88 protein-coding genes, 1 tRNA gene, 2 pseudogenes and 1 riboswitch are annotated in these 99,839 nt (G+C 67.6%); of the genes and pseudogenes, 48 read left to right on the top strand and 43 right to left on the bottom strand.

Annotation, left to right across the window (positions count from 1 at the left end):
• Nucleotides 1-118: pseudogene (locus ACWEKS_RS22020) on the top strand (IS5 family transposase); the annotation flags it as partial.
• A gap of 114 nt (nucleotides 119-232) precedes the next feature.
• Here ACWEKS_RS22020 and ACWEKS_RS22025 read toward each other — a convergent pair.
• The 3 genes from ACWEKS_RS22025 to orn all read right to left on the bottom strand — a co-directional run bounded on the left by ACWEKS_RS22025 (nucleotide 233) and on the right by orn (nucleotide 1,738).
• On the bottom strand, nucleotides 233-703 hold the full coding sequence (locus ACWEKS_RS22025) for an excisionase family DNA-binding protein (RefSeq protein ID WP_452341809.1): 471 nt from the start codon (nucleotides 701-703) through the stop codon (nucleotides 233-235).
• Between the two features lie 272 nt (nucleotides 704-975).
• A tRNA-His gene (locus tag ACWEKS_RS22030) sits at nucleotides 976-1,048 on the bottom strand.
• 66 nt (nucleotides 1,049-1,114) lie between these two features.
• Nucleotides 1,115-1,738: an oligoribonuclease gene (orn, locus tag ACWEKS_RS22035; protein ID WP_452341810.1), complete on the bottom strand. Its 624-nt coding sequence runs from the start codon at nucleotides 1,736-1,738 to the stop codon at nucleotides 1,115-1,117.
• A gap of 191 nt (nucleotides 1,739-1,929) precedes the next feature.
• Here orn and ACWEKS_RS22040 point away from each other — a divergent pair, with 191 nt between their 5' ends.
• The gene (locus ACWEKS_RS22040; RefSeq protein ID WP_452341811.1) at nucleotides 1,930-3,666 is read left to right on the top strand and encodes a helicase HerA-like domain-containing protein; all 1,737 of its coding nucleotides are present in this window, start codon (nucleotides 1,930-1,932) and stop codon (nucleotides 3,664-3,666) included.
• 6 nt (nucleotides 3,667-3,672) lie between these two features.
• Here ACWEKS_RS22040 and lysA read toward each other — a convergent pair whose 3' ends face one another.
• The 6 genes from lysA to ACWEKS_RS22070 form a co-directional block, all read right to left on the bottom strand.
• Nucleotides 3,673-5,019 carry a diaminopimelate decarboxylase gene (lysA, locus tag ACWEKS_RS22045; RefSeq protein WP_452341812.1) on the bottom strand — a complete coding sequence of 449 codons (1,347 nt, stop codon included), beginning with the start codon at nucleotides 5,017-5,019 and terminating at the stop codon, nucleotides 3,673-3,675.
• 132 nt (nucleotides 5,020-5,151) lie between these two features.
• On the bottom strand, nucleotides 5,152-5,946 hold the full coding sequence (cmrA, locus tag ACWEKS_RS22050) for a mycolate reductase (protein WP_354834405.1): 795 nt from the start codon (nucleotides 5,944-5,946) through the stop codon (nucleotides 5,152-5,154).
• Nucleotides 5,947-6,111: 165 nt separating this feature from the next.
• On the bottom strand, nucleotides 6,112-6,534 hold the full coding sequence (locus ACWEKS_RS22055) for a DUF4189 domain-containing protein (protein WP_452341813.1): 423 nt from the start codon (nucleotides 6,532-6,534) through the stop codon (nucleotides 6,112-6,114).
• Between the two features lie 131 nt (nucleotides 6,535-6,665).
• On the bottom strand, nucleotides 6,666-7,256 hold the full coding sequence (locus tag ACWEKS_RS22060) for a VOC family protein (RefSeq protein WP_452341814.1): 591 nt from the start codon (nucleotides 7,254-7,256) through the stop codon (nucleotides 6,666-6,668).
• Nucleotides 7,256-9,283: an oxidoreductase gene (locus ACWEKS_RS22065; protein WP_452341815.1), complete on the bottom strand. Its 2,028-nt coding sequence runs from the start codon at nucleotides 9,281-9,283 to the stop codon at nucleotides 7,256-7,258. The genes ACWEKS_RS22060 and ACWEKS_RS22065 overlap by 1 nt, the downstream gene beginning before the upstream one ends.
• Entirely contained in the window at nucleotides 9,280-9,858 is a 579-nt protein-coding gene (locus ACWEKS_RS22070) for a PadR family transcriptional regulator (RefSeq protein ID WP_452341816.1), read from the bottom strand. Before ACWEKS_RS22070 ends, ACWEKS_RS22065 begins: the two co-directional genes overlap by 4 nt.
• Before the next feature lie 166 nt (nucleotides 9,859-10,024).
• Here ACWEKS_RS22070 and ACWEKS_RS22075 point away from each other — a divergent pair, with 166 nt between their 5' ends.
• Nucleotides 10,025-10,990 (top strand): hypothetical protein, encoded by a 966-nt coding sequence (locus tag ACWEKS_RS22075; RefSeq protein WP_452341817.1) that lies wholly within the window; start codon nucleotides 10,025-10,027, stop codon nucleotides 10,988-10,990.
• 68 nt (nucleotides 10,991-11,058) lie between these two features.
• Here ACWEKS_RS22075 and ACWEKS_RS22080 read toward each other — a convergent pair whose 3' ends face one another.
• On the bottom strand, nucleotides 11,059-11,493 hold the full coding sequence (locus ACWEKS_RS22080; RefSeq protein ID WP_452341818.1) for a flavodoxin family protein: 435 nt from the start codon (nucleotides 11,491-11,493) through the stop codon (nucleotides 11,059-11,061).
• Between the two features lie 394 nt (nucleotides 11,494-11,887).
• On the opposite strand from ACWEKS_RS22080, the gene ACWEKS_RS22085 reads away from it, so the two are divergent.
• Nucleotides 11,888-12,091, top strand: a complete 204-nt coding sequence (locus ACWEKS_RS22085; RefSeq protein WP_040813159.1) for a cold-shock protein — start codon at nucleotides 11,888-11,890, stop codon at nucleotides 12,089-12,091.
• Nucleotides 12,092-12,200: 109 nt separating this feature from the next.
• On the opposite strand, the gene ACWEKS_RS22090 is transcribed toward ACWEKS_RS22085, so the two are convergent.
• On the bottom strand, nucleotides 12,201-12,944 hold the full coding sequence (locus ACWEKS_RS22090) for a hypothetical protein (protein WP_452341819.1): 744 nt from the start codon (nucleotides 12,942-12,944) through the stop codon (nucleotides 12,201-12,203).
• A gap of 2 nt (nucleotides 12,945-12,946) precedes the next feature.
• The gene (locus tag ACWEKS_RS22095; protein ID WP_452341820.1) at nucleotides 12,947-13,888 is read right to left on the bottom strand and encodes an ABC transporter ATP-binding protein; all 942 of its coding nucleotides are present in this window, start codon (nucleotides 13,886-13,888) and stop codon (nucleotides 12,947-12,949) included.
• A 108-nt stretch (nucleotides 13,889-13,996) separates the two neighbouring features.
• Between ACWEKS_RS22095 and ACWEKS_RS22100 the strand changes: the two genes are divergently transcribed.
• Complete coding sequence (locus ACWEKS_RS22100; protein ID WP_452341821.1) at nucleotides 13,997-15,169, top strand: sensor histidine kinase; 1,173 nt, start codon at nucleotides 13,997-13,999, stop codon at nucleotides 15,167-15,169.
• 4 nt (nucleotides 15,170-15,173) lie between these two features.
• Nucleotides 15,174-15,821 carry a response regulator gene (locus ACWEKS_RS22105; protein WP_452341822.1) on the top strand — a complete coding sequence of 216 codons (648 nt, stop codon included), beginning with the start codon at nucleotides 15,174-15,176 and terminating at the stop codon, nucleotides 15,819-15,821.
• 16 nt (nucleotides 15,822-15,837) lie between these two features.
• Here the strand turns inward: ACWEKS_RS22105 and ACWEKS_RS22110 are convergent, their stop codons facing one another.
• Nucleotides 15,838-17,262: an MFS transporter gene (locus ACWEKS_RS22110; protein ID WP_452341823.1), complete on the bottom strand. Its 1,425-nt coding sequence runs from the start codon at nucleotides 17,260-17,262 to the stop codon at nucleotides 15,838-15,840.
• A 102-nt stretch (nucleotides 17,263-17,364) separates the two neighbouring features.
• Between ACWEKS_RS22110 and ACWEKS_RS22115 the strand changes: the two genes are divergently transcribed.
• Both ACWEKS_RS22115 and ACWEKS_RS22120 read left to right on the top strand, forming a co-directional pair.
• A complete protein-coding gene (locus ACWEKS_RS22115; protein ID WP_452341824.1) occupies nucleotides 17,365-18,345 on the top strand; it encodes a helix-turn-helix transcriptional regulator in 981 nt (326 codons plus the stop codon).
• Nucleotides 18,346-18,424: 79 nt separating this feature from the next.
• Entirely contained in the window at nucleotides 18,425-19,759 is a 1,335-nt protein-coding gene (locus ACWEKS_RS22120; RefSeq protein ID WP_452341825.1) for an MFS transporter, read from the top strand.
• Between the two features lie 19 nt (nucleotides 19,760-19,778).
• Here the strand turns inward: ACWEKS_RS22120 and ACWEKS_RS22125 are convergent, their stop codons facing one another.
• Nucleotides 19,779-20,390 carry a TetR family transcriptional regulator gene (locus tag ACWEKS_RS22125; protein WP_452341826.1) on the bottom strand — a complete coding sequence of 204 codons (612 nt, stop codon included), beginning with the start codon at nucleotides 20,388-20,390 and terminating at the stop codon, nucleotides 19,779-19,781.
• 222 nt (nucleotides 20,391-20,612) lie between these two features.
• On the opposite strand from ACWEKS_RS22125, the gene ACWEKS_RS22130 reads away from it, so the two are divergent.
• From ACWEKS_RS22130 to ACWEKS_RS22140, 3 genes and pseudogenes are all read left to right on the top strand, one after another.
• Complete coding sequence (locus tag ACWEKS_RS22130; RefSeq protein WP_452341827.1) at nucleotides 20,613-21,803, top strand: ferredoxin reductase; 1,191 nt, start codon at nucleotides 20,613-20,615, stop codon at nucleotides 21,801-21,803.
• Nucleotides 21,804-21,833: 30 nt separating this feature from the next.
• Entirely contained in the window at nucleotides 21,834-22,982 is a 1,149-nt protein-coding gene (locus ACWEKS_RS22135; protein WP_452341828.1) for a fatty acid desaturase family protein, read from the top strand.
• A pseudogene (locus ACWEKS_RS22140) lies at nucleotides 22,983-23,210 on the top strand (hypothetical protein); the annotation flags it as partial.
• Between the two features lie 129 nt (nucleotides 23,211-23,339).
• Here the strand turns inward: ACWEKS_RS22140 and ACWEKS_RS22145 are convergent.
• Nucleotides 23,340-23,966, bottom strand: coding sequence for a DUF4254 domain-containing protein (locus ACWEKS_RS22145; RefSeq protein WP_452341829.1), 627 nt, complete (start codon nucleotides 23,964-23,966; stop codon nucleotides 23,340-23,342).
• A 461-nt stretch (nucleotides 23,967-24,427) separates the two neighbouring features.
• Between ACWEKS_RS22145 and ACWEKS_RS22150 the strand changes: the two genes are divergently transcribed.
• On the top strand, nucleotides 24,428-24,748 hold the full coding sequence (locus ACWEKS_RS22150) for a hypothetical protein (RefSeq protein ID WP_379400928.1): 321 nt from the start codon (nucleotides 24,428-24,430) through the stop codon (nucleotides 24,746-24,748).
• Between the two features lie 340 nt (nucleotides 24,749-25,088).
• Here ACWEKS_RS22150 and ACWEKS_RS22155 read toward each other — a convergent pair whose 3' ends face one another.
• The 4 genes from ACWEKS_RS22155 to ACWEKS_RS22170 are packed head-to-tail and all read right to left on the bottom strand — an operon-like array spanning nucleotide 25,089 to nucleotide 29,062.
• Nucleotides 25,089-25,649 (bottom strand): GTP-binding protein, encoded by a 561-nt coding sequence (locus ACWEKS_RS22155; protein ID WP_452341940.1) that lies wholly within the window; start codon nucleotides 25,647-25,649, stop codon nucleotides 25,089-25,091.
• 16 nt (nucleotides 25,650-25,665) lie between these two features.
• Nucleotides 25,666-26,103 carry a DUF742 domain-containing protein gene (locus tag ACWEKS_RS22160; protein ID WP_379382751.1) on the bottom strand — a complete coding sequence of 146 codons (438 nt, stop codon included), beginning with the start codon at nucleotides 26,101-26,103 and terminating at the stop codon, nucleotides 25,666-25,668.
• On the bottom strand, nucleotides 26,100-26,528 hold the full coding sequence (locus tag ACWEKS_RS22165) for a roadblock/LC7 domain-containing protein (protein ID WP_354834451.1): 429 nt from the start codon (nucleotides 26,526-26,528) through the stop codon (nucleotides 26,100-26,102). Before ACWEKS_RS22165 ends, ACWEKS_RS22160 begins: the two co-directional genes overlap by 4 nt.
• 11 nt (nucleotides 26,529-26,539) lie before the next feature.
• Entirely contained in the window at nucleotides 26,540-29,062 is a 2,523-nt protein-coding gene (locus tag ACWEKS_RS22170) for a nitrate- and nitrite sensing domain-containing protein (protein WP_452341830.1), read from the bottom strand.
• A gap of 313 nt (nucleotides 29,063-29,375) precedes the next feature.
• Here ACWEKS_RS22170 and ACWEKS_RS22175 point away from each other — a divergent pair, with 313 nt between their 5' ends.
• Nucleotides 29,376-30,017 carry a DUF4389 domain-containing protein gene (locus ACWEKS_RS22175; protein WP_452341831.1) on the top strand — a complete coding sequence of 214 codons (642 nt, stop codon included), beginning with the start codon at nucleotides 29,376-29,378 and terminating at the stop codon, nucleotides 30,015-30,017.
• Here ACWEKS_RS22175 and ACWEKS_RS22180 read toward each other — a convergent pair.
• From ACWEKS_RS22180 to ACWEKS_RS22190, 3 genes are all read right to left on the bottom strand, one after another.
• Nucleotides 29,981-30,862 carry an ABC transporter ATP-binding protein gene (locus tag ACWEKS_RS22180; RefSeq protein WP_452341941.1) on the bottom strand — a complete coding sequence of 294 codons (882 nt, stop codon included), beginning with the start codon at nucleotides 30,860-30,862 and terminating at the stop codon, nucleotides 29,981-29,983. The genes ACWEKS_RS22175 and ACWEKS_RS22180 overlap by 37 nt on opposite strands.
• 104 nt (nucleotides 30,863-30,966) lie before the next feature.
• A complete protein-coding gene (locus tag ACWEKS_RS22185; protein WP_452341832.1) occupies nucleotides 30,967-31,782 on the bottom strand; it encodes an ABC transporter permease in 816 nt (271 codons plus the stop codon).
• Nucleotides 31,775-32,578 (bottom strand): ABC transporter permease, encoded by an 804-nt coding sequence (locus tag ACWEKS_RS22190; protein WP_452341833.1) that lies wholly within the window; start codon nucleotides 32,576-32,578, stop codon nucleotides 31,775-31,777. The genes ACWEKS_RS22185 and ACWEKS_RS22190 overlap by 8 nt, the downstream gene beginning before the upstream one ends.
• Before the next feature lie 209 nt (nucleotides 32,579-32,787).
• Between ACWEKS_RS22190 and ectB the strand changes: the two genes are divergently transcribed.
• The 8 genes from ectB (at nucleotide 32,788) to ACWEKS_RS22230 (ending at nucleotide 42,264) form a co-directional block, all read left to right on the top strand.
• Nucleotides 32,788-34,050 carry a diaminobutyrate--2-oxoglutarate transaminase gene (gene ectB, locus ACWEKS_RS22195; RefSeq protein ID WP_452341834.1) on the top strand — a complete coding sequence of 421 codons (1,263 nt, stop codon included), beginning with the start codon at nucleotides 32,788-32,790 and terminating at the stop codon, nucleotides 34,048-34,050.
• A 567-nt stretch (nucleotides 34,051-34,617) separates the two neighbouring features.
• Nucleotides 34,618-35,430 carry an ABC transporter permease gene (locus tag ACWEKS_RS22200; RefSeq protein WP_452341835.1) on the top strand — a complete coding sequence of 271 codons (813 nt, stop codon included), beginning with the start codon at nucleotides 34,618-34,620 and terminating at the stop codon, nucleotides 35,428-35,430.
• Nucleotides 35,403-36,206, top strand: a complete 804-nt coding sequence (locus ACWEKS_RS22205) for an ABC transporter ATP-binding protein (RefSeq protein WP_452341836.1) — start codon at nucleotides 35,403-35,405, stop codon at nucleotides 36,204-36,206. Before ACWEKS_RS22200 ends, ACWEKS_RS22205 begins: the two co-directional genes overlap by 28 nt.
• A complete protein-coding gene (locus ACWEKS_RS22210; RefSeq protein ID WP_452341837.1) occupies nucleotides 36,203-37,198 on the top strand; it encodes an ABC transporter substrate-binding protein in 996 nt (331 codons plus the stop codon). Before ACWEKS_RS22205 ends, ACWEKS_RS22210 begins: the two co-directional genes overlap by 4 nt.
• 10 nt (nucleotides 37,199-37,208) lie before the next feature.
• Nucleotides 37,209-38,354 (top strand): LLM class flavin-dependent oxidoreductase, encoded by a 1,146-nt coding sequence (locus ACWEKS_RS22215; protein WP_452341838.1) that lies wholly within the window; start codon nucleotides 37,209-37,211, stop codon nucleotides 38,352-38,354.
• 251 nt (nucleotides 38,355-38,605) lie between these two features.
• A complete protein-coding gene (locus tag ACWEKS_RS22220) occupies nucleotides 38,606-40,033 on the top strand; it encodes a hypothetical protein (protein ID WP_452341839.1) in 1,428 nt (475 codons plus the stop codon).
• Nucleotides 39,945-40,508 carry a response regulator transcription factor gene (locus ACWEKS_RS22225; protein ID WP_452341840.1) on the top strand — a complete coding sequence of 188 codons (564 nt, stop codon included), beginning with the start codon at nucleotides 39,945-39,947 and terminating at the stop codon, nucleotides 40,506-40,508. The genes ACWEKS_RS22220 and ACWEKS_RS22225 overlap by 89 nt, the downstream gene beginning before the upstream one ends.
• Before the next feature lie 73 nt (nucleotides 40,509-40,581).
• A complete protein-coding gene (locus tag ACWEKS_RS22230) occupies nucleotides 40,582-42,264 on the top strand; it encodes a bifunctional metallophosphatase/5'-nucleotidase (protein ID WP_452341841.1) in 1,683 nt (560 codons plus the stop codon).
• A 33-nt stretch (nucleotides 42,265-42,297) separates the two neighbouring features.
• Here ACWEKS_RS22230 and ACWEKS_RS22235 read toward each other — a convergent pair whose 3' ends face one another.
• Nucleotides 42,298-43,065, bottom strand: coding sequence for a glucose 1-dehydrogenase (locus ACWEKS_RS22235; protein ID WP_452341842.1), 768 nt, complete (start codon nucleotides 43,063-43,065; stop codon nucleotides 42,298-42,300).
• A 185-nt stretch (nucleotides 43,066-43,250) separates the two neighbouring features.
• Between ACWEKS_RS22235 and ACWEKS_RS22240 the strand changes: the two genes are divergently transcribed.
• The 3 genes from ACWEKS_RS22240 to ACWEKS_RS22250 all read left to right on the top strand — a co-directional run bounded on the left by ACWEKS_RS22240 (nucleotide 43,251) and on the right by ACWEKS_RS22250 (nucleotide 45,276).
• On the top strand, nucleotides 43,251-43,805 hold the full coding sequence (locus tag ACWEKS_RS22240; protein WP_452341843.1) for an HD domain-containing protein: 555 nt from the start codon (nucleotides 43,251-43,253) through the stop codon (nucleotides 43,803-43,805).
• A gap of 46 nt (nucleotides 43,806-43,851) precedes the next feature.
• Nucleotides 43,852-44,760, top strand: coding sequence for a LysR family transcriptional regulator (locus tag ACWEKS_RS22245; RefSeq protein ID WP_452341844.1), 909 nt, complete (start codon nucleotides 43,852-43,854; stop codon nucleotides 44,758-44,760).
• 240 nt (nucleotides 44,761-45,000) lie between these two features.
• On the top strand, nucleotides 45,001-45,276 hold the full coding sequence (locus ACWEKS_RS22250) for a hypothetical protein (protein ID WP_452341845.1): 276 nt from the start codon (nucleotides 45,001-45,003) through the stop codon (nucleotides 45,274-45,276).
• Between the two features lie 174 nt (nucleotides 45,277-45,450).
• Here ACWEKS_RS22250 and ACWEKS_RS22255 read toward each other — a convergent pair whose 3' ends face one another.
• Nucleotides 45,451-47,223, bottom strand: coding sequence for an NRAMP family divalent metal transporter (locus tag ACWEKS_RS22255; RefSeq protein WP_452341942.1), 1,773 nt, complete (start codon nucleotides 47,221-47,223; stop codon nucleotides 45,451-45,453).
• Nucleotides 47,224-47,564: 341 nt separating this feature from the next.
• Nucleotides 47,565-47,743: riboswitch (M-box (ykoK) riboswitch) on the bottom strand.
• A 186-nt stretch (nucleotides 47,744-47,929) separates the two neighbouring features.
• Between ACWEKS_RS22255 and ACWEKS_RS22260 the strand changes: the two genes are divergently transcribed.
• A complete protein-coding gene (locus tag ACWEKS_RS22260; protein WP_452341846.1) occupies nucleotides 47,930-48,355 on the top strand; it encodes a DUF6636 domain-containing protein in 426 nt (141 codons plus the stop codon).
• Between the two features lie 6 nt (nucleotides 48,356-48,361).
• Here the strand turns inward: ACWEKS_RS22260 and ACWEKS_RS22265 are convergent, their stop codons facing one another.
• Together ACWEKS_RS22265 and ACWEKS_RS22270 are read right to left on the bottom strand one after the other, a co-directional pair.
• Nucleotides 48,362-51,148, bottom strand: coding sequence for a molybdopterin-dependent oxidoreductase (locus tag ACWEKS_RS22265; RefSeq protein WP_452341847.1), 2,787 nt, complete (start codon nucleotides 51,146-51,148; stop codon nucleotides 48,362-48,364).
• Entirely contained in the window at nucleotides 51,145-51,933 is a 789-nt protein-coding gene (locus tag ACWEKS_RS22270; protein WP_452341848.1) for an FAD binding domain-containing protein, read from the bottom strand. Before ACWEKS_RS22270 ends, ACWEKS_RS22265 begins: the two co-directional genes overlap by 4 nt.
• Nucleotides 51,934-52,101: 168 nt before the next feature.
• On the opposite strand from ACWEKS_RS22270, the gene ACWEKS_RS22275 reads away from it, so the two are divergent.
• Both ACWEKS_RS22275 and ACWEKS_RS22280 read left to right on the top strand, forming a co-directional pair.
• The gene (locus ACWEKS_RS22275; RefSeq protein WP_452341849.1) at nucleotides 52,102-53,586 is read left to right on the top strand and encodes a helix-turn-helix domain-containing protein; all 1,485 of its coding nucleotides are present in this window, start codon (nucleotides 52,102-52,104) and stop codon (nucleotides 53,584-53,586) included.
• A 7-nt stretch (nucleotides 53,587-53,593) separates the two neighbouring features.
• Nucleotides 53,594-53,842: a hypothetical protein gene (locus ACWEKS_RS22280; protein ID WP_452341850.1), complete on the top strand. Its 249-nt coding sequence runs from the start codon at nucleotides 53,594-53,596 to the stop codon at nucleotides 53,840-53,842.
• Nucleotides 53,843-53,902: 60 nt separating this feature from the next.
• Here the strand turns inward: ACWEKS_RS22280 and ACWEKS_RS22285 are convergent, their stop codons facing one another.
• On the bottom strand, nucleotides 53,903-54,256 hold the full coding sequence (locus tag ACWEKS_RS22285; RefSeq protein ID WP_452341851.1) for a hypothetical protein: 354 nt from the start codon (nucleotides 54,254-54,256) through the stop codon (nucleotides 53,903-53,905).
• A gap of 130 nt (nucleotides 54,257-54,386) precedes the next feature.
• A complete protein-coding gene (locus ACWEKS_RS22290; protein WP_452341852.1) occupies nucleotides 54,387-55,808 on the bottom strand; it encodes an amidase in 1,422 nt (473 codons plus the stop codon).
• Between the two features lie 81 nt (nucleotides 55,809-55,889).
• Between ACWEKS_RS22290 and ACWEKS_RS22295 the strand changes: the two genes are divergently transcribed.
• Both ACWEKS_RS22295 and ACWEKS_RS22300 read left to right on the top strand, forming a co-directional pair.
• A complete protein-coding gene (locus ACWEKS_RS22295; RefSeq protein WP_379400954.1) occupies nucleotides 55,890-56,528 on the top strand; it encodes a TetR/AcrR family transcriptional regulator in 639 nt (212 codons plus the stop codon).
• Between the two features lie 4 nt (nucleotides 56,529-56,532).
• Complete coding sequence (locus tag ACWEKS_RS22300; RefSeq protein ID WP_452341853.1) at nucleotides 56,533-57,585, top strand: AraC family transcriptional regulator; 1,053 nt, start codon at nucleotides 56,533-56,535, stop codon at nucleotides 57,583-57,585.
• A gap of 21 nt (nucleotides 57,586-57,606) precedes the next feature.
• On the opposite strand, the gene ACWEKS_RS22305 is transcribed toward ACWEKS_RS22300, so the two are convergent.
• A complete protein-coding gene (locus ACWEKS_RS22305) occupies nucleotides 57,607-58,977 on the bottom strand; it encodes a flavin-containing monooxygenase (RefSeq protein WP_452341854.1) in 1,371 nt (456 codons plus the stop codon).
• 220 nt (nucleotides 58,978-59,197) lie between these two features.
• Between ACWEKS_RS22305 and ACWEKS_RS22310 the strand changes: the two genes are divergently transcribed.
• The 5 genes from ACWEKS_RS22310 to ACWEKS_RS22330 all read left to right on the top strand — a co-directional run bounded on the left by ACWEKS_RS22310 (nucleotide 59,198) and on the right by ACWEKS_RS22330 (nucleotide 64,880).
• Nucleotides 59,198-60,550, top strand: a complete 1,353-nt coding sequence (locus tag ACWEKS_RS22310; protein WP_452341855.1) for a serine hydrolase domain-containing protein — start codon at nucleotides 59,198-59,200, stop codon at nucleotides 60,548-60,550.
• A 119-nt stretch (nucleotides 60,551-60,669) separates the two neighbouring features.
• On the top strand, nucleotides 60,670-61,089 hold the full coding sequence (locus ACWEKS_RS22315) for a YciI family protein (RefSeq protein ID WP_357011886.1): 420 nt from the start codon (nucleotides 60,670-60,672) through the stop codon (nucleotides 61,087-61,089).
• Nucleotides 61,090-61,100: 11 nt separating this feature from the next.
• Nucleotides 61,101-62,381, top strand: coding sequence for an RNA polymerase sigma factor (locus ACWEKS_RS22320; protein ID WP_452341856.1), 1,281 nt, complete (start codon nucleotides 61,101-61,103; stop codon nucleotides 62,379-62,381).
• A 94-nt stretch (nucleotides 62,382-62,475) separates the two neighbouring features.
• A complete protein-coding gene (locus ACWEKS_RS22325) occupies nucleotides 62,476-63,648 on the top strand; it encodes a serine hydrolase domain-containing protein (protein ID WP_452341857.1) in 1,173 nt (390 codons plus the stop codon).
• A gap of 128 nt (nucleotides 63,649-63,776) precedes the next feature.
• On the top strand, nucleotides 63,777-64,880 hold the full coding sequence (locus tag ACWEKS_RS22330; protein WP_452341858.1) for a glycoside hydrolase family 43 protein: 1,104 nt from the start codon (nucleotides 63,777-63,779) through the stop codon (nucleotides 64,878-64,880).
• Between the two features lie 2 nt (nucleotides 64,881-64,882).
• On the opposite strand, the gene ACWEKS_RS22335 is transcribed toward ACWEKS_RS22330, so the two are convergent.
• A complete protein-coding gene (locus ACWEKS_RS22335; protein ID WP_452341859.1) occupies nucleotides 64,883-65,896 on the bottom strand; it encodes an AraC family transcriptional regulator in 1,014 nt (337 codons plus the stop codon).
• Nucleotides 65,897-66,079: 183 nt separating this feature from the next.
• Between ACWEKS_RS22335 and ACWEKS_RS22340 the strand changes: the two genes are divergently transcribed.
• The 8 genes from ACWEKS_RS22340 to ACWEKS_RS22375 all read left to right on the top strand — a co-directional run bounded on the left by ACWEKS_RS22340 (nucleotide 66,080) and on the right by ACWEKS_RS22375 (nucleotide 74,019).
• The gene (locus ACWEKS_RS22340; RefSeq protein WP_452341943.1) at nucleotides 66,080-66,601 is read left to right on the top strand and encodes a hypothetical protein; all 522 of its coding nucleotides are present in this window, start codon (nucleotides 66,080-66,082) and stop codon (nucleotides 66,599-66,601) included.
• Between the two features lie 11 nt (nucleotides 66,602-66,612).
• Complete coding sequence (locus ACWEKS_RS22345; protein WP_452341860.1) at nucleotides 66,613-67,947, top strand: Dyp-type peroxidase; 1,335 nt, start codon at nucleotides 66,613-66,615, stop codon at nucleotides 67,945-67,947.
• A complete protein-coding gene (locus ACWEKS_RS22350; RefSeq protein WP_452341861.1) occupies nucleotides 67,944-68,960 on the top strand; it encodes a hypothetical protein in 1,017 nt (338 codons plus the stop codon). Before ACWEKS_RS22345 ends, ACWEKS_RS22350 begins: the two co-directional genes overlap by 4 nt.
• 43 nt (nucleotides 68,961-69,003) lie before the next feature.
• Nucleotides 69,004-69,654, top strand: a complete 651-nt coding sequence (locus tag ACWEKS_RS22355) for a GAP family protein (RefSeq protein ID WP_452341862.1) — start codon at nucleotides 69,004-69,006, stop codon at nucleotides 69,652-69,654.
• A 242-nt stretch (nucleotides 69,655-69,896) separates the two neighbouring features.
• A complete protein-coding gene (locus tag ACWEKS_RS22360) occupies nucleotides 69,897-71,219 on the top strand; it encodes a saccharopine dehydrogenase family protein (RefSeq protein WP_452341863.1) in 1,323 nt (440 codons plus the stop codon).
• 6 nt (nucleotides 71,220-71,225) lie between these two features.
• The gene (locus tag ACWEKS_RS22365; protein WP_452341864.1) at nucleotides 71,226-72,518 is read left to right on the top strand and encodes an NAD(P)/FAD-dependent oxidoreductase; all 1,293 of its coding nucleotides are present in this window, start codon (nucleotides 71,226-71,228) and stop codon (nucleotides 72,516-72,518) included.
• 71 nt (nucleotides 72,519-72,589) lie between these two features.
• A complete protein-coding gene (locus ACWEKS_RS22370) occupies nucleotides 72,590-73,285 on the top strand; it encodes a transporter (RefSeq protein ID WP_452341865.1) in 696 nt (231 codons plus the stop codon).
• Between the two features lie 80 nt (nucleotides 73,286-73,365).
• On the top strand, nucleotides 73,366-74,019 hold the full coding sequence (locus tag ACWEKS_RS22375; RefSeq protein WP_452341866.1) for a TetR/AcrR family transcriptional regulator: 654 nt from the start codon (nucleotides 73,366-73,368) through the stop codon (nucleotides 74,017-74,019).
• On the opposite strand, the gene ACWEKS_RS22380 is transcribed toward ACWEKS_RS22375, so the two are convergent.
• Nucleotides 73,983-75,164, bottom strand: coding sequence for a PucR family transcriptional regulator (locus tag ACWEKS_RS22380; RefSeq protein WP_452341867.1), 1,182 nt, complete (start codon nucleotides 75,162-75,164; stop codon nucleotides 73,983-73,985). The two genes, ACWEKS_RS22375 and ACWEKS_RS22380, sit on opposite strands and share 37 nt — an antisense overlap.
• Nucleotides 75,165-75,342: 178 nt before the next feature.
• On the opposite strand from ACWEKS_RS22380, the gene ACWEKS_RS22385 reads away from it, so the two are divergent.
• Nucleotides 75,343-76,902 carry a GMC family oxidoreductase gene (locus ACWEKS_RS22385; protein ID WP_452341868.1) on the top strand — a complete coding sequence of 520 codons (1,560 nt, stop codon included), beginning with the start codon at nucleotides 75,343-75,345 and terminating at the stop codon, nucleotides 76,900-76,902.
• 170 nt (nucleotides 76,903-77,072) lie between these two features.
• Here the strand turns inward: ACWEKS_RS22385 and ACWEKS_RS22390 are convergent, their stop codons facing one another.
• Together ACWEKS_RS22390 and ACWEKS_RS22395 are read right to left on the bottom strand one after the other, a co-directional pair.
• Complete coding sequence (locus tag ACWEKS_RS22390; protein ID WP_452341869.1) at nucleotides 77,073-77,297, bottom strand: hypothetical protein; 225 nt, start codon at nucleotides 77,295-77,297, stop codon at nucleotides 77,073-77,075.
• Between the two features lie 466 nt (nucleotides 77,298-77,763).
• Nucleotides 77,764-79,017, bottom strand: coding sequence for a PucR family transcriptional regulator (locus ACWEKS_RS22395; RefSeq protein WP_452341870.1), 1,254 nt, complete (start codon nucleotides 79,015-79,017; stop codon nucleotides 77,764-77,766).
• 127 nt (nucleotides 79,018-79,144) lie between these two features.
• On the opposite strand from ACWEKS_RS22395, the gene ACWEKS_RS22400 reads away from it, so the two are divergent.
• Both ACWEKS_RS22400 and ACWEKS_RS22405 read left to right on the top strand, forming a co-directional pair.
• On the top strand, nucleotides 79,145-80,653 hold the full coding sequence (locus tag ACWEKS_RS22400) for a flavin-containing monooxygenase (protein WP_452341871.1): 1,509 nt from the start codon (nucleotides 79,145-79,147) through the stop codon (nucleotides 80,651-80,653).
• 5 nt (nucleotides 80,654-80,658) lie between these two features.
• Entirely contained in the window at nucleotides 80,659-81,546 is an 888-nt protein-coding gene (locus ACWEKS_RS22405) for an alpha/beta hydrolase (protein WP_452341872.1), read from the top strand.
• Nucleotides 81,547-81,569: 23 nt separating this feature from the next.
• On the opposite strand, the gene ACWEKS_RS22410 is transcribed toward ACWEKS_RS22405, so the two are convergent.
• Nucleotides 81,570-82,493 carry an esterase/lipase family protein gene (locus tag ACWEKS_RS22410; protein ID WP_452341873.1) on the bottom strand — a complete coding sequence of 308 codons (924 nt, stop codon included), beginning with the start codon at nucleotides 82,491-82,493 and terminating at the stop codon, nucleotides 81,570-81,572.
• A 235-nt stretch (nucleotides 82,494-82,728) separates the two neighbouring features.
• Here ACWEKS_RS22410 and ACWEKS_RS22415 point away from each other — a divergent pair, with 235 nt between their 5' ends.
• Complete coding sequence (locus tag ACWEKS_RS22415; RefSeq protein ID WP_452341874.1) at nucleotides 82,729-83,004, top strand: hypothetical protein; 276 nt, start codon at nucleotides 82,729-82,731, stop codon at nucleotides 83,002-83,004.
• A 46-nt stretch (nucleotides 83,005-83,050) separates the two neighbouring features.
• Here ACWEKS_RS22415 and ACWEKS_RS22420 read toward each other — a convergent pair whose 3' ends face one another.
• From ACWEKS_RS22420 to ACWEKS_RS22455, 8 genes are all read right to left on the bottom strand, one after another.
• Entirely contained in the window at nucleotides 83,051-83,794 is a 744-nt protein-coding gene (locus ACWEKS_RS22420; RefSeq protein ID WP_452341875.1) for a DUF899 family protein, read from the bottom strand.
• Between the two features lie 48 nt (nucleotides 83,795-83,842).
• The gene (locus tag ACWEKS_RS22425; protein WP_452341876.1) at nucleotides 83,843-84,064 is read right to left on the bottom strand and encodes a hypothetical protein; all 222 of its coding nucleotides are present in this window, start codon (nucleotides 84,062-84,064) and stop codon (nucleotides 83,843-83,845) included.
• A 73-nt stretch (nucleotides 84,065-84,137) separates the two neighbouring features.
• The gene (locus tag ACWEKS_RS22430; RefSeq protein ID WP_452341877.1) at nucleotides 84,138-85,445 is read right to left on the bottom strand and encodes an FAD-binding oxidoreductase; all 1,308 of its coding nucleotides are present in this window, start codon (nucleotides 85,443-85,445) and stop codon (nucleotides 84,138-84,140) included.
• Between the two features lie 26 nt (nucleotides 85,446-85,471).
• Entirely contained in the window at nucleotides 85,472-86,935 is a 1,464-nt protein-coding gene (locus ACWEKS_RS22435) for an amidase family protein (protein WP_452341878.1), read from the bottom strand.
• Nucleotides 86,932-87,393, bottom strand: coding sequence for a DUF2871 domain-containing protein (locus ACWEKS_RS22440; protein ID WP_452341879.1), 462 nt, complete (start codon nucleotides 87,391-87,393; stop codon nucleotides 86,932-86,934). The genes ACWEKS_RS22435 and ACWEKS_RS22440 overlap by 4 nt, the downstream gene beginning before the upstream one ends.
• A gap of 7 nt (nucleotides 87,394-87,400) precedes the next feature.
• Nucleotides 87,401-87,838, bottom strand: coding sequence for a DUF4267 domain-containing protein (locus tag ACWEKS_RS22445; RefSeq protein WP_452341880.1), 438 nt, complete (start codon nucleotides 87,836-87,838; stop codon nucleotides 87,401-87,403).
• 73 nt (nucleotides 87,839-87,911) lie between these two features.
• Entirely contained in the window at nucleotides 87,912-91,172 is a 3,261-nt protein-coding gene (locus ACWEKS_RS22450) for an AfsR/SARP family transcriptional regulator (protein WP_452341881.1), read from the bottom strand.
• A 210-nt stretch (nucleotides 91,173-91,382) separates the two neighbouring features.
• A complete protein-coding gene (locus tag ACWEKS_RS22455) occupies nucleotides 91,383-92,288 on the bottom strand; it encodes a TIGR03620 family F420-dependent LLM class oxidoreductase (protein WP_452341882.1) in 906 nt (301 codons plus the stop codon).
• A 79-nt stretch (nucleotides 92,289-92,367) separates the two neighbouring features.
• Between ACWEKS_RS22455 and ACWEKS_RS22460 the strand changes: the two genes are divergently transcribed.
• Nucleotides 92,368-93,012 (top strand): TetR/AcrR family transcriptional regulator, encoded by a 645-nt coding sequence (locus tag ACWEKS_RS22460; RefSeq protein ID WP_452341883.1) that lies wholly within the window; start codon nucleotides 92,368-92,370, stop codon nucleotides 93,010-93,012.
• Between the two features lie 696 nt (nucleotides 93,013-93,708).
• Nucleotides 93,709-94,590: a pentapeptide repeat-containing protein gene (locus ACWEKS_RS22465; RefSeq protein WP_452341884.1), complete on the top strand. Its 882-nt coding sequence runs from the start codon at nucleotides 93,709-93,711 to the stop codon at nucleotides 94,588-94,590.
• Nucleotides 94,591-95,977: 1,387 nt separating this feature from the next.
• On the opposite strand, the gene ACWEKS_RS22470 is transcribed toward ACWEKS_RS22465, so the two are convergent.
• Nucleotides 95,978-98,890, bottom strand: coding sequence for an NACHT domain-containing protein (locus ACWEKS_RS22470; RefSeq protein ID WP_452341885.1), 2,913 nt, complete (start codon nucleotides 98,888-98,890; stop codon nucleotides 95,978-95,980).
• Between the last annotated feature and the right edge of the window lie 949 nt (nucleotides 98,891-99,839).

Genomic DNA, 99,839 nt, shown 5'->3' on the forward strand with positions numbered 1-99,839 from the left:
GGGCATCAACCAGCTCAAACAGCATCGGGCCGTGGCCACTCGCTTCGACAAACTCGCCGTCCGATACCAGGCCACGATCCATATCGCTGTCATCAACCAGTGGCTGCGACACAGTTGAGGGCGAGCCACAGGCCCGCCCTCAAAACTTCGAGACAGAACCTAGGCGCAGTACCGTGTCGCGCAGATGCGCCGGATACAGGACACAGGTGTCGAGGAAGACTCGCTGCATGGCTCAGTGCCGTTTCAGTGGCTCCGGGGGAGTCTCGTCGTACAGTCCTAGATCCTCGGAGATCCTGGTGATCTCGGACAGTCCCGCCGCGCGCTCGGCACGTCTGTATTCGCGGAACGCCAGGACATCGGTGAGACGTACTCTGCGATGCCGACCCGGCCGGGTGAACGGAATCGCACCGGAGTCCAGCAGCTTCACGAACGTCGGCCTGCTCATGCCCAGCAATTCGGCCGCCTCCTGTGTGGTCAGCGTGGTGTGCAGCGGTGCGACGGTCACGGCCTTGCCCTCGGACAGCGCGTGGGCTACCAGGCGCAATGCCTCGAATACCTCTCTCGGTAGGGCCACGACCGCGCCTTCCGAGGAGCGTAGGATCGCCGCCTCGACCGAGGGAGACGTGTCCAGGAATCTGCGCAGCTCCGCGATCTGATCCGGATGCTCCGGCAGCAGCGTGCGCTCGTTCAGTGTCTCGGTCATCCTGTCGGCCTCCTGCGGTCGGCCTCCATTATGCCGATCTTTCGAATAATTCGAAAGGAGTTGCTTGGTCCGGGTGGATGGTTTCGACTACCCATGGACGCATCGGCTCGATCTTTGCGAGCTGGAATGCGAAGCGCCCGAACGACTTCGACCGGCCGCCCGTTGGAGCGACGTTGACAGAACTGCGTTCGGAGCCTGGTGAGAAGTTGGGAAATACTCGAGTAAAGAGTTCGGCCCAGGTCAGAAAGAATTCTCTGACCTGGGCCGATGAGGGTGGCTGACGGGACTCGAACCCGCGACACCCAGGATCACAACCTGGTGCTCTACCAGCTGAACTACAGCCACCATTGCCGGTAACTTCCGGCGCGGTAGAGCTTAACCGGTCCGCGCGGTGAGTACCTAATCGGCTGTTCAGGATGGGTTTGCGGGGGGTTCGGCGGGGGTGGAGAGTTCGGCGGCGACGGCGGCGATCTCGGCGGTGGAGGGGCCGGGGGCGGGGACGAAGGCGGTGCGGCGGTAGTACTCGAGCTCGCGGATGGATTCCTTGATGTCGGCGAGGGCGCGGTGGGCGAGGCCCTTCTCGGGCTGGCCGAAGTAGATGCGCGGGTACCAGCGGCGGGTCAGTTCCTTGATGGAGCTGACGTCGATCATGCGGTAGTGCAGGTGGGTGTCGAGGGCCGGCATGTCGCGGGCGATGAAGCCGCGGTCGGTGGCGATGGAGTTGCCGGCCAGCGGGACCGTGCGCGCGGTGGGGACGTACTGCTTGATGTAGTCGAGGATCTGCTGCTCGGCCTCGGCGACGGAGACGGTGGAGCGGCGGACCTCCTCGGTGAGCCCGGAGCGGGCGTGCATCTCGGCCACCACCGGCGGCATGGCGGCCAGCGCGTCGTCGTCGGCGTGGATCACGATGTCCACGCCCTCGCCGAGGATATTGAGGTCACTGTCGGTCACGAGTGCGGCCACCTCGATCAGCTTGTCGCTGTCGAGCTGTAGGCCGGTCATCTCGCAGTCCATCCACACCACGTACTTGTCCACCCGCCAAACACTAACGCTTCGGCGTTCCGCGACCCGGAGGCCCGGCCGCGTCGAGCCCGCTCGGCCGCCCGACCGGGCAGTATCGTTCACATCAGTCCCGCATAACGAGCGGTCGGCATGTTGGTTGGGCAGTTCCCCGGGCAGTAGTTCACAGGGCAGTCGCAGTTGGCAGAGCAGACGGAGGATGCGCGATGACCACCCCGCAGGAGAAGGCAGCGGCGGCACGGAAGGCGGCGGAGGCGGCGGCGCGGATCGCGGCGGAGGCGGCGGCCGCCGCCGAGGCCGCGGAAAAGGAAGCCGCCGATCAGGAGGCGGCGGCCAAGGCCGCTGAGACGGCTCCTGGGGGCAACGGCATGACGAAAACCGCTGCCGCGGAATCTGATCAGGCCGCCCAGGACGAGGCCGCCGCACGCGAGATCGCGGCGGGATACGCCATGGAGGGCCTGGCGCTGGAGCTGGGCACCGTGGTCGTCGGCGACACCGTGCATCCCGATGCACGGGTGCGGATTCCGATGAAGACCATGAACCGCCACGGCCTGGTCGCGGGCGCCACCGGTACCGGTAAGACCAAGACCGTACAGGGCATCGCCGAGCAGCTCTCGACGGCCGGCGTGCCGGTGGTGCTGGCCGATATCAAGGGCGACCTGTCGGGTCTGGCGCAGCCGGGGCAGGCGAACGACAAGCTGCTGGCCCGCGCCCGGGAGACCGGCGATCCGGACTGGAGGCCGCAGGGCTTCCCGTGTGAGTTCGTCTCCCTCGGCACCGGGGGGATCGGCGTGCCGATCCGCGCCACCATCACCTCGTTCGGCCCGATCCTGCTCAGTAAGGCGCTGGGGCTCAACGAAACCCAGGAATCCACCCTCGGCCTGATCTTCCACTGGGCCGACCAGAACGGCTTGGCGCTGCTGGATCTGAAGGATCTGCGCGCGGTCATCCAATACCTCACCAGCCCGGAGGGTAAGGAAGATCTCAAGGGCATCGGCGGGGTCTCCGCGCAGACCGCGGGTGTGATCCTGCGCGCACTGGTGAATCTGGAGGCCGACGGCGGTGACACCTTCTTCGGCGAGCCCGAGCTCGAGCCCGCCGATCTCATGCGCACCGCGGGCGGGCAGGGCGTCATCACCCTGTTCGAGCTGGGCGCGCAGGCCGCGCGGCCGCAGATGTTCTCGACCTTCCTGATGTGGGTGCTGGCCAACCTGTTCCAGACCCTGCCCGAGGTCGGCGATATGGACAAGCCCAAGCTGGTGTTCATCTTCGACGAGGCGCACCTGCTGTTCAACGACGCCTCCAAGGCGTTCCTGAACCAGGTCGAGCAGACGGTCAAGCTGATCCGCTCCAAGGGCGTCGGCGTCTTCTTCTGCACCCAGCTGCCCACCGACATCCCGAATCCGGTGCTCTCCCAGCTGGGTGCGCGCATCCAGCACGCGCTGCGCGCATTCACGCCGGAAGATCAAGCGGCACTGTCGAAGACGGTGCGCACCTATCCCAAGACCGCCACCTATGATCTCGAAAAGGCGCTCACCTCACTGGGTATCGGTGAGGCCGTGGTGACGGTGTTGTCGGAGAAGGGCGCGCCCACCCCGGTCGCCTGGGCGCGCATGCAGCCGCCGCGCTCGCTCATGGACACCATCGGGGACGACGGAATCCGTTCCCGCGCACAGCAGTCCACGCTGTACGGCAAGTACGGGACCACCATCGACGCGGAATCGGCCTATGAGATCCTGACCGCGAAGATTCAGGCGACCGCGCAGCGGCAGGCCGACGAGGCGGCGGCCAAGGGCTCGCGCGCGGCCAGGCCCGCCCCGCAGGAGGATTCGATGGCCGAGAAGATCGTCAAGAATCCCGCCTTCAAGAACTTCCTGCGATCGGCGGCCACCGTCGCCGGGCGCGAGATCAGCCGCAGCATCTTCGGCACCCGGAAGCGGTAGCTCGGCTCAGCGCCCGATATCGCGGCTGAGCAGATCGTCGATGGTTTCGCGCCGGACCAGCTCCCGGCACCCGCCGTCGCGGACCGCGACGATCGGCGGGCGGCCGACGCCGTTGTAGGACGAGGCCAGGCTGTGGTGGTACGCCCCGGTGCAGGGCATGGCCAGCACCTCGCCGGGCCGCAGGTCGGCCGGCAGCCGGACGTCGCGGGCCAGGATGTCGCCCGCCTCGCAGTAGCGTCCGGCGATGGTGGCGCTCATGTGCGGGCCGGTGGGATGCCGGTTGGCAACCACGGCGTCGTAGCGCGCGCCGTAGAGGGCGACCCGCGGGTTGTCGCTCATACCGCCGTCCACGGTCACATAGGTGTGGCCGTGCTCGACGTGTTTGACCGACAGCACGCGGTACAGCGTGACGCCCGCCCGTGCCACGATGGCGCGGCCGGGTTCGAGAGCGATGCGGGGCCGCGGGAAGCCGTGCCGGGCGCAGGCGGCGTCCAGCGAATCCTCGATGATGTCGGCCAGTTCGGTCAGGTTCATCTCGGCGTCGCCGCTGCGGTAGGCGACCGCGTGCCCGCCGCCGAGGTCCAGGTCGGTCAGGGTGACGCCGAATTCGTCGCGGATGCGGGCCATCTCGGCGATCATGCGCCGCACCGCCTCGCCGTAGGGGAAGGTGTTGTAGATCTGCGACCCGATATGGCAGTGCAGCCCGGCCAGGGTCAGATTCGGTTGCCGCACAATGCGATCCACCGCTTCCAGCACCGCCCGCCCGCCGATCGGGAAACCGAACTTCTGATCGGTGACGCCGGTGCGGACCGCCGGATGTCCGTCGATGTCGATATCGGGGGTGACGCGCAGCAGCACCCGCTGCGGCCGCTCGGCCAGCGCCGAGAGCAGCGTGATCTCGGTGAGCGAGTCGATCACGATGCGCCCGACCCGGCAGTTCACCGCCGTCTCCAGTTCGGCGAAGGGTTTCCCGTTGCCGTGCAGCACGATCCGCTCCGGATCGGCCCAGCTGGACAGTGCCACCGCCAGTTCCCCGGCCGAGCACACGTCCAGCGACAGTCCCTCGTCGGTGATCCATTCGGCCACCGCGCGGGTGAGCAGTGCCTTGCCCGCATAGATGATCTCGGCGTCGGGGAACCGGGTGCGGTAGGCCTGACAGCGGGTGCGCACCTCGCCCTCGTCGAGCACATACGTCGGCGTGCCGTATTGATCGGCGATGTCGGCCAGCGCCACGCCGCCGACGGTGATGCGCCCGTCGGCGTCGTAGTGGGTTTCGCGTGGCCAGACCGCCGGATCGAGCCGGGGAACCATGCCCCCGTCACGCAGCGACGGGAAGATCTCGAGCAGCGTCAAGACGTCTCCTGGTGAGAGCTCCCCGCTTTCTCTCATGCGGGGCCGACACCAGGACTACGCCGGATTCCGCGGTCCGGAATGTCCGGCAACGTCCCCTTTACGAGCGTCCCGCCGATCTTGACGGTTTGCTGATCAGCTGCCGAGCTTCTTGTAGGCGGCGCCGGCCACCACCGAGGTGATCGAGCGCGGGCCGAACTGCCCGGCCAGGCTCATACCCTTGCTGATCAGGCCCGGGACCACGCGCATCTTGTTGCGGGCGAGCGCGTCGATGGTGATCTTGGCGGTGTGGGCGGCGGTGACCCAGATGAACTCCGGGATCTTGTTGCCCATCTCCTCCTGGTCCGGGTTGTCGGTACGGACCGGGCCGGGAGCCAGCAGGGTGACATTGATGCCGGTGCCCTTGAGCTCACCGCGTAGCGACTCGGAGAAGGTGTTCACGAACGCCTTGCTCGCGGAGTAGGTGGTGTTGTTCGGAATCGGCATATTGCCCGCCGCCGAGCCGGTGACGAGGATGCCGCCCGCCCGGCGCTCCAGCATGCCCGGCAGCACGGCCAGCGTGAGATCGTGCACGGCAACGGCATTCAGTTCCATGATGTCGCGCTCGTAGTCCAGGTCCAGCTTGGCCAGCGGGCCGAAGGTGGAGACACCGGCGTTGTTGCAGAGGATGGCGATGTCCCGCGCGGCCAGCTCCTTGGCCAGCGGCGCGCGCTGATCGCGGTCGGACAGGTCCACCGCGCGCACCTCGGCGGTGATGCCGTACCGCTCGGTCAGCCGCTGTGCCAGCTCGGCCAGCAGGTCGCCGCGGCGGGCGACGAGGATCAGCGAGTAGCCCCGCGAGGCAAGCTCTTCGGCGAGGGCGGTGCCGATCCCGGAGGAGGCTCCGGTGACGACGGCACGATTGTCGGCGGTGGGTACAGGCAGGCTCACGGGACCCGAGCCTACCGATGTTCGCGCGGATGGTGCGCTCGGCGTGCGGGTGGGGTACACGAAAGGGAAACCACCCCACCCGCACGCCCGCGTTCGCGCCGTTCAGCGCGTGTCCGGCGGGCGGATCAGGAAGTGCCTGCCCGGATCAGGCGGTGCACGTCGAGATCAGGCGGTGCACTTCGAGATGAGGACGCTGGCCTGGGAGGGATCCGCGCTGCCCAGGCTCACCATCAGGGGGTTCGGGTCCGGGCCGCTGGCCGCGAGAGCATTGCGCTCGGCGGCGGCCAGGTTGTTGCCCAGGCCGGTGTACAGGCGGCCGTCGCGGTCCACGAGGGCGGCGCAGCCGTTGTTCCAGCGCAGCTCCACCACACAGTTGGAGTAGCCGCACTGGTCCATGGCGTCGGCGTCGGCGCGGCCCTGGTCGGGCGCGTTGTAGGCGTAGCCGATGGACCACTGGTCGCCCCGGTCGGCGACGGCGAAGGAGCCGTAGTAGTCGTAGTCGGCGTGCGCCGTTCCCATGCCGGTGCTCATCAGCGCGGCGGCGGCGGAGGCCGCCGCACCGGCGGCGGCCTTACGAGACAGATGCATAGAGAATTTCTCCCCCAGGATCGTTGAAGCAAGTGCTCCGCGATCATGGCAGGGTGGTACGACATTCCCGACCATCTGAATCGGTTGGTGTATCGGTCATTTCGGATTCCGGCCGGAAATGTCGGGACCGGTCAATTGCGGGGCTTGGGCTCCATGAAGGCGATGCCCCAGTTCAGGTGACCGTGCCAGACGCTGGCTATGCGGCCGCCCTGGACGGCGGGTTTGGGGTCGCCGATCGGGCCGCCCGCGGCGCGGACGGCGGCGACGGTGGCGTCCAGGTCGGGGGACAGGAAGGCGACGCCGGTCAGGGCGGGCGCGCGGCCGGAGGACACGGCCTCGATGAACGGTTCGCCGACCCGGTAGAAGGCCATTTCAGGTCCCTCCGGGCCGCGCGGGAAGAAGCGCCGGCGCGGCGGGACGCCGAGGACGGCGGTCAGATCGGCGACGGCGTCGTCCAGATCGGGCACCCAGTAGACGACGTGATCGACGGTGATCACGCCGTTCGGATGCATCGGCATGGAATCAGCTTCGGGCGTCGTCGATTCCAGGTACGGGATGCCGAGTGATTCGGGGGCGGCATGGGTTTCGTCGAAGCCCCAGGCGGGCTCGCCCAGGGTGCAGGCGACGCGGCCGATCTGCACTCGGCCGCCGCTGACGGTGAAACCCAGTGCCGCCCAGGACTGCTCGTCTCCGGGCAGTCCCAGGCGGGTGAGGTTCGGCATTACAGGGCCGCCGCCAGCCGGGTGCCCTGGTTGATGGCACGCTTGGCGTCGAGTTCGGCGGCCAGGTCGGCGCCGCCGATGAGGTGCACCTTCACGCCCGCGTTCTGCAGCGGCTCGTGCAGGTCGCGCACGGATTCCTGGCCCGCGCACAGGATTACGTTGTCGCATTCGATGATCTGCGGGCGCTGGCGCTTCTCGCCGAAGCTGATGTGCAGGCCCCGGTCGTCGATGCGCTCGTAGTTGACGCCGCCGATCTGCTCGACGCCCTTGGCCTTGACCGCGGCCCGGTGCACCCAGCCGGTTGTCTTGCCCAGTCCCTTGCCGAAGGAGGACGACTTGCGCTGCAGCAGTACGACTTCCCGGGCGGCGGGGGAGGGCCTGGGGGTGGTGACGAAGCCGGGGACGGTGGGATCGTCGGAGACGCCCCACTCTTCCTTCCACTCGTCGAGCTTGAGGCTGGGATGTCCTTCGACGGTGAGGAATTCGCTCACGTCGAAGCCGATGCCGCCGGCGCCGATGACGGCCACCTTCTTGCCCACCGGCTTGCCGTCGCGCACCAGCTCGGCGTAGGTGAGCACCTTCGGGTGGTCGATGCCGGGGATATCGGGGATGCGCGGCTTCACGCCGGTGGCCAGGATGACCTCGGCGTAACCGCCCGCGATGAGCTGCTCGGCGGTGGCCCGGGTCTCGAGATGCACACGCACACCGGTGATTTCGAGCTGCCGGGTGTAGTAGCGCAGGGTCTCGTTGAACTCTTCCTTGCCCGGGATCCGGCGGGCGATGTCGAACTGCCCGCCGATCTTGTCGTCGGACTCGAACAGGTCCACGTGATGCCCGCGCTGGGCCAGGCTGACCGCGGCCGAGAGCCCGGCCGGTCCCGCGCCCACCACGGCGAACTTCCGGGTCCGGCGGGTGGGCAGCAGCTTCAGCTCGGTCTCGTGGCCGGCGCGCGGATTCAGCAGGCAGGACACGGTTTTGGCCTGGAAGGCGTGGTCCAGGCAGGCCTGGTTGCAGGCGATGCAGGTATTGATCTCGTCCCCCCGCGCGTCCTGGGCCTTGCGCGCCCAGTCCGGGTCGGCGAGCAGCGGGCGGGCCAGCGATACCAGGTCGGAGTCGCCGCGGATGAGGATCTCCTCGGCGGTCTCCGGCATATTGATGCGGTTGGACGCGCACACCGGAATGCTCACCAGGTCCTTGACCTTCGCGGTCCACTCCACGAACGCCGCACGCGGCACCGAGGTGACGATGGTGGGCACCCGGGCCTCGTGCCAGCCGATGTCGGTATTGATGATGGTGGCGCCGGCGGCTTCCACATCCCGTGCGACGGCGGCGATTTCGTCCCAGGTCTGGCCCTTCTCCACGAAGTCGGCCATGGACAGCCGGAAGACGATGATGAAGTCCGGCCCGACCGCCTTGCGCACCCGGCGCACGATCTCGCCCGCGATGCGGCGGCGGTTCTCCGGCGAACCGCCCCACTTGTCCTTGCGCTTGTTGGTGCGCTCGGCCAGGAACTGGTTGATGAAATAGCCTTCACCACCCATGATTTCGACGCCGTCGTACCCGGCGAACTTGGCCAGGTAGGCGCAGCGCGCGTAGTCGTCGATGGTGTCCTCGACGCCCTTGGACGAGAGCGCGCGGGGCTTGAACGGGTTGATGGGGGCCTTGATGGCGGAGGCGGACACGCTGGTCGGCATGTAGGAGTAGCGGCCCGCGTGCAGGATCTGCAGCGCGATCTTGCCGCCCTCGGCGTGCACCGCCCTGGTGATGGCACGGTGCCGGTAGGCCTCGGTCTTGTTGGTCAGCTTGGCGCCGAAGGGCAGCAGCCAGCCGGTGCGGTTGGGGGCGTAGCCGCCCGTGATGATCAGCCCGACACCGCCTTTGGCCCGCTCGGCGAAGTAGGCGGCCAGCCGGTTGGTGTGCCAGGCCCGATCCTCGAGGCCGGTGTGCATGGAACCCATGACCACGCGATTGCGCAGCGTGGTGAATCCCAGGTCCAGGGGTTCGAACAGGTGCGGGTACGCGCTCATCGCTGAGTGCCTTTCGGTTCGGACGCCTGCGACCGGGCTGAGTCGCGCTCGAGGGCGTCGAGTACTTCCTCGCACCAGTCGACGATTCCCTCCTCGACGCGGATGCCGCCGCGCAGGACGAGGTACTGGTGCAGCTTGGGGCCGGTGAGCTGATCCGGCGCGGGGTAGTCCTTCTTCTCGAAGGTGCGGTACAGGTCGAGCCGGTGCGCGTGCTGGTCGCGGTGGCGCTGCACCTCGGCGGTGAGCGCACCGACATCGCCGAGGGAGGCGGCTCGCAGCTTCACGCCGAGTTCGTTGCGCATGGGTTCCAGATCGGCGGGTTCGGCGATCCAGCGGATCAGTTCGGCCCGGCCGGCGTCGGAGACGGTGTAGACCTTCTTGTCCGGGCGGCCCTCCTGGGGCACGGTTTCCGCGATGACCCAGCCCTGCTCGTCCATGCGCTTGAGCACGCGATAGATCTGCTGGTGGGTAGCGTTCCAGAAGAATCCGATGGATTTGTCGAAACGGCGCGCCAGGTCGTATCCCGAGCTGGCGCGTTCGGTCAGCGATACCAGCAGCGCGTGTTCGAGGGCCATGCCGCCAGGGTAACTGAGACGAGACGTACTATGCAATTCAGTGCATAACGTATCGGCGTGGTGCGGATTCGCCGGTGTGTCGGTTAACGCGGCCGGTAGCGAACCGGATTTCAGAGCAAGTCACCCGCCCGGGGTGCTGGGCGGGGGTGGACTCAGGGGAGGAAACATGCGTTCGGCATTCACGACGGTGGGGGCCGCGGTGCTCATCGCGACATCCGCGGTGCTGATGACGGCCTGCAATGACAAGGACACCACCGGGGCCACGCCGACTTCGGTGAGCGCCGCGGCACAGGGCGCCGGGCAGCCGAATGACACTGCCGCTCCGGGTGGCGCCCTCGAGCCCGGCGGCACGAACTCGCAGGCGACCGTGCGCACTATCGGCAAGACCGGTTGGTACGAGGGCTTCGAGATCACCGTCGACAAGGCCACCGTCACGCCGGACGAATTCGGCGGCGCGAAGGTGCGGGTGGACATCACCTACAAGAACACCACCACGAAGGACCAGACGCTCAGCATCGTTCCCGGCGTGCAGATCGACGGCGCACTCGATGCCGGGGCCGGATTCGACAATCCGGATGTGCCCGGAAAGGGCTCGGCCGCAGGCGATGTCACCACCTCGGTGAAGAAGCTGGACAATGCCGAGCACCTGCTCGACACCATCACCATCGTCTACGGCACCTCCGCGGACAATCAGACCCTGATCCCACTGAAGACCGACGCGAAGGCCGACAGCGTCGCTCCCGGGACGCTGATCGTCTCGGGCAAGCTGGTGCAGGACCAGACCACCGTCGAAATCACCGGCGGCACACTGACACCCAGCTACACCAAGGGTGAGCGCAACAAGATGGATCTCGCCCTGCACATCAGGCTGGTCGGCGGCTCCGGCATCGCCGCGGGCGGACTGAACGTCTTCTACGAGTACTTCAGCATCAAGACGCCGGACGGCCAGAACGTGGTGGCCGATATCCGCGGCCCCATCGACGAATTGCTCAACCGCAACCAAACCATCGACAAGGCCGACAATGTCGTCGTGTTCGTGGTCCCCGCGCCGGCCACCGGCTCCTACGTCGTCGGCTACGACGCGACCAAGGGTGCGAGCACTGCCCCCACCTACTCCTTCACGGTCAGCTGAAAACTCCTGCGCGCCCGGTCTCTCCAGATCCGGCGCCACTCGGGCGCGCGTGTTCAGCGTTGTCGTGCTCACAGCCCGGCGGCGAAGACCCGCGCCGCCTCGAGATCACCGGCATCCGGCCGCCCCTTGTTGACGCCGCCCACCACTCGCAGCGGTGCCCAGGTGTCGAACGCGCGAACCGAGAAGGTATCGACCACCTCGAACCCCGCGCGCCGGACCAGCCGTGCCATCGGCCACAGTTGCGGCGGAAACCCACTGGTGGCGAACACGAAGGCCCTGCCGCGCTCTGCTTTCGGCAGCGACCGCACGAACCCGCGCAGCCGGGGGTGGAACATCTGGTTGAAGATCCCCGATCCGAACCCCACCAGGTCGTACTCCCCGAGCGAGCTCACCTCGACCTGCTCGGGCTCCAGGACCGTGGCCTCCAGCACCTCGCCCATGGCCTCCGCCACCCGCCGCGTATTGCCATGTGACACCGAAACACACACGATCAGGGCCTTCATCACAACGCTCCTTCGCTACCCGCATCGATCGGACATGCCCGGAGACACCACCCGAGTCTCGACCGTGACATCGAAGCGCTGTGTCGGACGTCATAGGGCTCGCACTCTTGGACCGGTGTCGGTGTGGCGACGGCCAATTCCGGTGGTCATGGTTCCGTCGATCACTTTGAAACTATGGCATTTCATATATGTCGGGATGCTAATTCGGAGCGGACCGCAGGTCGAGTGCACTGTCATGTTGCTTCCCGTGCCGGGTGCGGAGGCCGTCGTCGTCGGCACGCCAGACGCAGCTGATCGGGGCGTTGCTGACCAGCTTGCGGGAGTGTGACATGCTGGTAGCGAGCACGGGTTGTTGATGTGATCGCTCGGCTCGCAACAGGGAGATTTAAAAAGAATGTCGCAAGGCAGTGTGAAGTGGTTTAACGGCGAAAAGGGCTTCGGGTTCATTGCGCAGGACGGCGGCGGTCCCGACGTTTTCGTCCACTACTCCGAGATTGCCGGCTCCGGTTTCAAGTCCCTCGACGAGGGCCAGCGAGTCGAGTTCGAGATCGGCCAGGGCCAGAAGGGTCCGCAGGCGCAGAACGTCCGCGCCATCTAGGAGCCGACACAACACCTAACCCGCGCCGACCGGCGCGGGTTTCGTGCTTTTCGGAGGCGTTGCGTTGTTGCTCGCGCGCTTCCGGAGCCGTTCCGGAGACTTGCCGAAGTCAGAAATCTCTGCGGCGCAGGCTTTCCCATCCGGCCCACATCGCAGCGGCCGCCCAGATGGCGGTGACGGCGAGGCCGGTCCAGGGGCCGAGGGTTCCCGACGGGTTGTGGACGAGTGCCTGTCTGCCCGCCCGGTCGGGGAGAAACTGGATGAGGCCGCCGTCGTGGGTGACGTCGCCGAGAGTGAACGACAGCAGCAGGACCACGGGTACGAGAATTCCCATGGCGGCCATGGCGTTTCGGAATACGGTCGCCAGGCCGGCGGCGAACAGGGCGATCAGTGCGAGATAGAGTGCGCAGCCGATGATCGCGCGCCACGCCGCCGGATCCTCGGCCCGCACCCGCTGCTCCCCCAGCAGTGGTTGCCCGACGAAGAAACACAGCGCCGCGGTCGGCAGACCGGCCAGTAGCGTGCCGGCGCCGATCACCAGGAGGTTCGCCGAATACACCAGGCCCCGGCGCGGTACCGCCGCGAACCAGATGCGCGCTCCGTTGCTCCTGAACTGTGCTGCCGCACAGACGGCTCCGACACAGATAGCGGCGAGCTGACCGAAATTGATTCCGTAGAACGAGATCAGCAGCGCATCGAAACCCGGTTTGCCCGCATCGTGCCTGCCGAGGCTGACGGTCCCGGTCAGTGAAAATCCCACGGTGGCCGCGAACATCAGTGCGACCAGGCCACTCAGCACCGGCAGCGATCGGGCCTTGATCCATTCGGAGCGCAGGACTGCTGTGAAAGACATTGTCACATCACCTTTTCCGGTGTCGTCGGGGTCGAAGTGGCGGACGCGAACTCGGCGGCGTCCGTGGTCAGAGCGAGATATGCCTGCTCCAAAGTTCCCGACTCGTCGGCAAGTTCGAGGACCGGAACGCCGGCTCGGACGAGCAGTGGACCGACGGTGCCGACCCGGGTCCCCTCGACATACCAGCGCCCCGAATCGCCCGCGACCGAATCGAAGCCCGCATCGGTCAACACGGTGCGCAACATTTCGGGGGAGTCGGTACGAATCCGGACCCGCGGCCGGGCATGGCGATCGATGAAGTTGTCGAGGCCGGTGTCGGCGAGAACCCTGCCCCGACCCAGCACCACGAGATGGTCTGCGAAGGAAGCGGTTTCGTTCATCAGATGGCTGGAGACGAACACTGTCCGGCCCTCGTCGGCAAAGCTGCGCAGCGTACTGCGCAGCCAGATGATGCCCTCCGGGTCGAGCCCGTTGGACGGCTCGTCGAGCATCAGCACCGGCGGATCGCCCAGCAGGGCGGCGGCGATCCCGAGCCGCTGACGCATACCCAGCGAGAATGTCTTGATCCGTTTGCCGGCCACCGTCTCGAGACCGACTGCTCCCAGCACGTCGTCCACGCGCCGCCGGGGAATCCTTTCCGCGGCGGCGAGTGCCGACAGGTGTGCGAACGCGGTCCGGCTCGAATGCATCGCGAAGGGGTCGAGGAGTGCGCCGATCAGACGCTGTGGCCGGCGCGCGGCGGTGAATGGGTGACCGGCCACTGTCGCACGGCCCGAGGTCGGCCGATCCAGGCCGAGCACGAGCCGCATCGTGGTGGACTTGCCTGCGCCATTGGGACCGAGGAAACCGGTGACCCGGCCCGGCCGCACCGAGCAGGTGACCCGGTCCAGCGCCCGCTTCGGGCCGTAGTCCTTGGTGAGCTCGTGAAGGTCGATGGTGGTCATGGACCTCAGCCTGGTTTCGTATGGGGATCGTGTCCTCCCGCTGCCGGGTGAACCGTCTCCCCAATTCGGGGGAGCCGAGGCTCGGGAGGCGGCTGGCACGATGAAGCCATGATCAGTTCGGTCGCGTCACGGTTTTCCGATCCGGTGACGTACTCGCGCGGGCTGCATCTGGCGCTGCCGCTCGCCATCGTGGCACTGTGGCTGTACATCGACCGCACCCACTGGTACCTGCCTGCGGCGCTCGCCGTGCCGGTCGGGCTGATCCCTGCGACACGCTTGGCGGAGGGTCTGCAGGCACAGCTGTTCCTGATAAACCGCGAACACGGTGCGCCCCAGCGTTCGATCACGGCCGCCCGTTCGGTGGACCGGTCGGATCGATGGCGGACCGTGTTGTGGCTGGAAGTCCGGCTGGGGCTGAGTGTGATCCTGCTGGCAACGTGCGTGCCGGTCGTGCTGCTCACCCGGGACCTGGTGCGCGCGGCGACCGGGAGCCCGCCCGCGCACGACGCCATCGTGCGAATCACGCACCCGCACTGGTGGTTCGGGCTGCTGATACCGGTGACCATCGCCTTGCTCGCCATCGTCGTCATCGGCCTGGGCGACCTGGTCACCGTCGCGGCGCGCACGCTGCTGGCGCCGTCCGCCGCGCAGCGGCTGCGAGCCCTGGAGGAGAGCACCGAGCGACTGCTGGAACACAATCGGATCGCGCGCGAACTGCACGATTCGATCGGCCATGCCCTGACCGCTGCGGTCCTGCAGGCCGGCGCCGCGCGAGCGGCCGGTGACCCCGAGTTCACCGAACGCGCTCTGACCGCCATCGAGGACACCGGGCGCGCCGCACTGGAGGATCTGGATCGGGTCCTGCTCGTGCTGCGCGAGCCCCACCGTCCGATCCATGAGAGACCGACCCTCGCGGACGCCGAGCGGCTGTTCGAAGCAGCCCGGTCCGCAGGTGCGACGGTCGACGCCGCCGTAATCGGTCCGCTGCATCGGATTCCGGGTCCGGTCTCGCGGGAGGGCTACCGAATCCTGCAGGAGGCCATCACCAATGCCATGCGCCACGCCGGACGGGTGCCGATCGAGGTTCGGGTGCTGTCCGGGCCGGATCGGCTCGACCTCGATATCGCCAACGAGCTGATCGGCCCGATATCCGCCGGCGCCGGAACCGGGCTCCGCGGCATTCGCGAGCGTGCCGAACTGCTGGGCGGATCGGTGCGGCTCGGCGCCGAGGACGGCAGGTGGCGGGTACGGGTCGAGCTACCGGTCCAGGCTCGAGGGTGATCGAATGCCGGTGACAGTTCTGCTCGTCGACGATGAACCACTCGCTCGCGCGGGCCTGCGCGCGATCCTCGACGCTCAGCCCGACATCGAGGTGATCGGCGAGGCCGCCGACGGCGTGACCGTCGTTTCGCTGTGCAGACAGCTGAACCCCGATGTGATCGCCATGGATGTGCGAATGCCGTTGCTGGACGGCATCGAGACCACCCGCGCGATCCTGCGTTCCACGGCGCGGCCACCGAAGATCCTGGTGATCACCACGTACGAGAACGACGATTATGTCTACGCCGCCCTGCGCGCCGGCGCCGACGGGTTCCTTCTCAAACGTGCCCGCCCGGCCGAAATCGCCAACGCGGTACGGACTGTCGCAACCGGGGATTCGCTGTTGTACCCCGCCGCCGTCCGCGCGCTCGCTCACGGGCGCGGGAATCCCCGCGCCCGTGAGCAACTCGTTCGCGCCGGCCTCACCGACCGTGAGGAAACCGTCCTCCTGCTGATGACCCGCGGACTGTCGAACCGGGAAATCGCCGACCAACTCCACATCGGAGCCGAGACCGTCAAGACCCACGTCAGTGGGATCCTCACCAAACTCGACGCCCGGGACCGCACCCAGGCGGTGATCCTGGCCTACGAATCCGGCTTCGTCGAACGCTGATTCGAATCCCGAGCCGTCAGCGGGCGGCCCTGACCGCGAGGGCCGCGGCGACCAGGACGGTGATGCCCTCGGCCGTGGCGGTGGCGCCGACGGCGTAGGCAGCGGAGAGGGCGGTGGAACCGGCGAGGGTGAGGAATGCGGTGCCGAAGGCAGCCACGCCGATCACGACGCCCAATTGGACGCAGGTGACGAGTATGCCGCTGGCGTCGGCGGCCAGGGCGAGGGGGATCCTGCTGGTAGCGCGGGCCATGAGGGGGCTGAAGGCGAGGCCGTAGCCGATGCCCATCACGCCGAAGACGGTCAGTTCGAGCGGGCCGATGTCGCGGCCGCCGCGCATCTGCAGGCCCATGACGATGGTGGTCAGGGCGGCGGTCAGCAGGCCGGTGGGGATCATCGCGCGATGGAAGCGGGCGGGGATGCGGGTCCAATTCAGGCTCACCAGGCCGAAAGTCACGCCATTGGGGAGGAACAGGAGTCCGGCGTGCAGAGCGCTGTAGCCGAGGGTGGACTGGAGATGGATGGTGAGGACGAAGACCCAGCCGCCGAAGGTGCACATGACCAGGAACAGGGTGGCCGCGGTGAGCACCAGGCCGGGAGCCCGTAGCACGCGGTCGGCGAAGAGCGGTTCCCCGCCGCGGCGGTGCACCCAGCGCTCGACCAGGGCGAAGGCTGCGAAGCCGAAAGCGGACGCGCCCAGGGCGATTCGGGTCCACAGCGGCCAATCCTGTTCGTGCCCGAGCACCAGCGGCACGACCAGCGCCAGTACCGAGGCGGTCAGAACGGCCAGACCGGCCAGGTCGAGTTTGCGGTCCACGCCGGTGGTGACGGCCGGCAGGATGCGCGGGGCGGCGGCGAGCAGGGCCAGGCCGATCGGCACATTCACCAGAAACACACCGCGCCAGCCGGTTCCGGCGATATCGCTGCTCACGATGAGGCCGCCGAGGATCTGGCCGACGACCATGCCGCCGGAGATGACGGTCGCGTAGGCCGACAGCGCCCGCGCCCGGGCGGGTCCGGTGAAGGAGCGCTGCAGGATGGTCATCACCTGCGGCACCATGGCCGCCGATCCGACGCCCTGCAGGAACCGGAAGACGATGAGCGCCCCGGAGCTCCAGGCCAGCCCGCACGCCAGCGAGGCGAGGGTGAACAGCGCCAGCCCGGTGACGAACAGGGTGCGCTGCCCGAACCGGTCACCCAGCCGCGCGCCGGTCACCAGCAGCACCGCGTACGCGATCACGTACCCGGAGACGATGAGCTGCAGCCCGGAACCGGTGGCGTGCAGGGAGGTTCGGATGGAGGGGATGGCGACGTTCACGATGGAGGCGTCGAGTACGGCCATGAACTGGCCGAGCAGGATGACGGTCAGGACTGTGAGGGGTCGACGGACGGCTACCGGGGCGGGAGCCGCCGCGGGGGGAGACTGGGTCAGGCTCTGTGTCATGGGAATCAGCGTGCGCGGCGGCCGAAGCGGCGGACAGGAGTCTGTTTATACGGGTACTGGCACCACCTGGATACCCCTAGCGAATACCGTCACCATGGAGTCATGGTGTCAGCCTCGGGTTTCAGCGGCGTCGAGACGGTTACGGAAGCAGCCGTGCGCAACGGCAATTCGCGGTCGGTGCGCAAGGCCCGGCGCGAGGAGATGTCGACCTTCCTGAAGTCGCGGCGGGCGCGCATCCGCCCGGAGGATGTCGGCCTGCCCGTGGGCGCGCGCCGGCGCACCCCGGGGCTGCGGCGTGAGGAGGTGGCGCAGCTGGCCGGGGTGGGAATCACCTGGTACACCTGGCTCGAGCAGGGGCGCGACATCAATTGCAGTGTCCAGGTGCTGGATGCGATCGCCCGGGCGCTGTGCCTGGACGGCGCGGAGCACGCGCACCTGTACCGGCTCGCCGACGTTCCCACCGCGCCGACGCCGATCACCGAGGAGCTGGTGCCCGAGGAGGTGCAGATCATCCTCGACCACATGCATCCGCTGCCCGCGGCCCTGTTCAGCGCCAAATACGATGTGCTGGCCCGCAATACCGCCTACGCGACGATGTATCCGATGTTCATGAGCGGCTCCCGGAACGTGCTGCGCAAGGTCTTCCTGGCCGACGAGTGCTGCACGCCCTACCCGCCCCACTCGGAGCCGGACCACCTGGCCCGCATGGTCGGCTACCTGCGCTCCGCGTACGCCCGCAACCTCGCCGACCCCGAATGGGTGGAGTTCATCGACGACATGGTCTCGGCGAGCCCGCATTTCGCGGAACTCTGGGCGCGGAACGACGTCGCCCTCCCGCTGGGCCGCACCCGCATCATCCGCAACCTCGCCGTCGGCGAACTCGAGATGTACATGACCAGCATGTCCCTGCCTTCGATCGCCGGCGCGTGGATGCAGGTCTGGACGCCGTCCGATCCCGAAGCCTGGGGCAAACTCCACGCCCTGCTGTCCATGACGACCGAAGAGCGCCATCGCCCCTGGTCCGAACACGTCGAGCAAGTTCACGGCCGAACCCTCACGATCGACGACCGCGCCTGGGCGTGAGCGATTCTCGCATGTGCGGGACGCGCGGGGTGCGCGGATGTCGCGCGGGAGGCCCGTGGGGTCGCCTAGTCTGCGCTGCATGAGCGAGCGCTCGGGAGACGTCACCGTGGGTCAGGCGACCGGGCGGGCGACGGTGCTGGCGTGGGGGTTCTGGGACTGGGCGGGCGCGGCGTTCAACGCGGTGATCCTGACCTTCGTGTTCTCGGTGTATCTGACCGACAAGGTGGGCAAGGATCTGCCGGGCGGGATCTCGCCCAGTGCCTGGCTCGGGTGGGCGCTGGGAGCGGCAGGGCTGGTGGTGGCGGTGACCGCGCCGGTGGCCGGGCAGTGGTTCGACGCCACCGCCAGACGCAAGCTGGCGCTGGGACTGCTGACCTCGCTGACGGTGCTGGTGATGGCGGCCATGTTCTTCGTGCACGCCGACCACCACTACCTGTGGCTGGGATTGGCCCTGCTGGGCGTGGGCTCGGCCGCCTTCGAGCTCTCGCATGTGCCGTACTTCGCCATGCTGCGGCAGGTGTCCACGCCCGCCAATGTCGGGCGGGTGTCCGGGTTCGGCTGGGCCATGGGCTATTTCGGCGGGATCATCCTGCTGCTGATCAGCTATGTCGGCTTCATCGCGGGCAAGGGCGACTATCGCGGACTGCTCGGCGTGCCGATCGAGGATGGGCTGAACATCCGACTGGTCGCCGTGCTGGCGGCGGTCTGGTTCGCCGGATTCGCGGTGCCGCTGTTCCTGTTCGTTCCCGAGGTGCCGCGCACCACGGCCGACCCCGGTGCGGCGGTGCGGGGCCGGTCGTTCCTGCGCTCGTACGGGGTGCTCTTCCGCGACATCCGGGAACTGTGGCGCGTCGATCGGCGCACCGTGGCGTTCCTGCTGGCCAGCGCGGTGTTCCGGGACGGCCTGGCCGGCGTGTTCACCTTCGGCGCGATCCTGGCGGTGCGGGTGTACGGCATCGCGGACTCGGATGTGCTGCTGTTCGGCATTGCCGCGAATGTGGTTGCGGCCCTGGGTGCGTTGGTCGGCGGCCGGTTCGACGACCGCACCGGCCCGAAGCCGGTGATCGTCACCTCGCTGGCGGGCATGATCGTATGCGGAGCGTTCCTGCTGGTGCTGTCCGGTCCGCTCATGTTCTGGATCTTCGGCCTGGCGCTGACCGTATTCGTCGGCCCCGCACAGGCTTCCGCACGTTCGTTCCTGGCCCGGGTGTCCCCGCCCGGCCGCGAGGGGCAGATGTTCGGGCTCTACGCCACCACGGGTCGCGCCGTATCCTTCCTGGCCCCAACCCTTTTCGGATTCTTCGTCTGGGCGTTCGACGCCGAGCGGGCGGGAATCGTTGGCCTGCTACTCGTCTTGATCGTCGGCCTGATGCTCTTGCTGCCGGTGCGCGGAGATGATGTGCGCGGCCGCTGATTTCAGGGGCGACCCATCCCTAGGCGGGCCGCCACGCGCCCATGCCGAGCGCGATGAGCCGCACCTGCAGTACCGCACGCTCCACGGTCCGTATGCTCTCCCGGGATTCGGCCATCAGGTAGTCGGCGATCCGGTCGGCGACCGTGGACACGATGAGATCCGCGGCCAGCTCCAGATCGTCGGGCGACCATGCGTCCAGCGCCCGCACCCGGGACAGGTCGACCACCAATTCCCGTTCGATGAGCTGCATTTCGACCGCGATGGCCCCGCGCAGCGCGGCCGAGCCGCCGTGGCGTTCGCGAATCAGGAAGCCCCACAGGTCGCGCTTCCCGTCGACCTGATCGAAGACGAAGCGCACGGTCTGCGCCAGCGTCGCGTTCGGGGTGCGCCGCATTTCCCGTAGCGCCAGGCGCAATTGGCGCACGCCCTCCTCGACCAGGGTGGTGCCGAGTTCGTCGAGCGAGGCGAAGTGCCGGTAGAAGGCGGTGGGCACGATGCCGGCCGAGCGTGCGATCTCACGCAGGGACAGCGCCGCGAAGCCGCGGTCCGCGGCCAGGGCGAGGGTGCCGTCGAGTAGCGCCGCGCGGGTGCGTTCCTTGCGCTCGACTCGGGTAGCTGCCTGCTCGCTCATCTCGATCACCATACATGCGTTCACATTCGTTCCATTCGCAAGATGTCGTGTGGGTCACACGAACTGCCGGTTGAACTGGAGTGGCTTCGCCCGGCACACTATCTCAGTGTACAGATGTGCACCGAAATTCCTTCGGGGTCCGGTATGACATCGAGGTCACGCCGGAGGCGCATCGACTGCGAAGAGGCGTCGCTCAGCCCGGCGACGCGACAGGAGGCTCACATGGTCGGACTATTCGACCTGGTGCAGAAGACAATGACCACCCCGCACCCGCTGGATCGCTACCTCGAGCTGGTGCGCCCGACCCTGACCCGGCGCTCGATGCGCGCGGAGATCACCCACGTGCGGCGCAGCGCGGTCGGCTCGGTCACCCTCACCCTCGAGCCCGCCCGGCAGTGGTCCGGGCACGTGGCGGGACAATACGTGCAGATCGGCGTCGTGATCGACGGCGTCCGCCACACCCGCTGCTATTCACCGGTCAATGCCGAGGGACGCCGCGACCGGCACATCGAACTCACCGTCAAGGCCCACCCGCACGGCTTGGTCTCGAACCACCTGCACGAGAACGCGATTCCCGGCATGGTGGTGGACCTGGAGCCCGCCGCCGGCGCGTTCCACCTGCCCGAGCCGCGGCCCGAGCAGATCGTGCTGATCAGCGGCGGCAGCGGCATCACGCCGGTGCTGTCCATGCTGCGCACCCTCGCCAACGAGGGCTACCGTGGCCGCATCCTGTTCCTGCATTACAACCGTTCTCCGGAATGGGTGCCGCATCGCCAGGAACTCGAGGCGATCGCCATGCAGCACGGCAATGTCCGCATCGAATTCCGCTACCCGGAGACCGTCCGCGGCCGTCGCGATTCTGGACTGAGTGGAGCGGGGGAGCGAAGCGGAGGAGCGGAGGGAGGGAAGAATCGAGACTTCGGGGCCGTGAACCCGCCCGGAGCGAAGCGTAGGGCGAATCAGGCAGAGCGCGCCGCCGGCTTCGGCTACGACGAGCTGGAGTCCCTCGCGCCCTGGTTCCCGTCCGCGCAGACCTACCTGTGCGGACCGCCCGGCCTGATGGCCGCGGTGCGCACCGTCTACGAGGCCGAACAGCTCGGCGATCGGCTGCACAGCGAGGAGTTCACCCTCGCCACCGCGGTCGTGGACCCGGCCGACGCCGAGGGGAAGGTGACCTTCTCCGGCAGCGGCGTGGTCGCCGAGAACACCGGCGAAAGCCTGCTCGAGCAGGCCGAATCTGCGGGCCTGAGCCCGGAGTACGGCTGCCGCATGGGCATTTGCTTCTCCTGCACGGCCGTCAAGCGCAGCGGCTGCACCCGCAACCTGCGCACCGGGGAGCTCGACAGCGACCCGGATCAGCCCATCCAGATCTGCATCAACGCCCCCGTCGGGGACGTCGACCTCGCTCTCTGACTCATTTCTGCCATCTGAACAGGAGGGATCATGGCGATCCTCACCGAAACCACCGAGGGCCCGCTGGTGCTCAGCGTCGATCAGGTCGAGGAGATCGGCCGCGAGCTCGACGCGCTGCGCGCCCGCATCACCACGGACCTGGGCGACCGGGACCGCGAGTACATCTACCAGGTGATCAAGGCCCAGCGCGGCCTGGAGATCGCCGGTCGCGGCCTGCTCTACCTGGGCTTCCTGCCGCCGTTCTGGCTGGCCGGCGTGGCCGCGCTGAGCGTGTCGAAGATTCTCGACAATATGGAGATCGGCCACAACGTCATGCACGGCCAGTGGGACTGGATGCGTGAGCCGACCCTGAATTCCCGTGTCTTCGAATGGGATACGGTCTGCCCGGGCGACCAGTGGCGGCACTCGCACAACTACATGCACCACACCTACACCAACATCCTCGACATGGACCGCGACATCGGTTACGGCATCCTGCGCGTGGACGAGGCGCAGAGCTGGAATGTGCTGCGGCTGGGCAACCCGCTCTACGCCTTCGCGCTGATGGTCGCGTTCGAGTGGGGCGTGATGGGCCACGACCTCGAGGTCGAGAACATCGTCCGGGGCAAGAAGTCCTGGCAGGAGGTCAAGACGCTGGTCAAGGGCCAGTGGCGCAAGGCCAGCCGGCAGGTGCTCAAGGATTACGTGGTCTTCCCGGCGCTGACCGGACCGCTGTTCCTGTCCACGCTGGCGGCCAACTTCACCGCCAATATCGTGCGCAACCTGTGGACGTTCTCGATCATCTTCTGCGGCCACTTCCCGACCGGCGTACAGACGTTCACCCAGGAGGAGTGCGCCGAGGAGACCCAGGGCGAGTGGTATGTGCGCCAGATGCTGGGCTCGGCCAATATCGAGGGCGGCAAGCTCTTCCACATCATGTCCGGCAACCTGTCGCACCAGATCGAGCATCACCTGTTCCCCGATCTGCCGGCCAACCGGTACCCGGAAATCGCCCCCGAGGTGAAGGCGCTGTGCGAAAAGCACGGCCTGCCCTACAACACCGGACGCTTCTCCCGGCAGATCGGTTCGGTGTGGTTGAAGCTGTTCAAGCTGGCGCTGCCGCCGTTCCTGGTCAAGAATTCAGCACAGGCCGGTGTTATCGTGATGCGCCGGGGGCAGGCGAGCGAAGTGGGCGTGTAAATGATTTCCAAATTCGAGAGCAACAAGGATCTGATCCAGGAATTGACGTCGTCGGGAGCACGACACGTCGGCAATATCGCCTCGATCATCACCGGCACCGTCGCCGAGGTGACCCGCGAGATCGGTGACTGGATCACCGACGCGATCGAGATGCGTGAGGCCGCCGCCGCTGCCGCGCAGGACGCGGCCGCCCAGCGTGCCGCGAACCTGACCGACGACCTCGACGACGAGGTCGACGAAGCCCCGGAACCCGCACCCGCGCAGGATGATTCGGCGACGAAGCCGGTCCATGGCGAGCGCGTGACCGATTCCGGCGTCATCGACGCAGAGGTCATCGACCCGCGTTAGCTGGGCTCCTCACCAGGTCGGCAGTCGCCGGCGATGCTGGGCGACCTCCGTGATCAGATCCCGATAGCCGTCGGCGAGCTCGGCGAGCCGGTACCACTGCAGGTGGGCCTCCGTGTCCACCCCGCGGCGGGGCCGGTCCTCGCTGATGCGATGCGCCACCGCGCGGTGGTTCTCCTTCTCCACCCCATGGTGGGGCCGCGCTCGCCCGTCGCCTGCTTTCGGAGCCCGTGCCGGCTCGGACTCGGTATTGCCCAGAGCCCGTTGTGCGGCAACCCATTTCGCGGCCATGCGGTCGATGACCGCGCCGAGGGTCTCGGTGTGCAGCGAGGCCCCGGCGCGGTGCGGAATGTTCACCGCCACCCAGTCGTCGATGCGGGCCACCAGTTCGGCCCGGCGCTCGTCGATCCGGTCGACGCGGTGAGTGCTGTCGGCGACATCGTCGGGGGTGGCGTCGGCGGCATGCGCCGTGTCCAGGGCGCGAGATCGATGCTCATGGCATCGCACCAGTTCGTGGGCTGATTCGAGGACGTCGCGATCGCGACGATCGGAGCTGACCGGTTCCCGGAAGGCGCGCAACAGCGTTGATGGCGATGGGAGCTCGGCCCCGAAACCCGCTCCGGTGTAGTCGATTGCCATGATTCCCACCCTCGGCGTCGCATGCGTGGATGCGCCAGGGCCGAGGGGGTTTCGGGGAGGGGCTCCCCTCGGCTCCGGCGCAGCCCCGCACCCGGAACGCAACAGCCCACCACCAGCGACACGGTGAAGTAACCGGGAAATCCGCGACGATGCGATGAGAAGACTGTCCGATAATGCGGGACATATTCAGGAAAGCGCGATAGTTGGAGGGGCGCAACCATCCGGCGCGTGATCGGCGAAGCTGCCTGAAAATCGTTATACAGCATTACAAGACGGTCACATGGCCGCGGCGGTTGAAGGCCGATCGACACCTCTGCGGGCGGTGGGTGAGACAGGTTCGAGGGCTGGGCTCGACCGGGGCGAGGCTTCCCGTCGGCGGGTCGGTTACCAAGGCTTATGAATAGCTATCTGTGCGGCGTGCCGAGGGCGCGACGCGCCGTAGTCCGTTAGCCTCGATATTCGTGCCCGCCTATGCGTCGTCGCCGGAACTGCGATTCGGCTTCATGTTCGCGCTGGAAGACCCCGAGCGAATTGCCGAAGTCGTCCGCAATCTGATTGTTCGCCGGACGGTGTCGGTGTTCCGTCTCGCGCATCTGTCCAGCGACAACGGACCGCCCGATCGGTTTGTCGTGAACTGGGGCGCGCTGCCGCAGGTCTCCGTCACGACCGCGGCGCCGGACCCCGACGAATTGCGTTCCAGCGGAACGATGCTGGTCAACGCGTTTCTGGGGGAGGACGGCGAGGTGAGCCTGTATTCGGCGGGCGCGGCGCCGCCGCAGTAGGAACTGGACGGTCCTCTCCCTTGTGACGGGTCGCACAACCCGTCTCAGCGACCTCTCAGCTACCGGCAAGGTTCGCCTCAGTGTCCCTCGGCAGTGTGGGTCCGGTCGCCGAACGGAAATCCCGGGCGGCGGCGTCCACTAGAGAGAGGTTGAAACATGATCCCGGTTATCATCCAGACTGGTTCCGCTGCGCTGAACGGCGTGCTGAACACCGGTAGTGCGGCCCTGGGTGGTCTGCTCAACACCCTGTGGACGGGATCCTTCGGCCGTTAATTCGCAATAGAGCGAAGGGTTTTCGGGCAATCGCCCCGGGTGCGTTCGCATCCGGGGCGATTTTTTGTCAGACGGCCAGGGCGGGAGCCCGGCGGACCTGGAGGATCTGCTCGAGCAGGGCTACCAGGACGAGTTTCACCGACTCCCGGTCGCGGGCATCGCAATCCATGAGGTGGATGGTGGGCGAGAGGTCCAGCGCCTCGCGGACCTCGTCGAGCGCGAAGCGCGGTCCGGCCTCGAATCGGTTGACCGCCACCACGAACGGGGTGCCGCGCTGCTCGAAGAAGTCCAGCACGGGGTAGCAGTCCTCGACGCGGCCGGTGTCGACCAGGATGACGCCGCCGAGCGCGCCGTCGAGCAGGTCGTCCCAGAGGAATTCGAACCGCTCCTGGCCGGGGGTGCCGAACAGGTAGAGCACCAGGCTGGGGTCGAGGGTGATGCGGCCGAAGTCGAGGGCCACGGTGGTGGTCGTCTTGCCGGTGGCCAGGCCCGGATCGTCCAGTCCCACCGACACTTCGGTCATGGCGGCTTCGGTGGCGAGCGGCTCGATCTCCGAGATCGCTCCGATGAAAGTGGTCTTGCCGACGCCGAATCCACCGCTGGTCACGATTTTCACCGAGGAGGCCAGCGGTACGTCGGCGGGGTCAGAGGTTCCGAACAAGGTCCCGGATCCTTTCCAGAGCAGCGGTGGAGAGTTCATCGGTCCGGCCGACCGAGACATGTCCTTCGGATACCAGATCGCTCACCAGCACCCGCGCCACCCCGATCGGAACTCGCAGGGCCGCACCGATTTCGGCGATGGAGTGCGGGCGCTGGCACAGTCGCACCACCCGTTCCAGCTCGAACCGCAGCGGCGCGGACAGTGCTGCGGGGGTGGCGCGCACCAGGGTTTCGATGCGCAGGCCGTCGACTACCGGCGTGGTGCGCCCCGAGGTCATCATGAACGGTCGCACCACCTGTTCCTCATCGTCGGCCAATCTCGTATCTCGCGTGGGTTTTTCGGACGCGGCGGCACCGGACCAGCCGCGCGGGCGGCCGGGCGCGATCATGCGCGCGTCCGGCAGCCGATGCGAATCATTCATCGGCTCAAGGACTCCCGCAATTCGGTGATCAGGGCCGGGGTCAGCAGCGCGCCGGCGCGGTCGGCCAGCACGGCCATCTGATAGCCGACCAGCCCCACATCGGCGCCGTTGTCGGCGATCACGCCGATGCAGCTGCCATTGCTCATGGCCGAGACCAGCAGGAATCCGCGCCCCATCTCGATCATGATCAGCCGCAGGCCGTCGAAATCGTAACTGCGCGAGGCACTTCGGCCCAGGCTGGTGAGCCCGGAGACGATCGCGGCGAGCCGGTCGCCCGCGGTCCGGTCCAGGCCCTGGGACATGGCCATGAGTAGGCCGTCGGAGGACACCGCCACGGCGTCGCGCACCCCGTCGGTGGTACGCACGAAGTCGGCCAGCAGCCAGTTGAAAGTGTGCGGATCGGTGTCGGTGTAGTGGGTCGTCACCCGGTGTCCTCCTATGCTGTCGATCCGGGCCGCGGCGGTTCGCCGGCCTGCCCGCGCTGATGGCCGGACCGGAATCCGGCGAGCATGCTGCGTATCTCGTCGGGGGAGCGGTCCGCGACCGGCGGGGCGGCCGGCCGTGCGGCCGCCGGTTGGGCGCCGCCCGGTGTGACGCCCGGATTCTCGCGAGTCTTCCGGTTCCGCTTGACGAGACCGTTTCGCGTACGTTGCACCTCCGGGACAGCTCCCGAAACCTCGGTCGCCGCTCCCGGTGAGCTCGCTGGAACCGGGCCCGCCGGGGGCCCCGCCGCCGCTAGCGGAATGGCGAACGAACCTGTGGTCGGCCCGCCGAAGAGACGCTCGGCGGCGGTGGCGTGCGGTGGCACCGCCGGGGTGTGCGGCGCAACGGTCAGGGTGGGGGTGGGCAGCGGGACGAGCTTGATCGAGTTCGGGCTCGCGGGTGCGCCATTGGCGGCGGCGTCGTGGACGGGTGTCGCACGCTGCGGGCGTTCCGTGTCGCCGGAGCCGGGGGTGTGCCCCGAGCTGTGGCGGCCCGGTTTCGGGTCCGGCATGGTGTCGGCGACCGTCGGAAGCTGCGCGCCCGCAGCGTGTTTCGAATCCTCGGGCGGGGCGGGAAGTTCCGCCCCGGGGTCGCCGAGCAGGTCGTCCGGCAGCAGCAGCCGGGCCACCACGCCGCTGGTCGGGGACACGGTGAGCTCGACCTCGATCCCCAGGCGCCGGGCCAGCCGGCCGACCACGTAGTGGCCCAGGAAGCGGGTGGGTGCGACGAGGAAGTCGGCTTCGCCGCACAGGCGGGCATTGGCGGTGGCGAGCTGGTCGGGCGGCATGCCGACGCCGTGGTCGACGATGGCGAGCATGTAGCGCGAGCCGAGCCGGCGGCCGTAGATCTCCACCTCCAGATCGGGCGGGGAGAAGGACAGCCCGTTCTCGATGAGTTCGGCCAGCATGTGCGCGACCTCGCTGACATGCGCGCCCGCGATGGAGATCTCGTCCACCCGGCGCAGCACCACCCGCCGGTAGTCGTCGACCTCGGACAGGCCGGCGCGGATGACATCGGTCAGCGGAATGGGTTTCGACCACCGGCGCGGGCTGGACTCGCCGACCAGCACCAGCAGGCTCTCGGCATTGCGCCGCATGCGGGTGGCCAGGTGGTCGAGTTCGAAGAGGTTGGCCAGGGTGCTGGGGTCGAGCTCCTCCCGCTCGAACTCGCTGATCAGCCCGAGCTGGCGGCGCACCAGGTTCTGATTGCGCCGCGCCAGGTTGGCCATGGATTCGGTGCTGTTGCGGCGCAGCCGCGCCTGCGCGGAGGCGAGCTCGTAGGCGGTGGTCTGCACCCGGTCCAAAGCCCGTGCCACGGATACGATCTCGGCGCCCGCGCTCTCGTCGGCGCGCACCGGTTCGGGCGGGTCCGGGTCCGTGCCCTCGGAGGTCTGCCAGGCTTCGATGAGCTGCGGCAGTCGTTTACCCGCTACCTGGTCGGCCTCCTCGGCCAGCTCGGCCAGCGGCCGCACGATCGCCCGCACGGTGGCGACCACCAGCGCCACCTCGGCGGCGATGGCCAGCAGGGCGGCCAGCACGTAGAGGGACAGGCGCAGGGCGGCGTCGCGGCGCAGTTCGCTTGCCCGGGAGGTGATCTCGCCGCCGATATTGCGCTGGACGGTGCGTTCGCCGTCGATGATGGAGCTCATCTGGCGCCACCAGTCGGCGGGGTTGACCGATTCGGTGATCGGACCGCGCTCGGAGGCGAGGGCGATGGCCTCCGCGTCGCCCGCCCGCGCCGACTCGTCGGTTCGCATCGCGGTGTAGAGCTGCGAACGCTGCGCGGGTGTGGCATCGCGTTCGAAGGCCGTCACCGCGGCCTGTTTGGCGGCTCGGATATCGAGGAACTTCACGTACTCGCCCGGTGCGAACGCGCCCGCGGCGAAGACACCGTTGAGGAAGCCACGTTCCTGACCGGTGAACTCCTTGACGTCGCCGAGCGCGTAGAGGCTCTGCAGCCCGCGCCACAGCCGGCTGTCCAGAGCGTGATCGAGGCCGGGCCGCGCCTGGTTCAGCGTGCCGATCGCATTGGTATAGAAGGCGAACGAGGCCGACCGGTCGGCGCGACCGGCGTCCACATCGGCGCGCGTGGCGGTCACTCCGGAGAACTGCTGGAGCGCGGTGCGCACCAGATCGGCGCCCGGCGGCTGCTGGTTCAGCGTGGAGTTGAGCTCCTGCAACGCGCTGTCGGTGGCGAGGCGCTGATTGCCGAGCGCACTGCGGGACGCGGCGTCGCCGCCGAGCAGTCCATTGGTGAGACCGCGTTCGCGCTGCACCTCGTGGACCAGGTCCTGTACCGCCAGCGCGAGCTGGACCGACTGGGCGGTGTCTCCGGTGTCGCGGTAGTCGTTCACCTCGCGGGTGATGACGATCGTCAGCAGCGCCAGCACCAGCGCCACCGACACGATCAGAATGCGCCGCAGACGAGCCCGGATGGTGCGTGGCCGGATCAATTCCATTGGCGGCGTGAGCTTCACGTTACCCGATGGCAACAGTTTCGCCGGACGCACTCTCACTCGGTCTCCCGTAAATCAGCTGTCGTGCCGACCCGGGCCGGGCACATGGAGAATAGTCAGCAACGTCGCACACCCGACCCCGGCCCGCAATTCGAAACAAGTCGATGTGGTGTGCGGAACTCGCCGTCGCGCGCGCTATTACAAATCTGGTCACAATGTGTGAGAAGCAGATGTGATCTTCGCGTCGCCGGGGAAACATTGGGGTGAACAACGGCTCACCGCTGTTCCGGCGGCTGTCGGAAGGAGGCCGCCGCGCTCGAGAGGAGTGACGGACATGCAGCCCAGTCCCGCTTATCCGGTGCGTGTGCGGGGAGACCTCGACCCGGGGTTGTCCCGCTGGATGTGGATAGTCAAGTGGATACTCGCCATTCCACACTATGTTGTGCTGATCTTCCTGAGCATCGCGTATCTGGTGGTGAGCATCATCGCTTTCTTCGCGATCCTCATAACCGGCTCGTATCCGAGAGGGCTCTTCGATTTCAATGTCGGCGTGTTGCGTTGGAGCTGGCGAGTGCGTTTCTATGCGCTCTCGCAACTGGGAACCGACCGCTACCCGCCGTTCAGCCTGCAACCCGATCCGGACTACCCGGCTGATCTGGAAGTCGACTATCCCGAGCAACTGAATCGCTGGATGGTCTTGATCAAGTGGTGGCTGCTGGCGATTCCGCAGTATCTGATCGTCGCCGCGTTCATGGGCGGCGGCCGCAATCAGCTGTCACTGCTGCCGATCCTGTTGATCGTCGCCGTCATCGGCCTGCTGTTCACCGGCGCGTATCCGCGGGGTCTGTACGACTTCGCCATGGGCGTCAATCGCTGGACGTTGCGGGTGCGCGCCTACGCGTCCCTGATGACCGACGCCTACCCACCGTTCCGGCTCGATCAGGGCGCGAGGGAGCCCGACGCCGCGGACTCGTAGAGACGCCGCACCACGTCCTCGATATCGGGTTCCTCGATGGACAGGTCGCGGACCTCGGCGCGGGCCGAGACGGCCGTGAGCAGCTGTGCGGCAGTGATGATCTCGGTGTCGAAGGCCAGCCGCTGCCGCATGCCCGCGCCCTGACTGTCGAGCAGTTTGGCGCCGGGCAGGTCGGCCAGGTCGGGGGTGGGCTCGGCGAGATCGACGGTGAGCACCCGTTGCGCACCGACGGTCGCGCCGAGGCCGGTCAGCGAGCCGTCGTAGACCAGCCGGCCGTGGTCCACCACCAGCACCCGCTCGCACAGCCGCTCGATATCGCCCATATCGTGGGTGGTGAGCAGCAGGGTGGTGCCGCGCTGAGTGCGCTCGTAGCGCAGGAATTCGCGTAATCGCTGCTTGGACAGCACATCCAGGCCGATGGTCGGTTCGTCGAGAATGACCAGCTCGGGTGAATGCAGCAGGGCCGCCGCGACTTCCGCGCGCATGCGCTGGCCCAGCGACAGCTGCCGGACCGGGGTGTCGAGGGTGCCGCCCATCTCCAGCTGTTCGACGAGCTCGGTGGTGCGGGTGCGCGCCGCCGCCGGGGTGAGCCGGTGGATGGCGGCCAGGATCGAGAACGATTCGCGCAGTGGCAGATCCCACCACAGCTGCGAGCGCTGCCCGAACACCACACCGATCCGACCGGCCAGCTCGCGGCGCTGCCGCACCGGGTCCAGCCCGCAGGTGCGCAGCCGCCCGGCCGAGGGCACCAGGATGCCGGTGATCATCTTGATGGTGGTGGACTTGCCCGCCCCGTTCGCACCGATGTAGCCGACCGCCGCGCCCGGCTCGACCCGGAAGCTCATGCCGTCCACCGCGGTGAGCACCTCGCGCCGGCGCCGCCAGCGGCCCTCCTTCTTACTCAGCACGAAAGTCCTTGTCAGGCCCTCGATATCGATGATGGCACCGTTCACCCGCCGCCTCCTTGATAGTGCGTGGTCCCGAGTCGCCACAGGAACAGCGCGGCCGCCCACACCCACGCCGCCGCCACCGGCGCCGCCCAGGCCAGCCAGCTCGGCAGCAGGGCGGGCCCGGGCAGCCCGAGCAGCGCGATGGCGGGCAGATACGAGGTGAAGGCGACCGGAACCAGAAATCCGAACACCAGTTTCATCGGTGCCGGGAACACCGAGGTGGGTTGCATGGACGCGTACGACCCGCCATAGGTGAAAGCATTGGTCAGCTCCGCGCCGTCGATGAGGAAGAACTGCGCCCCGGCCGCGCACACGAAGAGCCCGGCGAAGATGGCGATTCCGGACAGCACCGTGACGGCGAACAGCACCAGGTGCGCGGGGGTCCACTGGATGTCGTTGCGTGCCAGGCCGAATGACAGCACGGTGGCGGCCACCGCGATGCGTGCCACCCGGCGCAGCTGGATATCGCTGGTCATGAGCTGCAGCAGCAGGGGTTGTGGCCGCAGGTAGAAGGCGTCCAGCTTGCCCATCCGGATGTAGGTGGGGAGCGTGTCGGCGTGCCCGACCACCATGTCGGCGACGGCGAAACAGGTATTGCTCATGCCGAACAGCAGCAGCATGGCGTTCAGGTCCAGCCCGCCCAGCCGGGGCACATTGTGGAAGATCACCCACATTTCGGCGAACTCCACCAGCCCGATCAGGAAGGCGCTCACCACATCCGCGGCGAAGGACAGCGGATAGGCGCGTTGCGCGCGCACCCGCGAACCCAGCACCGCACGGTAGGACGTCAGCCGGGAGGGACGTGCCTCACCCACCCTGCACCTCCAGTTTGCGGCGCCCGGCCCGCAGTAGCAGCTGCCCGGCGCTCACCAGTACGGCCAACCAGAAGCATTGCACGACAACGATTTCCACCGCATCCCTGCCCGCAGTGCGACCGGACAGCACATCGATGGGCCACTGCAGCATGGACGGGAAGGGTGTGGCGTAGGCAATCTCGCGCAACCAGCCCGGAAACAGGTGCACCGGCGCGAACAGCCCGGCCAGGAAGGTGCCCAGGATCATGTGCAGAGCGCGCAGCCCGCGGGTCTCGATGAGCCAGAACCCGGCCAGGCTGACCGCGAACATGGACAGGAACGACAGCGTCATGGCCAGCAGCAGGCTGAGAGCGCCCAGCACGTACGGTCCCGGTGTATCCGGGAACGCGAGCCCGAAGGTGAGCAGGCCGACGAGAATGCTGGGTATGCCGCGCGGTAGCAGAGAGAACGCCGCCCGGCCCAGATATTCGGCCAGGTGCGCGAATTGGATGTCGATCGGCCGCAGGAAGTCGATGGCGACGTCCCCGGTGCGGATGCGCTCCACGATGTCGGGCAGCGTCCAGAAGGCGATGGCGCCCAGCAATCCCTGTGACAGCCAGATGTAGGCGCCGATGGTCCCGCGGTCGTAGCCGCCGAATCCGCTGTTCACGCGCACGGCCGTCATGAGCACGGCCGCCCGCACGAAGCCGAACACGAGATTGGTGAGCAGGCCCGCCAGCATGGCGAGCCGGTAGTGCGATTGCCTGCGAAACCCTGCCTTGACCAGCTGCCGGTAGACCCCCACGTCGCTGCGCACAAGAGGTTGACACTACGGGTGCGGTCGTTGTCCTGCAATGGAGTTGCGTGGCCCCCTCGCGCAGGACAGAGTTATGCTCGATGCCGGTTTGTTGCGGTGTGCGTCACGCGCGGAGCATCCGCGTCCGATTCGCGGAAAAATGGCTTCACGGCCCGGTTCCTGTGATAGAAACATCAGCGTTTCACTTAGTTGCGACGCTAGGACCGCTGATGACCATTGCCGACACGGACGTTTTCGAGGCTCTCGAATCCAATGTGCGTGGTTACTGCCGTTCCTGGCCGACGGTGTTCGACACCGCCAGCGGCGCCTGGATCACCGACGAGAACGGCAAGGAGTACCTCGACTTCTTCGCCGGTGCGGGCGCGCTCAACTACGGCCACAACAACCCGCTGCTCAAGCAGGCGCTGATCGACTACCTGCTCGGCGACGGCATCACCCACGCCCTGGACATGTCCACCGTCGCCAAGCGCCGGCTGCTCGAGGCCATGCGCGATCTGGTACTCGTCCCGCGCGGGCTGGACTACAAGGTCCAGTTCCCCGGCCCGACGGGAGCCAATGCCGTCGAGGCCGCACTCAAGCTGGCGCGCAAGGTCACCGGCCGCACCACCGTCCTGAACTTCACCAACGCCTTCCACGGCATGACGCTGGGCGCGCTGTCGGTCACCGGCAATGCCGCCAAGCGCGCCGGCGCGGGCGTCCCGCTGGTGCACACCGCCCCGATGCCTTACGACGGCTATCTGGATGAGCCCGAGGACTTCTCGTGGATGCGCCGCGCCCTCGACGACAGCTCGTCGGGGCTGGACAAGCCCGCCGCGGTCATCGTCGAGACCGTGCAGGGCGAGGGCGGGATCAATGTGGCCCGCGCCGAATGGCTGCGGCAGCTGTCCGAATTGTGCTCGGCCCGTGGCATTCTGCTCATCGTCGACGACGTGCAGATGGGTTGCGGCCGCACCGGCCCGTTCTTCTCCTTCGAGGTCGCGGGCATCACCCCCGATATCGTCGCGCTCTCGAAGTCGATCGGCGGCTACGGCCTGCCCATGGCGCTGGTGCTCATGCGCCGGGACCTGGACCAGTGGGCGCCCGGTGAGCACAACGGCACCTTCCGCGGCAACAACGCCGCCTTCGTCACCGCCGAGGTCGCGCTGCGCCACTACTGGTCCGACGACCGCCTGCAGCTCGCCACCCTGGCCAAGGGTGCGCGCGTGCACGAGCACCTGGTCGCGCTGACCGAATCCTTCACGGGCATCTCCACCCGCGGCCGCGGCCTGGTGCACGGTCTGGTCTTCGAGGACGCCTCGCAGGCCGAGAAGGTCTGCCAGGTCGCCTTCGAACACGGCCTGCTGGTCGAAACCTCCGGCGCCAACGACGAAGTCGTGAAGCTGCTCCCACCCCTGACCGTCAGCGATGACGAGATCACCCACGGCCTGGGCATTCTCACCCGCGCCGTGGAGATCGTCCGCGACGGCCACTAGACGTCGGCCACCGCCCACACCGGTGCCGACCCGGTGCCGGGTTCCCAGCTGCGGAGGGAACCCGGCACCACCTATTTCTATGTCGTGAAGTGCTGCTGGAACCGGGCGAGCAGGGCCGCGTCGTTCTTGGGTGAGTTTGCCGGGATACTCGGCTGTTGTCGGCCGCCATCCGGCGCGGGCTCCGCCCACCGGTGTGCGCTGCGGCCTCGGAGCCGAGATCCGTTGCGCCCGATTCCGCCGCCATCTCGCCCGGTGCATGGTCCGGACCGCACACGGCTCGGCCGGACGCGGATCGCGCCGCGGCTTCGGCCGTTCCGGCGCCCGATCAGCCGGTCGAGCCGGTACGGCCCGAATCGGGATCCAACGGTGAGCGGATGATCAGGACTGCTCATTTTCGTCCTCGGCTCCTCGTCGAGGATTCATTGTGGCAGCTGGGGCGGGAGCAAGCCCAGAATCACGCGGATTACAACCGGTGACCGGGCGGGGCCGGACCGGCAGGGTCGGGGTGTGGCGGACGAAGGCCCGCGGCCGCCACCGTCCCCGTCCCCGTTCGCCCGAGGTGCTGTCGTGTCCGCAATTGCCGTGCAGGCCAGGCCCATTACCGGCCGGCCACGCCTGCCGAGCGTCTCCGTGCTGGCGCGCTTCGTCGCGCCGGTGCTGCTGGTGGTGGTCTGGCAGCTCGCCAGCTCGACCGGTGCGCTGCCCGAGCGGCTGCTCGCCTCCCCGGTGACCGTCGTGCAGACGGCCGTCGACCTGATCAAGGACGGCACGCTCACCAAGGCCGTGTCGGTATCGCTGCAGCGAGCCGCGCTGGGCTTCGTCATCGGCGCGGCGGCCGGCATCGGGCTGGCCCTGCTGGCCGGGCTGAGCCGGGCCGGGGAGTACCTGGTCGACCCGCTGATGCAGATGCTGCGGACGCTGCCGTTCTACGGCCTGATCCCGCTGTTCATCCTGTGGTTCGGGATCGGGGAGCTGCCCAAGATCGTGCTGGTCGCCTTCGGGGTGGCGATTCCCCTGTACCTCAACACCTTCGCGGGTATCCGCGGCGTGGACGGCAAGCTGGCCGAGCTGGCCCGCGTGCAGCGGCTGAGCCGGGCGGGCCTGATCCGGCACATCGTGCTGCCGGGCGCGCTGCCGCAGACACTGGTCGGCCTGCGTCAGTCGCTGGGCGTGGCCTGGCTGGCGCTCATTGTCGCCGAGCAGGTCAATGCCGACGCGGGTCTGGGTTTCATGATCAACGACGCCCGCGAGTTCCTGCGTACCGACGTGATCGTGGTCGGCCTGCTCGTCTACAGCGTGCTCGGGCTGCTCACCGACGCGCTCGTTCGTTCCATCGAGAGGAGAGCGCTGTCATGGCGACGCGGCTTCCTGGCACCCTGACCGATTCGGTGATCGCGGCGACGCTGGCCGAACTGGAGGAGCCGGCGGCGGCCCCGGCCGCGGCCGATTCCCCGGTGGTGCGAATTCGCGGTCTGGTCAAGGACTTCGGCGAACGCCGGGTCCTGCACGGACTGGATCTCGACATCCGCCCCGGCGAGTTCGTGGCCCTGCTCGGGCGCAGCGGCTCCGGCAAATCCACCCTGCTGCGGGCGCTGGCGGGCCTGGACGACGAGACGGGCGGCGAGCTCACCGTGTCCGGCGAGGTCGCGGTCGCCTTCCAGGAACCGCGCCTGGTGCCGTGGAAACGCGTACGCGACAACGTGACTCTCGGACTGCGTCTCGAAAACCCCAGGGCTGCCGCCGCAGCCGCGCTGGCCGAGGTGGGCCTGGGGGCGCGCGGCGAGGCCTGGCCGCTGACCCTCTCCGGCGGTGAGGCGCAGCGCGCCTCACTGGCCCGCGCCCTGGTCCGGGAGCCGGATCTGCTGCTGCTCGACGAACCCTTCAGCGCCCTGGATGCCCTGACCCGCATCACGATTCACGGCCTGGTGCTGGACCTGTGGGCGCGGCACCGGCCCGGCGTGCTGCTGGTCACCCACGACGTGGACGAGGCGGTGCTGCTGGCCGATCGTGCCCTGGTGCTCGACGGCGGCCGCATCGCCCGCGAGATCCCCATCGACCTGCCGCGCCCGCGCCGGCGCGAGCATCCCGAATTCCTGGCCCTGCGTACGGCATTGCTCGCCGAGCTGGGTGTCACCCCGGAAGGAACCACCGAATGAGATCCAAGCGCCTGTTCGCCGCCCTGGCGGTCGCCACGGCCCTCGTCAGCGCGGCGTGCTCGTCCGGCAATGACGACACCAAGGGCGTGAACGCGGACGGATCGGTGGACCTGTCACAGGTGACCCTGCACATCGGCGATCAGAAAGGTCTTGCGCTGCAAGCCCTGCTGGAGGTCTCCGGCGAGGGCAAGGGACTTCCGTACAAGGTCGAATGGTCCACCTTCACCGCCGGACCGCCCCTGCTCGAGGCCATCAATGCCGGATCCATCGACTTCGGCGGCGTCGGCGACGCCCCGCCGGTGTTCGCGGCGGCGGCCAAGTCCCAGATCAAAATCATCGGGTCCTACGACTCCGGGGCGGCCGGGAACGGTCTGGTGGTGCCCAAGGACTCGTCGATCAAGGATCCGAAGGACCTGCGCGGCAAGAAGATCGCGGTCACCAAGGGCAGCTCCGCGCACTACCACCTGCTGTCGGTGCTGACCAAGGCCGGGCTCACCTTCTCCGATATCGAGCCGCAGTACCTGCAACCCGCCGACGCGCTCGCCGCGCTGTCCACCGGGCGGGTGGACGCCTGGACGGTCTGGGATCCCTATGTGGCCCAGTCCGAACTGAGCGGTAATCGGGTGCTGGTGGACGGCACCGGCTACGTGAAGCCGGACAGCTTCTTCGTCACGGGTTCGAAGACGTTGCAGAACAAGGCGAATGCGGCCGCGGTCCGGGACCTGCTGGTGCGTATCCAGCGTGCGCACGGGTGGATCACCGGCCACCGCGAGGGCTGGGCCAAACAGTCGGCCGCCATCACCGGGGTGCCCTACGACGTCACGCTCCTGGCCGTGAACCGCGCCAACTACCAGGATCACCCGCTCGATGACGCGACGATCGCCGCGGAACAGCAAGTGGCCGACGGTTTCTCCGACGCCAAGCTGATTCCGGGCAAGGTCCGGATCGCCGACTTCATCGACACCCGCTACAACGACCGATTCACCTCCTAGGAGTCCCCGCATGAGCTTGTCGTTCCACTGGTTCCTGCCCACCTCCGGCGACTCCCGCGGCCTGGTGGCCGGCGGGCACGGCACCCCGATGTCGGGTGACCGCCCGGCCTCGCTGCACTACCTGAACCAGATCGCCGCGGCCGCCGAGACCAACGGCTTCGAGGCCGTGCTCACCCCCACCGGCTCCTGGTGCGAGGACGCCTGGCTCACCACCGCCATGCTGGTCGAGACCACCGAGACGCTGAAATTCCTGGTGGCCCTGCGCCCGGGCCTGATGAGCCCCACCCTGGCCGCGCAGATGGCGGGCACCTTCCAGCGGCATTCCGCGGGACGGCTCTTCCTCAATGTGGTGACCGGCGGCGAACCGCTGGAGCAGGCGGCCTACGGCGACTTCGCCGACAAGGAGGCCAGGTACGCCCGGACGGGAGAGTTCCTGGATGTGGTGCGGTCGCTGTGGAACTCGCACGAGCCGGTCACGTTCCGCGGCGAGCACATTCACGTCGAGAACGCGCTGTTGAGCAATCGGCCCGATCCGGTGCCGCCGGTGTTCTTCGGCGGCTCCTCGGCCCCGGCGGGACCCGTCGCGGCCCGGTACGCCGACACCTATCTCATCTGGGGTGAACCGGTGCTGGCGGTCAGCCGCAAGCTCGACTGGATCCGCGGGCTGGCCGTGGACCACGGCCGCAAGCTGGACTACGGCCTGCGTATCCACGTCATCACCCGCGACACCTCCGAGGAGGCGTGGGCGGTGGCCGACAAGCTGCTGGCCGGGATCGACCCGGCCGATATCGAGCGCGTCCAGAACGCCCTGGCCAAGAGCGAATCCGAGGGGCAGCGCCGGATGTCGGAGCTGCATAACGGCAGCACCGACCGGCTCGAGATCGCACCGAACCTGTGGGCGGGGGTGGGACTGGTGCGCGGTGGCGCGGGCACCGCGCTGGTCGGCTCGCACGCGGAGGTGGCCGAACGCCTCGTCGAATACTCGAAGGCCGGCATCTCCCACTTCGTGCTCTCCGGCTACCCGCATCTGGAGGAGGCCTACTGGTTCGGCGAAGGCGTGCTGCCGATCCTGGAGCGAAAGGGCCTGTGGCAGCACCCGATCCGCCGCCCGTCCCTTCCCGTCTCGACTCCGTTCGCCAGCGCGTCCAGCAGCTAGACCCGAAGTAGCCGGGCCCGGCCGCCGCCGCACCCCGAGGGCGCGGCGGCCGGTGAGTACATGCCGTGAGTAATTCGGCGGAAGCGGCAGCGGGACAGTCCTTCCTACGCTTCGGGCAGCACCCACCGCGGGTGACTCCGAGAGGAGGAGACCATGTCCTATATCCACATCATCGGGGACGAGCCCGTTCTGCTGGTGCTCGACGACATCCACTGGGCCGACCAGCCTCGCTGCTGGCGCTGCGGCACATCGTGCGCGGCTGGCGCGAGCAGCGAATCCTGGTGTGCGCCAACGCCCGTGACACCTCCGCTGACGCCGAGGCGGGCTGGCGGGCCGTGGCGCCGGAACTGCTGCGGGAACCGGTGACCGATGTCCTGGACCTGACCGGGCTGTCCCACGGCAGCTCCGCCGTCTGCCTGAGCGCGGCGGCCGAACGCGCCGTGCCCGACCGCATTACCGCCGCCGCTTACCGGATGAGCGGTGGAAACCCCTTCTATCTGCGGGAACTCGGGCGGGGCCTGCGCGGCGCCGCCGGCGACGAGCTGCGCCTGCCCGCCACATTGCGGGAAGTGGTCCGCGGCCGCCTCGCCACCGTGCCACCCCGCGCCCAGGAACTGTTGCGGGCGGCCGCCATCCTCGATGACGCCTTCCCCGTCGCGATCGCCGCGCGGCTGATCGGCCGCCCGGCGCTGGAATGCCTCCCCGCGCTGGACGCCGCCGTCGCCTCCGGCCTGCTCGTGCTCGAATCACCGGGCGGGACAGTGCGATTCACGCACGCCCTGGTGCGCGCGGCCCTGCACGACGGGCTGCCCCTGCAGCAGCGGGTGCTGCTGCACGCGCGCGCCGCCCGCGCCATCGAGGAGCTGTATCCCGACGCCCTCGACCAGCACGCCGCCGCCCTGGCCCGCCACTACGCCGAATCCGCGCTGGCCGGCGACCGCGCGCCCGCCCTGTGGTGGGCCCGCCGCGCGGGCGACAATGCCCTGCGCGACCTGGCTTTCGAGGAAGCCGCCCGGCTCTACACCGTCGCCCTCGACCACACGACCGGCGGCCCGCCCGCCGATCGCGGCCGCCTCCTGCTGACCCGCGCCACCGCCCACTTCCGTGCCGGGAACCTCGAGCCCGCCCGCGCCGACTGCCTGGCCGCCGGTGAACTGGCCCGCCGCACCGGCGACGGGCACCTACTCGCCGAGCGCGCCCTGATCCTGGAGCCGGTGGAAAACCATCTGTGGGACAGGGACATTCACGAGTGGTGCCTCGAGGCGCTGACGGCGGAAGCCTCACTCGGAGACGGCTACCAGGCGGACGAGACCACGGCCGAGCGGGGCGGCAGCAATCCGGCACTGGCCGGTGGTGCGGGGAGTCTGTTCGGCGCTGTGGATTTCGACGCGCGATCCGTGGCGGACTGCCCTTCCGGACGGTTGCCGGAATCGCTGCGGGCTCGGCTGCTCGCCCGCGCGACCGAGGCCGCGTCGTATCTGGGCCGGTGGGACGAGATCGGCGAGACCAGCTCGCGGGCACTGGCATTGGCCGATCGCTGCCTGTACCGGGCCGGAGGATCTGGCCGAACGGGTGCGGCTGGCGACGCGGATGATCGACATCGGAGTGCGGTCGCGGCGGCCCGGCACCGAGCTGTGGGGCCGGCTCTGCTTCGGCCCGGTGCCGCTCTGGCTCGGTAAATTCGCCGCCGCACTGGGTGATTCGGCAGCCGCGGAACACGAGCTGCGGACCGCGCTGGAGATCTGCCGGGACATCGGCGCCCAGGGTTTCGTGGTCGAGGCGAGCACTGATCTGGCCGCGGTGCTGCTGGCGCGCGGGGCGACCGAGGAGGCGCTGGCACTGGCGAAAGCCGCGCTGCCGCAGGCCGAGTCGATCGGCATGCCGCCGTGGACGGACCGTCTGCGGAGCCTGGCCGCCGAGGCGTCCGCACGGGCGGTGCTGTCCCCACGTGAGCGGGAGGTGGCCCAGCTGGTCGCCGCGGGGCTGAGCAATCGCGAGATCGCCACCGCCCTGGTGCTGTCCGAGCGCACCGCGCAGAACCATGTGCAGCACATCCTCACCAAACTCGGCTTCACCAATCGCGCGCAGATCGTGGCCTGGGTGACTCACGCCGACCGTGGCCCGGGCGCACAGGCTGGACCGCGGCCTCGATGAACAGGGCTCGGAGGCGCCGGAATTCACCCTGTCGTAGTGCGACCGTCGACCGCGTCTGACACAGTCGACAGGTATGAACGGTCGGCGGCGTGTTCTGGGACTGTGCGCAGCGGTACTGAGTCTGGGCCTGGTGGCGGGCTGCGGCGGTGCGGACAACCCGGCCCCCGCCACCTCGACCGCGGTGCCGCTGGTGTCGACCGGCGACCTGCCCAAGGCGCAACCGGGTGAAGTACACCTGTTCGGGATCAACGACCTGCACGGGAATCTGCAACCGCCGGACGGCTCCAACGGCAAAGTGGGGACGTACAACGCCGGGGGCGCGGCGTACCTGGCCGCGCACCTGGCGCGGCTGAAGGCGGCCTACCCGGACAGCGCCATCCTGTCGGCCGGCGACAATATCGGGGCCAGCCCGCTCGTTTCCTCGCTGTTCCACGACGAGCCGACCATCGACTTCCTGAACTCGGTGGGTGTCGCGGCCTCGGCGGTCGGCAATCACGAATTCGACCACGGCGTCGCCGAATTGCGCCGACTCCAGCAGGGCGGATGCGCCGCCGATGGCTGCACGCCGGGCGAGCCGTTCACCGGGGCGAAGTTCCCGTACCTGGCCGCCAATGTCACCGACGGCAACGGTCAGCTGCCGCCCGGGCTGAAGGCGTGGACCATGCTCGAACTGGGCGGCCACAAGATCGGCATCATCGGCGTCGTCACCACCGACACCGAGCACATCGTCACGCCCGAGGGCATTCGCGGCTACCGCTTCGGCGACGAGGCCGACGCCATCGGCAAGTACGTGCCCGAGATGAAATCCGCGGGTGCGGAAACCGTGGTGGCGCTGCTACACGACGGCGGCGCCCAGCAAACCCACGGCGGCCCGGTCGATTACAACGGCTGCGCCGGCATCTCACCCGACGTCCAGGCACTCGCCCACCGCACCGATGCCGCGGTGTCGGTGCTGCTCACCGCGCACAGCCACCAGGCCTACAACTGCACACTGGACGGCAAGGTGGTCACCCAGGCCGCCTCCTTCGGCCGCCTCGTCACCGACGTCACCCTGCGCTTCCACGACGGCAAGGTCGAGGCGAAGGCCGTCAACCGGGTCGTCACCCGTGATGTCACGCCCGCGCCCGCCGCCGCCCAGCTGGTGGATTACTTTGCCGGACAAGCGAAACCGCTGGCCGATCGGGTGATCGGCCAGGCCACCGCGCCGGTGCCCGCCGAGCCCGCTCCGGCCGGGGATTCCCCGCTCGGCGATGTCATCGCCGACGCCATGCTCGACGCCATGACCACCGTGCAGGCCGTGGCGGCCTTCATGAATCCGGGCGGGGTGCGTGCGGGGCTGACCGGCGGCAACATCACCTATGAGCAGGCATACACCGTGCAGCCCTTCGGCAATCAGGTGGTGGCGGTGGCGCTGACCGGACAGCAGATCCTGAATCTGCTGGAGCAGCAATGGGATAATGTCAGCAAGCCCGGCGTGCTGTCGGTCGCGGGCATCACCTACACCTACTCCGGCAGCGCGCCCAAGGGACACAAGGTGGTCGACGACAGCGTCCGGGTGGCCGGACAGCCGCTGAATCCCGTAGCGGTCTACCGGGTTTCGACCAACAACTTCCTGGCCGCCGGGGGCGACGGCTTCACCGTGTTCCAGCAGAGCCGCGAAACCCTGGTCGGCCCCATCGATCTCGACGCCCTGGAGACCTACCTGCGCGGCCGCGGGGCGGTCACCCCGCCCGCGAGCCGCATCGAGAAGCACTAGCGCCGGAACTCCTCGATCGGGAGCCTTGGAGTGCTACTGGCCCATCACGTATTTCACCGTCGGCCCGGCGGTCCAGCCGCCGTCCACCGCGAGTTCCGCGCCGGTGACGTACGAGGACGCGTCCGAGAGCAGGAAGACGATGGCCGAGGCGATCTCATCGGCCTCGCCGACCCGGCCCATCGGGGTATTGGGATAGCCGCCCTCACCCTGCTGGATGCCGACCTGTGCGGTCATCGGGGTGTAGGTCATGCCCGGGTGCACGGAGTTCACTCGAATCCGGTCGATGCCGTTCTCGATGGCGGCCACCTTGGTCATGCCGCGCACCGCCCACTTGGAGGCGCCGTAGCTGCCGGTCAGGGCCAGGCCCATGAGCCCGGCGGCGGAGGAGATATTGACGATCGAGCCACCGCCCGCCTGCTTGAGCGCGGGCATGAAGGTCCGCATGCCCAGGAAGACGCCGACCAGATTGATGTCGATGACCTTGCGGAAGTGCTCTACCGATTCATCGGCCAGCAGTTCCCCGGTCGAGATGCCGGCATTGTTCACCAGGCCGTGCACGCTGCCGCCGAAGGCGTCGCAGGCCGCGGCCAGCGCGGTGGTCCAGTCGAGCTCGGAGGTGACGTCGAGGTGCTGATAGGCGGCGCGCGAGCCCAATTCGGCCGTGAGCGCCTTGCCCTCCTCGCCGAGCACGTCGGCGATCACGACATTCGCCCCGGCCCCGACCGCCTGCCGGGCGGCCGCGGCGCCGATGCCCCGCGCCGCGCCGGTGATGAGAATCGTCTTGCCGCTCAGATCGTGCATGGGAGGCTCCTTCCAGAGGAACCGGCGCACAGGCGTGGTGATCCGTTCGCCGGCCACACAGTTGGTTCGCTGAATAGTGTCCGATGCGTTCCGAATCGGCTCGGCGGCACACCCGAATCCATATAGTTGATATATCAACTAATTCAACCCGGGTGTCGGTGCGGGTATTCCCGTAGGGTGCGGGCGTGAACCGCGCGCCCCTCGGCACCGTCGACGAACTCATGACCCTGCTGGCCGGCTGCGCCGACGCCTGGGACATGCCCGACCGCAGCGGCGATCCGGTCGACATCCTCGACCACGACCGGCAGTGCGCCGAGCTCCTGCGCCGGGACTTTCCCGGCGATGAGGAACTTCAGGTGGCCGGGCTGGTGCACGACATCGGGCACGTGCTGGTGCCCGGTGACGACGCGGGACACGGAGTCCACGGCGGCGACGCGGTCCGGGCCCTGCTCGGCGCACGGGTCGCGCGGCTGGTCGAACTGCACGTGGTGGCCAAGCGGTATCTGGCGGCCACGGATTCGGTACACGCCGAGGCGCTTTCGCCGTCGAGCCGGCGCACCCTGATCGCGCAGGGCGGTCTCATGGCGCCCGGGGAGATCACGGCCTTCGAGCGCGATCCCGATTTCGCCGCGGCCGTCGCGCTGCGGCGCGCCGACGACGCGGGCAAGGTGGTCGGCCTGACCGTCCATCCCCTCGAGACCTGGCGGCCGGTGGTCGAGCGGGTGGCCGCCGCCCGCTGACCGCGGGTCGCCGGGCACGGCCGGGCGGCCTGCATAGACTCGCTCTGTGCCGTTGTCCCCGCGCGTCCCCGATCTGGCCGCCCTCGATCTGCTGCTGTCGGTGATCGAGCTGGGCAGTCTCGGCCGGGCGGCCAAGGCGCACGGCATCAGTCAGCCCTCCGCCAGCTCGCGCATCCGCTACCTCGAGCAGCTGGTGGGCGTGCCGGTGCTGGAGCGGACGACGCTCGGCTCGCGGCCGACGGCGGCGGGCTCGCTCATCGCCGAATGGGCGCGCACTGTCGTGGATGCGGCCGCCCGGCTGGACGCCGGGATCGACAGCCTGCGCGCGCAGCGGGATTCGCGGCTGCGGGTGGCGGCCAGCCAGACCGTCGCGGAGTACCTGTTCCCGAAGTGGCTGGTGGGCCTGCGCGCCCGGATGCCGGACACCTCCATCGCCCTGGAATCGGGCAATTCGGCAGAGGTTGCCAAGGCGGTGCTCGAGGGCCGGGCCGGAATCGGGTTCGTGGAGAGCCCGCGCCTGCCGACCGAACTGGAAAGCCATGTGGTGGGCCGGGATCGGCTGGTCGTGGTGGTCGCGCCCGGTCACCCCTGGGCCCGCCGGGCCGAGATCGACGCGGCCGAACTGGCGCGCAGCCCGCTCATCTATCGCGAACCCGGATCGGGCACCCGGAACTCCTTCGAGCGTGCCATGACCGCCGGAATGCCGGGCTGGGAGCCGAATGTCGCGCTGGAGCTGTCCTCGACCACTGCGATCAAGACCGCCGTCGCCGACGGCATCGCGCCGGCCGTGCTGAGTTCCCTGGCGGTGGCCACCGAACTGGCCGAGGGGATCCTGATGTCGCCCACGGTGACCGGTCTGGATCTGGAAAGACAGCTGCGTGCGGTATGGCCGATCGGACAGAAGCCGACCGGTCCGGCGCGCGATTTGTATGCCATTGCGTGCCGCCCACTCTGAATCGCCCGCGGGAGTCTTCGGGGGAGTTGCGCGCCATTCCGGGGGGGGTTTTGTCCGAAGTGTTGACAGAGTGACGCCCATCACCATAGTGTTCCGGCGCAGGCCCACCGAATTTCCGAAGGGCCGTCGCTGCCTGCACATTCCTCTCGCCATTACAATGTCTTCGCTGAATTCGCAGCCCGAAGACACAAGTGCGCCAACGCCTCCCCGTGGGCGTTATCAAAGGGTTATGGTCACGGCATGGTGCGAACCGCCGCCGCTACCGCAGACCCGGATGAGCCACACATTCCGGCCACTGCTTCGCGGCCAAAGCTAGAGGTTGTTCCCGAATCGCCTGACCCCGAAGCGCCACAGCCCCACTCCTTCGGCGCACACGTCCTGAGCCCGGCCGATATCGCGCGACTCCCGTCCTCGGCCCGGCACCGCATCGCAGCCTTCATCCACCTGCAGGTGGCAACCCTGGAGGAGTGGCCAGAGCCGGTTCTGCCCCCCATTCCCGATCTCGACAATCTCTGACGGTCGTGCACCCCGGGTATTCCCCGAACCGGATTCGTCCAAACCTGTGTGGTGCCGTCCGATTTCATCCCGCACACTGCTGAGCTTCATCGAAAACGTGAGCTTCATCGAAAACGGCCGCAGCCCAAGCACATCGGTGACGATGTCCAGGAACTGCGGCCGCGCCGTGGTTGATCAGCCGCCGATGGACTGGAAGATCTTGACGCCCACCAGGATCACCGCGAGCAGCAGGTAGCCGCGCAGGGCGAACATGCCCACCGTGCGCGCCGTGGAGAACGCCGGTCGCGCCAGGGTGTCGAGCGCGGGGGTGCGCCAGGTGTCGCGGTCCGCCTCCAGAATGGCCTTGCGTTCGGCCTTGGTGAGGCGAGTGGAGTCCAGCTCCTCCACCTGATCCGGATCCAGTCCGCCGAGCTCGGCCGCGGTCCGCTCGGCCCGGCGACGCCGGCCGCGCTGCCAGGCGATGAGCATGCCCGCCCCGCCCAGGACGCCGACCAGCGCGCCCGCGCCGAAGCCGATTTCGAGGGTCGTGGTGGTCAGGTCCGGGAAGAAGGTGGCCGCGGTCAGCGCGAGCGACAGCAGCACCAGCGACCAGACGATGACCCCGGCGACAATGTTCTGCCTGACCGTGTTCACCCACGGGCCGAGCACGGCCTTGTCATTGCAGAGCAGGACCAGGAACACCGTCGCCGAGGGCAGCAGCACCCCGGCCAGCGCCTGCACCCCCTGGGTCAGCAGGCCCAGCACGTGATCGGGGCTGAACGACACCGCGGCGGCGACGCCGAGCAGCGCCGCGTATCCGAGATAGAAGGCCGGCGCCTCGGAGACCTTCCAGTGCAGCGAGTGCCGCCGGCCCAGGGTGTCGCCGAGGGCGTAGGTGGTGGCCAGGCCGACGGCATTGGCGCCGATGAGCGAGGCGTCCAGCAGCAGGATGGCGAAGAGCGCGCCGGCGGTGGTGCCCACGTGGTCGTGCAGCGCGTGGGCGACGGCCCCGGCATCGGTGAAGCTGCCGGCCGCGGCCGTGCCCGCGAGGCCGAAGGTGGTCGCCGCCATGATGGCGACCGCGCCGACCATGACCACGACGATGCCGATCCACAGGTCGATGCGCTCGTAGCGGATCCAGCGGGGAGTGATGCGCTTGTCGACGATATTGGACTGCTGGAAGAACAGCTGCCACGGCGCGACCGTGGTGCCCACGATGGACACGATCAGCAGTAGCAGCGTCGAGTTCAGCCCGCCCGGGAAGGACGGCAGGAATCCGTGCGCGACCTGGGATGCCTTGGGGTGCACCAGGAATGCCAGCGGGAACATGACGATGTTCAGCGCGATCAGTCCGAACAGGAACCGCTCCCAGCGCCGGAACGAACCGCCGGCCACCATGGCGAACAGCGCGACCGCGGCCAGCGGCACGGCGACGCCCTTGGGCAGCCCGAAGTAGTTGAGCGCCATGGAGACACCGATGAACTCGGTGACGATGGTGAGCGCGTTCACGATGAACAGGTCGCCGACGCTGAACGCGCCCCAGAACTTGCCGAAGCGGTCGAAGATCAAGCGCGCGTGGCCGACTCCGGCGACCGCGCCGAGACGGACCACCATCTCCTGGTTCACGTAGAGCACCGGGATCAGCAGCACCAGGGTCCAGACCAGCGCCATGCCGTAGTTCTGTCCGGCCTGCGCGTAGGTGGCCACGCCACCGGCATCGTTGTCGCCGACCATGACGATCAGGCCGGGCCCGATAATGGCCAGCAGCATGCGGAAACGCTGGCGGCGGGAACGGCCTTCGAGGGTGTCGTGCCGGCCGATGGAGCCGAGCGCGCCGACGATATCGCCGACGTGCGCGCTGTCCATGACGGCGCCGGTGGGATGGACGTCGGCGGCGGGCCGGCCGGCTGCGGCGGGCACGGCGACGGTGGAGGTGCGGCGGCTGGAGCCGTTCGCGAAGAAGGCCATGGCCTGTCCCTCGCTTTCGATCATCAGGTGTGCGGGCGTGCGGAATACGCCCGGCCGCCGAGCGAGTTCGGGCACGGATCGACCGGCCCGGGGCACGCGCGGGCTACCGACCGGCGGTGGAACGCCGGGCACGCCTGTGCGGGAAACGGGTCAGCCGGTGACCGGAATGCGGCAAGCCGGGGACGTCTGAAGAGTGAAATCCGTACTCGGATACGGACTATCGCCGGAACTCATTGTTCGTCCCTCACCTCCTTGCCGCCGGGACGTACGTGGACGTCACTACATCGGGTGTCGCATCGCGCACAGCAGGAGGGATCTGGGCTTCGCGCGACGGCGCGGACCCTGCACCCCTCTCGTCAGAGCTTCGGCACTGCACGACGTATCCGGGGGCTCGCGACCCGGGAAGCCACTTCGGATCACCCCTTAATCCGGGGTGATCTGTCCTAACCCTGGGCGTCTCTCGACGTCGTCGGATCAGTGGCCTGTGTTCGTACAGGAGCCTCGCCTAGCGAGGTGCTGACTGGGCAATGGTGAGCCCGGTCGTTCCGCTTGTCAAATCCGGGCCGGTCGGTTCCTCGTAATCTCTTGTGCCCCAACCGATCCGGCCATGGCAACTCCGTGGCAAACCTTCATGGCCACCCGGTCCGTTATCGCATCCGGCGGTGGCGACGATCAACCGGTAAACCTGCCGAACCGGGGAGTCGACATGCAATTTCCGATCCGTGTCCTGACCGCGGCCGCCGCCCTGATCGCCGTGTCCACGCTGGGCCCGGCGATCGCCCAGGCGGCACCGCCCGACTTCGTGCAGTTCCGCACGCCGTCGGGAAACATCGGCTGCCTCGTCTCCGCGACCACCGCGGCCTGCGAGATCTCCCAGCACGACTACGCCACCCCGCCCCGGCCGGAGAACTGCCACCTCCAGTACGGCGACCGCTTGGTCCTGGAGAGCACCGGCGTCGTCGACTTCCACTGCCACGGCGACCGTCTGGTCGAATCCACCGCGGCGGTCCTCGACTACGGGACGAACGTCACCGTCGGCGGCCTCACCTGCCTGAGCACCACCGACTACGTCGAATGCGCCGGGGCGGGCCACGGCTTCCGCCTCTCCCGCCAGGCCTACACCATCGACTGACGGGCCCTACGGCTTTCGATAGTCGGTGAGCAGGGCCAATTCGGCGCAGCTGGGCGTGGCCGCGCGGACCGGGAGGCGGGTCCGCCGATGGTGCAGGGCCTGCCAGACGCGGTCCCGGGTGAGCGGCAGGTCCGTGAAGCGGATGCCGGTGGCGTCGCGGAGGGCATTGGCCAGGGCGGGGGCCACCGGGTTGAAGGGGTTCTCGCTCATGGACTTCGCGCCCAGCGGGCCGATCTCGTCCGAGGTACGCATGAAGGTGACCTCGGTGCGGGGCACATCGGCGAAGGCGGGCAGACGGTAGCGGCGGAAGGCCACGGTGGTGACCGCGCCGTGCTCGTCGAGGCGGACATTCTCGAACAGGGTCGCGCCGAGCGCCTGGGCGACACCGCCTTCCACCTGGCCGCGGCACTGCATCGGGTTGATCACCCGGCCGGCGTCGGCGGCGTGCACGCTGCGCAGGATGCGCAGTTCGCCGGTATCGGGGTCGACCGCCACCTGGAACAGCTGCGCATTGAAGGCGACCGAGCGGGGCGTGCCGCCCCAATGACCGTCTGCGGCAAGGGATTCCCCGGACTCGGCCGACAACGTGTGCAGCGCCTGCAGGGAGATATCGCGATTGCCGCAGCGCACCGAGTCCGCGCCGAGCTCGCAGTCCTCGGCGGCAACGCCGAGATGTGTTGCGGCGGTGGCACACAACGCGGCGGCGAGCTTGTGCGCCGCGTCCAGCACCGCCTTGCCCGCCACCACGGTGCCGGTGGACCCGAACGCGCCCGTGTCGTGGCGGACCACATCGGTATCGGACTGGCGGATGGCGATGCGGTCGGGGACGGTGGCCAACTCCTGCGCCGCGATCTGCCGGTGCACGGTCGTGGTGCCGTTGCCGAATTCCGCGGTGCCCACCGCCAGGTCGTAGCAACCATTGGGCAGCAATGTGATCCGGGCATCGGCGTAGTGGCCGCCGGGTGGTCCGGTGGCGATCATGGACAGGGCGGTGCCGCTGCCGGTCAGCCAGCCCGGCGGGGCCGGTGGGAACGGTTCGGCCAGGGCCCGGCGGATGATGCCGAAGCACTGGTCCAGGCCGTAGCTGGCGATGTGCAGATCCTCCTCGTGGCCGCCGGGGGTCACCATGGGCTCGCCGGGGCCGATCATATTGCGCTCGCGGAACACCAGCGGGTCGAGGTCGACCCGGCGGGCCAGCTCGTCCATCACCGACTCCATGGCGAACACCACCTGCCCGAGCCCGTAGCCCCGGAAGGCCCCGGCCGGAACGGTATTGGTGTAGACCGAATATCCGTCGACCTTCTTGTTCGGGCAGCGGTACACCGCCATCGACTCACCGACGGCATGGAACAGCACTGCCGGACCGTGGTTTCCGTACGCGCCGGTATTGGAGACCACCCGCGCCTGCAGGGCCGACAACCGGCCGTCCGCGCGGGCGCCCGCCTTGATGTGCACCGTGAACGGATGCCGGGTGGTCGCACCGTAGAACTGTTCCGCGCGTGTGTATTCCAGCTTCACCGGCCGCCGCAACCGCAGGGCCGCCAGCACCACGATGTCCTCGACCAGCATCTCCTGCTTGCCGCCGAAACCGCCGCCGACCCGGCCCGCCACCACCCGGACCCGGTCGAGCGGCAGATCGTAGAGCGCGCACAGGGCGCGGCGGGTCAGGAACGGGGTCTGGGTGCTGGAGCGGACGGTGAGGCGGCCGTCGTCGTCGAACCACGCCACCGCACCGTGCGTCTCCAGGCTGGCGTGCTGGACGCGCTGGGTCCGGAAGGTCTGTTCGTATACCACCGCCGCTTCGGCGAAACCGGCTGCGACATCACCGATCTCGCCGTGCACCTCGCCGACCACATTGCTCTCGGGCCGGGCGATACGGGCCGTCGCGGCGTCCTTGTCGTGCACGATCGGCGCACCCGGGCGCATGGCTGCCTCGGGATCGAGCACCGACGGCAGCACCCGATAGTCGACGCGGATGCGACGGCAGCCCTCCTCCGCGGCGGCCTCGCTGTCGGCGACGACCGCCGCCACCCGCTGGCCGACATAGCGGACCACATCGTCGAGCACCCGGGTGTCGTCCGGATCCTCCTCGGGATGCTCGTGGCGGGCGCTCGAATAGTGGCGGTCGGGCGCGTCGCGATGCGTGAGGACCGCCGCGACGCCCGGCACCGAAAGCGCCTCGGACACATCGATATCCATGATCCGGGCATGCGCGTGCGGCGACCGCAGCAGCTTCATGTGCAGCAGCCCGGGCACCTCGATGTCGAAGGTGTAGCGCGCGGTCCCGGTGACCACCTGCGGGCCCGCAGGCGCGCCGAGATTGCTGCCCACGGCCGCGCCCGCCGCCGCATCCTCGATGTGGCGGACACCGCGCACGGCGTCCTCGATCGCGCGGTATCCGGTGCAGCGGCACAGGTTGCCCTTGAGCGCGCGCGGCAGATCGGCGCGCTGCTCGTCGTCGAGGGCGGCGGTCGTCATGAGGAAGCCCGCTGTGCAGAAACCACATTGGAAGCCCTGGGCAGCCAGAAAGCGCTGCTGCACCGGATGCAGCTCGCCGTCACGGGCCAGTCCCTCGACCGTGGTGACCGCCCGGCCCTCGGCGCGGAACGCCGGGAAGAGGCAGCTGTGCACCGGCGCGCCGTCGACGTGCACCGTGCACGCGCCGCAGTCGCCCGCGTCGCAGCCCTTCTTCACCCCGAACCAGCCCTGCTCGCGCAGATAGGTGCGCAGGCATTGACCCGGGCGCGGCTGCGCGTCGAAAGTCTCGCCGTTGACCTGGATTTCGAAACTCATGCCAGTTCCTCGCGAATTTCCTCCGCCAGGCGGAAAGTCATGTGCCTGCGCCACTCCGGCAGCCCGTGAATGTCGTCGAACCAGGCGTCGCCGGGCACGGTGCGCTCGATGGCCGCGGCCAGCCCGTTGCGGGTGGGCGGCTGCGGGAAGTAGACCCGGAACGGGCGCGTGGTCGACGCCGTGATGGTCAGGCGCAGCGCGCCCTGGCTGTCGGCGGTACCGATGATCAGAGCGGCGGACCGTCCGAGACCGTAGAGCGAGGCCTGCCGGAAGGCCGTGCGGCGGGCCAGCGCCGCGGCGGGCAGGGTCACCGAACGCAGTAGCTCGCCCGGCCGCAGCGCATTGGCTCCGGCGCCGGTCACGAAGTCCGCGACCGGCAGTCGCCGCTCGGCGCCGGTGCGCGAGCGCAGCAGGCACACGCCGTCCAGGGCCGCGGTGAGGGAGATGAGCGGACCGGCCGGGAGCGAATTGCACAGGTTCCCGCCGACGGTTGCCATGTTCCAGATCTTGAACGAGGCGAGGAAGGCATGGCAGCACTCGCGGAACAGGGGACGGTCGGTGCCCCGGAAGAGCTGGGCGACCGTGCAGGTCGCGGCGATCTCCAGCCCGCCGTCCGGCAGGCGGCGCAGGGGAGTCCAGCCGGTCCGGCTCAGGTCGACCAGGCGGCGCAGCTGCGGCTGCGGCTCCGAGAACAGGTAGGTGCCACCGCCGAGCCAGGCATCCCCCACCTGCCAATTCCGGTGGTGGCGGGCATCGCACACCTCGAGCACCGTGTTCAAGTCCATGCCGTCCGATTCAAATCCGCGGGCCGGGACCTGCCATCGGCCGCGGCATACGGAAAATCCGGTAGCGTCGCTCGAGTTCTCGGTTGATCGACCAGGACCGTGCGGATTGCGAACGCCTCTACGATGCGAGATCGGCAGTCGGGGGCGGACATGCGTTAGGAGCAGCTCATGCGGGTGGATGACCTGCTTCGGTTGGAAGCGCTGGGTCTGCAGCTGGTGTGCGGCGAGCCCGCGCCGCTGCGGCGGGAGGTCAGCGGCGTCACCGCCACCGATCTGCAGGACCCGACCTCCTACCTGGAATCGGGTGAGGTCGTGCTCAGCGGGCTGGTGTGGTGGACCGCGCGCGGCGGCCGCGGCAAGGCCGACCGGTTCGTGGCGGCCCTGCGGGCGGCCGGGGCGGCCGCACTGGTCGCCGGGACCGCGCGGCACGGCGGCGTGCCCGGCGATATCGTGGCGGCCTGCCGGGAGCAGGGCCTACCGCTGCTGGCCGTGCCCGCCGACATCACCTTCCGGACCATCACCGACGCCATCTATCTGCGCCGCTGGAGCGATCTCAGTGCGTCCGAACAGCATTCGCTGTCCGACCGGGCCGAGCTGGACCGGCTCGTTCGCGAGGGGGCCGCGCCCGCGGCACTGCTGGACGCGATCGCCGTACAGCTCGGTGGGCTGCCCTGCGCACTGGTCACCGCGACCGGGCGGGTACTGGCCGCATCGGACGGGGCCCGGGTGGCGACCGCCGCGACCGTGCGGCGCGAACTGCGCGGGGCGCCGGAGTTGAATCATCCTGTCGGGGAATCGGATTCCGCCTACGACCGGTGGTATCTGCACCTACCGGCCGGATCGCACGCCCCGCCGCGACTGGTGCACGAGATCGCCGATGTGCTGGGCCGGTACCGCGAACGGGCGCTGGCGGAGCGGGACGAACGCGACCGTGCCGCAACGGAGTTCGTGCTCCGGATGAGCGCGCCGCAGGCGGGTTCCGTTGTGAAGGAGGTGGATTCGCTCGGCGCTGCCGAGCCCGGCCCGTACCGGATGCTGTGCGCGACCGTCGCGCACCGCGATCCCATGGCCGCCGCCGACGCCCTGCGCGAGCTGGTTGGCCAGCTGAGCGACGCGCCGACCCCGATCGCGACCGACGGCGACCAGGCGCTCGCCCTCGTCCCTGACCGTTCCGATCTGATCCACCGCCTGCGCGCGGCCCACCCCACGGTCACCGCCTGCGACCCGAATGCGACTCTCGCCGTGGGTATCTCGACCGCGGCCGGGCTCGCCGACGTTTCTGATGCCCGCATCCGCGCCACCCATGCCCGCCGCGCCGCGCACACCCTGCGCTCCGGCGTCACCGCCGCCGAGGATCTGGCCACCCTGCACGAACTCCTGGCCGGTGTTCCCGAGCCGATCCGCGACGCCTATCGCACCCGCGTTCTGGGTCCCCTGCTCGAAGCGGACGACTCGCACGCGGCCCTGCGCGCCACCCTGATCGCGTTCCTCGACCACAACGGCTCCTGGACCCGCACCGCCGAAGCCCTGTATCTGCACGTCAATACGGTCCACTATCGGATCGAACGGATCGAACGCCTGACCGGGCGCGACCTGTCCCGCCTCGACGATCGCATCGATCTGCGGGCCGCCCTGATGGCGGCCGGTGCATGATCGGTCGGTGTCCGAACTCAACAAGCACAATGTCGTCTACTTCGAAAATGCCACCATGCGAGGGCTCTACGCCGCTCTCGACGAGTGGCAGCGGGCCAACAATCACCGGTTCCTGTCGCTCGGCATCCAGCAGGATGACGGGCTCTTCTGCTGCATTGCCCTGACCAATCCCGCCGAGGTGGTCATCACGAGCGCCGACGGCCACAATCACGCCGCCGTCAACCGATTCGGCCTGCTTTCCGTCACCTCCGACTAGCCGATCTTTTTCGGTCCAGTAATTCAGTAGTTCAGTTCCGGGTCGTGGCCGGGTGACCGGTCACGACTCGATTCCACGCCGCTTCTGCCATGAACTGACCTGCCGTGGACGCCATTCCCCGCGGACCAGAGGGTTGTGCCCCTGCCGCCCGGCACGCTGCTCCCGCTTGAATTCGCGGAAATATTCGAAGCGGATCATCAGCAAACCCGAGACGATGAGCACCGCGGTCGCGATCGCGCCCAGTATCGCCCAGCCCTGGTAGCCGGACGCGGCGGCAGTGAGTGTCATGCCGAGGCATGCGATGGCGAGCAGGCACAGCACCAGAGCTGGGCCTTCGCCCGGATCCTCGATGGCGTCACCGGGATGCGGATGCCAGTGCTCTCCGTTCGGCTTGACCGCCGTCACCCTGACCATGTCCCTACCTCCCTCGAACCGAGAAGACTCCTTGCCTGTAGTCCAGAATGCACCCGGTGTTGCGGCTACGTGCGAGTAATGTCCTGAAATTTCGGAGAGAATGCCCGATTCTCAGGCGTCATTTCGGGAATCATCCCAGCAATTGGCCGTCCGTCGGGAGGTGGATACGCGGGAAAGGCTGTTCGGATTCGAGGAGATACGCCAGTTCGATAAGGGTCCGTTCGTCGCCGTGCGCACCGGAGAGCTGCACGCCGACCGGCAGTCCCGCGCTGGTGCAGCCCATGGGTAGCGATATGGCGGGGGTTCCGGCGATATTGTTCAGCGGTGTATAGCCCACGTAACCGGTGAGCCGCTCGATCAATTCGGGGAACGGAACCGTCGGCGAGACGAATCCGAGCTCCGGTGTGGTGTGCGAGAGGACCGGCGAGACGACCACTTCGTGCCGCGCGAACATCCGGGCGTAAGCGGCCGGCACCCGGCGTAGTCGCCGCAGCGCACCCGGGGTGCGGTGCAAGGTGCGGCGGTGATGGTCGCGCAGGCCGCGGGTGAGGCCGTCGGCCTTGGCGGCGTCGAAGGATCGGTCCAGGATGATCTTCCCGGTGCTGACCGCGAGATCGGCGAGCAATGCCCAGTACTGCACGAAGTCGGCGGCGAACTGCGCGGTGACCGGTAGCGTGATCGGTTCCACGAGGTGACCGGCCCGCTCCAGCAGGCGTGCGGTGTGCTCGACCGCCGCCCGGGTGGGCACGTCGACCTCGGCGCCGGTCACACTGTGCATGATCAGCCCCACCCGCAGCCGGCGCCGGGCGGGGCCGTGTACCGCCCCGACCGGTGCGAGCCTCGGATTGCGCCACACATCCTCGGCGGCGGCCACGAACGCCGCGGTATCGCGGACCGTGCGGGTGACCACGCCCTCGGAAATCATGTGAACGGGAAGGTGTTTCACCTGTTCACCGTCCACGTGCCGGCCGCGGCTCGGCTTGAGCCCGACCAGTCCGCCGCACGCGGCCGGAATGCGAATGGATCCGCCGCCATCGTTCGCGTGCGCGATCGGGACGACGCCCGCGGCGACGAGCGCGGCCGACCCGCCGGACGACGCGCCGATCGAATGGGCCAGGCTCCACGGGTTCCGCGCGGCCGGCTCGGTCATGTACTCGGTGGAGGCGTTGAAGCCGAACTCCGGCAGGCGCGACTTGCCGATCAGCGTCAGTCCGGTGCCGAGGAACTGGCGGGTGTAGGCCCCGTCCTTCGCGGCGGGCCGGGCCCGGAAGGCTTCGCTGCCATGGTTCGTCGGCAGGCCCGCGACATCGGTGTTGTCCTTCACGAACGTCGGGACTCCGTACAGCGCGCTGCCGGGCCGGGTGGCGTAGCGCGGGGAGTCGTAGAGCGGGCAGGCGACCGCGTGCAGCTCGGGGTCGACCGCGCGGGCCCGGTCGATGGCGGCGGCGGCGAGCTCCCGCGGGCTCACCTCGCCGGCACGGACCAGGTCGGCGAGGGCAACCGCGTCGTGTTCGCCGAGGGCATCGTCGCGAAAGGCGTGGAGGGACGTCATGCCGAGCAAGCCTAGAAGAACTTACAGACTTTGCCCAGGTGAATCTGTAAGGAATTACAGAGAGCGACTAGGGTGGGTGGCGTGACCGAACGCCGCCATCGCCCGAGCGCCCTGGCTCGGCGAGCAGCCCTGCTCAAAGCCGCAGTCGAGGTGGCGGCCGAGGTCGGCGTGGCCGGGGTGACCCATCGCGCGGTCACCGAGAAGGCCGGGCTGCCGCTGACCACCGTCGGCTACTTCTTCGACTCGATCGACGCGCTGACCGAGGAGGCGCTGCGCGTCTACACCGAAGAGGACGCCGATACCCAGATCGCGATCGCGGAGTCGCTCGCCGAGGCGCACGGTTCACCCGACGAGATCGCGGCCGCCTTCACCGCGGCCGCTACGCCGCGCACACCGGAAACCCTCGCGCTGTTCGAGGCCTACCTGCACGCGGCGCGCCGGCCGGAATCCCGTGACGCGGTCACCCGTGCACTGACCGCCGCGCGCCGGGCCGCCGCCGCGGGCGCGCGGGCGGCCGGGGCCCCGGATCCGGATGCCATGGCGCCCGCCTTCACCGCGCTGGCGCACGGGCTCGCGCTGCACGAGCTGGCCTCGCCGGGTGCGCTGCCGCCCGACACCGTGCACGCGGCCTTCCGTGCGATGTTCCTCGGATTCCTGCTCGACAGCGGGCATATCGAGCCGGCCCTGCAACTCAGGCGGCAGCCGGCCCCGCAGGAGTAGCGCCGTGACCGACCCCGCCGTGCGGCACCGGGACCGGGTGGACGCCCGGCTGGACCTGCCGATCATTCCGCCCGCCGTGCTGACCGGGGTCGCCGAGATCGGGCGGCGTGACGGCTGTGACGTCGAATCCTGGTTCGCGGGAACAGGTTTGGATCCGGACGGCCTGGTCGCGGTGGACTCGGTGAAGGTGTCGTTCCAGGAAGCCGTGGTTGTCCTGCGCCGCGCGGTGGAGGCGCTGCCCGGCCGGCCGCTCGGCATGCGGGTGGGCATGCGCGACAGCCTGCTGTCGATGGGGATGCTGGGGGTAGCCATGCGCTCGTGCGCCACCGTCGGCGACGCGCTCTCGGTCGGGATCGATCTGCATCAGGCCTCGGGGACCCTGATGGATGTGGAGGTCGAGCGCTCCGGCCAGGAGGTCGCGCTGCGGCTGCACGAGCGCCGGCCCGAACCCCGGCTGCTCGCCTTCCTGTGCGAGGAAGTGCTGTGCAGCGTGCTGATTCTGATGCGCTCGGTGCTCGGCCCGGGCTGGTCGCCGACCCGGGTGGAACTCGGCTATCCGCCCCCGCCGTACGCCGCCGAGTACCACCGCTTCCTGCGCTGCCCGGTGGACTTCTCCGCCGGAGCCAACCGCGCGGTCATTCCGGTTGCCGCACTGGAGCTTCCGTTGCCCACCCACAGTGCGCCGACCCGGACCATCGCCATCGAGGCCTGCCGGCGGCTGCTGGATGTCGGCCGTCCGGCCCCGGACATCGTGGTGGCCGTCGAGGCGGTGCTCGAGCGTGACCTCCGCCATCCGGCGACCATGGCCGAGGTCGCCGCCCACCTGCATGTCACCGAGCGCACCCTGCGCCGCCGGCTCGCCGCCGCCGGTGCGAGTTTCAGCACGGTCCGGGACCGGGTCCGGGAGCGGCGCGCGATCTTCCTGCTCCGCCGATCCGGTCTGTCCATCAGCGCGGTCGCCCGTGAAGTCGGCTACAGCGATATCCGGGAATTCCGACGCGCGTACATCCGCTGGACCGGGCATCCGCCGAATTCCATACGGCGAGAACCGGAGTGAGCCCGGTGCCGTGCCAGGCGCTCAGGCCCGCACCTGCCGGACATCGCGGGCGGACCCGATCGCGTCGAACATGCCCGGGGTGAGGGTCTGCCAGCCCAGGCGCTTGCGCAGCGCGCCCAGGTAGCGGTGATACGCGCGGGCGTCGACGTAGGCGCGGTGGCGTGCGGTGGGCAGGAAGTTGATGCCGCCGTTGAGCTTCGGATGATCGGTGGCGATCAAGCGGTCGAACGCCGCCGCCCGCGCCGGGGCATGGTCCTGATCGTGCAGGTACTGCGCCAGCACATTGCTGATGTGATCGAACAGGGTGTAGGCGCTCGAATTGACCTCGAGATAGCCCAGTCCGAACAGATTTCGATGCTGCCGGTTGAACGAGGACAGATACAGATCCGGTCGTCCTTCGCTCCAGGAGAAGTGCCGCTCGGCATAGGGGATCGCCCAGTCGTAGCCCGTGGCGTAGAGAACCAGGTCGACCGCTTCGCTGCTGCCGTCGGCGAACCGGACCCGGGTGCCGTCCAGGCTCGCGATATCCGGCCGGATCGCCACATCGCCGTGCTGGAGGTGGTGGACGAGCTGACTGTTGAGCAGCGGATGCGATTCGAACAGTTTGTGATCCGGCTCGGGCAGACCGTATTTGGTGAGATCGCCCTGAACGAGCCGGAGTAACGCGCGGAAGAACGGCCGCTCCAGCCAGAGCGGCAGCTGCGGCCCGGTATCGGCGAGCTCATCGCTCGGGATCCCGAGGACATGTTTGGGAATCACGTGATAGCCGCGCCGGACGCTGACGAACGCGGCGGCCGCATTGGCCGCGGCATCGCAGGCGATATCGGCCCCCGAGTTGCCCAGCCCGACGATGAGCACCCGCTTGCCGCGGAACTCCAGCGGGCTCCGGTACTCCGACGAGTGCCGGATCTCGCCGGCGAATTCGCCCGGATGCCGGGGCCGGCGGGGCGCCCAGGTGACGCCGGTGGCGCAGATGACGGCCCGGTAGCGATGTTGCGCGCCGTCCGCGAGGGTCACCAGCCAGTCGCCGCCGTCCTGCTCGACATCGATGACCTCGGTGTTGAACCGGACGGTCTCGCGCAACCCGTAGGCATCCGCGAAAGCCCGTGTGTAGTCGAGGATCTGCCGATTACCCGGGTAGTCCGGATAGGTATCGGGCATCGGGAAGTCGAAGAATCCCGAGGTCTTCCGCGACGAAATGAAGTGCGCGGATTCGTACATCGGTGAACCCGGATTGTCGAGATCCCAGATACCGCCCACATCGGAATGCCGTTCGAACTGGTCATAGACGATGCCCAGGCGCTTCAGGGCCCGCGCCGCGGACAGCCCGGCCGGACCGGCGCCGACGATGCACACTCGCCGCTGTGCCCGGTGAGTTTCCTTGTCTGCCATGGACTCTCCATTCGCGTGCCGAAGTATGAGAGGATTCAACCCGCCGGAGCCGCGCATCCAGGAGGGCCGATCCGGCCAGAAGAGTGGGGAAACCGGACAACCGGTGACCGGATCGGCACACTGGACGGCCCGCTGGTCGCGGCGCCGTTAGCGTGCCCGCATGGTCATCTCCTCCCGTGGGCGTGGCAGGCAAAGCCGTCCCATGCAATTCAAGGTCGCAGTGGCTGTGGTTGCCCTGATCGGTGTGCAGAGTGCCGCGGCCACCGCGTCCGCCGACGCACTGGCCGACCTGCCTTCCGACGCGACGTCCCTGCTGGCGGCCGCGCAGGGCGGGCGACTGCTCGGTGTACCGCCGCTGCCGTCGCTGGCCGCGGGCGCGGCGGCCAAACTGTCGAGCCCGGAGTACTGGTGGAACTATGTGCACGAGGCGGTGGACAACAACACGATCCTGCTCCCCGTGCCGGCCGACGTCGTCAAACCGGATGTCGTGCTGCCCCATGCGCACATCGCCGCCGGAACCGCTGTCTCAGTGCTGCCCGCCGCACCGATCGACCTGCGCGGGGTCACGTATCAGTGGGCCGGACGGACCAAGACGGTCGGTGACTTCCTGAACGACACCGAAACGGACGCAATCGAATTCGTTCATCGAGGGGCGCTCGTCGCCGGCTACTTCGCCAATGGCTGGTCCCCCGAGGACGCGCACCAGGCGTGGTCGATGACCAAATCCTTCGTCTCGACCCTGGTCGGCATTGCGGTCGATCAGCAGCGGATCCGCTCGATAGACGACCCCATCGAAACGTACGTGCCCGAACTGAGCGGCACCGCGTGGCAGGGCGTCACGATCGAGAACCTGCTCACCATGCGATCCGGCGTCCAGTGGGACGAGCACACCACCGACCTCGCGCAGAACACCCAGGTCGCCGAGTGGATAGACCTGGCGATGGACTATTACACGAACGGGCAGCAGGGCAAGACCCGCAACGAATTCCTGAAATCACTGCCCGGGGTCGAACCCCAGGGCGTCCACTTCAACTACAACAGCGCGAACACCCAGATGCTCGCCTGGCTGCTGGAGAAGGTCTACGACCAGCCGTTCAATGAGATTCTCGCCCAGCAGCTGTGGCAGCCCGCCGGGATGGAAGCGTCCGCGGACATCATGACCGACCGCACCGGGGCGGCCGTCGCCTCGGAGGAACTGTTCGCCCGGCCAAGGGATTTCGCGCGTTTCGGGGAACTCATGCGGAACGGGGGCAGCACTCCCGACGGCCGCCGGATCGTATCGGGGGAGTGGGTCACCGCCGCCACCACCACTCTGCTGCCCGCCACGGACGCCGGTGACACCGAACCGGGCGGCTACGGCTACCAGTGGTGGAGTGGGGCGACCCCGGACGGTTTCCAGGCCAATGGTTTCCAAGGGCAGTACATCACTGTCAGCCCCGCGGACTGCCTGACGGGCGTGCGCCTCGCGCATACCGTGCAGTTCACTGTCGACGGGGATTTCGCCGGCCAGGGCAACGCGGAATGGCACACCCTCTACCGGGCGGTACTTCAACAGCTCGGCGGCTGTCGCTGATCACTCGTGGCGATCGGGCGCTGTCGATCTTTTTCGCGGCCGTGTCGATCTGCCGGGGAGGTCGTTCGACCTTGGTGTGAGAGGGTCGGACAGCGACCCGCGACAAGGAGGACAATCCCGTGAAGTACATGCTGATCTGGCGCGCGAGCGACGAGGGCAATGCGGCCATGGCCGAGGCCGACTTCGAGAAGGTGCTCGAATCCGTCGGACGCTTCAACGACGAGCTGATCCGGGCCGGGGTCCTGCTGGCCGCCGAGGGTCTCGACAGTGCGGAAGAGGGCGTGGTGGTGGACTTCTCGTCGGAGCCGCCGCTGGTCACCGACGGACCCTACGGCGAGACCAAGGAGCTGTTCGGCGGCTTCTACATCCTGAACGTGGCCTCCAAGGAGGAAGCCGTCGAATGGGCCAGGCGGGCGCCGTCGTTCGGTCCCGGATTCAAGACCGAGATCCGGCGCGTCACCACCATCGACGAATTCCCGCAGGACAACGAGTGGATCCAGAAGGAACGCGCCTGGCGCGAGGCCACCGGGCAGCTGTGAGCCGCTGAGCCATGGCCGACCCCACCGGTCGTGACGCCGTCGCCGCGGTGTGGCGCATCGAATCCGCGCGCATCGTCGGCGCCCTGGCCCGCTACACCGGCGACTTCACCCTGGCCGAAGACCTCGCCCAGGAGGCGCTGGCCGAGGCGCTGGTGACCTGGCCGCGCGACGGCGTGCCACGCAATCCCGCGGGCTGGCTGCTCACCGTCGGCCGGCGTCGCGCCATCGACGCCTTCCGCCGCCGCGCCACCCGCGACGACCGGTACCGCGCCCTCGCCCGCGACCTGGGCGAGGGCGGGGTCGCCACCGGCGGGACACCCCCGGAAACGCCGGGGGCGGAACCGCTCTGGGATCCGGATCAGATCGACGACGACGTGCTCGCGCTCATGTTCGTGTCGTGCCATCCGGTGTTGTCCCGCGAGGCGCAGGTGGCGCTGACCCTGCGCGTGGTCGGCGGCCTGACCAGCGACGAGATCGCCAAGACCTTCCTGGTGCCCACCGCGACGGTGCAGGCCCGCATCACCCGCGCCAAGAAAACCCTTGCGGCGGCCCAGGTTCCGTTCGCCATCCCCCCGGCCGACGAACGCGCCGCCCGGCTCGGCTCGGTCCTGAATGTCGTCTACGTGATCTTCACCGAAGGCTCCTCGGCCACCTCCGGCGCACACCTGATCCGCCTCGACCTCGCCGCCGAAGCCCAGCGCCTCGCCCGGGTGCTGGCCCGCCTCGTCCCCGAGGAACCCGAGGTCCACGGATTGCTGGCCCTGCTGGAACTGACCGCCGCCCGCTTCCCCGCCCGCACCGACGCCACCGGCCGGCCGATCCTGCTCGAACACCAGAACCGAATGCGCTGGGACCGGGCGGCCATCCGCCGCGGCCGCGCGGCCCTCGACCAGGCAGCCAGCCTCGGCCGCGGCCTCGGCGCTTACGGTCTGCAGGCCGCGATAGCCGAATGTCACGCCGTCGCCGACTCCGTCGAGGCCACCGACTGGCCCCGCATCGTCCTGCTCTACGAAGCCCTGGCCCGGCTCTCGCCGTCCCCGATCATCGACCTCAACCGGGCGGTCGCGGTCTCCATGGCGGAGGGTCCCGCCCCTGCCCTCGCCATCGTCGACGATCTCAGATCGGCTGCGGCCCTCCCGAATTCCCATCTTCTCCCTAGCGTCCGCGGTGAACTGCTCGCCAGACTGGGCCGGACAGCCGAAGCCCGAACCGAATTCGACCTCGCCATCGCCCTGTCCGGCAACGACCAGGAACGCACCCTGCTCGAAGTCAAACTCGCCGAACTGGATTGACCAGCTCCTCGGGTCGGGCTCGGGGATTTCCCCCATTCCGATTCTGGGGATGTGCCGGATTACGCCGGGGCGGTGGCGAAACTAGCGTTCAGCCATGACTTCGACTCTGCGCAAGCGCCTTTCGGTTGCCCTCGGTGCCGCCGCGTTACTCGTCGCCGAGATGGCCACCGCGGTCGCCCAGCCCGCCGGTCCCTCGCTCGCGGAGCAGTTGCGTCAGGACACCGAAGCGATCCACGCCCTCGGCATCAGCGGCGTGCAGGCCCGCGTCGTCACACCCGACGGTGCGCAGTCGGTCGCCACCAGCGGCACCGCCGACCTGAACACCGGCCTCCCGGTCCTCTCCGACGGCTACTTCCGCATGGCAAGCACCGCCAAGACCCTGGTCGCCACCGTGGTTCTCCAACTCGAGGCCGAGCACGCGCTGACTCTCGATGACGCAGTCGACCGCTGGCTGCCGGGAGTCGTGCAGGGCAACGGGAACGACGGCAGCCGGATCACCATTCGTCACCTGCTCCAGCACACCAGCGGTATTCACGACGACCTGCCCGGATACACCACGCCGGCGGAGTACTACGAGCAGCGCTACGACCTCTACAGTCCCGAGCAGCTGGTGGCCCGTGGCATGGCCCAGGCGCCGGACTTCCCGCCCGGACAGGGCTGGCAGTACTCCAACACCGGATATGTCCTGCTCGGCATGATCATTCAACAGGCCACCGGCCGACCCGCCCACCAGGAGATCGAAGCCCGCATCCTCGGCCCGCTCGGGCTCGACCAGACCCGCTGGACCGGCGCCTCGCCGACCCTGCCCGAGCCGCACGCCCGGGCCTATCAATTCTTCGGTCCCGGCGCCGAGGTGGACGTCACCGATCAGATACCCGTTGAGCACGAGACCCTTTCGTGGGTCACCACCACCCGAGACGAGAACATTTTCTTCCGCGCGCTGCTCGGCGGCCGGCTGCTCCCCGCGCAGCAGCTCACGGAGATGAAGCAGACCGTCCCGGTGAGTGCGGAACTCCAACAGCTGTGGCCCGGTGGCCGATACGGGCTCGGCCTGGCCGAACGGCCCCTCAGCTGCGGAGGGACCTACTGGAGTCACGAGGGCGGGGACGGCGGCTACATCACCCTCAACGGCGTCACCGAGGACGGCACGCGAAGCGCCGTGGTGTCCATGTCCGAGGCGCGCGGCGACATTCCGGAACACATCCGCGACCAGGAGAACGTGGCCGGCGCCCTGATCGACCATGCCCTGTGCGCCGGGAGCCGGTGAACCGCGCAGCCGATCGGTTGTGGAGTCCCAGCGAATCGCTGTGCAGTCCTGCGGCTTTCCGTTGGTGATTGAACCAGCCCACGACGGCGTCGAGACTGAGTTCTCGACGTTTGCTGGAGGTGGCGCTGGTGGGTTGGCGAAGAGCCATGGGACTGGTCGGTGTTCTGACAGTGGGCGTCGGAACGATGGTCGCAGGGGGCAATACACCGAAGGCCTCGGCGACCGGGGCGCATAGCGAGGAATTCACCAATCCGGTGCTGGCCGCCGGGGCCGACCCGAGCATGACCTACTACCAGGGCCGATTCCATCTGGTGCAGGGGGACTTCTACAACGACGACAACATCGTGATCCGCAGTTCGGACACACTCGGGGGACTGGAGGAGAGCGAGCCGAAGGTGGTGTGGGAGCACCCCGACTGCCCTGCCCCCGCCTGCACCAAGATCTGGGCTCCGGAACTCGTGCACATCGGCGACCGGTGGTGGATCTACTTCGCGGGGCAGGAGGACGACCGCAACGAGACCCATCGGATGTACGCGCTGCGTTCCACCGGAAACGACCCGACCGGCCCCTACGAATACCTCGGGCCGCTGAACCTGCCCGGCGGCTGGGCCATCGACGGCACCTACCAGCAGTACGCGGGCGTCGGCTACTTCTTCTGGTCCTGCCTGCGCAACCCCGATGACACACGCGTACAAGACATTTGCGTGGTCCGCATGTCCGATCCCATGACGCCGAGCGGCGCCCGCGTCAGCATCGCAACACCCACCGCCGCCTGGGAAACCGTCCCCAACGACGCGGACCTCCTGATCAACGAGGCCCCGCAACCCCTGATCGCACCCGACGGCCGCCTCTTCGCAACCTTCTCCGCCAATGCCAGCTTCGACGACACCTACTGCCTGGGCCTCCTCGAACTGGCGCGCGGCGGCGACCCCATGGACCCCGGCGCCTGGACCAAATCGGGCGGTCCCGTGCTCCCCGGCGGTCCCGGCGCCATCGCCCCCGGCCACAACGGATTCCTCACCATCGACGGCCGCCCCTGGATCACCTACCACGCCCGCCTCGAACCCGGCACCGGCTGGCCCGGCCGCAGCATCCGCGTCCAGCCCATGTACTTCGGCAAGGACGGCCGCCCGCAATTCGGCATGGCCTTCGGCCCCGACGACCCCATCGTCATCGACGGCAAAGGCCGCAATGCTCCGGGAACCCCGGTGACGCCCGAGCCGCAGCGCTGAGGTCAGGTCGCCTCGGCCGATGCCCGGGTACGGCGCCATTGTGCGGGGCTGCAGCCGTGCTGTTTGCGGAACCATCGGGAGAAGTTTCCGGGGGCGGAGAAGCCGAGGAGTTCAGCGGTCTCGGTCAGGGAACGGCGTGGATTGGCGACCATGTGGCGGGCCAGTTCGGCGCGGGTCGAATCCAGTAGTGAGCTGAAGGTCTCGCCTTCGGCGGCGAGGCGGCGGTGGACGGTGCGGCGGTCGACGCCCAGGCTGCGGGCCACCTGCTCCACCGAACAGCGGCCGGTGGGGAGGAGCAGTTCGATGAGCTCGCGGACGCGGTCGGCGGTGGTCGCGGCACGGACCGGGTCGACGGGGTCCAGCAGCCGCTGGGTATAGGCGCGCAGCTGTGGATCCGCCATCGCATTGGGCGCATCGAGATCGCTTGTGTAGGTGAGAATTCCATTGAAGTCCTGCTCGAAGGTCACCTGCGGTCCGAAGACCCGGTGATGGGCGCGCAGATCGGGCGGGGCGGGGTGGGTGAAGCGGACCTCGACCGGCTGCCATGGGGCACCGATGAAACCGGCGAGTAGGCCGTGCAGGACGCCGACCGCGAGTTCGACGGATTGGCGGGTATCGCCGGGCTGCCCGATATCGAGGGTCAGCCGGATGGTGGCGAGGCCGTTCTGTTCGGTGAGGCGGGTGTGCAGCGCCTCGTTGTACGTGTCCTCGTGCCGCGACATCACGGACAGAGCGCTGCGTACGTCGGGCTCCTCGCGGACCACCAGGCTCAGCGGACCCAGATTGGCGAAGCGGCGGCGCTCGGCCAGGCGCAGCCCGAAATCTGCGCAGTTCGTCGCGACGGACGAGTGCTCGAGCAGCTCGGCGATCGCGGCGGCGGGCACCCAGCGGTCCTGCAGGCTCAGACCGGCCGGGTCCAGGCCGGACGCGCGCAACAGCTCCACCGGGCCGATGCCCAGCGATCGGCACAGCTCCACGTATTCGTTCAGCGCTGCGTAGCGGGCCAGTGGTTTCACCGATTCTCCCGTCCCGAAATGATCAGCATCCCGTCCCGAAATGATCAGCATCCTGTCCCGTAATGATAAGCAGTCGGTCCCTGCGCTACCTACAGTGGGTTTCATTCCAGCAACCGAAGCCAGACCGAAGGAAGGGACGACGACGTGGCCACAAGCAACGAGGATTGGTCCAGGCCAGCAGCGATGGCAATCCCCGAGGCCGGGTACTTCGAGTACGAACAGGGACGCTACGGTCCGATCTATCCTCGAACTCCAGCAAACTATGGGTTTTCCATTGTCGCCAAGGTCAAGCCGGGTCATGAGGCGGCGATCCGGGAGCACGGCAAGGTCATCCAGGCCGCGGTCGAACAGGATCCGAATGTGCTTGCGCCGCTGCGGCTGCACTATCTGCGGTGGGTGCTGTTCGATATCGGCGACGGCCTGACCTTCCAGTATCAGGGCATCTTCGACACCGACTTCGACAAGTACCTCGAGGACGCGCTCGACCTGTTCCTGTCCACGGGCATCACCACCGCCTTCGTGAATCTCGAAGGCTTTCCCGAGGATTGGCGCACCAATCGGGCCGCAGCCATCGAATTCTTCCGCAAGCACCAGTTCCCGAGCTTCCTCGAATACGGTGAATACCCGTATGTGACCTCCGATGAGGTCAAGAAGGCCCTGCGGCTCAAAGCGGCGTTCTCCGACATGCTCGACGAGATGCAGTAGCGGGGGTCGCGATGCTCGAATTCGACGATATCCAGCACATCCTGCTGACCCGGGTGCCGGCGCTGACCGGGCGCTACGAGTTCTTGTCCTTCACCGACGCCGCCGGTGCGCGCGCGTGGCTCGCCGCCATGGCCGACCGGGTGCCCTCGGTCGCCGACTTGCAGGACTCGGTGGACACCGACAAGCAGTGGGTGTCCGTGGCTTTCACCTGGACCGGACTGCGCGCCCTGGGCGTCCCGGCCGACGCGCTCGCGAGTTTCCCGGAGGAATTCCGCCAGGGCATGGCCGCCCGGGCCGAAGTCCTGGGTGATGCCGGGGCCAACCATCCCGACCATTGGATCGACGGCACCGCCGGTGACGATCTGCACGCGATCGTCATCCTCTTCGCCCGTGACGCCGCCGAACGCGACCGACGGGTGGCCGAACACGATGCACTCCTTGCCGCCTGCCCGGGTGTCACGGTGCTGTCATCGCTGGATCTGGAGGCCGTACCGCCGTTCGGCTACGCGCACGACCACTTCGGTTATCGGGATCGCTTGTCGCAGCCGGTGATCGAAGGTACCGGGGAGGAGCCCACGCCGGGCAGCGGCGCACCCCTGAAGGCCGGGGAGTTCATCCTCGGTTACGACGACGAGAGTGGGCCGCCGCTGGATCTGCCACAGCCCGAGGTGCTTTCGCGCAACGGCACCTTCATGGCCTATCGCCGCCTGCGCGAACACGTGGGTCTATTCCGTGACTTCATGGCCGAGCACGGCGACACCGCCGACGAACAGGAGCTGGTGGCGGCGAAGCTGATGGGTCGCTGGCGCAGTGGCGCGCCGCTGGTCCTCGCTCCGGAGGCCGACGATCCGGAACTGGGTGCGGATATGAGCCGCAACAACGATTTCAACTACAAACAGATGGATCCGCACGGCTACGCGGTGCCACTCGGGTCTCACATCCGGCGCATGAATCCACGTGATACGGGCGTGAACATGCAGCGCCGCCGCATGATTCGCCGCGGCGCAACCTATGGGCCGCACCTGCCGGAGGGAACCCCCGACGACGGCGCCGACCGCGGCATCGCGGCCTTCGTGCTGTGCGCGAGCCTGGTGCGCCAGTTCGAGTTCGCGCAGAACGTGTGGGTCAACGACACGTCGTTCCACGAACTGGGCAACGAGCGGGATCCGATCATCGGCAACCAGGACGGCACCCTGGAGTTCACGATTCCGAAGCGTCCGATTCGCAAGACCATCACCGGAATTCCGGCGTTCACCAGCGTCCGAGGCGGCGCGTACTTCTTCCTGCCAGGACTGCGCGCCCTGCGCTACCTGGCCACTCTCACCGATATCGAGGCAGCAGCATGACATCGTTCACCCCGGCGCGCACCTACAACCAGGCCCACCTGGCCCGCCCCTACACCCCCGGCAAGCGGCGCATCAGCATCTACTGGTCGTGGAGCTATCCCTGGGAAACGCAACGGGATACGGCCGAACTGGACAACCGCTTCTCCACCATGACCGAGGTGCGCCAGGCCACCTGGCCCGCCTACGAGACGCCCGAATACGATGCCGCGCACTTCCTGCAGGGCATCGCGGGCACCCTCGAACTGTTCCACCGCTCCACCCTCGACTTCCAGCGGGTGGCCGGGGAAGTGACGGGGCATCCGGTGGCCGTGTTCCAGCGCATCGACCAGGCCGGATTCAAACAGCCCATCGACGAATGCATCCTCGCCGACACCGACACCCTCATGGTGTTCGGCCTCGATCACCTGCTCGCGCAGGAGGAAGCGGCTCCTGAGGAGATCGCCGCGATCCAGCAGTGGCTGCAGCGCGAGGGCACCTGCCTGCTCCTCGCCCCGCACCACGACGTCGGCTTCACCGATGACCTGAAGCAGCGCCAGATCGAGTTCGAACATCACGGTGATCCGCTGGTGCCGCGCCAGCAGCGGTTCGGCGCCTACACCCGCTCGCTGATGACCGCCCTGAACGTCCCGGTACACAATGTCTACGGCCTGCGGCCCGCCGTCGTCGAAGACACTCGCTCGATCGCGCCGCTCACTTCCTTCCGCGACCTCGACAGCCCACGCCTGCTCGACGACGTCACCACTTTCAATTTCCACCCGCACCTGCCCCACTACGAATTGACCGAGCCTGAAAGCGATTCGGTGCGCCTGCTCGCGCGTCAGCCCATCGAACTGTCCCGTCCCCACCCGTTCATCGAGGCGGGCAACACCGAATTCAATACGTTGCTGTGGCTGCCCCCCACCGTCGAACGCGCCGGCGACATCGTGATGGCCGACTCCACCAACTTCACCACCCTCTTCGGCGGCACCGACAGCCTCGCCAGCTTCTGGCGCAACCTCGCGGCGATGAAATGACCCCGGCTGCAAACGGCGGCCCGATGCCGCAGGGGTGGGACCTGTGATCGGAGACCTGCTGCCACTGGCCATAGGTGTTGCGCTGTCACCTATTCCGGTGGTGGCGGCCATCCTCATGCTGCTCTCCACCAACGCCGGCCGGGCCAGTGCGGGCTTCGCGCTCGGCTGGGTGACGGGCATCGTGACGGTCACGGGGGTCGTGACAGCCGCGGCCGCATCCGGGCTGATGAGTTCGGCGGGCCAGCGCTCCGCTGCGGCCGCTGCGATCAAGATCGCCATGGGCCTCCTGCTGGTGTTCATCGCCTTCCGTCAGTGGGGCAGCCGCAAGGACGATTCGATACCGGGCTGGATGAAAGCCATCGACGAACTCGGAGTCGCCAAGGCGGCCGGCCTCGGCATGCTGCTCTCCGTACTGAATCCGAAAAACCTGCTCCTGTGCATCACGGCGGGCGTCACAATCGGCACCTCGGGGCTGAACCCGGCCGGCACCGCCGCGGCAATCGCTGTCTTCGTTTTCCTGGGCGCGGCATCGGTGGTCGTCCCCGTGGGTGGCTACGCCGTCGCGGCGAATCAGCTGCGCGGCGCACTCGCCCACTTGAAGAACTGGCTACAGGCGAACAACCACACGGTGATCGCCGTGGTGTTCATGGTGATGGGCACCACGGCCTTCGCCAAGGGCGTGAGCGGATTCTGACCAGGTACTGATCGCACTGTGCCACACAGTGTTTCACCACCGTCTCGGGTCGTCGGCGGAAGTTCGACTGCCCGAGACGGTCTCATGCCGTCGCTGCACGGTTTGCCGGAGTCCGCGTCGGAACTCCGGACCGCTTCCACGCCCCACCGGTGTCGACCAGGTGAAATGCCGATCATGTATCGGCCAAATTAAACTTACAGAGCGTCATTGACACAAAGTAAGTGTGGCTCTAGCCTGTGACCATGACCACAGCAAAGAGAATTGTCTTCATCGGCGCGGCAGGTGACATGTGCCGCGTGGCGATCGATCGCTTCGCCAAAACGGCCGGGGGCGGCTGGAAGTTGGAGTTGTACGACATCCGGCCCGAGGCGCTCGAGGCGTTCGTCGCGACATTGCCGACCAAGGAAGTGACGGTCGGCTCGTTCGATCTGTTCGACGGGGTCGCGCTTCGCAACGCGATCGAGGGCGCCGCACTCGTCGTGCTCGGCGCGGGGCCGTACAACCGGACCGCGGAGCCGGTGATGCAGGCGTGCCTCGAGCAGCGGGTGCCCTATCTCGACCTCGACGACGATGAGGAAAGCACCCTCGCCGCCATGGAACTCGATGCCCGGGCGCGGCAGGCCGGCGTGCCGATCTTCGTCGGATGTGGCGCGTCACCCGGACTGACCAATGTGATGGCGGCCGACGCGGCCCGCGATATGGACACGGTCGAGCGCATCGATGTGTGCTGGGTGACCGGCGACGAAGGGCCGGTGCCGTACGGGCGGGCGGTGCTCGATCACGCGATTCGCGGCTATGCCGGCCCCTGTCACACCTGGGAGCACGGACGCTCGGTGACTCATCAGACCTTCCTCGAGACCGATGTGTTCGCGCTGGGCAACAGCTTTGGCGATGGCTACCGGTTCTACGAATGTGCGCATCCCGAGTCGGTGACGATGCCGCGGCGCTGGCCGGGAGCCGACCGGATTCGGGTGCTCGGTGCGCTCGATCCGCCGCCGGTCAACGGCATCATGCGCGGTATCGCCGTGGCGGTGCAGGAGAACAAGATCTCGATGGATCAGGCGATCGATTTCGTCAACGACGTGATGACCGACAAGACCGGCTCGCTCCGGGTGTGGAAGCACGCGTTGTCGGGGCTGTGGGGCACGGTTCGGCGCGGCGAGATCGGTGCGCGCGAGGTGCTGAAGTACCTGGCGACGGCAGCAGCCGGTAAGCATCCCGCGTTCCGCGGGACGAACTATGTGCGCCTGATCGGCACACGTGATGGGGAACGGGTGGTTTCGGTGCGTCGAGTGCCGGTCAGCGGGCCTGGCACCGCTTGGACCGACATGGCCTCCGCTACCGGTTCGGCGACCGCGGCATTCATGGTGCTGGCCATCCAAGAACTGGGCGATCTGTCCGGCGTCCTGGCGCCCGAGGACTGGGCCGAGCCGGAGCTCTTCTACTCGACGTTCGCCAAGACCGGCGGGGCGCCGGCCCATGAGGTCGTCGAGGCGCTGGTGGCACCGAGCTCGGCGGTGACGTCGCGCAAGGTGAGTGCCTCGGCCGATCAGGGCGGGCGGTGACGGCGCATGGATCTCTTGACTGAAACCGGTTGGGCCGCAGCGCCGATCACCGGCGAGCCCGCACTCGCCGGCGACATCACCTGCGACGTCGCCGTCATCGGGGGTGGCGTCGGCGGCATGACCGCGGCGCTGCGGCTCGCCGAGTCCGGGGCCGACGTCGTGCTTCTCGAAGCCGAGACCTGCGGGTGGGGCCCCAGCTCACGCAACGCCGGCTACATGACCAACTCGATCGCGGCCGACCCGGCGTTGCTGGCATTGCTGTTCAGCCGCAGCAAGGTCCGGGCGCTGTTCCAGTTCGCCGAAGCCGCAGTGGAATTCACCCAGGAAACCATCGAGCATCGTGCCATCGACTGCGATTTCGAGAAGGTGGGAATCGTGCAGGCCGCGGTGTCGAGGGGACAGCTCCGCAAGGCGCGCCGAAACGCGAAGATCATGGCCGAGGCGGGGTCGTCGGCCGAGTTCGTCGAGGGGCGAGCGGCGGGTCTCCCGGACGGCTTCCTCGGAGGTATGCGGGAGGGCATCGGCGGAACCTTGAATCCGGCCAAGTACGTCCTCGGATTGCGCGACGCCGTCCTCGCTTCGGGGGCAAGGGTTTTCGAGCACACTCGCGTGCAGGACGTCACCGACAGCGACAGCGCGGTGACCATCGAGACGGCCAATGGCCAGGTGCGTGCCAGGCAGGCGCTGCTCACCACCAACGCCTACAGCAAGAACCTCTCGATCGCGCCGCGCCGGCTGGTCTCGCCGGTATGGACGTCCCTGGTGGAAACCGAGCCGATCGCCCCGGAACGCCTGGACGAAATCGGCTGGACCAGTCGGGCGCCCATGGTGACCGCGCACATGATCCTGGAGAGCTATCGGGTCACCCCGCGAAACTCGATCGTGTTCGGTACCCGACGCCTGGAGACGACCAGCGGTCCGCTGCTCGCCCGGGCCCCGTCGACGCGTGTCGTCGACGACCTCGTCCGTGGCTTCCGCGACCGCTTCCCCGGGCTGCACGATGTCGCGCCGCAACGGGCATGGGGCGGCTGGATCGGCATGAGCTCCTCCTGGCTGCCGGTGGCGGGGGAGGCCTCGCCCAACGTGCTGTATTCGCTGGCGTGCAACGGGCACGGCTTCGCGCAAGCCCAGTATGTCGGCCACATGCTGGCCGGTCGGCTCTCCGGCGAACCCATGCCCGAGGACCTGACAACCATCTGGCACGGCCGCGGCGGCTTCTGGCCCAGCTTCGTCAGCGGACCGGCACTGGAGCTCGGCTGGTTGGGTGACCGTCTGTCCGACCGGTTGGCACGCCACTGATCAACGGCGGGTCCGGCAGCAGTCGGGCCCCTCGAACACGGCCGTCAGGCCTACGAACGCAAGAGATAACCATGGAAATCAAGAACTTATTGCTGTTGCTCGCCGAGCTCTGGATGATCTTCGTCGGGTTCACCTATGGCTCGAAATTCATCAGGAATTTCCGTAATTACCTACTCGGCCTCGAATGGATCATCGTTGCGACCTCGGGCACCAATTTCTTCTTCTTCGCATTGCTGGGCGCTCATCGGACCAGCCCGATGTACCACATCGCGCTCTTCTTCGATGCGTTCTCCAGGGCGGTCGGAATCACGTTGATTCTCATCCTGGGTTTGATGAAGGTGACCCACCGCTACAAGCCTTCGCTGCCAACCGATATCGCCGTCTTCGCGCTCGCCACCGTCGCGGGCCTGTACCTGTCGATATTCGCCGACCGGATAGGCGTCGCCGGGGCGACCTTCTATGTCGTGGTGAACGTCATCACGTCCGTGTTCCTGCTCTACTTCGTGCGACGGCTCTGGAATATCGATGAGCGAGGACAGGCGATCGGGGTGGTTATTGCCACCGCGGCGGCATTCGTCATCGCCGCGACGTACGACTTCTATCATATTCCCGGCGATGACGAGAACCACACGTTCTTCTATATCGGTGCGCTCGCGACCTGGGGATTCCAGATGATGATGTACTACTACGCCTACCGCGCATTGCACCGCCACAACGAGCGAACGGAATCCCATCAGCCCGTGGTCAGCCCGGGGCAGCCCAGATGACGGTGGAACCTGGCCGATAGGCGGACATGCCCGGCGGCGGCTGCACGGGGTCACCTCTATCGTGAAGTAGTGAGGACACGATGAGCAGACGCCCGAAGCATGATCCCAAGGAGTCGGAACGCGAGATCATCGACGCCGCAAAGGAGTTCCTGCGCGAGCGGCCGTTTCGTGAGATGACCGTCGACGCGGTGATGAGCCTTACCGGGCTCAAGCGTCCGGCGTTCTACGTCCACTTCCGCGACCGTCACGATCTCGCGTTGCGGGTTGCCGACGAACTCGGGCAGGACGTGTCCGAGATGCTCGACCGTTGGCTGGTGGGGACCGACCTGCTCAATGACGCACGGGCGGCGTTCGAGGGACTTGCCGAGGTCTACCTGAAGCATGGAGCGGTATTGAGCGCGCTGGCGGATGCGGCCGCCGGCGATGAGAAGGTCGACGCCGCATACAGCGGGTTGATGGAACGATTCGCCGACGCCACCGCCAGACGCATCACCGATGATCAGGCCGCCGGCCGCATCAGCGCCTCTCTCGATGCGGCCGAAACCGCGCGTGCCCTGGTCTGGATGGATGAACGCTATCTGAACCGGGTGTTGGGTCGTGCCCCGCAAGCGGATCCGAAGCGGGTTGTCGACGTGCTCTACAACATCTGGATGTCCGTGCTGTACGGAACGCCGCAGCTACCGGGCACGGACTCGGGTCAGGAGCCGAGCCGGACCGCGCGGAGCGCGACGTAGAGCTCGGCAGCCGATCTGGGATCCGAGCAGCGACGCCCGGTGAGGGTCTCGATTCTGCGGAGACGGTAGTGAATGGTGTTGCGGTGGTAGTTCAGCCGCTGCGCGACCTCGGTGTTCGATCCGCCGCAGTCGAACCATAGATCGAGGGTGTCGAGCAGGGTGTCACGGTCCTCGTCGTCGAGTTCGAGGATCGGACCGAGGATTTCGTCGGCGAGACTGCGGGCGGCCTCGGGCGCGCTGACCAGCACCAGCGGGAGCGGGGTATGCCCGTAGACGGTGACGGCGTTCGAGCCGGGGTGGGTGCAGCGGGCGCCGAGTTCGGCCTCGCGCACGGCCGCGCCGGTCATCGACAGTGTGCTGAAGATGCGGCTGACGCCGACCCGGCCGCTCACGATCTGCCGGAGCCGGGTCAGCGAATGATCCAGTGCGCGTTGATTTCCGAGGCTGAGCAGCCCGATGCGAGCATCCGATTCGGTCAGCCACACCGAGTGCACGTAGGCCGCGCGCAGCCCGCCCTCCGCGCCCGGCACCGGATTGGTGGACGGCACACCCGACTCGGCGTGCACGACGACGAACACACCGGCTCGCGGCAGGTGCAGCATGCGGCCGATATCGGCCAGCGACGCGGCGTCGGTGTCGCTGTAGAACAGGGTGCGCAGCATGGCCTGCCGTTCGGCGTCGGCCCTGGTGACACGCTCGGTCAGGAAGCCGGAGTAGGCGTCGGCCGCCGCGCTCGAGTAGTCGTCGATGAGCCGCCAGACCTCCGAACCCAGTGCGGGCAGGATGTTTTCGCCGGACCGGTCCGCGGTGGCCAGGGACCGCTCCCAGATCAGCCGGCCCGCCAGCCGGTAGGCGTGCAGCAGCGCGGCGAGTGGAATACCCAGTTCGGCCTTGGCCCTGCCGACCTCGGTGGCCGCCTGTAACCGTCGCCCGCCGATACCCGCGAGCTGGCCGAGCACGGCCTCCAGATTGTCGTGGACGGCGGTGCGCAGCACGGCTTCCGGCAGGGCGGCGGTTTCCGCGTAGGCGTGGTCTCCGGTACGGATGCGCCCGACCAGTTCACTCGTGAGGTCGTCGACGTCCGCGAGCAGGGTGCGGGCAACCGCCTCGGACCCGTTGGCGGGCGGTCCGATCAGGGCTGTCATGCGTCCGATAGTACGAAAATGACGAGATCGTGTTGTGTGCTGGAACACAGCCGGCAACCCGGATCCGCCGACTCGGGCACATGGTGTGGACCGGGGCTTCGCTTGCAGTATCGAGATCGATAGTGATCTGGGCCATATCGGCCCGAGTTCGATGCGAAAGCGAAGAGAGGTGCCGATCGTGTACGACTATGTCGTCGTGGGCGCGGGTTCCGCGGGATCCGTGCTGGCCGCCCGGCTGTCCGAGAACCCCGATGTGCAGGTGGCCCTGATCGAAGCGGGTCCGCGCGACACCGCCGAGGAAATTCATCTCCCCGTCGCTTTCCCCGCCCTGTTCAAGAGCCCGCTCGACTGGGACTTCGACACCGAACCCGAGGCGGGGCTGCTCGGCCGGCGCGCCTACCTGCCGCGCGGCCGCGTGCTGGGCGGGTCCAGCTCGATGAACGCCATGATCTACATTCGCGGCGCGCGCGCCGACTTCGACGGGTGGGCGGCGGCGGGCGCGACCGGCTGGAGCTACGACGAGGTCCTGCCCTACTTCCTGCGGGCCGAGGACAACGAGCGCGGTAAGGACGCCTACCACGGCACCGGCGGTCCGCTCTCGGTCAGCGACGGTCGCTCGGTCAATCCGCTCGGCAACGCCTTCCTCGCCGCCGCCGAGCAGGCGGGCTACCGCCGCAATGACGATTTCAACGGCGCCACTCAGCTGGGTGTGGGCCGCTACCAGCTGACCCAGCGCAACGGCATGCGCTGCAGTGCGGCGGTCGCGTATCTGCACCCGGCCCTGAACCGGCCGAATCTGTCCGTGTACACCGAAACCCATACGCACAAGGTTCTTTTCGACGGCAATCGAGCCATTGGCGTGCTGGTGGGCCGCGGCGCGGAGACGGAACTGATCACCGCTCGCCGCGAGGTGGTGCTGGCGGCCGGCACGTACGGCTCGCCGCAGCTGCTGCTGCTCTCGGGCGTCGGCCCCGCGGCGGGCATCGAGCCCTTCGGTATCGACACCGTGCACGAACTCCCGGTCGGGCAGCACCTGCAGGACCATCTCGCGGTCTTCCTGAACTATCGCACCGATCGGGAATCGCTGATGACCGCGTTGACGCCGGACCACCTCGCGCTGCTGCAGACCGAGGCGCGCGGACCGCTGACCTCGAATGTCGGTGAGGCGGGCGGATTCTTCGCGACCCGGCCCGGATTGGCCGGGCCCGATGTGCAGTTCCATCAGGCGCCCGCCCTGTTCTACGACGAGGGCATGGGCCCGCTGCTCGAGCACGGCTTCGGATTCGGACCCTGCCTGGTCAATCCCAGCAGCCGCGGTGAGCTCACCCTGCGGTCGGCCGCACCGGGCACCGCGCCCCGCATCCGGCACAACTACCTGGCCACCGAGGAAGACCAGCAGACCGTGATCGCCGGGCTGCGCATCGCGCTCGACATCGCCGGGCAGACCGCCCTGCGCGAGGTCACGACCGGCGAATTCTCCGTTCCGGCTTCGGATTCGGACGCGGACCTGCTCGACTTCGCCCGCCGCACCGGGCAGACGCTCTATCATCCGACTTCCACCTGCGCCATCGGTGCCGTCGTGGACCCGCAGTTGCGCGTCCTGGGCCTGGAAGGCCTGCGCGTGGCCGACGCCTCGGTCATGCCGACGGTCGTGCGCGGCAACACCAACGCGGCCACCATCATGATCGCCGAGAAGGCCGCCGACCTGATCGCCGCCGACGCCGGGATTGCGGGATAAGCGAGACTCGCGCCTCCGCCGCGCAGATCAGGTGACGCGCGGCGGACTCCCCACTGCGGGGACACGACTGGGTGAGCAGGCCCTACGCGCTGCTCATGAGGTCGACACCGGAAACGACGACGTGCAGGCGGAAAGCCTGCACGTCGTACCGGATCCGCTACCGGGCGGGACTATCCGCCGGCAGGGTGACGCAACCGCTCCATGCACTGTTTGCGAAGCGTGGACGCGGTCGCTCCGGTGAGCACCTGTGACGCCGAGGACGCCAGCAGCCGCATGAGACGGGCGTGAAACTCCTTCGGGCTCAAGCCGAAACGTACGAACGCCTCGGCATCATTCCCGCCGTACGGCGCCCAGGCGGTCGCGAATTCGAGCATCTCGCTCTCGATGGGAGTCATCGGCACCGCCTTTCGCTGCGGGTCACTCAGGGCCGGAACATGGCTGGATCCCGGCGGTCTCGGCGATCTCGTGGGCTGTTCGGACCGGAGCTGGGATTCGTGCGATGGTCGGGGTGCCCGTGGCGGCTCTGTTCCGAGGTCCGTCCAACGCCCGCCGCAGCTCCCACTATCAGGCCCACCGGTCGAGCCGGCGGTGCACGAAGGATGTGCGCTGGTCATTCGGCCGACCTCGCACGTTGGTTCTCGGGCATGGGCCCACTCCGCTCCTGTTGTTCATGTCCTGTCGCCACAAACGGGCGCTGAAACCGCAATCGGCCGACGGGCCCGGCGGTAGTCCGATCTCGAATTGAATTCGACTTTAAGAGGGCGGTGCGACGCTGTCAACAGCCATGTAAAGGACACGAATGGCGAGCTCGCGGTCGAATGCCCTTGTCAGTTCTCCGGAAACCGGGCCACCCGTGTCCGGCTACGCATCGGTGCGAGTCAGGACGCGGGCTCCGATTCGATGGGCGAGTTCGAGTGCGAGCTCGACAGCCAACCGGCGTTCGCCCGGCCGATGCCCGAGCAGGTCGGTGGCGCGAGAAACGCGTTGCAGCACCGTGTTTCGATGCGTGTGCAGGCGGGCCGCGGTACGCGGGGCGTTCTCGGCTTCCTCCAGGAAGACGCGCAGGGTCTCACGCAACCGGGCGGCGGCGGGAGTGTCCGACGCCAGCGGACCCAGCGTGTCGGCGACGAATTCGGCTGCGCGGGAGGGATTTTCCGCCGTCAGCGCGGTGACCTCCAGGTCGTGGAAGAGCGTGACCCGCGCGGCGTCCGGCAGCCCGGCGAGCAGGTTGTGCATCCCCAGCGCCGCCTCGTGCGAGCGGCGGAAGCCGGCGATGCCGGAGCGGGCCGGGCCGACCGCGACCCGGACGCCCGGGTGGGCCGCGCCCAGCGCGCCGCGCAGGCCCTCGACCGCGAAGGCGGAACGGGTGCCCACCCACGCCCACAGTGTGGAGCTGCCCGCGGACAGCGTGAGCGGGGGCCGTGCCCCACCGGCCCGCGCCAGCATCGCCGCCGCGGACTCCAGCGCGCCCTGGACCTCACCGGTCGGCGAAGACCACAGCACGAGCGCCGTGTGCGTGCCGGCGAGGTCGTATCCGAGCCGCTCGCTCGCCCGGCGGTTGTCGATGGGCGCGCCGTCGAGAATCAGCCGGATCGTCTCGGCGCGCCGGGCCAGCGCGCCCCCGAGGATCTCCTCGCGTTCGCGCTGAGCGACCGAGATGACCCGGCCGACAACCTGATCGACATACTCGAACATGCGCTGAGCGGAGATCTCGAGCAGCGGCACGAGCAGCGGACCCGACCCCGCGATCCGCGTGGCGTGCGCCAGGTAGTGCCGCCACGCGGTGTTCTGCCCGCTCCGATAGGACTGGAAGATCACGTCCAGATCCATGCCGCGCCGCGCGACCGTGCGGGCCACATCGAGCGCTTCGGGCGGCACATCGATCGGGGATACGCGGGCCTCCCGGCGGGCGAGAACGGTCAGCAGCCGTGCGGCATTCGCGCGATTGCTGGCCGTCATGTCCGCGATCAGTGCCGCGTCGGCGCCCACCATGGGGGTCAGCTCGATCTCGGCGGCATCCATCTCGGCGACCAGCTGGTCGAGATCGGCCAGCATCAAGTCCGCCACTCGGCCCATGAGGTCGACGAGTTCGGGTGCCGGATCGGGACCATTCATGCACCCAGTGTGCAGCCGCACATTTTCAGGGGCAAATGCTGGCCGGGCGGACATACCCCGACGGCGACCCCACTCCTAACGTGAAACGAATCACAGCCCCGCCTCTCTGCGGCCCAGGAGACCTTTCGTGACCATCCCGTCCAGCCACCACGGCACCACCGATTTCGACGTTCTGGTCATCGGCGCCGGAATATCCGGTATCGATGCCGCCTACCACCTCGCGACCCGCCGCCCCGGCACGTCCTTCGCGGTGCTCGAAGCCAGCGACTCGATCGGCGGTACCTGGAGCCTGTTCCGATATCCGGGTCTGCGTTCGGACTCGGACATGCCCACCTACGGCTACGGCTTCAAGCCGTGGACGCATCGCAAGTCGATCGCCGACGGGCATCTCATCCTGGATTACCTGCGTGAAACCATCACGGAAAACGGTCTGTCCGAACACATTCGATTCGGTCACCGGGTGCTCGACGCCCAGTTCTCCTCCGCGACCGGGCGCTGGACGGTCCTGGTCGAACACATCGGCAGCGCGGAGCAGGTGCGATTCACCGCGCGATTCCTGTTCCTGGGCACCGGAATGTACGACCACCGTGCCGGATACACCCCTGATTTCGCCGGCCTCGACGAATTCGAGGGCCGCGTCGTGCACCCGCAGCATTGGCCGGCGGATCTGGACCACGCCGGGAAACGCGTGGTCGTCATCGGCAGCGGCGCGACGGCGGTGACGCTGATTCCCGCGATGGCGGGCAGCGCCGCCCACGTCACCATGCTGCAACGGTCGCCGAGCTACGTCATGTCGCTGCCCGGCGTGGACGTGATCGCCGGCGCCCTCAACCGGGTGCTGGGCGCAGAACGCGCCGCCACCCTGATCCGGCGGAAGAACATCATGATCACCCGCGGAATCTACAAGGCCTGCAAGCGCGCCCCGCGCTCGGCGCGCCGGCTGCTGATCGCCATGGTCCGCCGGCAACTGCCCGCCCATTTCGACGTCGACACGCATTTCACGCCCCGCTACAACCCGTGGGAGCAGCGGCTGTGTGTAGTGCCGGACGGTGACCTGTTCAAGGCGCTGTCGAGCGGCCGCGCCTCGGTCGTCACCGACCGCATCGAGCGCTTCACGCAGACCGGCATCCTGCTGGAATCGGGTCAGCAGCTCAGCGCCGACATCATCGTGACGGCAACGGGTTTCAACCTGTCGCCCTTCGGCCGGATCCGGTTCGAGGTCGACGGGCGACCGGTGGACCTGCCACGGACAACGGTCTACAAGTCGATGATGCTCTCCGAGGTGCCGAACCTGGCCTTCGTGGTCGGCTACACCAATATCTCCTGGACGCTCAAGGCCGATCTGGTCTGCGAGCACTTCTGCCGTCTGCTCGATCATATGGACGCCAACGGTTTTCACACCGTCACGCCGGCGGCGGCCGACCCGGCCATGGAGCGGGTACCGCTCGTGGACGACCTGCACTCCGGCTATGTCCAGCGCGGGATCGCGGGGTTCCCACAGGCGGGAACTCGCGGCCCGTGGACAGTGGAGATGGCCTACGAGAAGGACGCCGAGCGCCTGCGCGAGAGCCCGGTGCACGACACCGCATTGCGGTTCACCTTCGCCGCCCCGGCGACCGTGGTCGCGGCGAGGTGAGCGCGATGCGGAACATCGCTTTCACCAGCCACGGAATACGTTGTGCCGCATGGCATTTGCCCGGGGTGGGCACCGAGCCCGGGCGTCCGTGTGTGGTCATGGCACACGGCTTCGGCGGCACCCGCGACACCGGACTGCTCGGGTATGCCGAACCATTCGCCGCGGCCGGGTACGACGTCCTGATCTTCGACTACCGTGGCTTCGGAGACTCCGAAGGCACTCCACGACAGCACGTTTCGTACCGACAGCAGCGCGAGGACTACCACGCGGCCATCGCCGTCGCTCGGCAGTTGCCCGGCGTCGACCCCGAACGCATTGTGCTCTGGGGAACCTCCTACTCCGGCGGCCATGCCGTCGCGGTCGCCGCCCAGGACCGGCGGATCACGGCGATCGTGGCGATCACCCCCGCGATGGACGGGCTCGCCACGCTGGCGCACGTCATGCGCCGCGCCGGTATCGGCTACCTCGCACGTGCGGCCGGGCACGGGTTGCGTGACCTCGCCCGGAGCATCGCCGAGCGGCCGCCGCACTACGTGCCGATCGTCGGCCCGCCCGGATCGCCGGCCATCATGACCAGCCCGGGCGCGGTGGAGGCCGTCATTCCGGTCGCGGGACCGACCTGGCGTAACGAGGTGTGCGCTCGGGCCGCCCTGGAAGTCGGCCTGAACCGGCCCACCACGTTCGCCGGGCGCGTGCTCTGTCCGATCCTGGTGCAGGTCGGCACGAACGACAGTGTCGCGCCACCGAGCGCGGCCCGGCGCGTCGCTGCGAAAACCGGTCCGCGGGCGCGGATTCGCGAGTACCCCGTCGACCATTTCGATATCTATCAGGGCCCGTGGCAGCAGCAGGCGGTGGCCGACCAGCTCGAGTTCCTCACCGCCGTATTGCGGTGACCTCCAGGTCCGCGATCGGCAGGTCAGAACTGCGGCCCGCTCCCGCACTGCACCGGCACCGGCCGCCCCGGATCCAGCGCGTTCAGAATCATCGCGTCCACGCTCGGGTCGTACGCCAAGCCGCTGTGCCCGACCGGGTCGTCCGGGCACTGGTCCTGGACGACGAGGTCGCTGACGCCACCCTCGGCGATGGCGGCGGCGGCGGGCGGGGACACCATGGCGTCGTGCGCCGACACGATGGTGGTGTAGCGAATGCCGGTCCGGGCGATCGGGCCGTCGTGCAGCCGGGTCAGCGCCGCCGAGCCGGGGGAGACGTCCTCACAGATCCCGCATACCCCCGCGACCAGCGCGCGTAACCCGAGTTGTGTTGCGCCGCCGATAAGTCCGCTGGTGATTCCGTTCGTGGGTGGTGCCAGGACGGCGACCGTGCCGATCCGGTCAGCCGCTGCCGGGTCGGTCTTCGCGAGGTAGAGCGCAACGAACGCGCCACCGGAATGCCCGACCAGGTCGACCTTGGCGGCGCCGGTCTCGGCCCGCACGCGGTCGATGAAGGCGGATACCTGCGGCACGGACACCGACACCCCGTCGATGCCGCCGTCGAACGCGTTGGTCCCGCCGTAATTCAGGGAGTACACGCAGTATCCGGCATTCGCCAGCTTCGGCCCGAGATGCGCGAACCCGTTGTACTGATTGGCAGGAAAGCCGTGCACGAGCACCACCGGCCGCGGATGGGCCGCCGACGGTGTGCACGGCACATTCACGCCGGGCGCTGATTGTGCGGGATCCTGCCCGGACACCACGAACCAGGCTTCCCGGGCAACCATCTCCTCGAAAGTCGCCTCCGGTAGCGGATCGGCGGCTGTGGCCGTGCCGGGCGCAACGATGTTCGGTACCAAGGCAATCGCGGTGGTGGCCAGAACCGAGCCAACGCATTCGCGCATGCCCATGTCGAGCTCCAAGAAGTGAACAACTTTTCTCTGAGTCTAGTCCTATAAATTCCTCGCAGGTGGACGAGTGGTCCTGGAATCTCGATGTGCTCCGTGGTTCGTCTGAACCGCCGTAGGAATCTCCAACCCGATGCGGCAACCCCGGACGTTCTGTTGGACTCCTCTCCGATTGATCGCACCGGTGCCGGAGGAGGACAGTCGACAGCACCGTTCACCCCCACCCGGATCGCGATACATGTCAGCAACACCCGCACATCGCACACAACGGACCCGGTACACGTCCGTCGGCGGAAAACAGGCCGCATGGCGCATGATCGGCAGCAGCATCGAAATCCTGGCCCTCACCGTCACCAATGCCGCCCGACCCCCCGACCCCGCCGCCTTCGACGACAACATCTGTCACGACCTGTGCTGGGCCCGTGAACGTTTCACCAAATTCGCCGACCTCTGGGACGCGATCCGCAGCGAATACTGGCAACTCCTCTTCCGCTCCGACGCCCACTTCACCTAGCCCGGCGATCGGCTCGCCGACAATCGCCGGGTGAGGAACCGCGACGTCACCAGTTCGCGGGTAGGTGTCGAACTCGCCATTGGCGGAACCGGGGCGATGTGCCCAGATCGAACAGTGTCCAGAGCGGCTCCACCGTGTCGGGATGCTCTGGGTTCTGCCACGGATCATCCGGTGGTACGAACATGAGCTCGCTTGCCCAGTGCAGCCGTATCGTGCCGTCGGGCGAGCGCTTGAAAACGGTCAGCAGCGGTACAGGGTGGCCGGCAGGGCTGTCGCCGCCGTAGTCACTCCGGAAATTCGAGTTCGCCGCCGACAGCACCCTTGTGTGCCGCCACCCCCTGTCGTGCGCGAACGCCGCTACTCGCTCGATGGGGGCCTTGGCAACGATCGCCAAATTGCCACCCAAATCGTCGAAGTGGGGCGTGGTGCTGTCCCACATGTCGATCAGCGCGGTGCACGACGGACACGGTCCTTCGTCGGTGGGCAGTTCCGAGAAGATCCCGCTGGTCGGTCTGGGCCGAACATCTCCCGGGTGACGCGGGAACATGTAGTGATAAAGCATCAGTGTGTCGTCATCGCCGAACAGCTCGGACATACGCACTGTTGTTGCGGCGCCGTCGTCGCCGATTCGATCGAACACGTAATCTTCGGGGACCTCGCCGCCGGGCGGTAGTGATTTCCGTTGCGCCGCAACGGAATCCATCAGCCGCTGGAGATCGGCCTCCTGCTGAAGCAGCGCCTCACGCGCCTCGCGATACTCTCGCGACTCATTCGGAAAAGCGATCGACATACGGACCTCCTAGACCGGCATGCCATTGACTTCACCCTGTTCTGGACACTACTCGGTGCCTCCTCGTTCCCTGTCGCGTGGCACCGCAGCGCGGCATCGGATGTTCCGAGCTCTCCCGGTCACGCCCTCGAGCTCGTAGACGCTGACCGGGATCTTGTTGCCGTCGGGTCCCTCGATCCCGAGGTTCTCGATCCCGACGCGCGAGGTATCCAGCGGCAGCCGGTCCTCGATATCGAGGAACGGGGGGCTGGGATAGCTGATCGCCGGCACAGCACTGCCCCGCCGATCACGATCGGCGGGGCAGTGCTGTGCGGAGGTGCCCGAGGGGCTCGAAACCGAAGGTTCAGTGGGGAATCGGGAAATTGGCGCGGAATACGCCGTGTGGGTCGCGGGCCTGCTTGAGCTTTCTCAGCCTGTCCAAGGTGCCGGTGTCGAAAACCTCTGCGACACTGTCGCCGGCGGACAGGACGGTATACGGTTTGCGACCGCTGACCCGCGCGCCCAGATCGGCGATGATGCGCTTCTGAGTGGCGTGCACCGCGGCAACCGTGTCGGGGTCCGAGCCGGTCGCCTGCAGAAACAGCGCGTAGGGCTCCGCGAACGGCGGAACCGCTCCTCGGGTGGGCTCGGCGAGCGCACCGCCCAGCTGCCGGATCTGGATGCCCATCAGCGGATCGATCGGCGCGTGCAGCAGAATCTCGGCGGCGCTCTCGTCCAGCGCGGTCAGCAGCTCGGTCCGCAGCAGTCCGGGGCCCGCGGCGGTGGGCTCGTTGACGATGGCGCCCAACTCGGCCGGGGACAATTCCCGGCGCGTGTCCGCGAGGATGCCGTCGATCGTGTCCAGCCGTCGCAGCAGGTCCCGTCCGCGGGCCGGTTCGCCCAGGTAGGCGGCGGCGATCGCGATTACCGGCGGAGCCTGCGGCAGCTCCATCCGGTTGAGCCAGACCGTGAGCTCGGCCGGTGCGTGATCGGTGATGTCCTGGAAGGCATCACGGACCGCCTCGGTCTGCTCGGCCGGCCAGGCGATCAGGCCACCGAACAAGGCCGGAGCCGCGAACAGATCGAACTCCACCGCCGTCACCAGCGCGAAATCCCCGCCACCGCCACGCAATGCCCAGAACAGCTCCGGGTCGGACTCTGCGGTGACCCGGGCTGGACGACCATCGGCATCGACGATGTCGAAGGCCCGGACGCTGTCGGCCGCCCAACCGTATTTACGGCCGAACCACGACAATCCGCCACCGAGGGTATAGCCGACAACGCTGACCACCGGGGAGCTTCCGGCCAGCCCGGTCAAGCCGTGCGGGGCGGCCGCCGCCTGCAGCTGGCCCCAATTGGTTCCCGCGCCGACGCGGGCACGTCGCCGCGCCGGATCCACCTCGATCCGATCGAGCAGGCGCGTGCGCACCAGGATGGTGCCGGCGGCATTACCGGAAGCGCCGTGACCGTTGGGCTGAGCGGTCACCGAAAGGCCCGCGTCACGGGCGTAGCCGACCACGGCGGCCATATCCTCCGCGTCTGCGACGTGCACGACGGCCGCGACCGGCTGGTCGATATTCAGATTCCACGGCGTCCGTGCCGTATCGAACTCTTCGTCACCCGGTAGCAGTACCCGTCCGCGCACGGCGGATCGCAAAGTGTTGTGTGACATCTGGACTCCCTTCGCTACAAGAATGTTCACCGCGTCGTGCCCGAGCCACTGGACGGAGCCTGGCCCCGGGCAGGAGTCCGAGTGGCCGGGTCGGTCGCCGGGGAGATGGGTGTGGGCATCGGAAAGGCCGCTTCGATATGAGCGGCGGCGGTCAGCGCGCGGCGCTCGGCGAATGGGGCGGTGATCAACTGGACCCCGATGGGAAGACCCTCGGCCGAGACGCCCGCGGGGACCGTGACCGCGGGCAGGGCCAGGTAGTTGGCGGCGATGGTGAGGCGGTGCGCCGCATACATGGTCGCGACCTGCGCGGTGCCGCCGAGGTCGTAGCCGACCGGCCAGGGCAGTTCGTCCGAGACCGGGCCGAGCACGATCGGATGCTCCGCGAGGAAGCGCGACCAGGCCGTGCGGCGGGTGAGGCGCTCACCCAGCGCGGTCATGTAGCCCGCCAGATCCAGCGGCGGGAACAGGTCGATCGCCGCGTCCATGAAGATGTTCAGTCCGGCGCTGCCGACTCGCCGCATGGCTTCGCGGCGCTGGACCACCACCTCGGTGGAGACCAATCGGCCGTAGTCCGCCGCCATCTCGCCCAATTGCGGCGGATCCAGTTCGGCCACCGGATATCCCGCGCGTTCGAGGGCGTCGGCGCAGCCGAGCAGTGCGGCCCGCACCTGCGGATCGATATCGTCACCGAGCGTGACGGCCACCGCGGGCAGGGCGGTATCGGTCGCGTCACGCACCGGAATCCATCCGGGATCGCGCAGGTCGGCGCTGTCGCTGAGGACCTCGAAGGCGGTCGTCAGATCGCGCACGGTGCGCGCCAACGGCCCTGGCGCCGCGAACAATTGGTTCGTCGGCGCGGGTGCGGCCCCGGACAGGCACGAGGCCACCGCCACCCGGCCGGGCGTGGTGCGCAGGGAGGCGACTCCGCAGAACGCGGCGGGTACGCGCAGTGAACCGCCGAAGTCGGTGCCCAGGCCGAGGGGTGTCATGCCCGCCGCTACCGCGGCGGCGTCACCGCCGCTGGAACCGCCCGGGCTGCGAGTCGGGTTCCACGGATTCACCGTCGGGCCCGCCTCGTCGTTGTCGGTGTGCCAGCGAGTGGCGAAGTCCGGCATGTTCGTTCGCCCGATGACGATCGCCCCGGCTTGCCGCAGTGCGGACACCGCGGGTGCATCCGCTGTCGCGACGGCCTGTCCGAGGGCCGCCACGCCCCAGGTGGTCGGGCTGCCCGCGACATCGAGGTTGTTCTTGATGGTGACCGGAACCCCGTGCAGCGGCCCGGTCGGCGCCCTGCGGTCGGCTGCGGCCGCCTCCGCTCGCGCCGTCTCGGCGAATACCGTTGTAAGAGCACCGAGTTCGGAATCAACCTGCTCGATGCGCTCGAGATGCGCCTCGACGACCTGGACCGCGGTGACCGTGCCCTCGGCGATCAGCGCCGCGAGCGAGACCGCGTCCCGCGTCCACAGCGCGCTGTCCCGGCCGGTGATCACGATGCCTCCTGTCCGGCGAATACCGCTGCGGTGCGCGGTGTCCGGCTGTCGTCGACGGATTTGCCGAGGGTGATGAAGAAGACGATCAGCCCGGCGGTCAGCAGGATGTGGCCCAGACCCGCGCAGAGCGCGATCGCCTCACCGCTGCTGTTGCCCAGCACGGTGAGGGTGCCGTGCAGCGTCATGACCGCGATGGTGATGATCAGGCCGGTGTTGTACAGCCAGAAGAACCAGGCGTACAGGGTCTTCCGGGCGCTGAGCGTGAACTGCTTCTCCACGGCCAGCACGATGAGGAAGAACAGCATGCCCAGCGCCAGCACGTGGGTGTGCACGACACCGAGCTGCGACTGCCCGGTGAAACGTTCGGCCTTGGTGATCTCGCGGTAGTAGAACCCGGAGATCAGGCCGATGATCATGTAGATGTGAGCGATATTGACCAGCGTCTTCATCGGGTTCATCGGGCGCTCACCGGTTTTCACGGCGCAGCAGCAGCGCGCCGCTGGCGGCCACCAGGGCGGCGGTGGAGCCGTGTACCGACAGGGCGGTGGCGGTGGAGCCGCGGCGCCCCAGGATGGTGAGCATGTCGCCGGTCGGGATGAGGGCGAGGGTGAGGGTGGTGACGCCGAGGGCGCGGCGCTGCCCGGCCGCGAGCAGCGCGAGCGGAATCAGGCCGGTGACCACATCGCGGACGCCTTTGACGTTCAGGAAGCCGTCGGCCTCGACGTGCGGCCACTCGGTGAAACCGAACCCCGCGGCCATTCGCTGCGGGGCGAGCAGATAGCCGCCGCCGACGGCCATGATGAACCCGGCGCCCAGGACGGCGCCGGCCATGCCGAGCCGTTCGCCGAGTCGGCGGGAACCACGCACGGCAACAACTGATTCCGTGTTCGAGAGGACGGACATGAGCACTCCTGGATCGGTGGGATACGCGTCCCGAGCATCCAGTGCGGTCCGTACCGTTCGCTGACGGTCGTTGTCAGCGAACTGTGCGCAGCAGTTCGAGCACCGCCTCGTCCGAAAGCCGGGCGCCCGCCAGGAATTCCGCGCTCAGGCGCACGGGCCCGAGCGCCGCTTCCGCCTGATCGAGCGCCCGCCGCCGGAACGGGCCGATGCGGATCACCCCGGCCCTCCGGTTGATCCGGTCGGTGGCGCCGAGAATGCGGGCCGCGCGTTCCGGGGCGCCCTTCGCCAGATCAACCAGGGCGTAACCGATACCGACCTCGGCCAGCAGCGCCGCCGAGGTCTGGGCGGCCAGATCGCGGGGCATGGCCAGCTCTCGCAGCGCGTCGTCCGGCCGACCCACCGCGACCAGGGCCGCCGAGTGCGCGGTGCTCACGAAGACCAGATTCACGAAGCGGACCGTGTCATGGCGTCCCGCGGGCGGCGGGCCCGCAGGGAGCGGATACTCGGACATCCGCCGGTACAGTTCGATCGCGCGGTCGTTGTCGCCGCGCAGGTGCGCCAGGTGCGCCTGCGTCGCCGCCAGGAAGCGCCCGGGGGCGGGGATGATGTGCGGGGTGATCACGGCCTCGGCCCGGTCGATACAGGTTGCCGCGCAGTCGGTATCGCCGCCGACCAGGTACATCTCCGCCGCGAAGAGCAGCACGCCCATGCGCTCGCCGGCGCCCAGGTCGGCACTGAGCAGTTCCAGCGCGCTCGCGATCAGCGGGCGGGCGGTGTCCAGGCCGAGCATGCGGGTACGGTAGCTGGCCAGGGAGATCAGGGCGCGGCTGTGCGACCGGGCGTCACCGTGCGCGCCGAGGCAGGTCAGCGCCGCCTCCAGGGTGGGCAGGGCGCGGGCCGGATGGTCGCCGCCGAGTTCATCGAAACCTTTTGCTATCAGCGCATTTCCGCGTAGCCATGGGTCATCGGAGGTGGTGCACGCGGTCAACAGGCGGTCGTCGTCGCCGAGCAGGTCACGCAGCGCCAGGATGAGCACGAACATCGGGTGCGGGGGCCGATCCTCGGTGAGGGCCGCGCGGGTCAGCCGCTCGAATTGCCCTGTGTTGTCCAGGATTTGGCCCCACCAGATGTTGGTGAAGTACGCCGGCAGCTCCTCGGCGTACCGGCAGGCCAGATACGCCCCGGTGCACCCTGGCGGCGGTGTGTCGCCGAGCAGGGCGAGGACCTCGCGGCGGCGTTCGGAGATGTCGCCGTGCAACCCGCGCAGCAGCCAATACCAGACGAGGTTCGCGTACAGGCGAACCGCGCGCTCACCGTCGCCGACTTCCAGCGCCCAGCGCAGCGCGGTTTCGCAATTGCCGTGTTCGGCGATCAGGCGCGCGAGCCAATCGGGCTGTGCGGCAGTGCGTAATCCGGGGGCGGCGGCGTCGGTGAATTCCAGGAAGCAGTCGGCATGGGTGCGGGCGACCTCGTCCGCATCGCCGGCCGCGGTCAATTCCGCGGTCGCATAGGCCCGGACGGTCTCGGCCATTCGATAGCGGTGTCCATCGAAGTCCACCAACGACTTCGTCACCAGCGAGGTGACCGTGTCGATGGCGTCCGGACCGCACACCCGGGTGATGGCGTCCAAGGTCGCGCTGCCCGCGAACATCGAAAAACGCCGGGCTGCTGCCGCTTCCGCATCCGTGAGCAGTGCCCAGCTCCAGGCGACGGCCGCGTGCAGGGTGCGATGGCGCGGGACCGCGTGGCGAGTGCTGTTGGTGAGCAGCCGGAAGCGATCGGTGAGCCGCGCGCTGAGGTCCGGCAGCGGCAGGCTCCGCACGCGGGCGGCGGCGAGTTCGATGGCCAGCGGCACGCCGTCCAGGCTGCGCACGATGGCGCGGATATCCGCGGAATTGCTAGCGGACAGCGCGAAATCCGGGAGTGCGGCGGTGGCGCGGTCGATGAACAGCCGGACCGCGGGCGATGTGGTGGCCGCCAGGAAATCCGCGTCGGCTTCGGGCAGGTCCAGGGTGCGGACCGGATACAGTCGCTCGCCGTCCACGCCGATCGGCTCCCGGCTGGTGGTGAGCACCCGCAGCAGAGGCAGACGCTGCACCAGGTCGTCGATCAGGCGCGCGGTCGCCTCCACGACATGCTCGCAGTTGTCGAGTACCAACAGCATTCGGCGGCCGGACAGCGTCCGCTCCAGTACTTCGGCCCACTCCGTGGACAATTCGTCGGGTCGCTCGAACTGTGCGAGCGCGTTCGCTATCGCCACTCCGACCGCGGTCACGGCCGGCCGGTCCGCCCGTTCCCGCTCGAGTGCGGCCAGTTCGACGAAGGCGTAACCATCCGCCCAGTCCACTGCGTGCGCCCCGACCGTCTCGACGGCCAACCGGGTCTTCCCCACGCCCCCGGTACCCGACAGTGTCACCAGTCGGGCCTCGCGCAACGCCCGCCGCACTCCTTCCACGTCGCGTTCGCGTCCGACGAAGCTGGTGTACCGCCGGGGCAGCAGCGGCACGGACGCCTTCGATGTCCCGGTGGTTCGGGATGCTGCCGCGACTCCCGGACGACCCGATCCGCGCGTCGTTCCGAAGGCAGGTCCGTCGACTGCGGGATCAGTTGTGTCCGTGTGAATTTCGGCCAGGGCTGAACGCAGTGCCTCGGCGGGCGGCGTGCCGAGCTCCTCACGTAACAGGGCCTCGGTTCGTTGAAACTGCTGTATCGCCTCGGATTTTCGTCCCGCTGCCGCCAGCGCCCGCACCAATCGTGCGGCCAGTGTCTCCCGGAACGGATGGGCCGCTACTTCCATGCGGAGCTCACGCAATACCTCGCCGCCTCGGCCCAGGGTGCGAAAGGCGTCCGCTCGCAGTTCGACTGCTTCGAGCCGCTGTTCGGTCAATCGCAGTGCCGCGGCGTGCAATACCTCCGATTCCCCCATATCGATCAACGGCTCCCCGCGCCACAACCCGAGCGCGGTATCGAAGCACGCGATGGCTGGTTCGGCCTCCCCGGCCGCGAGCAATGCCCGCCCCGCCACGACCTCACGCGTGAACCGATGCACATCGACGTCCTCGGGCGCCAGTTCGAGCACATACCCGCCCCCGTCACTCCGCACCACCCCCGGCGCCGCTGCACGCAACCGACTCGCCAAGGTCTGCAACGCATTCCCGGTCCCCGCCGGCGGGTCCTCCCCCCACACCCCGTCCACCAGTCGCGCCACCGGCACCACTCGTCCGGCTTCGAGCGCCAGCAACCCCAGCAGTGCCCGCACCCGCGGCCCCCCGACCGCCGCCCTCGTCCCGTCCGCGGCCTCCACCACCACCGGACCCAATAGCCCTACCAGCATGAATCGTCCATCTCACGATCGATCCTGCGTGGCGCCGCGCCTCTCGTCAACCTGGGCCAACCCGGGGCTTCGCCGCATCGCGGCCATCGAACCAGCTCAGGCGGAAGCCGACGATGGCCGACGGCCGCGAGAACCGGATCGGTGTCGGCGCAGGGGATTTCGGGCCGTTGCGGGAAGCGCCGGCACAACATCCATTGACCGGGCCGGCGGTCAGCGGCCGATCTCCATGGAGGCCAGTAGCTTCCACTGCTCCACGGGGATGGTGAACGGCTCGGCGGGCAGAGCCTGCAGGCAGACGTGGTCGGCGCCGGCGGCGAGGTGGGCCGCGACCCGCCGGTCTACTTCGTCCTGGCCGACGGCGACCAGGGCGTCGAGAAGCCGATCGCTGCCGGTCCCGGCGAGATCGGCGTCGGTGAATCCGAGCCGGCGCCAGCTGTCACGGTATCCGGGATTGGACAGGTACGCACCGACATGCGACCGGGCTCGGGCGCGGGCGCTGTCGTCGTCGGTTCCGACCACGACAGCCTGCTCGACCACGAGTGCACGCTCCGGACCGAGAATGGCGCGAGCCTGCGAAGTGTGTTCGGGCGGAACGAGATAGGTGATCGCACCGTCGGCGCGGTCCGCGGCCAACCGCAGGGCGCGCGGGCCGAGTGCAGCCAGCAAGCGGGGCAGCGGGCCGGGGTCGGGTAGCCCGAGCCGACCCCGCAGGGCGTCTGGCTGGTCGAGCTCGTCGAGGTATTCGCCCAGTGCGGCCAGTGGTTTGCGGTACTCCAGCCTCAGGACTTCCTCCACCACAAGGGGATTCGACGTCCCGAGACCGAAGAGGAACCGGCCGGGGTGCGCGTCGAGCACCGCCCGCGCCGAGGCCCGCATCCAATGGGGATGCCTGCCGTAGATCACCGCGATCCCGGTACCCACCACCAGCGACCGGGTCGCGGCGAGCAGCCCGGCGGCGGTGACGAACGGGTCGTGCGCGAGCCCCTCGCTGAGCCAGATCGCGCCCAGTCCCGTCGCCTCGAGTTCGGCGGCCAGTTCGGCGACCATCGTGGGTGGTTGTAGATCGAGGCCGTTCACCCAGAGTCCGGTGCGCGGCATGTTCGGTGGAAGAGTCACGGTCAACCTCGGTGATCTATGATTCGGAATACCGTTCCGAATATATGGAACGGCATTCCGATTGAGCAAGGAGTAGTTCGTGAGCGATGCTGACTCGCCCCCGCCGGGCGGTGTGCGGGCCGATGCCAGGCGCAGCCGGGCACGCGTGCTCGAGGCCGCGCGCGCGACCTTCGCAACCGAGGGCGTTGCGGTGTCGTTCAACGAGATCGCGCGCAGTGCCGGGGTCGGCGCGGCCACGCTGTACCGGCATTTCCCGAAGCGGGAGGACCTCATTGCCGCGGCCGTCGGCGAGAGCCTGGGTGAGGTGACTGCGCTGGCGGAATCCCTGTGTGCCGAAACCGATCTCGAGGACGTACTGCGGCAGTGGCTGGTCGCGCTGGTGTCGCACATTCGTCGGGTCCGCGGGCTGTCGGAGGAGATCGCGCGCGCGCTCGAGACCCCAGGAAATCCGCTGGCGCCGCACTGTGAAGCGGCCATGGTCGCTGCCGAGCGCCTGTTGTCGAAAGCGCAGCGGGCCGGGTACGCGCGGGCGGGGGTCGCCGTCGACGACCTGGTCCGCATGGCGACGGCTATCGCATGGACCGGCGACCGATCGGCCGACGACGCGTCCGTCGACCGCCTGCTCGATCTGGTCCTGTGCGGAGTACTCACTCAGCCGATCGCCCGGAACAATGCAGAAGCGGTGGGCTCCACGGAAACTCGTGACTGCGGAACCCGGGGATAGTGGTGCAGATGCCCAGGATCCGGCAGTCACGCCAACGCCGCAGATAATCCAGCAGTTCGAGCACTTCCGCAGGCCCCGTAGCGCACTACCGCAAGATGATGCCGGAATCCGCCGGGACCGGGCCTGCCGGTCTACAGTGCTCTATTCGTCGATCCCTCACTCCATGGGCGAGCCCGGCCGCAACACCTATGGCAGCCCTGTGCCCCTGGCCAGGCTATCCGTTGTATTTCGCGCCAAAGCTACCGAGCCCCTTGTAAGGCTGAAACATTCACGGCTGCGCGTCAGTTCACATGTCGAAGTCCATAACTTGCTCGCTCGTTCGACGTCTTTGCTGCCGCGGCCTTCGTGATATGGACGAGTAATCGGGTAGAGTTTCCCAAACCGAACTAGACGGCATGGTTCGCCACGTGGATCGAGCGAATCTGGTTGGGAGGTACGGTGACTCGTTTTACCGACCGGCTGCGTGGCCGCTCTTCCAATCGCTTGCGTCACCAGGTAGCGGGCCGATACAGCACGCTCCGGTTGACTCCGCCCAGCAGATCACTACTCCGACGGTGGTGGGAGAAACTCCGCCGTTTCTTGGCGAAAGTTGTCGGTTGGAGCGGCTGGGTAAAGGTGGCGGCTTTCGCCACCGCATTCACGGCCGTATCCGCACTATGGTTTACAGGCCAGTCATTGCACGCCAACCAAAATCAAATGGTTTTGTCCGAGCAAGGCCAGATAGCCGACCGGTTCGGCAAAGCAATCGAGCACCTCGGTTCAACCACGATCGACATACGCCTCGGCGGCATCTACTCCTTGGAACGCGTGGCCCACGATTCGCCCGCGGACCATCCGACTGTGTACGAAGTGCTCACCGCCTTCGTTCGAACTCATTCGCCCCTCACGCCGTGTGTCGCACCCGAGCCCGGGACGCATTCTGGATCGCTGTTACCGGTCGATGTGCAGGCTGCGGTCGCGGCCGTCGGCCGTCGCGCAACAAGCCATGACGGCCCCAATCCGATCGACCTCGAAGCCTCGTGCCTGGCAGGTATCGACCTGGCGGCGGCCCGGCTCGATGGGGCGAACCTGACCGGCGCGGATCTGGGCGGGGCGACGCTGGACGGCGCCCATCTGACCGGCGCGCATCTGGCCTACGCGCACCTGACGTTCGTGCGACTGTTCGAAGCGAAACTGACGGGCGCGACGCTGGACGGCGCGGATCTGACCGGCGCAGCCCCGACTGGCGCAGACCTGTCGGGCGCGCACCTGGCCGCCGCGCACCTGAATGGCGCGCAACTGAACCGCGTGAACCTGACCGGCGCGTATCTGGGTGGGGCACAGGTGATCGGCGCACTGGCGTTCAATGCGAACCTGACCGGGGCAAACCTGTACGGCGCGAACCTGAACGGCGCGAGCCTGTTCGGCGCGAACCTGACCAGGGCAAACCTGAAGGGTGCGGACCTGACTGGCACGGGCCTGGCCGACGCCGACCTGACCGGCGCGGACCTCGAATCCGTGTGCTACTCGTCAGCCACGATCTGGCCGAACGGATATGTTCCTCCGCCTACCCGAACGCTCAAGTGCCCTTCTCTCTGAGCCGTTACGAAGAACCTTGACGAACGGGGCCAGCAGCCCGGTCACGGGCTCGTCGACGGTGCTCCAGGGGCCAGTGCAGCGGCGTGGCACGGGATGGCAAGCCCCGGTTTGTCAGGAATGTGGCGGTGCTGTGGAGGATGGTGGCGGTGCCGTGGCGACGATCTTGGACGAAGCCGGCTTGTCCGCGCGTGTCGCAGCCGACGCCCTCGGCACGCCGAGCCCTCGATGACCCAGGGGCGGTACATCGTCCGGGGCGGGTGCATCCGGCGGCCGCCGCGCTTCACAACGCGGTCAGCGCCAAGTGAATTAGTTGGGGTTACAGTGCGGTTTGCGGTTTCCCCGGTACGGGTATTGGTGTAACTGCCAGCGTTGTCGCTGGTCAGTCACCCCTTGTGCGCCCCCGGCAGGAATCGAACCTGCGACCTAGGGATTAGCGCGATGGTCGGCTACTCGATGCTATGGACTGGTGTCAAGAGCGACCGAAAAGGCTTGTCCACCTGGTCATCTGATTCCTTGATGTCAACTCATGACCATCGTGTGCAATGTTCAAATACTGGGACGGGCAATGGATTTGGTGGGAGATAGTTGGGTCTCGTGTGGTGTGGAACCCAGCGGAGTGGAGTCCATCCAGGCCAGGGGCGCGCTCTCAAGACAGTCGGTGAGTACTGCTCGTAGGTCGTCCTCGCCCTGTGGCGTACCGGCTGCGTACTGCGTGGTGATCTTGCTCCACCGCCTGATGTAGAAGTGGGTCTCAGTGATGAAAACACTTGACTCCCAGCTTCGCATCTACCTCATTCGCGCACGTCACCCACGCCGAGCCTGCACGCTGCGGTCGCTCGTGACCGGGCGTTGTTCGCTGTCGCGAATGCTGTGTGGCCACCGAATGGCCACCACGGTTTTGCAGTTGAGGTCGATGCAGCCGCTCGGTGTGTCGCCCCCGCACGCCGTCCGGCACCATCGCCGCAGAACGTTCCCAAACGGCGGTCATCGCACGCCATAGTCTTGGCCGTCTGCGTGAGCCGGCTGGTGGGCAGCGACATCGTCTTGATCATTGCCGCAACACGCCGAAGCCTGTGATAGGCAAGGCCGCCCGTAGGCAGGCATCGGGTACCTGGGCCACCACCATCTACACCGGCGGCGAAGCCTTCGCGGGAGCACTCATCCTCAGTATCCTCACTCGACTCTGTCTGTCCCCACTAGCGCGGTGCGTCACCGGTTCCTCCTGCGGGCGGTGTTCGTCAGGTGCGACGGGCTATGGATCTATTGAGAGTCTCGTCGTGAAGAAATCGGTTGAGCGGACTTCATTCAGACCGTAGGCGGTGATCGATCGGCCCCAGGTATGGGACCGATCGACCCGCCCATCACGAGGCGGGGATTGAGCAGAGGCCTATGCGATTTCTAACGGATCAGGTCCGAGTATTATACGGAGGATCTTCTCGCCAACAGGTTGACGGGCAATCAGTGGACGGAGAATTTCGAGTATCAGCTCGGAAAGATTAAGGTCGATATTATCGACCATCCCGACAATCTCGGCAGTTGCTAACCCCAGACTGTTATAGTCGTATTTACGGGTATCTGAAAGATGCTCCCTTGATCCCCAGGCATTGATTTCGTCAAGCGCAAGACGAAACCTTTCCACCTGTTCGTGCGTCAACGTCTCCGATTGTTGTGATAAGAAGTGATTCAGGAGAGTGAGTAGAACCTCGACTTCGGCCCTTGTGGTCTGGAGTGATCGCCGCGAAAGGTGAGTTGACTCTTGCTCCGTCAGAACATCTCCGTGTTGATTCAAAACGAGCTTGACGGAATCCATCCGGGTCAATCCTAAGGAATTAAACTTTGGACGGGTCCGCGGCAGCAATTTACTCGCCCGATCGGAATGATTCGGAATTCTAGTGATTATCGCAGCCAGTATCCTGACGGCATTCATCATTTCCAATTCACCGCGATCGAGAGCAGCTGACAAAGCCTCAAAGAGGTATTGAGTTTCTTCGCTGGTCTGACACGAATGTACCATTGAATATGCTACGGGTAAGTACGAAAAACCCATATGCCTGCTTAACCCGTCCAGCACTATGTCGAGGTACCGGCGACGGCTGAGGGGGGATTGTGATGCGAAACCATCATCCATTACACCGCAGGCCAGACTCGGTGACGAAGGGGCGATTTTGAAAAGTGGGTTGCTCTCCGTATAGCTCCGGGAAACCACATCGGCAAGACGTTCTTGGAGGTGCTCACGCTTATACAGCTTTCCCGCTGCGAGCAACCACACATTTCGCCAATGTGGGTGATGTGCGCAAGCTTCTAGGATTTGCATAGACCGAGATTCGGTGCCTGAAGTCAACGCGTCGGCGGCCATTAATTCTTGCAGGCTTCGTACCTCGAATCTTACCTTATTCCGATCTGGGACGAGCAGCACAAGTCTGTGAGTTGCTGCAACGACCAAATTTGTGGCGATACCGTCGATTTCCCGAGCTGTATAACGTTGGCGAGCCAAGCGGGTTCGAACAAGGTTTTCGAGTTCATCAAGAGGCATAGCTGCCGAAAATCGAGTTACCTCGGCATTTACGTGAAGTTGAAGCGCTACCTGCATATGAAGATGACTGATGTCCGAGCGGTGCTCCCTCAAAAGTCGTGAGATTGAACTCCTTTTTTCTAACTCTCGCTGATACACAGTCTTGTAGTAGTCTGAGAACAGTTCATATCTATCGTTGGGGAGGGTTCCGAAATTCTCCACGATAAATGACATGATGGCCACTTGCAATGGGGTGGACATCAGCTGACCGACTCGACGGTCGTCCACTGCATTTTTAAGTCTTTCGGTTACAGTGTCACGAAGATCGGGGTCATCTGCCAGGCGCTTTGCTACGAGCGCTGCACCGAAAGATTTCGCAAGCGACGGAGGAAGTCGTGTCAGTCTGATCTCTGAAAATAGATCTCGATCAAACTGTTCATCGTAGCCAAGTGGTCGTGTTGTCGCCACCAGCAGAAGGTCCGCATGTAAAGAATCAGCGGTTTCCATCAGATCGGTCACACGTTCTATTAGTGTTCTTCGAAGGCTCGATTCGCTGACTTCGTCCAATCCGTCGAGGATCACTACCCAAGGCCATGCGCGGAGCCATGACTGCAGGTCGTTCGGCGTGAGAGGCGCATCGGTGCGGTTGCTTATTTCACCAGCGAGATGAGCCAGGAGGCTCTTTTCGGGTGTAGCCACGAGGATTTCCGCATAACGCGACAAATCTATTCGCATTGGCCATCTAAGATTCCGGGGCGCCGGGATTCCTGTGCGCTCCAGGGCGAGGCGGGTCTGGTTTACGATGTGCTCTACATCGGGCGTCATTGCGCCTCTGGCAAGTAGCTCTGCGCGGTAAATCTGGGCGATCATTGCACTTAGAGTTGACTTACCCTGTCCTGGGCCTCCAATAATCACCCAATGTGGACGTGGAATGGAATCCTCGATATCCCTCTTAAGTACTGCATCACTTCGACTGATGATTTCAGTAACGACAGTGCAGTCAATGGGCGTGATTCGCGTGCTCCGATTGATGCCGTCGTCGCTGTACCAAATCCCAGGCAGATCGATTCCTACGTCCTCAATTTTCGACTTTTGCCCAGTTCGCGCTCCGGCCTCAGACAGTCGTATCCAACGTTCGTTTCTGATGCATTGTGCGGCATGTAGACGCATACGTTGCGCTAGCGCTGGTATCTGACTTCCGGAAACATGATCTCCAATCCTGCCAAGTACATCCCCGACTGTTAGCAGCGCGGGAAAGGCGTGGCGAACCGATTCTGTTGCATCGAGGAATCGGTGAATCTGGTCGGCATGCCATATCTTGAAATCGATAATTCCGAGCCGCCCCAAGCGGGTGGTCTTGTCACTGATAAGACTTCTAAAGTAGGTTTCAAGAGTATCGATGCCACCACTTACGCCCTTAGGGGAGAGTCTGACATTCGATACGAAAATTATATAGTCAGGAGCCCGAAGTCTGGTCCCATTATCCATCGCCGTGGTCCAGCGGTCGAGCTCGCCTTTGATCTGGCTCTTTAACCACGCCGCGTTTTCCTTAACGCTGGATGGGTGGTAGCGGAACTTCGCTTGAAATACTGTAAAACCATCCCAAACGCCGGATGGTCCATCAGAGGTATTGGACCAATTGATCGGCCCTTCGAAGGTTGCCTCGCGGCCACCGTCGGGCCCGTCCCCAAACGCCTGAACTCCGGCGCCAAGAACTCGTACGGCGAGGCTTACGATCAGCTGTTCGAAGGCGCGGTCCCCAAGGCGATCTATGTCGTAGTCAGGCACCGTGCAATCATGCCTCAAGATGTAGGGTCCGAGAGCTTTAAGACTGATCTTGCTCTTGTGCCTGGTCACGCCTCTGGGGCAACTCCGTACACTCGTCTGAGTCCGAGGTACGGCGTCCAATGACTTCGTTCCACAAGTCGATCTCTAAGCCGAGCCGTCCAGATCCACCTAGGGCTGGCTGGTGCATGCGTCGATGCAGGCCGGCAGGCGGCGCTGATCGAGCTTCTCCGAAACGGCGGCGTGCCATGTTTGCCTAGGTGGGCCCATTCTTGGGTCAAGGTGGGGTGGTCTTCCATGGTCTCGGGGCGGCCGTAATCTGCCACGAAGCCCGCGGCTGTCGGCGGCTCCCGTAGCGAAGCTCCACGAGGGCTGCAGGAAGATGGCCGTCGGTCTACCCAATGGGACGCGACCATAGGCGGTGGGTGCCATGGATCGACGGGTTTTCGATGCGGAACCAATGCGGAATGAATGCACACTGGATGCACAACGAATGCACACAAGCGTTGCGATGAAAGTGCGATACGAAATCGCTCTGGCCTGTGGGTTTGGTGGTGGTCCGCCTGCTGCCCGATCCGCACTATCTCCCGCTTCGCTGAAGATAGTGCGGATCGGGCAGCAGGCAAACCACCACCAAACAGTTGAGAGCAGAAGATCGAAGAAGGAGAAGAGATCGGGGGACCACAAGGGGGGGGACCACAAGGGGAGGGCTTGGCATGGCACGGTGCGTTGGGAGGGCTGGGCGCGTCAGGAGTCGGAACCACAAGGGAGCGTTGCGTTCGCGGTGTCACGTCGAGCACGGGGAGCTGTTCAAGCAGGACCACAACGAGAGCGTCGCCTCTTACGCGGGGACCGCAGCGTCGCCTCTTACGCGGGGACCGCAGCGTCGCCTCTTACGCGGGGACCGCAGCGTCGCCTCTTACGCGGGGACCGCAGCGTCGCCTCTTACGCG

This window comes from Nocardia sp. NPDC004711 (genome assembly GCF_053601595.1).

Coding starts and splice junctions, on each gene's coding strand:
- ACWEKS_RS22025 (WP_452341809.1), bottom strand. CDS start 703: ATGACCGAGACACTGAACGAGCGCACGCTGCTGCCGGAGCATCCGGAT.
- ACWEKS_RS22040 (WP_452341811.1), top strand. CDS start 1,930: ATGACCACCCCGCAGGAGAAGGCAGCGGCGGCACGGAAGGCGGCGGAG.
- ACWEKS_RS22055 (WP_452341813.1), bottom strand. CDS start 6,534: ATGCATCTGTCTCGTAAGGCCGCCGCCGGTGCGGCGGCCTCCGCCGCC.
- ACWEKS_RS22060 (WP_452341814.1), bottom strand. CDS start 7,256: ATGCCGAACCTCACCCGCCTGGGACTGCCCGGAGACGAGCAGTCCTGG.
- ACWEKS_RS22065 (WP_452341815.1), bottom strand. CDS start 9,283: ATGAGCGCGTACCCGCACCTGTTCGAACCCCTGGACCTGGGATTCACC.
- ACWEKS_RS22070 (WP_452341816.1), bottom strand. CDS start 9,858: ATGGCCCTCGAACACGCGCTGCTGGTATCGCTGACCGAACGCGCCAGC.
- ACWEKS_RS22075 (WP_452341817.1), top strand. CDS start 10,025: ATGCGTTCGGCATTCACGACGGTGGGGGCCGCGGTGCTCATCGCGACA.
- ACWEKS_RS22080 (WP_452341818.1), bottom strand. CDS start 11,493: ATGAAGGCCCTGATCGTGTGTGTTTCGGTGTCACATGGCAATACGCGG.
- ACWEKS_RS22085 (WP_040813159.1), top strand. CDS start 11,888: ATGTCGCAAGGCAGTGTGAAGTGGTTTAACGGCGAAAAGGGCTTCGGG.
- ACWEKS_RS22090 (WP_452341819.1), bottom strand. CDS start 12,944: ATGTCTTTCACAGCAGTCCTGCGCTCCGAATGGATCAAGGCCCGATCG.
- ACWEKS_RS22095 (WP_452341820.1), bottom strand. CDS start 13,888: ATGACCACCATCGACCTTCACGAGCTCACCAAGGACTACGGCCCGAAG.
- ACWEKS_RS22100 (WP_452341821.1), top strand. CDS start 13,997: ATGATCAGTTCGGTCGCGTCACGGTTTTCCGATCCGGTGACGTACTCG.
- ACWEKS_RS22105 (WP_452341822.1), top strand. CDS start 15,174: ATGCCGGTGACAGTTCTGCTCGTCGACGATGAACCACTCGCTCGCGCG.
- ACWEKS_RS22110 (WP_452341823.1), bottom strand. CDS start 17,262: ATGACACAGAGCCTGACCCAGTCTCCCCCCGCGGCGGCTCCCGCCCCG.
- ACWEKS_RS22115 (WP_452341824.1), top strand. CDS start 17,365: ATGGTGTCAGCCTCGGGTTTCAGCGGCGTCGAGACGGTTACGGAAGCA.
- ACWEKS_RS22120 (WP_452341825.1), top strand. CDS start 18,425: ATGAGCGAGCGCTCGGGAGACGTCACCGTGGGTCAGGCGACCGGGCGG.
- ACWEKS_RS22125 (WP_452341826.1), bottom strand. CDS start 20,390: ATGAGCGAGCAGGCAGCTACCCGAGTCGAGCGCAAGGAACGCACCCGC.
- ACWEKS_RS22130 (WP_452341827.1), top strand. CDS start 20,613: ATGGTCGGACTATTCGACCTGGTGCAGAAGACAATGACCACCCCGCAC.
- ACWEKS_RS22135 (WP_452341828.1), top strand. CDS start 21,834: ATGGCGATCCTCACCGAAACCACCGAGGGCCCGCTGGTGCTCAGCGTC.
- ACWEKS_RS22145 (WP_452341829.1), bottom strand. CDS start 23,966: ATGGCAATCGACTACACCGGAGCGGGTTTCGGGGCCGAGCTCCCATCG.
- ACWEKS_RS22160 (WP_379382751.1), bottom strand. CDS start 26,103: ATGAATGATTCGCATCGGCTGCCGGACGCGCGCATGATCGCGCCCGGC.
- ACWEKS_RS22175 (WP_452341831.1), top strand. CDS start 29,376: ATGCAGCCCAGTCCCGCTTATCCGGTGCGTGTGCGGGGAGACCTCGAC.
- ACWEKS_RS22180 (WP_452341941.1), bottom strand. CDS start 30,862: ATGAGCTTCCGGGTCGAGCCGGGCGCGGCGGTCGGCTACATCGGTGCG.
- ectB (WP_452341834.1), top strand. CDS start 32,788: ATGACCATTGCCGACACGGACGTTTTCGAGGCTCTCGAATCCAATGTG.
- ACWEKS_RS22205 (WP_452341836.1), top strand. CDS start 35,403: ATGGCGACGCGGCTTCCTGGCACCCTGACCGATTCGGTGATCGCGGCG.
- ACWEKS_RS22210 (WP_452341837.1), top strand. CDS start 36,203: ATGAGATCCAAGCGCCTGTTCGCCGCCCTGGCGGTCGCCACGGCCCTC.
- ACWEKS_RS22215 (WP_452341838.1), top strand. CDS start 37,209: ATGAGCTTGTCGTTCCACTGGTTCCTGCCCACCTCCGGCGACTCCCGC.
- ACWEKS_RS22225 (WP_452341840.1), top strand. CDS start 39,945: ATGATCGACATCGGAGTGCGGTCGCGGCGGCCCGGCACCGAGCTGTGG.
- ACWEKS_RS22230 (WP_452341841.1), top strand. CDS start 40,582: ATGAACGGTCGGCGGCGTGTTCTGGGACTGTGCGCAGCGGTACTGAGT.
- ACWEKS_RS22235 (WP_452341842.1), bottom strand. CDS start 43,065: ATGCACGATCTGAGCGGCAAGACGATTCTCATCACCGGCGCGGCGCGG.
- ACWEKS_RS22250 (WP_452341845.1), top strand. CDS start 45,001: ATGGTGCGAACCGCCGCCGCTACCGCAGACCCGGATGAGCCACACATT.
- ACWEKS_RS22255 (WP_452341942.1), bottom strand. CDS start 47,223: ATGGCCTTCTTCGCGAACGGCTCCAGCCGCCGCACCTCCACCGTCGCC.
- ACWEKS_RS22260 (WP_452341846.1), top strand. CDS start 47,930: ATGCAATTTCCGATCCGTGTCCTGACCGCGGCCGCCGCCCTGATCGCC.
- ACWEKS_RS22265 (WP_452341847.1), bottom strand. CDS start 51,148: ATGAGTTTCGAAATCCAGGTCAACGGCGAGACTTTCGACGCGCAGCCG.
- ACWEKS_RS22270 (WP_452341848.1), bottom strand. CDS start 51,933: ATGGACTTGAACACGGTGCTCGAGGTGTGCGATGCCCGCCACCACCGG.
- ACWEKS_RS22275 (WP_452341849.1), top strand. CDS start 52,102: ATGCGGGTGGATGACCTGCTTCGGTTGGAAGCGCTGGGTCTGCAGCTG.
- ACWEKS_RS22285 (WP_452341851.1), bottom strand. CDS start 54,256: ATGGTCAGGGTGACGGCGGTCAAGCCGAACGGAGAGCACTGGCATCCG.
- ACWEKS_RS22290 (WP_452341852.1), bottom strand. CDS start 55,808: ATGACGTCCCTCCACGCCTTTCGCGACGATGCCCTCGGCGAACACGAC.
- ACWEKS_RS22305 (WP_452341854.1), bottom strand. CDS start 58,977: ATGGCAGACAAGGAAACTCACCGGGCACAGCGGCGAGTGTGCATCGTC.
- ACWEKS_RS22320 (WP_452341856.1), top strand. CDS start 61,101: ATGGCCGACCCCACCGGTCGTGACGCCGTCGCCGCGGTGTGGCGCATC.
- ACWEKS_RS22325 (WP_452341857.1), top strand. CDS start 62,476: ATGACTTCGACTCTGCGCAAGCGCCTTTCGGTTGCCCTCGGTGCCGCC.
- ACWEKS_RS22340 (WP_452341943.1), top strand. CDS start 66,080: ATGGCAATCCCCGAGGCCGGGTACTTCGAGTACGAACAGGGACGCTAC.
- ACWEKS_RS22345 (WP_452341860.1), top strand. CDS start 66,613: ATGCTCGAATTCGACGATATCCAGCACATCCTGCTGACCCGGGTGCCG.
- ACWEKS_RS22350 (WP_452341861.1), top strand. CDS start 67,944: ATGACATCGTTCACCCCGGCGCGCACCTACAACCAGGCCCACCTGGCC.
- ACWEKS_RS22360 (WP_452341863.1), top strand. CDS start 69,897: ATGACCACAGCAAAGAGAATTGTCTTCATCGGCGCGGCAGGTGACATG.
- ACWEKS_RS22365 (WP_452341864.1), top strand. CDS start 71,226: ATGGATCTCTTGACTGAAACCGGTTGGGCCGCAGCGCCGATCACCGGC.
- ACWEKS_RS22370 (WP_452341865.1), top strand. CDS start 72,590: ATGGAAATCAAGAACTTATTGCTGTTGCTCGCCGAGCTCTGGATGATC.
- ACWEKS_RS22375 (WP_452341866.1), top strand. CDS start 73,366: ATGAGCAGACGCCCGAAGCATGATCCCAAGGAGTCGGAACGCGAGATC.
- ACWEKS_RS22380 (WP_452341867.1), bottom strand. CDS start 75,164: ATGACAGCCCTGATCGGACCGCCCGCCAACGGGTCCGAGGCGGTTGCC.
- ACWEKS_RS22390 (WP_452341869.1), bottom strand. CDS start 77,297: ATGACTCCCATCGAGAGCGAGATGCTCGAATTCGCGACCGCCTGGGCG.
- ACWEKS_RS22395 (WP_452341870.1), bottom strand. CDS start 79,017: ATGAATGGTCCCGATCCGGCACCCGAACTCGTCGACCTCATGGGCCGA.
- ACWEKS_RS22405 (WP_452341872.1), top strand. CDS start 80,659: ATGCGGAACATCGCTTTCACCAGCCACGGAATACGTTGTGCCGCATGG.
- ACWEKS_RS22410 (WP_452341873.1), bottom strand. CDS start 82,493: ATGGGCATGCGCGAATGCGTTGGCTCGGTTCTGGCCACCACCGCGATT.
- ACWEKS_RS22415 (WP_452341874.1), top strand. CDS start 82,729: ATGTCAGCAACACCCGCACATCGCACACAACGGACCCGGTACACGTCC.
- ACWEKS_RS22420 (WP_452341875.1), bottom strand. CDS start 83,794: ATGTCGATCGCTTTTCCGAATGAGTCGCGAGAGTATCGCGAGGCGCGT.
- ACWEKS_RS22430 (WP_452341877.1), bottom strand. CDS start 85,445: ATGTCACACAACACTTTGCGATCCGCCGTGCGCGGACGGGTACTGCTA.
- ACWEKS_RS22440 (WP_452341879.1), bottom strand. CDS start 87,393: ATGAACCCGATGAAGACGCTGGTCAATATCGCTCACATCTACATGATC.
- ACWEKS_RS22445 (WP_452341880.1), bottom strand. CDS start 87,838: ATGTCCGTCCTCTCGAACACGGAATCAGTTGTTGCCGTGCGTGGTTCC.
- ACWEKS_RS22450 (WP_452341881.1), bottom strand. CDS start 91,172: ATGCTGGTAGGGCTATTGGGTCCGGTGGTGGTGGAGGCCGCGGACGGG.
- ACWEKS_RS22465 (WP_452341884.1), top strand. CDS start 93,709: ATGGTTTTGTCCGAGCAAGGCCAGATAGCCGACCGGTTCGGCAAAGCA.